The following is a 115,343-nucleotide window of genomic DNA, read 5'->3' as shown; positions in this document are numbered from 1 at the left end:
GGGCACGACCGTCAGCCAGCTGACGGCCGTACGGAGCGCCCGGGTCGGCGGAATCATGGCGGATCCGTTCGGCGTCAGGATGTCTCGGCGTCGTCTGTGGTGTCCCCGGCCGGGGTGCTCTTGTCGGACACGCCGGCTTCGTCGAAGGTGGCCATCGAGACGAGCAGGTCGGCGGCCGACTGCACGATCGGCAACGCCAGAACGGCGCCGCTGCCCTCACCGAGTCGCATCGACAGATCGAGAACCGGCACCAGATCGAGGTGCTCGAGCGCGATCTGATGGGCGGGTTCGACCGACCGGTGCCCGGCGATCCACCAGCGCATCGCCCCCGGCGCGAACTCGTTGGCAACCATGGCCGCGGCCGTGATCACCACGCCGTCGAGGATGACCGGCGTCCGGCGTAGGGCCGCTTGTGCGAGGAATCCGACGGTGGCGGCCAGGTCGGCTCCGCCGACGGCGGCCAGCAAGGCGAGCGGGTCGTGGATCACCTTGCGCGCGCGGCGCATACCGTCACGGATCGCGGCTGTCTTGCGCATCCACCCGGCGTCGTCGACACCGGTTCCCCGACCGACGATCTCGACCGGTTCGCGCCGGGTCAGCGCGCCGATGAGGACCGTCGCCGGGGTGGTGTTGCCGATGCCCATCTCACCGGCGATCAGCAGATCGGTGCCCGAGTCGATCAGGTCGTCGGCGATCGCGCGCCCGGCGGCCAGGGCCTCGCGCGCCTCCGCGAGAGTGATCGCGTCGGTGGTTCGGAGGTCGTCACTGCTGCGACGGACCTTGTACCGCGACAGTTCGGGTGCGGTGTCGGCGTCGACGGACATGTCGACCACCTTGACCGCCGCGCCGACGCGTCCCGCCATGACGTTCACCGCGGCACCGCCCGCTGAGATGTTGGCGACCATCTGCGCGGTCACCTCGGGCGGGAACGCCGACACTCCGCCGCGGGCGACGCCGTGGTCGCCGGCGAAGACGACGACGGTGGGGGAGGTGAGGGGTGCGGGCGGGCACTGGCCCTGGCATGCGGCGATCCAGACGCCGATCTCCTCGACGCGACCCAGTGATCCCGGCGGCTTGGTGAGCGTCGCCTGTCGGTTGCGGGCGTCCTGGGCGACCAGCTCGTCCGGCGGCCTGACGGGCGCGAACACCTCGGCATCGGTGGGGTCCGGCCGGGGACGCTCGGAGAGCCCCACGCCCCCAACGGGTACGGGCGCTTTGGAAACGGTCGCGGCGACCGGGTCCGACGGTGCCGAGGCGGGCTCACCGCGGTCCGGCGTCGTCGCCACCGGCGCCAGGGTGTCTGCGCTGTCGGTCGTGTCCTTCTCGGTGGTGTCCGTCTCGGTGGTGCCCGGGCCCGGCGCCTCGACGCCCGCCGCCGGGCCGTCAGGTGTGCTGGTCGTCGCGGGCTGCGGTTCGGCCGGGAGATGGAGAACCCGGCCGGCGACGACGAGATCGACGCGCTCGCACACCTGCGCCACCCGGACGTTGAGGGTGCCGAGCAGGTCCTGGAAGACCCGTCCGGCGGGGGTGGGGGGAACGAGCGAGAGCCCGGCTTCGGGGCTGATGAGCACCACGTCGGCGGTCATGGCGGCCAGGGCGTCGCAGAGGTCGTCGATCGGACCGTCGAGGTCGATCTCCGAACCCGAGGTCCAGCCGTGCACGGCATCGATCTGCGCGGTGAGCCAGTTGCCCAGATCGTCGACCAGGGCCGGGATGTCGGGCGCGGCGCGCAGAGCGTGTCCGAGGTCGGTCGTCTCGATCGTCGTGTACCGGTCGTCGCGGCGTTCGCGATGTAACCGAACGCGGTCCATCCAGTCCCCGTCGGAGGACGTCAGCGGGCCGGTGGCGAGGTAGCGGATCTGCCGGTGGTCGCCGAGGAGCGACTCGCCGTGCGCGGACTTGCCCGAGCGCACGCCTCCCAGGACGAGGGTGCGCACTGCGCGATCGGTCATCGATCAGACTTCGTCGCCCGGCGAGACCATCGGTTTGGGGGCACGCATCTTGCGCAGCTGCATCGCGCGGGTGAAGGCGTACCAGCCCAGCTTGAAGCCCCCGTCGCTGGACTCGGGGAAACGTTCGGCGACGCGCCGGTTGACCATGCGGCCGAGGATCACACCGTCGATGGCCATCAGCACGACGAAGGCGACCAGGATCAGGTTCGTCAGTGCGGCGGCCTGCGGGACCAGGAACATCAGCACGATCAGCAGGATGGCGAACGGCATGAACAGCCCGGCGAAGTTGCGTCGCGCGTCGACGATGTCGCGGGTGTAGCGCCGCGAGGCGCCCTTGTCGCGCGGCATGAGGTAGGCCTCGTCGCCGGACATCATCCGTTCCCGCTGCTGGAGCCGCTTCTCGCGTCGCTCGGCGGAGAGTGCGCGCTTCTCCTCCTTGGAGAGCGACGACTTGAGTTCCTTCTTACGGGCGCGAGCCTCGGAGCGGTTCGTCGGCGGCGGCGCGACCGGACCGCGACGACGGTTCTCGGCCTGGCGACGAGACGGCGTCGGGCGTCCCTTGCCCGGGGTGTACTTGCTGCCCTTGGCGGACGGCGCGACGTCGGTGCCGGACTCGTCGTCGGCGGTGTAGGTGGAGACCGAGCTGTCGCCGGAATCCGCCTGGGTGTCGTCCTTCTTCCATGGCAGCTTCACGCCTGTAGAGCCTAGGTGATCGGTGTTGCGAGACAAACGCGTGGTCGTCGCTTTTGGGTGGTCGTCTCCCGCAGCCGGGGAGACGGCGGGGCATCCGGGGTCTCGGCGTCGTCCCGTGGGGCCCGCCCGGCTCCGCCGAGCGCTGCCGGGTTCTGTCCGGCTACCTATACTCCGTGCTCATGACCGGGAATGATGCGCCGCGCGGTGCGACGACGACGGAGTCGGCGACGGGATCCCGGTGCGCATCCTGATCGCGCCGGACTCGTTCGGCGACACCATGTCCGCGGTGGTCGCCGCGCGTGCGATCGCCCGGGGGTGGGGTGCCGCACGGCCGGATGACGAACTCGTCGTGGCCCCGCAGTCGGATGGCGGCCCCGGATTCGTCGACGTCCTGGCGTCGCGGTTCGGGACCGTGATCAGCGAATCGGTGACCGGGCCGCTCGGTGCGGGGGTCACCGCCCGGTGGCTTCTCGACGAACCCTCGACCAACCCCGACGAACCCTCGACCGCCTACATCGAGTGCGCGCAGGCCTGCGGTCTGCACCAGCTCGGTGGCACGCCGACGCCGCGAACCGCGGTGGCGGCCGGCACCCACGGTGTCGGTGAGCTCGTCGCGGCGGCGCTGGCTCGTGGGGTGGGCCGGATCGTGATCGGACTCGGTGGCAGTGCCTCCACCGACGGCGGTGTGGGCCTGGTCGAAGCCCTCGGGGGCGGCGATCACGCCCGTGAACGACTCCGTGGGCTGGAGCTGATCGCGGCGTCCGACGTGGAGAACCCACTCCTGGGGCCGCTGGGCGCAGCAGCCGTGTTCGGTCCGCAGAAGGGTGCCGACCCGGACACCGTCGCCCTTCTCGAGAAGCGACTCGACGACTGGTCGCGCACCCTGGGTGCGCTCGCCGGCCGGGACATCGCCGACGAGCCGGGCGCCGGTGCCGCGGGTGGCCTCGGTGCTGCGCTCCTCGCTCTCGGCGCTACTCGCGTGTCCGGTGCCACCGTGGTCGCCGAGGCGACCGGCCTGGCCGCCGAGGTCGCCGCGGCCGACATCGTCGTCACCGGGGAGGGGAAGTTCGACTCGCAGACGCTGCAGGGGAAGGTCGTCTCCGCGCTGCATTCGGCAGCCTCGTCGCTCGGCGCCCGTGGTGCCGGTGCCGCGACGATCGTCCTCGCGGGGCAGGTCGCCCTGGGTGCCGACGAGATCGCCGCGGCCGGTGTCGCGGCCGCGCACGCGATCGTCGACGTCGCGGGTTCGGTCGAGGTCGCGATGGCCGACGCGGAGAACCAGCTCGCCGCACTCGCCGAATCGGTGGCGTCGGACCTCGGGGACGCGCGCGGCTGACCTCGCGCTCGTGCGAGACGAACACACGGCGCGGACCTTGCGGAAACGCCCGTCCGACTGGACGGGAATACCACGGGGAGGAGTACGGTTGTACGCACGGGCACAACCGGTCGACCTCCCGGCGAGCGGGGTGAATCCCGAACGACGTGCGGGGCGCAACCCCACCACGGCATCGGGCCACATTGCACCGGGACCACACCACTTACAGGAGCATCCATGACCGTGCAGAACGAAACGAGCACAGCCACGAGCACCGGCGTCGTCCTCAGCGACGCTGCCGCGTCCAAGGCCAAGGCGCTGCTCGACCAAGAGGGCCGCGACGACCTCGCGCTGCGTATCGCCGTACAGCCGGGTGGTTGCGCGGGGCTGCGCTACCAGCTCTTCTTCGACGACCGCACCCTCGATGGTGACATCACCACCGACTTCGGCGGAGTCACGCTCGCCGTCGACCGGATGAGCGCCCCCTACGTCCAGGGAGCCACCATCGACTTCGTCGACACCATCGAGAAGCAGGGCTTCACGATCGACAACCCGAACGCCACCGGCAGTTGCGCCTGCGGCGACTCGTTCAACTGACGCGACGACTCGCGTCAGAGGCTTTCCGGCACCGGCCGCATCCCATGGGGGTGCGGCCGTTGTCATGTGTCGGGAGGTGAGTAGCGTGGACACCTGTCTGTGTCGTCGTCATCACTGCCTGGGTCACCACCTGCTGGGCACCATCCATCGGGCAACCACATGAAGGGCTGAGATCTCCAGTGGCAATCGTTGTGTGCGGATCCATCGCGACCGATCATCTGATGAAGTTCCCGGGCAAGTTCTCCGAGCAGTTGCTCGGCGATCACCTCGAACACATCTCCCTCAGCTTTCTGGTGGAGGATCTCGTCGTCCGGCGCGGCGGTGTGGGAGCCAACATCAGCTACGCCATGGGTCAGCTCGGAGGCACGCCGGTACTCGTCGGCGCGGTCGGCTCCGATTTCCATGACTACCGTCAGTGGCTCGAATCCAACGGCGTCGACTGTCGTGGCGTCCGGGTGTCGGAGACCCACCACACCGCCCGCTTCATGTGCACCACCGACGAGACGATGGCCCAGCTCGCGACCTTCTACGCCGGCGCGATGAGCGAGAGCAAGGACATCGATCTCTCGTCGGTCTTCGCGGAGGTGGGTTCGCCCGACTTGGTTCTGATCGGTGCGGACGATCCGGCCGGGATGATCCGCCACACCGAGGAATGCCGGACTGCCGGCATCCCCTTCGCCGCCGACCCGTCGCAGCAGCTGGCACGGCTCGACGGCGAGCAGGTGCGCACGTTGATCGACGGCGCCACCTACCTGTTCACCAACGAGTACGAGTGGGGTCTTCTGCGCCAGAAGGCCGGACTGTCCGAAGCGCAGGTCGCCGAGATGGTCGGCGTCCGCGTCACGACGCTCGGCAAGGACGGCGTCGAGATCGTCGACCGCGACGGCACACGGATCCACGTGCCCGTCGTGCCGGAGACGGACAAGGTCGATCCGACCGGCGTCGGCGACGGTTTCCGCGCCGGGTTCCTGTCTGCGCTGTCCAAGGGACTCGGCTTCGAGCGGGCCGCGCAGGTCGGGTCGATGGTCGCGGTGCTGGTGCTCGAAACCGTCTCGACGCAGGACTGGGCCTGGGATTCGAACTCGGCCCTCGCTCGGATCGAAGGCGCATACGGCGCCGAGGCCGCTGCGGAGATCAGCGCGGCGTTCGCCGGCTGAGCCCGGTCCGCCCGGGGGTGGTGACCCGTCTGACGTTGCCACTCCCGGCCCGGCGTGAGACGTTGGAGATGAGCCCCGATCGAGGGCTCCCGGACGAGGGGTGCTGTACCCGGTGCGCGACAAGACGGCCCGGAGGAGGCGTCATGTCGTGGCTGATTCTGGTCGTGTCCGGTGTCCTGGAAGCCGTCTGGGCAACCGCACTGGGCAAGTCGGAGGGTTTCAGCAAGCTGGGTCCGACAGCAGTGTTCGTCTCAGCGCTGGTCGCCAGCATGGCCGGCCTGGCGTACGCGATGCGCGACCTGCCGGTCGGGACCGCCTACGCGGTGTGGGTCGGCATCGGTGCGGTGCTGACCGTCGTCTATGCCATGGCCACCGGTGAGCAGGCCGTGTCGGCGCTCAAGGTGTTCTTCCTGCTGATGATCGTGGGCGGAGTCGTCGGTCTCAAGCTCGCGCACTGAATCCGCTGGAACGACAACCGCCCCAGAAATGCGCCCTCCGTGGGGAAGTCCGCGACATATCGTCGTCGACTCCGCTGTCGCGGGCGGGTTTCGGGGGCGGTTGTCGGGGGCGGTTGTGCTGTTTGAGAAGGAATCCCGGACTAGACGCGGACCGGGTAGGTGTGGTCGATGATCTCCGGAACGATGGTGCCCTCGACGAAGATGCCGTGCCAGACCATGAACATCAGGACAGTCCAGAGACGACGGCTGTTGTCCACCACGCCTTCTCGGTGCTCGTTGAGCATCGCGATCACCGCGTCCTTGGCGAAGATGTGATCGGTCTGCGAGTGCGTGATGGTGTCGTGCGCCCAGTCGAACATCTCCGTCCCGGCCAACCAGTGCCGGATCGGCACCGGGAAGCCGAGCTTCTTGCGGTGGAGGACGTGCGCCGGGACGATCTGCTCCAGCGCCTTGCGCAACGCGTATTTCGTGGTGCCGTGCGAGATCTTCTCGTCGTGGGGGAGACCTTCGGCGATCGCGAAGACCTCCGGATCGAGGAACGGCACGCGCAACTCGAGCGAGTTGGCCATCGTGATCTTGTCCGCCTTGACCAGGATGTCGCCACGCAGCCAGGTGAACAGATCCAGATGCTGCATGCGCGCCACCGGATCCCATCCCTCGCTCATCGCGTAGATCGGGGCGGTGACGTCGGTGTGGGTCCACTCGGGACGGTAATCGCGGAGCACCGCGCGAAGCCGCGCGTCGTCGAAGCTGCGGGCGTTGCCGTAGTACCGCTCCTCGAGCGTGAGTGACCCGCGATGCAGCAGGCTTTTACCGCGGGTTCCCTCGGGGATGCGGTCGGAGATCTTGCCGGCCGCCCGGCGCAGGGGTCGGGGCAACCGGTCGAAGGCCGCGAGCGACAGCGGTTCCTTGTAGATCGTGTACCCGCCGAAGAGTTCGTCGGCGCCCTCACCGGACAGCACGACCTTCACATGCTTGCGTGCCTCGGCCGCCACGAAGTAGAGCGGGACGAGTGCGGGATCGGCGACCGGGTCGTCGAGGTACCAGACGATCGAGGGGATCGCCTCGATGAACTCCGACGGCCCGACGACCTTCACGACATGCCGCGCGCCGATCGCCTCCGCGGACTCGGCCGCGACGTCGACCTCCGAGTAGCCCTCGCGCTCGAAGCCGGTGGTGAAGGTGATGAGGTCCGGGTTGTGCCGGATCGCGAGCGCGGCGATGGCTGTCGAGTCGATGCCACCGGACAGGAACGACCCGACCGTGACGTCGGCCCGCATGTGCTTGGCGACGGAGTCGGCGAGCACGTCGGCGATCTCGTCGTAGCGCTTCTGCCGGGTGGCGTCGGTGACCGGTCGGACACCGAACTGGGGAGTGAAGTACCGCCGGACAGACAGGGGACTGCCCGGCGTCGCGGTGGCGTGACAGCCCGACTCCAGACGCCGGATCGAGGCATGGATGGTCTCGGGCTCCGGGACGTACTGCAGCACCGTGTAGTGCTCGATCGCGCGGGGATCGAGCTCCGACGACAATCCGACGCGCTCGATCAGTTCGAGCAGGCTCTTCTTCTCGCTGCCGAAGACCAGCCCGCCGGGACCGGACGCCACGAAAAGGGGCTTGATGCCGAACGGGTCACGCGCGAGGAACAGCGACCGGTTCTCGGTGTCCCAGATCGCGAACGCGAACATCCCGCGCAGCCGCCGGACCGCGTCGGGTCCCCAGTGATGGAAGGCGGCGACGATCGCCTCGCTGTCTCCCTCGGTGCGGAACAGCGCGCCCTCGTCCCTGGCGAGTTCCGCACGGATCTCGAGGTAGTTGTAGATCTCGCCGTTGAACACGAGCGCGTACCGATCGGGATTCTCGGGCGGACCCCAGCGGAGTGGCTGGTGTGAGTGTTCGATGTCGATGATCGAAAGGCGGTTGAACCCGAACACGATGTCGTCGTCGTGCCAGGTGCCGGGTTCGTCGGGTCCGCGATGCCGCATGCAGTGCGAGGCCACCGCCACCGGTTCGACGACCTCGGCGGCCGTTCCGTCGGATGTCAGCAGGCCGAGCAGACCACACACGTCTCGTTCTCTCCGTTCAGTTACCGGTCCACAGCAGGTTCTCCACCCCGCGCCGGATCGCGTCCGAGTATGCCTGAAGCACACGGTGGAGCGCCGACGTGGCGGGGTGGGGCGAGTGCGCGGCCGGGCCGTCGTTCACGCGTCGACGACACCGGCGCAGGACGGAAAGCGAGAGGACACGACCGGATCGCGCCCCGATTCCGTCAGCGTCCCCGGGTTGGTCTACGCTGCGTAGTACTAGGTGCAAGAATTGCTGTGTGTTGACGGCAAGACCTTGCCCCGTGCAGGTCATGTGGCATGCACTCACCTCGGCGCAAGGGCGCCGGTGAGCGAGCAGGAAGGCGTGAAATTGGCACACGGTGGACGGCCCCGAGCGAGGCGTGTCTCATCAGCGTCGCGGACGATGAAGCGACTGGGATTCGTCGCCACTCTCGGCCTCGGCGCACTGCTGATGTCGGGTTGCGACGCCAGTGAGGCGATGCGTTTCGGTTGGCCCGAGGGCGTCACGCCCGATGGCAAAGAGATGGTCGATCTGTGGACCTGGTCGGTCATCGCGGCTCTGGTCATGGGCATCCTGGTGTGGGCACTGATCTTCTGGACGATCACGTTCCACCGTGCGAACGACGCGAAGAAGGGCGTGTTCCCGCGCCAGACCGCGTACAACGTGCCGCTGGAGCTCACCTACACGGCGATCCCGTTCGTGATCATCGCCGTGCTCTTCTACTTCACGGTCATCGTGCAGAACAACGTCGAGAGCAAGAACGACGACTCGAAGGTCGTCGTCGACGTGACCGCGTTCCAGTGGAACTGGAAGTTCGGTTACAACCAGGTCGAGTTCTCCGATGGCACCACCTACAACGGCTTCGAGCAGAACGGCAACCCGTTCGAGGTCCAGGCCCAGACCGGTAGCGGTGCCGAGACCGAGCACGCCGGCAGCGACGAGGGTGGGGAGCACGGTGAGCTTCCCGGTCCGGCCGGCGGTCGTGACGACGACATCCGCGACTACCTCAAGTTCGACAAGATCGAGACGGTCGGCTCGTCGTCGGAGATCCCCGTGCTGGTGCTCCCGACCGGCAAGCGCATCGAGTTCAACATCGCCTCGGCCGACGTCATCCACTCGTTCTGGGTGCCGGAGTTCCTGTTCAAGCGCGACGTCTTCCCGTTCCCGGAGCAGAACGCGACCGACCCGGTCTTCCAGATCAAGTCGATCGACCGGACCGGAGCCTTCGTCGGCCGCTGTGCGGAGATGTGCGGCACGTACCACTCGATGATGAACTTCGAGGTCCGCGCGGTGTCCCCGGAGGACTTCGACAGCTACATCCGTTTCCGTGAGTCGAACCCCGGTGCCACCAACGCGGAAGCGCTCGCCGCGATCTGCCAGGCGCCCGAAGCGGTGACCACGGTGCCGTTCGACACCCGCCGCGCCACCGACGGCAGCGTCGGCGCGACCGGTGACCGGGACAACCCGACCCTCGCCAACTGCACCAAGAAAGTGAGCTGACGATGAAGATCGAGGCACGCCTCTTCGAGATGCTGACCGCCTTCTTCTTTCTGACGGGCGTCGCGTACACCCTCTTCACCGCTTTCACCAGCAAGGGCATCGAGTGGGTCGGCGTCGTCGGCCTGTTCTTCGCGGCGGGCCTGACGCTCATCGCGGGCACGTTCTTCCGGTTCGTCGCACGGCGCGTCGAGATCCGCCCGGAGGACTACGAAGACGCCGAGATCGAGGACGGCGCAGGCGAGCTGGGCTTCTTCAGCCCGCACTCCTGGTGGCCGATCCTGATCGCGCTCGGCGCCTCGACCTTCGCGGTCGGCTTCGCCACCGGCAACTTCTGGCTGGCGATCTTCGCCGCGGTGGTGATCATGGGTACCGCGGCGGGACTCGTCTTCGAGTACCACGTCGGCCCCGAGAAGCACTGAGCCCACGCGCACCGCGCGCGATCACGAACCGAGACGAAGCGCCCCACCGGTGATCCGGTGGGGCGCTTCGCTGTCCCGCGGTCGGGGCGTGTCGCTCGGGTCAGGACCGCCGGCGGGCGGCGGGCCGGAACACCTTGAGGGCGCGATAGTCCACGCGGAAGTCGGCGTGGGAGTACGAATCCTCGACCTCCCCGTCGTGCGAGACCGCGACCGGACCGTCGACCGCGGTGAACCGGAACTCGGGCACCTGCATCTCGTGGTAGAGACGCGAGCGTTCGAGGCGTCCGGCGGCCAGCGAGCCGAGCAGCCGCAGCGTCGCCCAGCGATGGCTGGTCTCGAGGATGCGCACGTCGAGGAGTCCGTCGTCGAGCCGGACACGGCGGGACGGAAGGAATCCGGTGGGCTGATAGATCGAGTTGCCCACGAGGAAGAGCGACGCATCGAGCACACGGCCTTCCACCTCGATGCGCACATGGGGATCCTTGCGGAGGACGTGCAACACCGCGGCAGCGGTCGCGAGCGGACGGCTGATCCGCCGCTGCAGACGCCGGCGTACCCGGACGAAATCGGGGTGAGCGCCGATGCTCGCGGTGTTGAGGATCAGTCGGGAATCATTGAGCCACATAGCGTCGACCCGGGACGCCGACCCCGCGCGGATGGCCTCGATGGTGGCGTCCACCGTCCCACACCCGATGTCGCGGGCGAAGTGGTTGAAGGTGCCGGCGGGGAAGACCGCGAGGGGAATGTCGGCGGCGAGCGCCGGCCCGGCCGCGCACGCCGCGGTACCGTCGCCACCGGCCACGCCGAGGATCGTCGCGCGGGTCGCGACTTCGGCGAAAACGGCTGCCATGTCGTCGGTCTCGTCGAGCTCGACGATCTCGGCGGCCGGTAGCCGGCCGCGGATCGTCTCGACGACACGTCGCCCGCGGCCATCCGCGGAACCCGGGTTGACGACGACGACCAGACCTGCCCCGTCCGGGTTGCGGTCCACGTCGACGACGGACGGGGCGGCCAGGGACAGCGACGGCTCGGTGATGGGCGGAATGACGCGCGCGCCGATGGTCGCGATCACGGCCCCGATGCCGAGCCCGGCGACCACGTCACCCGGGTAGTGGGCTCCGGTCGCCACGCGGGACAACCCGACGAGCCCCGCCAGGGCGGACAGCAGCAGGCCCGCCGGCGGATTCTCCACGCCCACCCCGACCGCGAACGCCGCAGCGCTGGCCGAGTGACCCGAGGGCAGCGAGTTCGACGTCGGACGCCGACTGCCCTGTCGTGGCACCGGAATGAGGCCGTGGGCGGGGCGTGACCGTCGGCGCACGCGCTTGGCGCCCTGATTGGTCACCAGGCTCGTCACGGCGAGCGAGACCATCCCACGTGCGGCACCGCGCTGCAGCGACGGACGCCCGGACACGGCCAGACCGGCGGCGACGGCCATCCACAGTTTGGAATGGTCGGCGGCACGCGTGAGCGCCGGCATCGTCACGTCGAGCAGGGGGCTCGGGGAGCGGGCGATCGAATCGTAGATCTCGGCGTCGAGAGTGCCCATCCCGCGGGTGATCTGGGACAGACCGGAACTTCGGGGAGGTAGCCGGTGCATGGGGTCCACCGTGCCACATCGACGACCTGTCGCCGACCGTGACGTGGGGGAGGGGAGTGCGACGTCCCGGAAACGCACCGCGGGCCGTCGAGCACTCGATGGTGCTCGACGGCCCGCGGTGGGTCGTGCGTGGAATTTCTCGCGCGTGGCTACTCGCCGAAGGGGTAGCCGCCCTTGGCCTGCAGCTCGCGGAGAGCCTTGCGTTCGCCCGCCTCGATCTCGTGCTCGAGTTCGACGTTGCGCAACTGTTCCTCCGGCGGATCGGCCGTCAGGATCGAACCGGTACCCGGCGCGCCCGCGGAACCCAGCTTGTTCATCCGCTTGGGCAGAGCCGCACCCTCGTAGGGGAGCGGGATCGGGTGACCATGGCTGTCGACCGGGCCGAGGGGCTGGTGGACCTCGATGTACTCACCCTGCGGGAGCCGCTTGATGATGCCGGTCTCGATGCCGTGTGCGAGGACCTCGCGGTCGCTGCGCTGCAACGAGAGTGCCCAGCGGTACGCGATGAAGTACACCAGCGGCGGCAGGACGATCAAGCCGATGCGTCCGATCCAGGTCGTCGCGTTGAGCGAGATGTGGAACTTGAACGCGATGATGTCGTTCATACATGCGATCGTCAGCAGGATGTAGAACGAGACCGCCATGGCACCGATCGCGGTCCGCACCGGTGCATCGCGCGGACGCTGCAGCAGGTTGTGGTGCGCATCGTCGCCGGTGAGCTTCTTCTCGATCCACGGGTAGGCGAACATCAGGCCGAAGATGATCGTCATGATCAGCACGACCCAGTTCGACATCGGCACCGTGTAGTTGCCCAGGTAGAGCTCCCACGCCGGGAACAGACGTATCAGGCCGTCGGTCCACATCATGTAGATGTCGGGCTGGGAGCCCGCGGACACCTGCGCCGGGTTGTACGGACCGATGTTCCAGACCGGGTTGATCTGGAAGATGCCCGACATGACGGCGAGCACGCCGGTGACGAAGGCGAACATCGCGCCGGCCTTGGCGGCGAACACCGGCATGATCCGGACGCCGACCACGTTCTTCTCGGTGCGGCCGGGGCCGGGGAACTGCGTGTGCTTCTGGTACCAGACCAGCGCGAGGTGCGCGCCGATCAGCGCCAGGATGATGCCCGGGAAGAGCAGGATGTGCAGCACGTACAGGCGCGGGATGATGATCACGCCGGGGAAGTCGCCGCCGAACAGCGCCCAGTGGATCCAGGTGCCGACCACCGGGATACCGAGGACGATGCCGCTCATCGCGGCGCGGACGCCGGTACCCGAGAGCAGGTCGTCGGGGAGCGAGTAGCCGAAGAAGCCCTCGAACATCGCCAGGATCAGCAGGAGGCAGCCGATGATCCAGTTGGCCTCACGCGGACGGCGGAACGCACCGGTGAAGAAGATGCGCAGCATGTGGATGATGATCGACGCCGCGAACAGCAGTGCTGCCCAGTGATGGATCTGACGGACGAACAGACCGCCGCGCACCTCGAACGAGATGTTCAGCGTGGTCTCGTACGCCTTGGTCATCATCACGCCGTTGAGCGGCTGGTAGGCGCCGTCGTAGACGACGCGGGTCATCGACGGATCGAAGAACAGCGACAGGTAGACGCCGGAGACCAGCAGGATGATGAAGCTGTACAGCGCGATCTCACCCAGCATGAACGACCAGTGGGTGGGGAACACCTTGTTGATCTGGCGACGCATGCCCGCGGCCAGGTGATACCGCGAGTCGACTTCTTCGGCTTGAGTGCCGAGGCGTTCGGCGATGCTCATGACTTACGCTCCCAGAATGCCGGTCCGACGGGCTCGATGAAGTCGCCTGCAGCAACGAGGTAACCCTCATTGTTCACCGTGATCGGCAGCTGTGCCAGGGCACGGGCGGCCGGTCCGAAGATGGGCTTGGCGTACTCGAGTGCGTCGAACTGCGACTGATGGCAGGGACACAGGATGCGGTTGCTCCGCTGCTCGTAGAGCGATGCGGGGCATCCGAGGTGGCTGCACACCTTGGTGTAGGCGAAGTAGTCACCGTAGTTGAAGCTCTCCTGCCCCTTGCGCTTCACAGCGCGGGCCGCGTCCTCGGGACGCAGACGGATGAGCATGACGGGATTTCGGACCTGGTGCAGGCCCTCCTCCAACAGGTGGCGGGAGTGTTCGGACTCGCCGAACCCGTCCGAACGACGCCACGGGAACACGGTTTCCATGCCACCGGCGTCGAGATCTTCCGGCCGGACCAGTGCGACCTGGAACGGATTGCCGGTGTCGCGCCGCAGGTAGATGGTCTCGTTGGGTGCTTCTGGCGGGTTGTAGATCGGCGACCAGCCCGAGTGCCACAGCGGCGAGTCGGGACCCTCGGCCCACGGGTTCTTGATGAAACCGCCGAGGAAGGCGACGAGTCCGGTGACGGCGAAGGCGCCGAGACCGAAACCGGCCGAGCCGATGATCATCTTGCGACGACCCAGGGTCGAGGTGGTGCCGGTGTCCTGCAGAAGCCCGACGATCGTCTTCTTGTCGACCTCGGTCGATCCACCGTCGTGACGGTCCTGGACCGAGATCTCGGCGGGGATGAACTTCTTGGTGATGAGGATCATCGCGACGCCGATGGCGAACACCGAGAGGCCGAACGTCACGCCGAGGAGCGGCGTGTTGAACGTGTACCACCAGTAGTTCGGATCATCGGGGAGGGCGAACTCCCAGTGGTTGAACAGGAAGATGCCGAGGCAGGCGAGTGCGGAGACGCCTGCGATGGTGAACCAGATGGCCACCTGACGCTCGGCGCGCTTCTCGACCTTGGTCCCGGGCACCGTGTAACGCTCGGACCGGTGGATGATCTCGACGCCGTCGAGATTGGTGCCGAGTTTGACGAGCTCGTCGGTGCTCATCTGGTCGAGTTCGTCCCGCGACGGGACATCCTTGTCGTTCGCGCTCATGCTCGAGATCCCATCCACATGGCGCCTGCGACTATGGCGATGACGCCGACGAACCACATGACCATGCCTTCGCTGGTCGGACCGAAACCGCCCAGGGCGAGGCCGCCGCTCGGCTTGGCCTCGGAGACGTACTTGACGTAGGCGATCACGTCCTTCTTCTCTTCCGGATCAAGCTGGCGGTTCGAGAACTTGGGCATGTTCTGCGGACCGGTCAGCATCGCGGTGTAGATCTGTGCCTCGTTGACGCCGTCGAGGTTCGGTGCGAACTTGCCCGAGGACAGCGCTCCGCCGCGACCGGTGAAGTTGTGGCACGACGCGCAGTTCAACCGGAACAGTTCGCTGCCCCGACCGATGCTCTCGCCGCGCAGGGACTCCTGCGCGACCGTTCCGTCGGCGTTGCGCGGAACCTGCGGTCCGCCGCCCTCGGCCTGGATGTAGGCGCCGAGCTGATCGATCTGCTCGGTCGTGAACTTCGCGGGCTTGCGCTGGGCCTGGGCCTCGCCGCGCGCCGCGGGCATACGGCCGGTCGACACCTGGAAGTAGACGGCGGCGTCACCGACCCCGAGCAGTGCGGGACCGCGGTCGGGCACACCCTGGAGGTTGGCGCCGTGGCAGGTGATGCACGAGGTCTCGTAGAGCTTGCGACCGTCGTCGATCATCGCGGCGTTGCTCTGGTCGGCGACCGCGACCTGGGGGTCGGGGGTCAGGACCGAGGCGAGGACGCCTGCCATGACGAGACCGGCCAGCAACACGATGGTGCCGGTGGCGCGCCGACGGAGCTTGCGTCGTGTCTTGGCGCGGCGGCCGGCGTCGCGTGCAGAGGAGCGTCGGGCCGAGGCATCGGGTCCGACCTCGGTGCCGCTATCCGACGGACGCGGTGGAGATGAACTCATCTGTGACTCTCTACTAAGCGGGACGGGCTGTTCTTCTAATGCGAGGTCGCCGGTGTCATCGGATGAAGTAGATCGTGACGAAGAGTCCGATCCACACGATGTCGACGAAGTGCCAGTAGTAAGAGACAACGATTGCGGCGGTTGCCTGCGCCGGAGTGAACTTCGACAGCTTGGTCCGGATGAGCAGATAGACGAACGCGATCAGACCGCCGATGACGTGGAGGCCGTGGAAGCCGGTCGTCATGTAGAAGACCGAACCGTACGCGTCCGACGACAGGGTCGTGCCGTGCTCGACCAGGTGGTAGTACTCGTACGCCTGGCCGCAGACGAAGAACGTGCCCATCGCCAACGTGATGACGTACCAGCGGCGCAGGCCGAAGACGTCGCCGCGCTCCGCGGCGAAGACGCCCATCTGGCAAGTCACCGAGGAGAGGATCAGCACCGTTGTCACCGGGATGGCGAGGGCGAGATTCAGCTCGGTCGGCGGCGGCGGCCAGCCGACCGCCGAGTTGGCACGGGCGACGAAATACATCGCGAAGAGGCCAGCGAAGAACATGAGCTCACTGGACAGCCACACGATCGTGCCGACGCTGACCATGTTGGGCCGGTTCAGCGAGTGCACGCGCGAGGTGATGGCTGTTCCTGAGGTACCTACAGCGCTTGTCACATGTGAAGTATGACGGTTCGTAGTAAGCGGTGGCCACCCGGGTCGGAAATTGCCCCCGGGTAATTCTCCCGCCGCAGGTCCGAGCCCCTATCGGGCGGCCGTCGGCGTGTCCGATGAGCGCGTACTGCGGGCCCGCCTCGCTACCGTGTGTTCATGTCGAATTCGGTGCCATCCGGCCCCCGTGATCTCAACGGCCGGGTGGTCGAGCAGGGCCGCCTGGCGCGGCTCCGTTCGCGACTGCGTCCGCGGTCCGAGGCGGGGCCGCTGACGCTGGACGAACGGGTGGAGGTGGTCGCCCGGTCCGACGACGACGCGATCGCGAGTTCGGTCGCGCTGGACGCCTCGTCGTGGCGCGCGGCCGAGGAGGTCATCCTCCGTCACCACGTCGAGGTGCCGCCCGCCCGGCGCGCCGACGCGGCGGCGGTGGCCGCGCTCGACGGCTACGAGTCCGTCGACGACGACCGCTGGGGGCCGAGTCCGCCGGCACTCGAGGACGGGTTCGTGGTCCTGGTCCTGGCGCGCGTCCAGTTGCTCGACGCGATGCATCTGTCGCAGGAACGATCCCGCATGGCCAGCCTCGGCTCGCGACACGGCGGATTCGCCCGCGAGTGGGCCGTCCTCCAGCGTCCGCCGGGCTGAACAGCAACCGGTGGTGTGTCTGGAGAATCACGCGACTGGTCTCCGGCGTTCGACACCGGCCACCTGATTCCGAGACACACCACTAGGCTCTGTCCTCGTGAGCACCGCACAGTCCGACTTCAGCTGGCCGCAGATCCTCGGCAAGATCATCGATCGCCTCGACCTCAGCACCGACGAGGCCGCCTGGGCGATGAACGAGATCATGACCGACAGCGCGACCGGAGCTCAGATCGCCGCCTTCGGCGTCGGCGTGAAGATGAAGGGGGCGGCACCGGCCGAACTCCTCGGATTGTCGCGCGCGATGCTCGAGCACGCGACGCTCGTGGACGTCAGCCGTCCGGCGGTCGACGTGGTCGGTACCGGCGGCGACCGGTCGCACACGGTCAACATCTCGACGATGACGGCGATCGTGATCGCGGCCGCGGGTGTCGCGGTGGTGAAGCACGGCAACCGCGCGGCGTCGTCGAAGAGCGGTGGTGCCGATGTGCTCGAGGCGCTGGGCGTGAACATCTCCCTCGACGCAGCGGCGGTGGCGCGGTGCGTCGACGAGCTCGGGATCGGGTTCTGTTTCGCGCCGGTGTTCCATCCCGCGTTCCGGTTCACCGGCCCGCCGCGCAAGGAGATCGGCATCCCGACCGTCTTCAACGTGCTGGGGCCGCTGACCAACCCGGCGACGCCGTCGCGCGGGCTGATCGGTTGCGCGTTCGCCGACCTCGCCCCGGTGCTGGCGCGGGCCTTCGCCGAACGCGGCGGATCCGCTCTCGTGGTCCGCGGCGACGACGGACTCGACGAGCTGACGACCACCACCACGTCGACGGTGTGGCAGGTCGTCGCCGGTCAGGTGAACGAGCTGACCGTCGATCCCACCGATCTGGGGATCGCACGAGTGGAGTTGTCGTCCCTGCAGGGCGGCGATGCCACGGTCAACGCCGTGATCGCCCGCGAACTGCTGGCCGGGACCACGGGACCGGTCCGCGACGCGGTGCTGCTCAACTCGGCCGGCGCCATCGTCGCGTTCGAACAGGAGGCGCCGATGAGTTCGGCGGAACTGACCGACGCGCTCGGGGAGGCACAGGGCCGCGCCGCCGAGGCCATCGACAACGGCTCCGCCGCGGACCTGCTGCGGCGTTGGGCCGAGCTCAGCCGGCAGCTCGCCGCACCCGCCTGAGGGTGCGTCAGCTCTCGCCGATGGAGAATCCGCCCTCGACGTCGGAGCTGGAGTAGCTGCGGAAGGCGATGTGTGTCGCGCTCTTGAGCACGCCCGGTAGGCGGTTGATCTTGCCGGTGACGACCGTCGCGATCTGTTCGTGGTCGCGGACCCGGATCTTCGCGATCAGATCGACGTCGCCCGCGCAGGAGTACACCTCTTCGACCCCGGGGATGTCGGCGACGGCCTGCGCCGTCTCCGGGATGCGGTGGATGTCGGCCTGGATGAGGACGATGGCAGTGATCATGGCGCAAGCCTAGTGGTGCTCCCCAGGACCAGGCGGCCGGTCAGCTCGCCTGTCGCACGCGAGGTTCCGTGGCGGGCCTGGCCATGCGCGCGTCGTGCGCTGATCGCGACCAGTCGAGGCGTCGTTCGGCCGAGTAGGCCGGCAGCGCGACCGGCTCACTGGTCGCTACGATCCGCGCGCCCGGTTCGGTCATCCAGCGGTAGACGAGACCCACCTCCTCGGCGGGGGCGCCGCGCAGCGGACCGTCTCCGGGCACCACGGTCTCGGCCGCGGCGACCAGCGCGTCGACGACGGGCATGGGGGAGACGCCGCGTCGCGCGCGTCCCGCCGCCGCGAGCCGCCCGTGCCGGATCACCGCGAACTGCCATCCCCGTTCGCCATCGGGCCGGGCGACGACGATCTCGGCGATCGCGCACAACGCGGCCAGTCGCTGACAGCGGGCGAGGGTGTCGATCGTGAGCGCGAGCCGGTCCCGATGGCGTGCCGCGGTCTCGAACATGTGGGCCTGCGCGAGGTCGGCGAGGCGTGCGGTGAGCCCGTCGAGGAGTTCGTCGGCCTCACCCCGCATGAGTCGGCGCGCCGCGGTGACCCGCGGGGAGTAGTCGGGGACCGTCTGCGGCTGCGCGGTGGCCGCCCGGCACGACCCGGGGCGTCGTCTCCCGTCGGCATCGGGACACCAGTGGTAACCGTTGGCGCCGAGCCGCTTCGTACACGTGCGGAGACCGGCGGCCGCCGAGATCACATCGGCGACGGTCGCCGCACCGGTGCGATTCCCCACCGGGCCGATCGACTCGTCGGTGGGTGTGCGGCTGACCTTCAGACGAGGGAACCGCTCCTCGGTCAGGGTGACCCACCATCCCTTGTGCGGCTGCGTCGACCGCCGGTTGTACGCCGGCGCGTGTGCGCCGAGCAGCCGCAGTTCGCGTACCGCCGCCTCGAGCGGGTGGGAGCATTCCACGATGTCGACCCGCTGCGCGAGGAGCACCATCTCGGCGATGCGGCGGCGGGGGTCGCCACCGGTGAAATACGACCGGACCCGACGGCGTAGGTCCACCGCGGTACCGACATAGAGGACCTCGTCGGACGGGCCACGGAAGAGATAGACGCCGGGACGCGACGGGATGTGGTCGGCGAGACCGCGTTTGGCCCGGAGTCGCGGGTCGGTCCGCGGCAGATAGGACGTCAGGTCACCGACGGTGGCGATGCCCTGGTTGCCGACGCGCTCGAGGAGCCGGTGGAAGACCTCCACCGTGGCGCGGGCATCATCGAGTGCCCGGTGCGTGGGGCGCACGGAGACGTCGAACAGGTCGGCGAGGGCGCTGAGCTTGACCGTCGGCGCCTCGTCGCGCGTGAGGATGCGCCGGGCCATGGTCACCGTGCACAGACTCAGGCTGAACGTCCACGGGAGCTGGAGCCGGATCGCGTTCTGACGCAGGAAGCCCATGTCGAACCGGGCATTGTGCGCCACCAGGATCGAGCCGCGGGCGAACTCGAAGAACGAGGGCAGCACCGACTCGATACGCGGTGCGTCGGTCAGCATCGCGGTGGTGATTCCGGTGAGGGTGACGATCTGGGGCGGGATGGGTCGACCGGGGTCGACCAGGGTGGCGAACTCGCCGATGATCTCGCCGCCACGGATCTTCACCGCGCCGATCTCCGTGATCCGGTCACGGGCCGGATCGGAGCCGGTGGTCTCGAGGTCGACGACGACGAGGGTCGTGTCGAAGAGCGAGCGGTCGCTGAACTCGTTCGATGACTCGCCGGTGACCCCCTGATCGGCGGCCTCCAGGTCGGCGAAGGTGAGCTGCCCCGCGGAGGAGCCGGCCACGCTGGTCTGCGTCACCCGGCGAACATTAGTTCGATCCACCGACAGCGCGATGACGGCACACCGCGTACTCGGCCTGTGACTGGTGTGACTGCTGGGTCGACGACTGTTCGACGGGATTTGTCGGTGGGTGCTCCTAGTCTCCACCTGGACGTGAGAAATGCGGTGCTCTCACGGTGACCACGACCCCTACGAGGGCCGACACGGCCCCGCCTCACCAGATGAGATGGAGATCACACCATGTACGTCGACTGTGCACGATGCCCCGCCCGTCCCGTCGCTTGCGACGGGTGCATGATGACGGTGCTGTTTGGCGGTCCGAGCTGGGACGATATGCCCGACGAAGGTGGAGTTTCGGTAACGGCGGCGACGGTCGAGGCGGACGCCGAGATCGACCTCGCGATCGACGTTCTGCAGGCTGCTGCAATGGTGACGAGTGGCGCTGCACGATCTGCAAGATCGGCGAAAACCGCAGTTCAGGCACCAGATCGACGCGCCTCTGTGACGGTCCTCAGGGCCGGCTGAAAATCGGCCGAGGTTTGGCTGTCTGTCGCTTAGTGGACAGAGCGCATCCGATTTCGTAACCTTTCTGAGACCTTTGCGGAGCGTCCCGCTTCAACAGAAGTGGTCCGCAGTAGTCACCGCTCAATCGCCCTTGCGGCGAACCGGGGAACCACAACCTTCGGGCGGGCTCGTCGGAGCGCATCACCACGGATGCGTCTCACGCGAATCCGTTCCGAATCGGGGTGAATCGCGTTGCCACGCATGAGTGTCCAGTGGATACCTCATGCGCGAAACACGCGTAGGGCCACTCTTCCGGCCCGAACCCGACAGCTAACTCGGTCGGCGGTAGAGGAAGATCTGAAGGAGAACTCGCTTCGTGGCCAAACATCGTTTGGAACAGCCCAATCGTGGCAGCACGGTCGCCAAGAAGGCGGTGATCGCCGGATCGATCACGCTCGGTTCGCTCGCCGCAGCCGCCGGCCCTGCTCTCGCCGCCCCGGTCCACACCCCGCTGGGGACTTTCGAGATCCCGGCCCTGCCCGGTGCGAAGGCCCCGGACGCCAAGCCCGCACCCCCGGCGACGCCCGTGAAGAAGTCGCCCGCGGCCACGGTCGAGATCCCCAACCTGGGACAGTTCACCGTGCCGGGCATCGCCCCTGACCAGATTCCCCAGCAGTTCCGTCCGCAGGGCGGCGCGCCCCTGGGCCAGCCGCAGCTGACCGCGGGTGAGAAGGCCGTCAAGGCCGCTGAGAGCAAGATCGGCTCGCCGTACTCCTACGGTTCCGCCGGCCCCAACGCATTCGACTGCTCGGGTCTCGTCTACTGGTCCTACAAGCAGGCCGGCAAGAACATTCCGCGCGACAGCTACGGCCAGCTCGGCGGCGGACGTGCGGTGTCCTACTCCGAAGCCAAGCCGGGCGACGTCATGATCTTCAACGGTGGCGGCCACGCCGGCATCTATGTCGGCAACGGCCAGTTCGTCCACTCGTCCAACTACGGCACGCCGGTCAAGCGCGACGCCGTCAAGGAGTGGACCCTGACGGGAATCCGTCGTTACTGACGACAACTGAACACGGACAGACTGAGCACGAGGGTCTCTGGACGGGCGGATCGCGTGGATTGCGATCCGCCCGAACCAGTCCAGGGGGCCTGTCGGCGCCCTAGGGTGGTCGACGGGACGTGGGGCACGGGTGACGGGAGGCCCGGGTTGCTCAGGATCGACGAGCACACACGAGGGAGTGAGTAGGACCGTGCTGAACGGGGAGGGGCGGGCTCGCGTCATGCGGCCACCCATGCGTTCGCGTCCGCTGATGTTCGCGGTCTGCGTCCTGTCGGCGCTCGCCGTGCTCATACCGACGGTCTCCGGTGGTGTCGGGGACGCCAGTGCGGTGCCCGCGCGCTCGGCCGATCAGCTGCTCGACCGCTACAAGCAGCTCGGCATCGACGCGGAGAAGACCACCGAGGCGATGCACAACGCGAAGATCGAGTACGACAAGCAGCGCGGCATCGTGGCCGCGGCCAAGAGGGCGGCGGCCGAGGCACAGCAGACGCTCGACAGGAGCCGCGCCCAGCTGGCGGTGCACCAGAACCGCGTCGACGCCATCGTGCGCGCCAGCTACCAGGGCGCTCGCGTGAGTGGCCTCTACGCGGTGATGATCAGCGACTCGCCCCAGGCACTGCTCGACCAGATGTCGGGCCTGGACATGATCTCGCGTCAGGCGTCGGCGGATCTCACCGCCATCAAGAAGGTTCGCGCACGCACGGAGATCGCGAAGAAAGACGCCGAGCAGACGGCGGTGGCGGCCTCCGAGGCGGTCTCCCGCGCCGAGCGGGTCCGCGGTGATCTGCAGACGAAGCAGGCCGACCTGCAGCTCCAGGCGATCCAGATCCGGGCGATCTACAAGTCCATGACCGGAAAGCAGCTCGCCGCGCTGCGCGGACCGACCTTCGACTTCGATCCGCGTCTGGTGCCCAGGGGTACCGCGGCCGGACTCATCGCGGTGCAGGCCGCGCTGACCCGGATCGGTGATCCGTACGTGTGGGGCGCCACCGGACCGAACTCATTCGACTGTTCCGGCCTGATGGTCTGGGCATTCAAGCAGGCGGGCAAGACCATCCCGCGGTCGAGCGAGGCGCAGATGGGTGGCGGGACCGCCGTCGACCGCAACGATCTGAAGCCCGGCGACCTGATCATCTACTACCCGGACGCGCATCACGTCGGCATGTACGTCGGCGACGGATATGTCATCCATGCCTCGACCTTCGGCGTCCCGGTCAAGGTCGTGCCGATCGACGAGGCAGGCCCGTACAACTCCGCTCGCCGGTTCTAGACCACGGTGATCTCACGGCGTCGGCGTGCCGGCCTGTCGTCGGCGGTCGTCGCGCTGGTCGTCGTCGGCACGTTCACCGGATGCGGCACGGGTGATCCGCTGGGGGGAGCGAGCCCATCGGCAGGAGCGGAGTCGACGCCGAGTTCCGAGGTCAACGTCTATGAGCGTGATCGTGCCGCGGGGGTGACCAGGCTGCTCGACTCGCTCACCGAGAACGTGCGTTCCGGCGACATACGGGCGATCGGGACCCTGTTCGACACCGCCGCCACCCCCGCGTTCAAGAACAGATTCCTCACCGCGACCAGTACGTTCGCGCCCCGCCGGTTCACGCCGCGCAACGATCGTTCCGGCACTCTGCGGTTCGCGAGGTTCCGGTATCAGCTCGCGCCCACCGAGGAGGCGGAGGTCCTCGTCCCCGGCGAGCTCCAAGAACTCCTCGACGCCGGGGGGAGTTCGGACTCGTGGGTGGTACCGGTGGAGCTGCGCTACGCGCTCGGCGGCGAGACCGTTCCGGGCATCGCCGAGGCCGAGGTGGTCGTCGGCACCCAGTTCGTGGTCGCCCGCCACGGCGACGAGTGGCGCCTCGTCGCCGATGCCGAGGCGCTGGGTCGTGACCCGTCGCCCACCCAGATGTGGGAGCTGCCCGGTCTCCAGGTCGCCGACACCGCGACCGCGGGCGGCACGTCGGTGGTCGCGTCGTACCCGCGAACCGGACCGGCGGTGACGACGCTGCGGCGTGAGCTGCCGGCCGCGGTCGATGCCGTCAGTGACTTCTGGGGCGACTCCTGGGATCGCCGCGCCGTCATCGTGGCGACCGCGACCGACGACGAGTTCAGCGCGCTGGTGCCCGACGGTCGCGCGGCCACCGACACGGCGGCGGCCGCGACGGTGTACAGCAGTCTCGACCTGGTGCAGCGCACCGCGACCGGACAGCGGATCATCCTGACCCCGGCGGTCCGGGAGCTCGCGCCCCCGACACTCGCCGTGGTGCTCCGGCACGAGCTGACGCACGTCGCCGCCCGCACCTCCACCGCGCTCGGCGCGCCGCTGTGGATCACCGAGGGGGTGGCCGAGTACGTCGGCCGCAAAGGCACCTACACGCGGTTCGCCGACGCCGCTCCCGATCTGACCGCGACCGTGCGCGCCGGCGCCGTCCCCGCGGGCCCACCCGCCGACGCCGACTTCGCGATGGACGGGCAGACTTCACAGGTGGCTTATCAGAGTGCGTGGTCGTTGGCGGCCTACGTCGCCGATCGGTTCGACGAGGTCCGACTGAAGAAGATGTACGTGGGGGTCGCGGCGTCGGCCGTGCCCACGGCCCAGGACGCGGCGATCGCCTCGAGCCTGGGGCTGACGCGTGCCGAACTGCTCGCCGGGTGGCAGCGCTGGCTGGTACGGCAGGCCGGCTGATGGCCCGGACGTTGCTGCTCACCAACGATTTCCCGCCCCGGCCCGGCGGCATCCAGTCCTACCTCCAGAATCTCGTGGAGCTGCTGCCCCCGGAGGACGTGGTCGTCTACGCGCCTCGGTGGCGGGGCGACTCGCACGAGAAGTTCGACGCGGCGGCGGCATACCGGGTGTACCGGCACCCGACGACCCTCATGCTGCCCACTCCGTTCGTCGCGCGGCGCGCCGCCGAGATCGTGCGCCGAGAACAGATCTCGACGGTGTGGTTCGGGGCGGCCGCACCGCTGGCCGTCCTGGCGCCGGCGATGCGTCGTGCGGGCGCGCAGCGGATCGTCGCGAGCACACACGGTCACGAGGTCGGCTGGTCGATGCTCCCGGGCGCGCGACAGGTGCTGGGTCACATCGGTCGCCACACCGACGTGATCACCTTCGTCAGCCGCTACACCCGCGGCCGTTTCGCATCGGCCTTCGGTGCCCGCGCGGCTCTGGAACATCTGCCCCCAGGCGTCGACACCGAACGTTTCGCCCCGGATCCGGTGCTGCGTCAGCGGTTTCGCGAACGTCTCGACCTGGGGGAGCGGCCGACGATCCTCTGTTTGTCGCGACTGGTGCCGCGCAAGGGTCAGGATGTCCTGATCCGCGCGCTGCCGTTGATCCGGCGCACGATTCCCGACGCCACGCTCGTCATCGTCGGCGGTGGTCCCTATGCGAAGACCCTGCGCGACCTCGCCGCCGACACGGGGGTGGCGGGTGAGGTGATCTTCACCGGTTCGGTGCCCGCCGACGAACTCGCCGCCTACCACAACATCGCGGACGTGTTCGCGATGCCGTCCCGCACGCGGGGTCGTGGTCTGGACGTGGAAGGGCTGGGCATCGTCTACCTGGAGGCATCGGCGTCCGGCGTGCCCGTGGTCGCGGGCCTGTCCGGGGGTGCCCCGGAGACCATCGAGGAAGGGGTCACCGGCACCGCCGTCGACGGCACCGATGTCGACGCCGTCGCCCTGGCGATCCTGTCGATCCTCGGTGATCGCGCCGCAGCCGCCGAGATGGGCCGGGCGGGACGGCGTTACGTCGTCGAGAACTGGCAGTGGAGCCAGATGGCGGCCCGCCTGCGCCAGTTGCTCTGAGGAGCAACCGGCGTAGGCGGCCCACGCCGCCGGCGCCGGGCTCAGCGCTGGTAGATCGCCTCGATGTCGCCGGCGAACTTCTGCACGACGACGTTGCGCTTGACCTTGAGGGTCGGCGTCATCTCGCCGGTCTCCTCGGTGAAATCGGTCGGCAGGATCCGGAACTTCTTGATCGACTCGGCGCTGGACACCGTCTTGTTGGCGAGGTCGACGGCCGACTGGACCTCGGCCCGCAGGTCGGTGTCGTCGGCGAGATCGGCGACCGTCGCGGACGCCGGCTTGCCGGTGCGTTCCTTCCACGCCGGGAACGCCTCGGGATCGATCGTGATGAGTGCGGCCACAAACGGTTTCGCGTCACCGACGACGGTCGCCTGCGAGATCAACGCATTGGCGCGGATGACGTCTTCGAGTCCGGCGGGGGAGACGTTCTTGCCGCCCGCGGTCACGATCAATTCCTTCTTGCGGCCGGTGATGGTGATGAATCCATCGGCATCCACGGTGCCGAGGTCGCCGGTGTGGAACCATCCGTCGACGACCGCCGATGCGGTGGCCTCCGGATTCTGCCAGTACTCGGTGAAGACCACTCCGCCGCGCAGCAGCACCTCGCCGTCGTCCCCGATCCGAACGGCGTTGCCCGACAACGGCTTCCCGACGCTGCCGATCTTCGATGCCGACGGGGTGTTCACGCTGAAGGCCGCGGTGGTCTCGGTCAGCCCGTAACCCTCGAACACGGGCACGCCGACGCCGGAGAAGAAGTGGCCCAGGCGGGCGCCGAGCGGAGCGCCACCGGAGATCGCCATCTGGCACTCGCCGCCGAGGGCGGCGCGGAGCTTCTTGTAGACGAGCGCGTCGAAGACGCCGTGCTTGACCTTCAGCGCGAGGCCGACCTGCCCCTTCTCCTTCGCCTGCGAGTAGGCGATCGCGGTGTCCGACGCGGCGTCGAAGATCTTGCCCTTGCCGCCGTCGTGGGCCTTCTGGCGTGCGGTGTTGTAGACCTTCTCGAAGACGCGCGGCACCGACAGGATGAGCGACGGTTTGAAGACGGCGAATTCGTCCACCAGGTTCGGGATGTCGCTGGTGTGCCCGACCTCCGCGCCGGCTTCGATGGCGACGAGCGTGATGGCCCGGGCGAGCACGTGGGCGAGGGGCAGGAACATCAGCAGGCGCTTGGAGTCGCGGGCGATGACCTTGTCGAGGATGTCGCCGGCCAGAACCGCCCGTACCTCGGACAGCATGTTCGCGTGGGTGAGCTCGCAGCCCTTCGGACGTCCGGTGGTGCCCGAGGTGTAGATCAGGGTCGCCGGGTCGGCGGCCTTGACGGTGGCCCGGCGGGCTGCGACCTCGTCGTCGTGGACGTCGGCGCCCGCCGCGACGAGCTCGTCGACGGCCCCCGGCGCGCCGGTGCGGTCGATCTGGAAGACGGTGACCGGCGCGGTGAGGGAATCGATGGACTCGAACTCGGCGCGATGTCCGTCGTCCTCGAGGACGATCGCCACGGCACCGGAATCCTGCATGATCCACTCGATCTGACCCGCGGAGGAGGAGTCGTAGATCGGAACAGTGATCGCGCCGGCCGACCAGATCGCGAAGTCGAACAGGTTCCACTCGAGGCGGGTGCGCGACAGCAGCGCCACCCGGTCGCCGGGATTGACGCCGGATGCGATCAGTCCCTTGGCGATCGCGGAGATCCGGGAGGCGGCGTCGGCGGCAGTCACCGGTTCCCACCGGTCGCCCTGCTTGTGGCGGAACACGATGTGCTGCGGTGACCGCTCCGCCAGGCCGAAGATGATGTTCGTGCAGTTCTCGTCGTCGGCGATCGAGAACTTCGCGGGCACGCTGTACTCACCCATCGTGGTTACCCTCCAGTAGACATCAGTGACCGAATCGTATCCCCGCTGCTGAACGGGACTGATCGCGACGTCGGTTTCGGGTGCACTACCCTGCGTCGACGCGAGTATGTGAAGCTAGTGGGCGTGACGAGCATCCAGGTGGCCGACGAGGTCTTCGTCGCCGCGGCACCGCCGTCGGCAGCCGCCGTGATCGGCGACCCCGCCAACTGGCGCAAATGGTGGCCGGACCTCCGTCTGGCGGTCACCGAGGACCGGGGCGAGCAGGGCGTGCGCTGGCGGGTCGAGGGTCCGGTGTCAGGGACGATGGAGATCTGGAACGAGGCGGTCCTCGACGGCTTCGTCCTTCATTATTTTCTCCACGCCGAGCCCACCGGCCCGCTGCCCGAGGACGCGCGAGCCCGGGCCGACGTGCTGGCCGAGGTGAACAAGCAGCGTCGGGTGACGGGCAAGGACGTCTCCTTCGAGGTCAAGAGACTGCTGGAGGACGGCCGTGTCATCGGTGGGCCGGCGGCCGGACACGAGGCCGCCGCACCAGGACGAGACGCGTCCGCGGCCGGGACACGGTGATGGCCGACCACACCGAACGCGACATCGTCATCGGCGCCGACGCCGACGCCATCCTCGCCGTCATCGCCGACTTCGAGCACTATCCCGAGTGGGTGACCGCGGCTCGCGAGGTCGAGGTGCTGCGCACCGATGAGTCCGGCCGCGCCACCGAGGTCCGGTTCATGCTCGACGCCGGAGTCCTGCAGGACACGTATGTGCTTGCCTACGAATGGGATCCGAACACCACAGCGGTCTCGTGGCGCCTGGTGTCGAGTGATCTGCAGAAGGATCAGCGCGGGCGTTACGTACTCACCCAACAGGTTCCGGGATCGACGAAGGTGACCTATGAACTCATGGTCGACCTGCAGGTGCCGATGATCGGACAGCTGAAACGGCGCGCCGAGAAGGCCATCACCGATGCTGCGCTGAACGACCTCAAGAAGAGGGTCGAAGGCTGATCGATCTCACACCCATCCACGTGGTGCTCGGTCCGGGGGGCTCTGGTGTCTCCGCGATCGCAGCCGCCGGCGCGACCCAGCGCCCCGTCGCGAACCGGGCGGCGCGACCCTCGCCCCGATCGGGCCTCGCCGCCGCCGAATCCGACACCCTCCTCATCACCGTCGACCGCTGGTCGCCGGTGCACGAGTGGGCACGGGTGTATCGCCGGCCCGGGGAGCCCGTCGTGGTCTCCAAGTACCTCCACCTGCTGAGCCTGGACCGGCTGGACCTCACCGAACGCACGTGGTCGGCTTTCGTCGACGTCCTCGAGCACACGGTGAGCCGCAGCAAGACGATGCTGCCCGGGGTCGGCACGCTGGCCGGGATCGACGCCGCCGAGCTCACCTCGCTGCCGGGGATCGACGACTTCCTCCTGCTGCGGCGTATCCGGGACGAGGCGGTCAGCGGCCGGTGGCAGCGGATCGTCGTCGACTGTTCCGGGTGTGGTGACCCGCTGCAATTCCTGCGTGGCGGAGCAGTTCTCAGCCAAGCGCTGAATCGGTTCTGGCCTCGGCACCGCCGTCTCGCGATGGCCGCCGAACGTCCGGTGGTCGCCCAGCTGACGGCCGCCGTCGACGCCATCGACCGCGATTGCCTCGACATCGCCGAACTGTTCGCCGACCCCCACGCGGTGGCGGTGCACCTCGTGCTCGCCGCCGACGACCGGAGCCGGCGACTGACCGGTCATCACCTCGCCGCCGCCGACCTCATGGGGCTGCCCCTGGCCTCGGTCCAGGTCAACGGTGGCGTCGGCGCCGAGCCCGTGGCCGAGATCGCCGAGATGGTGCAGGCCGAACTCGCGGCAGCCGACGGCTCCCCATCCGTCCGCGTCCAGGTCGTCGAGAAGTCGGCCGACACGATCGATCGCATGGCCCGGCTCCGCAAGCTCGCGGTGTCGCTGCCGGCGCCGCACGGCATGCCGCGGGGGTCGGCCGCGGCCGAGGTCGAGGCGGGGCAGGGACGCGTGGGCGGCGGGCCGGCCGGCCCGGTGTATCGGCTGTCGTGGCCGCAGCGCCTACCCGATCCGGATTCGCTGGCCCTCGGGCGCAGCGGAGACGACCTGCTGGTGACGATCGCGGGTTTCCGCCACCCGGTGCGCCTGCCGTCGGTGCTGCGGCGATGCACGGTGGTCGACGCCGACTGGGACGGAACGAACCTGGGCATCGGGTTCGTCCCCGATCCGTCGGTCTGGCCCCGGCCCCAGAACTGATCCGGTCACTCTCGGCGCGGAACGGCGATGGTGGAATGAATCCGCCCGAGCGGGGTACGTTCGCCAGACCGCACCGAGTGACTCGGCACGGTACGGTGCCGGTGATCCGGACGACCGACATGCGGGTGGGTGTACCCGTGGGGCCAGGAGAAGGGGAGAGTTCGCGATGGGCACGGACGACGAGACGTTCCGCCAGGCCGGTGAGGGGTCTGCGCACGAGCGTCGAGACGAATCCGCCGACCCGGTGCGTGACCTGCTGCTCGGACTGGCCACCCAGATCGACCACCTGGCCGCGCTCTTCGCGCCGGCCCCGCAGACGGCGGCCCCCGGCGGTGGGACTGCGGCCGGGACCCGGCCCGGTTTCGCGGCCTTCGCCGACGGTGGCCCGCTCGGACACGCTCTCGCCGGGGCGTCGGGGGAGATCACCTCGCTGCTCGCGGAGATCGGCGACCTCGTCGCCCGGCTGATAGCGGCGGTCATCGCCGTGCTCGAGGCCGTCGCCGAGGCGCTGCGATCCTCACCCACCGCGTCGGCGGCGCCACGCCAGTACGAGCCGATCGCGGTGCGATTCAACGCCCCGGCAGGTCGCGACGCCGCGGCGCCGCGTCCCGGTGACTCACCACGACGGGCCACGCCGCCCCCCGAACCCGGTCCCGGGCAGGAGAACTGATGGGCGATCTGACGATCGGCATCGACATCGGCGGCACCAGCGTGCGCGCGTCGGTGGTCGACGACCGCGGGACGATGCTCGACACGCTCCGTGCGCAGACCCCGCCCACGGCGGCCGCGCTCGAACACTGCCTGGACCGGCTCGTCGGCGAGCTGACCTCCCGGTGGGATGCGAAGGCCGTCGGGCTCGCGATCGCCGGTTTCCTCACCACCGACCGCCGGATCGTCCGGTTCGCGCCGCACCTGCCCTGGCGTGAGGCGCCGGTGGCCGAGGAGATGACCCGGCGCGTGGGTATCCCGGTCTACGCCGAACACGACGCCAATGCCGCCGCGGTGGCCGAATGGCGATTCGGCGCGGCTGCGCGCGGTCACAACACCGTCGTCCTTGCGATCGGTACCGGAATCGGTGCGGGATTCGTCATCGACGGGGAGATCTACCGCGGAAGTTACGGGGTGGCACCGGAACTCGGACATCTGACGATCGTCCCGGACGGGCGTGCCTGCGCCTGCGGCAAACGCGGCTGCTGGGAGCGGTACTGCAGCGGGACCGCATTGGTGGACACCGTCGTGGAGTTGCTCGCCGACGGCGACTGGGGACGCAGTCAACTCGCGGCGGACGTCGCGGCCGATCCCGGGTCGCTGACCGGCCGGCGGGTCGCCCGGGCCGCCGCCGACGGGGACGCGGTGGCGCTGGCGGCGTTCGGACGGTTCGCGACGTCGCTGGGCCAGGGGCTCGCGATGATCGCCGACATCTTCGACCCCGACCTCATCGTGCTGGCCGGCGGTGTCGGCGCGGCGTCGGGTCTGTTCCTCGACGAGGCCCGGGAACACTACGCCCGGCAGGTCACCGGCGCCGGGCACCGCCAGCTCGCTCGCATCCGCGGTACCCAACTCGGCGAGACGGCCGGCGTCGTCGGCGCGGCAGAGGTTGCGCGCCAGGCGATCCGGGCGACCGCCCGCTCCCTCGCCGAACCCGGCCCCGAGTCGCGTCCGGTCTCCGGGCTCTGAGCTTGCCGGCGAGGCCACGGCCGGTCCCGGCCGGGCGGTAGAGTTCGACGCGGGTAAGGTCTTGGCGTCGGGCCACCCGTCGGTTCCGCGGTCTCCGCGGGTCGATCGGCCGGCGGATGGTCATCGGGTCGGTGTGCGCGGCGAGGAGAATCTCATGTGGTACTGGGCGTTCAAGTACATCTTCATCGGCCCGGTCCTGCGGGTCCTCGGCCGGCCGTCCATCGAAGGGCACGAGAACATCCCGACCGACGGTCCGGCGATCCTGGCCAGCAATCACCTCGCGGTGATGGACAGCTTCTTCCTCCCGCTGATGGTCAACCGACGGATCTACTTCCTCGCGAAGAGCGAGTACTTCACCGGCACCGGACTCAAGGGGAGATTCCAGCGCTGGTTCTTCACCGCCGTCGGACAGATTCCCATCGACCGATCCGGAGCGCAGGCGGCTGAGGGCGCACTCACCGCGGCACGCCGCCAGCTCGACAAGGGCAAGCTGATGGGGATGTATCCCGAGGGCACCCGATCGCCCGACGGTCGCCTCTACAAGGGAAAGACCGGGCTCGCCCGGCTGGCCATGGACACCGGGGTTCCGGTCATTCCCGTCGCGATGATCGACACCCACAAGTTCAACCCGCCCGGCAGTGTCCTCCCGCGACCCACCCGGGTGGCGGTCCGCATCGGCAAGCCCCTGGACTTCTCGAGGTACGAGGGCATGGAGGGCAACCGCTTCATCGAACGAGCGGTCACCGACGAGATCATGTACGAGCTGATGCAGCTGTCGGGTCAGCAGTATGTCGACGTCTACGCCGCGAGCCTCAAGAACCAGGCACCGCCGGTCGATCCGCCGGCGGCCGACGCCGCCGCCTGAGGCGCACCCGACGCCGGGCCGCCGCTGATCAGCCGGTGTCGCCCACGGGGGTGCCGTCGAGGACGGCGCACAGCTCCGGAATCCAGTCGCGATCGGCCGGGACGATCTCGGCGACGTCGAAGAGTCGTAGTTCGTCGGCGGAGAACCACCGCACGTCGAGGTGTTCGAGTGCCGTCGGCGTCCCCGAACGCAGCCGTGCCACATAGGCGTGCAGGGTCAGGTCACCGGGCAGCGCCACCGGGGAGCCCACCCCCTCCGCCGGTTCGACCTCGGCGCCGAGTTCCTCGCGGATCTCCCGGACCAACGCCGCCGCATGCGTTTCCCCCGACTCCACGCGGCCGCCGGGTAGTTCCCAGCGACCGGCGAGTTCGGCCGGGCGCGACCGCTGCGCGAGGAGCAACCGGCCGTCGACGATGATCGCCGCGGCGACCACGTCGAGCGGTCGGGTGCCCGCGGTGTCGTCGCGCGCGGCGCGAGTCGCGATCATCCAGGCGAAGGTGACGAAGGTGGCGACCGGCCACGCGGCCCCGAAGATCGCCTCGAGTGCGGCCGGGGGATGAGGACCGTACTCGATGGTGACGCGCAGCAGCCACGGGATGCCGAGTCCGGCGACCGCCACCCACATCGCGAGCACGACCCGCGCACCCCGACGCCGCGATCCGGCGCCGTGGACGAGCCAGATCGCCAGCGGGATGACCCACACCCAGTGATGCACCCACGAGATCGGCGACATCAGCAGCCCGAAGAACTGCACGACGAGCAGGATGCCCAGCGCGTCGGACACCGACCGCCAGGCGAACACGGCCACCACGAGCGCGATCAGGACGCCGACCATCCAGATCCAGCCCGTCCCCACGTCGAAGCCGACGACGCGGGACAGGGTGCCGCGCAGGCTCTGGTTGATCACCGCCTCGACCGGACCGATGCGCTCGGCGTCGCCGAAGAGGGTTCCGTAATAGGTGCGGGTGATGTCCGGGAAGAGCAGCAGGCACCCGAGGACCGTGAACACGAACGCGCCCGCGGCGGCCACCGCACCCAGGGGCTTGCGGGCGGCCAGATACCAGAGACCGGTGATCGCCGGGGTCAGCTTGATGCCCGCCATCAGACCGATGAGCGCGCCGCCGGCCAGCACCCCGCGATCGCTGCGCGCCCACGACACCGCCAGCAGGGTGCCCAGCATCAGGAAGACGTTGATCTGCCCGTAGTCCAGGGTGACCCGCACCGGCTCGCACCAGATCGCGGGCGCGGTCCACAACGCGGCCATGGCGTAGACGTCGGTGGTCGATCCGCACAGGCGCAACGCGAGCACGATGCAGGCGTACAACGCGCCGAAGGTCGCGAGCTGCCAGCCGATCGCCACCAGGTCCCACGGCACGAGTGACAGCGGGTACAGCACGACGGCCGCGAACGGGGGATAGGTGAAGGGCAGCGCGAAGTCGGTCTCACCGGCGTAGGTGAAGACATAGAGCGACCCGTCGGCGAGACCCGCCGAACCGTCGCGGTAAACGTGCAGGTCCACGAAGTTCCTGCCGTTCACGGTCAGCGTGTCCCAGACGAGCCGCGCGATGATCGACGCCGCCAGGAGAGCGGTCGCCAGCACAGACCTGGAGCGCACGAAATACCAGGGTAGACAGCCAGGGGGCGGTATGGCGAAACGGTGCGCGGTGCGCGGGTCGGCGCGAGGGTGTGTGAATCTTGACCCATGCGCTTCTTCTACGACTCGGAGTTCATCGAGGACGGCACCACCATCGAGCTGGTCTCGATCGGGGTCGTCGGTGAGGACGGTCGCGAGTTCTATGCGGTGTCGACCGAATTCGACCCCGGCCGCGCCGGGGACTGGGTGCGGGCCAACGTGTTGCCGAAGCTGCCGTCGCCGTCGTCGTCCGCGTGGCGGGACCGGCGCCGGATCCGTGAGGATCTGCTCGAGTTCCTCACCGCCGACGGCACCGACATCGAGCTGTGGGCCTGGGTGGGCGCCTACGACCACGTCGTGCTCTGCCAGTTGTGGGGTCCGATGACCGCGCTACCGCGTGAGATCCCGCGGTTCACCCGCGAACTTCGCCAGCACTGGGAGGCAGCGGGCCGGCCGCCGCTTCCGCCCACGCCGTCGGACGCACACGACGCGCTGAGCGACGCCCGGCACAACCTGCGCCGCTGGGAGGCGATCGAGAAAACCCGCGTCTGACCCGCGAACGGGTCGTGCGCCCCGCCTCCATTACCCTGGACGGGTGGTGAACTGGACCGTAGACGTGCCGATCGACGAGCTCCCCGAGCTTCCTCCGCTCCCGGGTGATCTCCAATCGCGTTTCGACGACGCGCTCAGCCGCCCGGCGGTGCAACAGCCGAGCTGGCCGGCCGACGAGGCGCGCAAGATGCGAACCGTGCTCGAGTCGGTTCCGCCGATCTGCATGCCCGCCGAGGTCCAGACACTCGCCGCGCAGCTGGCCGACGTCGCCGAGGGGCGTGCGTTCCTCCTCCAGGGCGGTGACTGCGCGGAGACCTTCGCCGACAACACCGAGCCGCACATCAAGGGCAACATCCGAACGCTGCTCCAGATGGCCGTCGTGCTCACCTACGGCGCCAGCATGCCGGTGGTGAAGGTCGCGCGGATCGCGGGCCAGTACGCCAAGCCGCGATCGTCCGACACCGACGCGCTGGGTCTGCCCTCCTACCGCGGGGACATGGTCAACGGATTCCCGGCCGACGCGGCGGTACGCGCGCACGATCCGTCGCGACTGGTGCGTGCCTATGCGAACGCGGCCGCCGCGATGAACCTGGTCCGCGCCCTGACCCAGGCCGAGGCGGATCTGAGCCGGGTCCACGACTGGAATCGTGAATTCGTCCGCACGTCGCCGGCCGGCGCGCGCTACGAGGCGCTCGCGTCCGAGATCGACCGCGGTCTGCGGTTCATGGACGCGTGCGGCGTCACCGACTCGAACCTGAACTCCGCCTCCATCTTCGCCTCGCACGAGGCACTCGTCCTCGACTACGAGCGCGCCATGCTGCGTCTGGCCGACGACCCCGACGGTCCGGGCAAGGTGCTCTACGATCTGTCGGCCCACTTCCTGTGGATCGGTGAGAGGACCCGTCAGCTCGACGGTGCGCACATCGCGTTCGCCGAGCTCGTCAACAACCCGATCGGGGTGAAGATCGGGCCGACGACGACCCCCGAGCAAGCCGTCGAGTACGTCGAACGTCTCGATCCCCACAACGTGCCGGGTCGACTCACACTCGTCGCGCGGATGGGCAACGGCAAGGTCCGGGACGTGCTGCCGGCGATCGTCGGCGCCGTCGAGGCGACCGGGCACAAGGTCATCTGGCAGTGCGATCCGATGCACGGCAACACGCACGAGGCGTCGACCGGGTTCAAGACCCGGCACTTCGACCGCATCGTCGACGAGGTGCAGGGCTTCTTCGAGGTCCATCGCGCGCTGGGCAGCCATCCCGGCGGCGTCCACGTCGAACTGACCGGCGAGGACGTCACCGAGTGTCTCGGTGGCGCACAGGAGATCTCGGATCTCGACCTCGGCGGCCGCTACGAGACCGCCTGCGATCCCCGGCTGAACACCCAGCAGTCGCTCGAACTGGCCTTCCTCGTCGCGGAGATGCTGCGCGGCTGAACCTCGCTTCGCTCCGGCCCGCGACCGGCGGGTCAGGCGGCGCAGAGCAGCCGGTCAGCCGATGGCCAGGAACGTGCTGCCGACCCAGAATCCGACGGCGCCGAGCCCGGCGGTCAGCAGCAGCACGACGACGATCCACAGCACCGCTCCCAGGCGGCTGCCGCCGACGAGTTCGGGCTCCACGTCCTCGGGCCGGGTGCGGCGACTCACCGGACGAGACGGCGGTGCGAGGTCGTCGCGGTCCGCCGCCGGTTGCTCGACCGGGGTGTCGGCGGTCGCCGGCCGCACCGGCTCGGACGCCGGGGTGTGCGGACCGGGTACCGACTGCACCCGTGTGCCGTGCCCGGCGGGATCGTGGCCTCGGTAGCGGGACATCGTCTGTCGTTCGGCCGACCGGCGCGGGGCCGGCACCGTGAACGGCGGGAGATCGAGTTCGTCGGCGACCGTGAGCAGGGCTCGCTGCATGTCGAAGCCGTCCACGTACCGGTCGGCGGGGTTGCGTTCGGTTGCGCGCAGCACGATCTCGTCGAACTCCTCGGGCACCCCGGCGATCACGTCACCGGGCGCCGGGACGTCGAAACTGAGGCGCTGGTAGGCGAGTGCGAGCGGCGAGTCGCCGGAGAAAGGTGTTCTGCCCGTGAGGAGTTCGAACATCATCACGCCCATGGAGTAGACGTCGCTGCGGGCATCGGCGTGGGTGGACTCGACCTGTTCGGGGGAGAGGTAGGCGGCGGTCCCGAGGATCACGCTCGCCGAGGTGACCCCCGCCTCGGCGACCGCCCGCACCAGTCCGAAGTCGGCGACCTTGACCTCGCCCTCGTCGGAGATGAGCACATTCTCCGGTTTCACGTCGCGATGGACCAGGCCCGCGGCGTGCGCGGTGCCGAGCCCGCCCAGCACCGGCGCGGCCACCGCGACGACGGCATGGGGTGGCATCGGGCCGCGTTCACGCAACAGTTCTCGCAGACTGCCTCCGTCGACCAGTTCCATCACCAGGAACGCGATGCCGTTGTCGATGCCCTGGTCGTACACGGCGACGAGCCCCGGATGCTTCAGACCGGCGACCGCGCGTGCCTCGAACTCGAAGCGGCGCAAGAACTGTGGGTCGCCGGAGTACCGGGAGTCCATCACCTTCACCGCCACGTCGCGTCCCAGCCGCAGGTCGACCGCGAGATAGACCGCCGACATGCCGCCGCGCGCGATGGGCGCGTCGATCCGGTACCGGTCCTCAAGGACCGCCCCCAGCATGGCGTCGACGGGAGAGTTCACGGTGTACGAATCTACCTGCCGCCCGGGACGGTCGGGGGCAGGCAACGCGGTGCACGTCACGCCGCAGGTTTCACCCGACCCCGATGACCCGCTAGGCTTTCGGCGTGGGTTCCCTACCTCTCTCGCCCGACAAGCTGCCCGCCGATCTCGAGGTGCTGTCGGTCGACGACGTCGCCGACCGGCTACACGTGTCGACAAACCGGGTCCGGACACTCATCCGCGATCACCACCTGCTCGCCGTGTCCCGCAACGGTCATCCGGTGATCCCGGCGGTGTTCTTCGACGACGACGGGGTCGTCAAGCACTTCTACGGTCTGGTCGAGGTGCTCCTCGACGGCGGATTCACCCGCGACGAGGCGATGTCGTGGCTGTTCACCGAGCACGACGACCTCGGCCTCCATCCCGCCGCGGCACTGCACACCCACTCCGCGCGTGAGGTCATCCGGAGGGCCCAGGCTCAGGCCTTCTGACCTGTCCCGTCCCGCACCGTGTGCCCGTCCGCGCCCGATGCGTCCGGCGGCCCACCGACCGCCCCGGCCCGTCGCCCGAACCGGCCCAGCCGCAACGGGTCCCGATGGGACAGCGACCAGGCCGCGAGTCCCGCGAGTGCTGCTGCCAGCGCCACCTCGACCGGCTTGTAGAAGACGATCGCGTCGTCGGGCTGGAAGACGATCAGCAGGAACGTCGACGCTCCTACGACCGTCGCCCGCACCCACACGGGCAGGTCGCAGGCCACCACGATCACCAGCACCCACGTGTAATACCAGGGCAGAGTCGACGGTTCGAGCAGCAGTACGGCAAGCATCGCCCAGGCCATTCCGGCCACCGCATCGCGGACGTCGTGCCGGTGCCGCCACCACACCGCGACGAGCGTCACCGCGAGGACGACCGAACCGATCGCCCGCGTGACCTCGAGGACCGGTTGCAGGTTGAGCGCGACGAACGGTGCGGCGACCAGGGTCACGAGATGGGCGGCGAGGGTGGGGATGGTGAACCAGTTGATGATGACGTCGGCCCACCCCAGGCCGGTGAGCCAGCCGAGTCCCAGACCGATCGCCAGGGTCCACACCCCGAACACCGCCACCGCGATCCCGACGATCGACGCGAACACCGTCACGACGTCGCGGGGTGTCACGGGTCGACGAGAGCGAATGTGCGACAGCCAGATCCACAGGACGAACGGCAACGCGATCCCGGCGGTGATCTTGATCGACACGGCGAGCGCCAGGACCGACGTGCCCACCACGTGCCGGCCGTCGACCACCAGGACGATCCCGGTGACGAGGACGCCCATCATCAGCAGCTCGACGTGCGGCCCGGCCACGAGGTGGATCAGCACCATCGGGTTGAACAGCACCAGCCAGAGTCCGGCCTGGGGGGAGGCCCCGAACCGTTCGGCCAGTCGCGGGATCGCCCACAGCGACAAGAAGAGTCCGGGCAGCAGCACGAGCCGGATGGCCAGGACGCCCAGGATCACGTGATCGCCGGTGATCTCGGTGACCACGCGCAGCATCCCCATGAAGAACGGGCCGTACGGGGCGGTCGTCGTGGCCCAGACCTGCGCCATGCTGTCCACGAGTGGACCGGGAACATGAGCGGGACCGTCGGCGTAGGGGTCGAAACCGGCACCGAACACGGCGCCCTGCGCCAGATAGGCGTAGACGTCGCGGGAGTACACCGGCACCGCCACGAGCAGCGGGGCGGCCCACACCAGCACCCACCGGCGCAGCACCCGGGTCGTCGGCACGGCGTCCGGCAGATCGGCGACGGTGTCCGGATCGGCGGCGCGCTTCGCTTCGATGATCCGACGACCCATCCGGACCCAGCCGAACACCATCAGGAACACGCCCAGCCAGAACAGGGTGCCGAAGACGTTCTTCCCGTGTCCGTAGGTGATCCAGCTCAGACCCAGGTCCGAGAGGAGGGCGGAGTTGCGCGGCGGGTCGCCGACGCCGAAGCTGCCGAGACAGACGAGCACAGACCCGATCGCACCGAGGACGAGATCGCCCCGGCCGGCGCCACCGGCGGCGGCGCGCGTCACGGGAGCGTTCACGCCTCGCGGTGCGCGACGCGATGCGCGACCGCGATCAGCTCGGCCCTGATGTCCTCGCCGATGTCGGCGGCGTCGAGGGCGGTCAACGCCGACCGCAACAGCTCGTCGATCGAGTTCTCCACCTCGTCCACCGCGCCGACCTCGACGAAAATGGCTCGCGCGGAGTCCAATTCGTCGGCCTCCAGGGAGCGCCCGAGATAGGAACGCAGGCGGGCGCCGAGGTCGGGGTCGGCCGCATCGGCTCGCTGCAGTGCGGTCGCCAGCAGCGCCGTGCGCTTGCCGGAGACCAGGTCGTCGCCGGACGGTTTCCCGGTCCGATCCGGATCGCCGAAGACGCCGAGCAGATCGTCGCGGAGCTGAAACGCGACCCCGAGATCGTGCCCGATCGAACGCAGGCTCGACACGAGCTGTTCGGACGCACCCGCCATCCGTGCACCCAGTTCGAGTGGTCGCGCGACGGTGTAGGCAGCCGTCTTGAACTCCATCACCCGGTACGCGGCCTCGGTCGAGTCGTCACCGCCGGCCTCGTTCACGATGTCGAGGAACTGGCCGCCGAGCACCTCGGTCCGCATCGCCGCCCACGTCGCGCCCACGTCGACGGGCAACCGACGGTGGCCGCCGGTCTCGGTCGAAACCCCCGGCCGGTGCCCGTGGACCAGGTCGTCCGCCCACGCGAGTGCGAAGTCGCCGGCGAGGATCGCGGCCGCGACCCCGTGCGCACCGGGGTCCCCGGCCCACGCGGCGTCCGCGTGGCGCGACTCGAACTCCCGGTGCAGCGTCGGATGCCCGCGCCGGGTGTCGGACCGGTCGATGATGTCGTCGTGGATGAGCGCGCAGGCCTGCACGAGTTCGAGTGCCGCGCAGACCCGCAGTGCGTCACGCGGGCCGGGTGCGTCGTCCCCGACGGGGCTGCGGTCCGACGACGATGTCCCGCAGCGCCATCCGGCGAAGACGAAGACCGGCCGGATGCGCTTGCCGCCACGCAGGACGAACTCCCGGATCAGTTCGGCGGCCTCGCCGACCACCGGCGCGATCGCGGCGGTGGCGGGGACCGCGTCGGCGAAGAAAGCACGTAATTCGGCCTCGACGGCGCCCGGGACCGCATCGAGCGAGGTGGGCGTGGGGATCGTGGAGGTCACCCTGCCAGGCTATGCGACCAGCTCCGTACACTGTGCGAGTGACCCCAACCGCTCCCGCACCCTCGATCGTCGAACGCCTGTCCGCTCCGCACCGCGGTCCGGTCCCGTTCTCCGTCGAGTTCTTCCCCCCGCGTGACGCAGAGGCCGAGTCCCGGCTCTGGCGCGCGGTGCGCATCTTCGAGCGGTTGTCCCCGGCATTCGTCTCGATGACCTACGGCGCCGGCGGTTCCACCCGAGACCGCACCGTGCGTATCACCGGCGAGCTCGCCGCGCAGACCACGCTGCTGCCGGTGGCCCACCTGACCGCGGTCAACCACAGCGTCGCGGAACTTCGGGCGCTGGTCGGCGCCTACGCCGACCAGGGCATCACCAACATCCTCGCGCTTCGCGGCGACCCGCCCGGTGACCCGCTCGGCGAGTGGGTCGCCCATCCCGACGGCGTCGAGTATGCCGAGCAGCTCGTCCGGCTCATCGACACGCTGGGCGACTTCCACGTGGGAGTGGCGTCGTTCCCGGAGACCCATCACCGGTCGCCCGACATCGATCACGACACCCGCACGCTCGTCGACAAGCTACGAGCCGGAGCCGAGTACTCCATCACCCAGATGTTCTTCGACGTCGAGCACTACCTGCGACTCCGTGACCGCGTCGCGGCCGCCGATCCCGAGCAGGGAAGCAAGCCGATCATCCCCGGCATCATGCCGGTGACCTCGCTGGCCACCGCGCGGCGGATGGTCGAGCTGTCGGGTTCGGTGATCCCGCCCGACGTCGAGGAACGCTTCGCCAAGGCCGCGGGCAACGGCGCCGAAGAGGACCGCGCGTCGGTCCGCGCCGTCGGCATCGACTTCGCCACCGAGATGGCGCAGCGCCTCATCGCCGAAGGTGCGCCCTGCCTGCATTTCTGCAGCCTCAACTTCGCCAAGGCCACGACAGAGGTCCTGGGCCGCCTCGGCGTGGACGTCGACGCCGCGTTGCACGTTTCGGCCTGATCGGGAGGACCCGTCCCGCCGCGCCGGCTTCGACGCGGCCGGCCGGGATCACTTGTCGGCGGGCGGTGCCGTCCGGTCCGGTGCCGACGTTCCCGAGGCCGGACCCGACGCGGGATCGGCGGCAGCGGCGAGTCCCTCGCCCGAGATCGTCGACGGAGCTGTCGTCGTCGGGACCGGACGTCCGGGGCGTGGTCCGCGGTAGCGCTTGGTGTAGGCGATCCGGACGATCACCAGGACGACCACGACGCACAACAGCGCGACGAACCACGACCAACTGCTGACCGCGGCGGTCGCCGGATCCGGATAGGTGGCGTCGGCGCTGAAGTCCGACGGCTCGCCCGGTGCGGGTGTCCAGGTCACGGTCGATTCGCCGACCTGCTCGCCGTTCGTCGCGGTCACCGGCCCGCCGAAGGTGACGGTCAGCTGAACATAGTCGCGGTTCGGCACGAGCTCGGTCAGGTCGGTGTCACCGCGGAAACGCACCACCTCGCCGCTGCGTTTGGCGGTGAGGTCCATCGTCAGCGAGGTGTCGCCGTAGGCATCGGCCACGATGTCGCCGAGCTGGGCGAACTGTCCCGCGGTGAGATCGCTGAACGTTGCCCGCGCGCCCACTCGGGTGGCGGGATCGTCCTCGTCGGGGTTCCCCTCCGCGCCGGCGTCGTCGTTCCCGGCGGTCTCGGAGGAGGAGGGGGATTCCGGTTCGGCCGTGTCCTCGGGTCCGGCGCCGGGGGTCGACGACGGGTCGTCGGGTCGCTCGGGCGCCTGCCGGTAGTCGGTCACCGAGACCTGCCCGACCATCGACTCGGGCAGATCGAACTGCGGTGTCCCGCGTGGATTGTCCGGGGTGGTCGCCACGACCACGCTCCCCGAGTAGCGGTCGCCGACCGTCGTCGACCGCTCGAGACAACCGGCCATCAGGGGGGACAGGGCGACGAGGGCGACGGCCACCGCGGACGGCAGCAGTCGCCGGGCACGGCGGGACCCGGGCGCACCCGGTACGGGATTCGACGAACGCACGGTGCTCATCGTGCCAGACCCCGCCCGGAGCGCGGGTCACCGATCGCGCCGCGCCGCGTCGGGCCTCCGGCCCGGAAACCGCCCCGGCGATACGCCCCGCACAAGCGCAGCGGTGTCATATCGCTGTCGGCGGTCTCGCGTAGGGCGCTTATCCGGGACGCTTTTCGGATTCGATGGTCGGAGACTCAGGACCGACGGCCGAACCCCCGTCGCCGGCGTCGCAGGACCGCGTGGGCGGCGATGTACCCGCTGGCGCCGGTGACACCTCCACCGGGGTGAGTCGACGCACCGGCGAGGAACAGGCCGTCGGCACCGGGGACGCGGTGGCCCGAGAGGTCGGGGGTCGGGCGCCACATGAACATCTGGTCGATGGACATCTCGACGTGCATGATGTTGCCGCCGATCAGACCCAGTTCGTCGGCGAGGTCTCTCGGCGTCTGGATGTACCGGTGCGCGATCGACTCGGCGAAACCGGGTGCGTGGCGGTCGACCTCGTCGCAGACCGCCTTCGCGGCGCGGTCGGCCGCGGCGGGCCAGTCGCCCTCGGCCAGCCGGTACGGATGCCACTGTGCCCAGAGATTGATGACGGAGCGGCCCGGCGGTGCGAGCGTCGGGTCGATCGCCGAATAGCTCATCGCGACCACGGCCGGACGCGGCGGGAGCTCGCCCACCGACGCCGCGGCGTGGGCCCTGGTGAGGTGGGCGCGGTCGGTGACCAGCAGTCCGAGAGCGGAATGGACGCCGTGCTCGGGCAGGTCGCCGGGCAGATCCCGGTAGTCGGGCAGGCTCGTCGTCCCGAGCCGCACGGCCATCCCGATTCCGCTGCCCACGACGATGGAGCGTCGCCACCGATCGATGATGCCGGCGTCGTAACCGCCGGCGGCGAGCAGATCCAGCGTGGTCAGCACGTGGCAGGCGCTGATGACGGTCCCGGTGCAGCGGGATTCGCCGCTGCGGGTGACCACTCGCCAGTGGTCACCGCAACGGGCGACGGAGATCGCGGGGTCGCCGCACGAGACCACGCCGCCGTCCGCGCCGATCCGATGGACGAGCGCATCGGTGAGGGCACCGCTGCCCCCGATCGCGCGACCGGGCGGAATCCGGTGCATGAGTGCGGCGAAGCCGATCATCGGTGCGGTGCCCGGCGCGCTCATGGGCGGACCCGACTGGGCGCCGAACCACGCGAGTCCGGCCTTGAGCTGCTCGGAGTCGAAGTACTCGTCGAGCAGGGAATCGCCCGAGGCCATCAGTTCGGCGGTGAGGTTGAGCACCCGGCCGCCCCGCCGGCCGAAGACCCCGGTGCGCGCCGTGGTGGCGGTGCCGCCGAGGCCGCCGAAGGCGCGGCCGAATCTGCCCAGCGTCGCGGGTTGGTAGAACGCGTCCATGACCGCCCGCGCACGTGGCGTCCACGTCGCGACGAACCTCCGGTAGGCAGCGGCATCGGCTGCGCCACAGGCATTCTCGATCGACGCGCAGGTTGCGTCGAGGTCACTCCGGAAGATGATCGGCGGGGCCGTCTCGGTCGCCGGGACGAATGCCCACGGATCGCAGTCGACGTATCGCAGGCCGTGCGCGGCCAGGTCGAGGTCGTCGAGGACGGGGGAGTGCCGGATCATCAGGTGCGACGACGACCCGCGGTCGACCCGGTGTCCGGGGAACCGTTCGACGGTCGAGACGGCGCCGCCGGGGATCTCGTCCCGCTCGAGGACCTCCACCTCCCGCCCGGCCTGCGCCAGATAGGCCGCGGCGATCAGGCCGTTGTGGCCCCCGCCGATGACGACGGCGTCGCGCCGCGTGCCGTGCATCGCTAGCTCCCGGTTCCGGTGCGTCGGGCCGCGGCCGGCGGTTGCAGCTCCAGCGGGAGCGGGCGTCCGAGGAAGGCGAACGGACGTGGGTCACCGGTGAAGGTGAAGTGACGCAGGACGTCGGTGAATCCCATCCGCCGGTACAGCGACCATGCGCGGTTGTCCTCGGCGGGGATCTCCGGTGTCGAGAGCAGGACGTGGCGCTCGGGGCGGTCGGCGAGGAGCCGGGCGAGCAGCCATTGTCCGATCCCTCGTCCCTGGGCGGTCGGATGCACGTGTAGCTCGGTGAGTTCGAAGTAGTCGCGGGCGATCGCTTCGACCGTCTCGGGCGGCCGGCCCGTCTGGCGGAGGCCGAGCCGCAGCTGCTGATTCCACCACTGGCCCGTCGCGCCGGTGTAGCCGTAGGCGATCCCGACGAGCAGGTCGTCGGGTCCGATGCCGACCGGCGGACCGACCCGACGTCGCGCGGCCGGCATGGTCCGCGCCTCGTACGGGCTCACGGTCTCGACCGCGCCCACCGCACGCCATCCGGGCCGGGCCATGTGCTCGCGCCACAACCCGGCGCGGTGGATCTCGGTTCCGCGCGGATAGTTCATCGCGGTCACGTAGATCTCCAGTGCGGGCTCGAGCCAGGCCCGGGCGTCCTGGCCGGTCAGGCTCACCAGACGGATCGTCAACGGACTCCCGTTCTCTGCGTCGTCATCCTGTGGGGCGTCGTCGACCCGCGTACGCCGGTCGCCGGCGCGGGGGCGGCGGCGCCGTCCTCTCCCGGGCATCGCATGGCGGGCCACTTCCGGGAATTGTCCTATCGATGATGCACACTCGGCAGGAATCGGGTCGCAGGTGGTGGCGTTGTACTTCGCGGCGGCGGTTTCGGGTCACAGATGTCTTGAACACCGACGCCGGGCTAGCTATATTGAACTTGTCGAACGGATGTTCGATGAATGTGCCTCCGCAAGCTGTTCGCGCACATCCACGACACGGTCCGGCGGTGGACGAGGGAAGCGTCTGCCGCCGGACACAAACATCACGCACGAGGAGGAGAACGCCATGGCCAGGCATCGCAGCGCCACAGCTCTCACCCACGCGGTTCCCGTCGATCCGGTGATGGTCGGCCGCGCCCGCGACCTCCTCGAGCGTGCGCACCTGCTCCTCGACAACGCTGACGGCGTCGAAGACGGCGCCGAACGTTTCCGTCAGCTCTATCTGGTGGCCCTCCGCGCATCGGGGGCGGCCCTCGCCGTCCATGAGCCGGTGGGGACCATCCGGCGCAAGACGTCGAACGCCTGGACCCGCATCGGCGTGGTCGCACCAGAGCTGGCGCCGATCGCTGCCCGGTTCGCCTCGCTCTCGCCGGTTCGGATGAAGATCGAGTCCGGGATCATCCGCACGGTCGATCCCGACAGTGTGGCGGGGATGCGACTGCTCGTACTCGATTTCCTCCGACAGGTCGAGACGATGGTCATCGCCTACGAGCAAGGAAAACTCGGTTCCGAGGCCCTTCAGATCGGGGCGACGGCGTGAATCCGGCCACACTTGGTCGTTTATCGCACCGGCCGGTCATCCGCAACGGCGAGTAATGGTGGTCGTGGTCGATTTCACCTCGTATCATGGGACGATATAGGCGCAGACGCCTTTCCGGTCGCGGGTGACCTTCGTCGGCGTCACGGATCAGTAGAAGGAGGGTCGGTGCCACTTTCGGAGCACGAGCAACGCATGCTCGAACAAATCGAGAGCGCGCTGTACGCGGAAGACCCCAAGTTTGCGTCCAGTGTCAAGCGTCGACGTCTGGGGAGGTCGAGCGGTCGTCGTCGCCTGCAGGCGGCAGCGGTCTTCGTCGTCGGCCTGGTGATGCTGGTCGGCGGACTCATCGTCGACATCACCATCGGCGGGTTCCCGATAGTGAGCCTGCTGGGCTTCCTGGTGATGTTCGGGGCCGGCCTCTTCGCTCTGTGGGGGGACAGCGGCACCGCCGAGTCCGGTTCATCGGCGCCCCGGGCCGGGAAGAAGCAACCCGGGTCGTCCGGCGGCGGCAAGCGCAAGCTGTCGGAACGCATGGAAGAGCGATTCAATCGCAGGTTCGAGCAGGAGTGATCCGCTGATCTCGACTCCGCGTTCGTCGATCGGCTGACCGACCCCGGCGACAACCGCGTCGCCACCGCGACAACCGCATACGACAAGAGCCGCGTACCCCACGGGTACGCGGCTCTTTCATGCTTCCGTTCACCGCCTGGGCACCGGACGGACCATGTGGCGCACGGTCGGCGGGATCGGACGCACAGTCGACGGATCCGGACGCACACAGTCGACGGATTCGGACGCACAGTCGACGGATTCGGGCGCACGGTCGACGGTCCCCACGACGCCCCACCGGCGTTCCCCACTTCTCCCCACACGAGCGCCCCACTATGCCCCACCTTCGCATTTGTCCCGGTCATTCTGACCTCTCTGGTATCGCCAGACCCCTCTTGTCACGGGTGCGAGTGCCGAATTCCGTCGGCGACGCGCCGCGACACGTGCTTCACTCGCCGCGTTTCACTGCTCTGAACTGCGAATTTGTTGAGCGTGGGGGAATCGGGGGGTGGCGGGGGTGGAAAGTGGTGGAAAGTGGGGTACTGTGGCATCACTGGGTGAAGCGGTCCACCACAGCGCAGGAAGCGCAGATCCCGGTGGGCAGGAGGTGTCGACGTGTCCGTGCGATTCGTCGGTACCTACACGCCCAAATTGGACGACAAAGGGCGGCTCACGTTGCCCGCCAAGTTCCGCGATGCACTGGCAGGAGGGGTAGTGGTCACCAAAGGCCAAGATCACAGCTTGTCGGTGTACCGGACCGAGGAGTTCGATGCGATAGCGGCACGGATCGTCGAGGCGTCACGAAACGACCCCGATCTGCGTGCGTTTCAGCGAACGTTCTTCGCCGGTTCGGAAGAGCAGCGACCGGACGGTCAGGGCAGGATCAGCCTGTCCGCCGACCATCGCGTGTACGCGGGACTGTCGAAGGAGTGCGTGGTGTTCGGCAGCTTCGATCACCTCGAGATCTGGGATTCGGCCGCGTGGAACGAATATCAGACCCGGCACGAGGAGAACTTCTCGGCCGCAAACTCCGCGGCACTGAACGCGGTGCTGTAGCCGGACACCTGCGCCGGTTACCGACAAGAGACAGACCGAAGAGACACAGACCGAAGAGACAGCAACCGATGGGCGAGTTCGGTGCCCAGAGGCTTCGGGTGGCACGAGGCCCCGGCCCGGTGGCGACCCTGGCGTACTTCCCCAACGCCAGGTGCGTGATCGGGTCGGGACCCCGCTCCATCCGACCGCCTGCTCTCGCCGACCCGAAGCAACCGCCCACCGCCGATACCGCATACATGCCGATGGGGGGTCTTCATCATGGTCGATGCAGGTGACGAACCGCGCCGGTCCGGCGAGTTCGGGCACGTACCGGTGATGGGTGCTCGCATCGTCGAACTGCTTGCCCCGGCCCTGGATTCCGACGATCCGCGGATCTTCCTCGACGCCACCCTCGGCGCCGGCGGACACAGTCAGCTCGTTCTCGAGTCGTTCCCGAACGCCCGGGTGGTCGGCATCGACCGGGACGCCTCGGCGCTCGAGATCGCTCGTGAGCGACTGAGCCCGTACGCCGACCGGATCTCGCTGCACCAGGCGACGTTTCACGAGATCCGCGAAGTGATGGACGCGGCGGGACAATCGGCTCTCGACGCCGCGCTGTTCGATCTCGGCGTGTCCTCGATGCAGCTGGACCAGGCCGGGCGCGGATTCGCCTATGCGGTGGACGCGCCGCTGGACATGCGGATGAACGCCGACGATCCGCTCACCGCCGCCGACGTGCTCAACACGTACTCACACGGCGAATTGGCCCGTGTCCTCTCCGATTACGGGGAGGAGCGCTTCGCCGGGCGGATCGCATCGGCGGTGCTGCGGGAGCGTGACAAGGAGCCGTTCACGACCAGTGCGCGTCTCGTCGAATTGCTCTACGACGCGATCCCAGCCGCCACCAGGCGGACCGGTGGACATCCGGCGAAGCGGACCTTCCAGGCGCTGCGCATCGAGGTCAACCACGAATTGGACGTCCTGCGTGAGGCATTGCCCGCGGCCCTGGACTCGCTCGTGGTCGGCGGTCGGGTCACCGTGATGAGTTATCAGTCGCTGGAGGACCGGATCGTCAAGCGCGAGTTCGCCACGCGCACGTCATCGACGTCGCCTCCCGGGCTGCCGGTCGAATTACCCGGTACCGCACCAGAATTCCGTCTCGTCACCCGCGGCGCCGAACGGCCGGACGAGAACGAACTGGCCACCAACCCGCGCTCGGCGCCGGTTCGTGTCCGCGCGATCGAACGAGTCGAGAAGAAGGGCTGAGCATGACCATCCTGCACGAGGCCCCGTCGCGTGCCGACGACGACCGCGACTCCCGACGGTCACGCCGGACCCGCATCGAGTCCGAGCGGGCGACCCGGTCGCGCGCCGCCCAACGCGCACTCGACCGGCGCCACCGCCGCACCGCGGCAGGTCGTGCCGCACCGTCGCGTCGTACCGGCGGTGGACTGTCGATGACCGGGGTGTCCCTGCGAGAGCGATTGCAGCACACCCCCTTCGTCGTACCGGTCATCGCACTGCTGGTGCTCGGCCTCGGCCTCAGCCTGTGGCTGTCGACCAAGGCGGCCCAGGACTCCTACAAGCTGGGAATCGAGCGCACACAGAATCAGTCCCTCATCGATCAACGCGACGCCCTCAAGCGCACCTATGAATCCGGCAATTCGGCACCCGAATTGTCCGACAAGGCAGCGCGTCTCGGCATGATCCCGGCCGACAACCCCGCCCGCATGATCGTCGACGACCCTCGGCGGCCGCGAGTGGTGGGCAAGCCGGTACCGGCCTCCGGCCGGCCGATGGGGAGTCTGAACCCCGACACCGCACCGGATCCCGCGGACCAGGTCGACCCGAGCCGGGTCGACGACTCGATCGGTCTGGGCGGACGGTCGGGTTCTGACGGGCCCGACGCGGTTCCGACGACCACCCCGCAGCCCACACCATCGCAACCGACCGGTGGACAACCGGCGCCGTCGCAACCGGCGCCGTCGCAAACCGCCCCGCCCGGCGCGAATCCGCTGCCGTCCGGGACCGATTCGGTGCCGTCCGGAACGAGCGTGGTTCCGCCGGCCGCGTCGTCGACGCCGACTCCCGCGCCGAATGTGGTGCCCGCCCCGTGAGTTCATCGGCGGCCCGGCACGCAACGTGCGCCGGGTCTCCGGCGTCATCTCCAACCCGCCGGGGTCAAATCCGGTGTAACCACGTTGAAGCGGTGAACAATTGACGACCATGACACGTGCGACCTTCGAGCGGCTCGGCGCGGGGCCGGCACGACCGGGACGCCGCCCCGGGCGGCGGCCCGCCGCGGGGTCGGGGGGACCGAAGCGTCCGGGGACCGGCGGGCGGAACGGCCGGGGACCGCAGACCTTCGTGTTCCGTGCGCGCGCGGCGGGAGTGCTGGTACTGCTCGTGGTTCTCGCGGTCGCGGTCAAGATGATCGTCGTGCACACCGTGCAGGCCGGGGCGATCTCCGCCGAAGCCGCGCAGCAGCGCGAGTACACCCAGGTGCTCACCGCCAAACGCGGAGCGATCCTCGACCGCAACGGGCGGCCGCTCGCCTACACCGACGAAGCCAGATCGTTGACGTTCCTGCCCAAGGCCGTTCGCAAGACGATCGAGGAAGAGCATCGAAAGAATCCGGCTCTGCCGGACGTCGACACCAGGCTCAAGGAGATCGCGAAGGGGGTGTCGGTGGCCCTGGGCGGGTCGATCAGCGAAGCGGATCTGCTCGAGAAGGTCACCGGCGAAGACACTTTCGTGTACCTGGCCCGCTCGGTGAGCCCCGATGTCGCGTCACGGATCACCGAGGAGTTCCCCGAGGTCGGCGCGGACCCGCAGAGCATCCGTCTCTACCCCGGGGGATCGCTGGCCGCGAACGTGGTCGGTGACGTGAACTACGACGGCAACGGCCTCATCGGGCTCGAGGCGTCGCTGGACTCGATCCTGTCGGGAACCGACGGTTCGCGGACCTACGACCGTGGATCGGACGGCGCGATCATCCCCGGCAGCATGCGCAACGTGCATCCGGCGCTCAACGGTGCGACGGTGCGGCTCACCCTCGACTCCGACATCCAGTGGTTCGTCCAGAGTCAGATCATGAAGGCCAAGCAGGCATCTGGTGCGCAGGGGGCGTCGGCGGTCGTACTGGACGCGAGGACCGGCGAGGTGCTGGCGATGGCGAACGACGGGACCTTCAACGCGTCGATCCCGCTGTCCGAGCAGCCCGATGCCGAGTTGGGCAACCCCGCCGTCACGTCCCCGTTCGAGCCGGGCTCGGTCAACAAGCTGATCGCTGCCGCGGCGGCCGTCGAATACGGGATCACCCGGCCGGAAACGGTTCATCGGGTACCCGGGAGCATCCAGATGGCCGGTGTGACCGTGCGCGATGCGTGGCCGCACGGGGTCGAGCCGTACACCACCACCGGGATCTTCGGTAAGTCGTCGAACGTCGGCACCCTGATGCTCGCGCAGCGGATCGGTGAGGAGCGCTTCGCCGACATGGTCAAGAGGTTCGGTCTCGGACAGCGGACCGGGGTGGGACTGCCGGCGGAGAGCGCGGGGGAGGTCCCGGCCCTGAGTCAGTGGTCGGGCGGTTCGTTCGCCAACCTGCCCATCGGGCAAGGGCTTTCGATGTCGCTGTTGCAGATGACCGCCATGTACCAGGCGATCGCCAACGACGGGCTGCGTATCCCGCCGCGGATTCTGTCCTCCGAACAGCGCGACGGGTCGACACCCGACCAGCGGGCGCGGCCCCAGCCGGTCCGGGTCGTGAGCGAGTCCACCGCGCGCACCGTGCGGGACATGTTCCGGTCGGTGGTGCAGGACGATCCGACGGGTGACCAGCAGGGCACCGGCACCAAGGCGGCCGTCGACGGCTATCAGGTGAGCGGCAAGACCGGCACCGCGCAGCAGGTCGATCCGGCGTGCGGCTGCTACTCGAACTCGCGCTACAACATCACGTTCGCGGGCATCGCCCCGGCCGACAACCCGCGCTACGTCGTCGGCATCATGCTCGACAACCCCCGGCGCAGTTCCGACGGGTCGGGCGGTCAGTCGGCCGCTCCGCTGTTCTCGACCATCACCTCGTGGATGCTCCAGCGCGCCCAGGTGCCGCTGTCGACGCCGACACCGCGACTGACCCTGACCGCGCGGTAGTCCGGCGGCAGCCGCCGCCGACCGGTCGGGCGATCCGGACACGTGTGGCCCCGGGCGCACCGTGTGCCGGGACCGTCCGGGCGGGTCGGTATCGTGAGTGCGATTCCGTGCCCCCGGAGAGGGCCGACGCATCGTGCGGCCCGCCCCATCCGATGTCGCGCCACCGACCCCGGCACCGATCCGTCACGCCCGACCAGCACCGGCCGGCACCAGCGAGCACACCCCGCTCGCGCAGCGCAGAACCGCGAGAGAAGAACCGAGGAGGCGAGGAGCACCGATGGCGTCTCGTCGACGATCACAAGACCCGCGTGGTGGACCCATCCGTCCCAGCGAGGTCACGCCGACACTTGTGTCCGTGCTGTCCACCGCCACCGGGGCCAGGCTCGACCTCGTCGGCGGCGCCGACGCCGAGTCGACCGTGACCGGGGTGACGCTGCGTGCCCAGGAGGTCCGGCCCGGTGATCTGTTCGCCGCGCTGCCCGGGTCGAGCACGCATGGCGCGCGATTCGCCGACCAGGCCGTGGCGGCCGGTGCGTCGGCCATCCTCACCGATCCCGCCGGCCGGGCCGAGCTCGCCCGCGTGCTGCCGCCGGAGACCGCCGTCGCGGTCCTCATCCATCCGGCGCCGCGCACGGTCCTCGGCAACGTCAGTGCGCGCGTCTACGGCAACCCGTCGCAGCGGCTCAAGCTCATCGGTGTCACCGGCACGTCGGGTAAGACCACCACGTCCTACCTCGTCGAGGCCGCCCTGCTGGCCGCCGGCCACTCCGTCGGACTGATCGGCACCGTCGAGACGCGCGTGAACGGCGTCGCCCAGCCGAGTTCGCTGACCACCCCGGAGGCGCCGACCCTGCAGGCCCTGCTCGCGGCGATGCTCGAGGACGGCGTCGACATCGTGGTCATGGAGGTGTCGAGTCACGCGCTGGCGCTCGGCCGCGTCGACGGTGCGCATTTCGCGATCGGCGCGTTCACCAACCTCTCGCAGGACCATCTCGACTTCCACCAGACGATGCGCGCCTACTTCGACGCCAAGGCGCAGCTGTTCGTCCCGTCCGCCCCCACCCATGCCGTCCGGGCGGTCGTCTGCGTCGACGACGAGTGGGGTCGACGGATGGCCGAGCTCGCCCGGCGGCCGGGAGAGTCCGCCCATCTGCAGCCGGTCACGGTGTCCACCGGGCCGACGCCGGCCCACTGGCACGCCGGTGAGTCGTCGCTCGATCCCGACGGTTCGTCACGCACACCGTTCTCCGAGCCGGACGGAACCCACGAGCTCCGCATCCCGCTGCCCGGCCGGTACAACGTAGCCAACGGTCTGCTCGCCGTCGCCGTCGCGCACGCCGCGGGGGTGTCGGTGCCGACCGCGCTCGAGGCGGTGGCGTCGGTGAGCGTGCCGGGACGGTTGCAGCGCATCGACCGCGGACAGCCCTTCCTGGCCCTGGTCGACTACGCGCACAAACCGGGAGCGGTCGACGCGGTGCTGACGACCCTGCGCGGGCAGTCGATCGGACGGGTCGCCATCGTCATCGGTGCCGGCGGCGACCGGGACACCGGGAAACGTCCGCTGATGGGGGAGGCCGCCGCGCGCGGCGCCGAACTCGTCGTCGTCACCGACGACAACCCCCGCACCGAAGATCCGGGCGCGATCCGCGCCGAGGTGCTCGCCGGGGCGCACGCCGTGCCGGTGACCGAGCGACCCCGTGACGCCGAACCCGTCCGGGAGATCGGCGATCGCGCCGCGGCCGTCGAGGCGGCGATCGCGTGGGCGCAGCCCGGTGACATCGTGCTGGTCGCCGGCAAGGGACACGAAGCAGGTCAGGAGATCAACGGCGTGAAGCATCCGTTCGACGACCGTGAGGTCGTCGCCCGTGCGCTGGAGTCCCGCGCGGCGACATCGTGGACGACGGGGACCACCCGCGCCCCCGGGGGCCCCGACGCGGCGGCCGAGGAGCGGTGATGTCGACGCCATCGGTCACGGTCATCCGTGGGAACCCGCCGGTCTCGGTCGACGACGCCCGCCTGCTGCTCCGGCGCCTCGCCGAGTCCGCCGGCGCGGGTCGTACCTGGGCGGTCATCGCCGAACTCGCCTCACCGGCGGGCCTCACCGAGAACCAGCGGGTCGTCGAACACGATCTGCTGGGTCGCCTGGCGGTCCGGCTGGCCGTCGACAAGACTCTCTGCGTGGGTGACTCACGATCGGTTCACGCCCTCCATCAGGGCGCGGTCATGGAGGGTTCCTGGGGTGACGAGGCGCGCATCGTCGCGACCGCCGACGAGGCCGCGGGTCTCGCCGACATCGACCAGGACTGGCGTCCCGCCGCCGGTGACGTGATCCTGCTGGCGACGGCGACCGCCGACCTCGATGCGGTCATCGCCGCGTGGTCGGAGAGCGCGGGATGGCGGGTCGTCGACGCGACGACCGGCGAGGAGGCGGCACCGTGACCGGCGGGGCGGGGACGAGCAGGTCGGCGACACCACACCGGCTCGGGGCACAGGACAGGTTCGGGGAGACGATCGTGGTCGAGGACAGAATTCCGGTCGGGTACGGAGAGGATGCGGGGGCAACGCGGTGACACAGATACTCCTCGCGGGCGCGATCGCGATCGCGGTGTCGATCCTGCTGACGCCGGTCCTCATCAAGGTGTTCTCCCGGCAGGGATTCGGGCAGGAGATCCGGGTCGAGGGTCCGAAGAGTCACCAGACCAAGCGCGGAACCCCGTCGATGGGCGGTGTCGCGATCCTCGCCGCGCTGTGGGCGGGTTACTTCGGTGCCCATCTCGTCGGGGTCTTCACCGACGCCGGGAACGGGCCGACCGCCTCCGGCCTGCTCGTCCTCGGACTGGCGACCGCGTTGGGCGTCGTCGGCTTCCTCGACGACATCATCAAGATCCGCAAGCACCGCAACCTCGGTCTGAACAAGACCGCGAAATCGATCGGTCAGTTCGTCGCGGCCATCCTCTTCGGCATCCTGGTGCTGCAGTTCCGCAACGACTACGGCTACACGCCGGCGAGCACCAACCTGTCCTACGTCCGCGACATCGACGCGATCACGCTCGGCTCGGTGGTCTTCGTGGTGTTCTGCTGGCTCGTGGTGGCGGCGTGGTCGAATGCGGTGAACTTCACCGACGGACTCGACGGCCTGGCCGCCGGGTCGATGGCGATGGTCCTGGGCTCCTATGTCCTGGTCACCTTCTTTCAGTTCGTCAACGCCTGCGCGGGTGGCGCCAAGCCGCCCAGCGAGATCACCACCGGCTGCTATCAGGTGCGCGACCCGCTCGACCTCGCGCTGATCGCGGTGGCCGGCGGCGGGGCGTGCCTCGGCTTCCTCTGGTGGAACGCCGCACCCGCCAAGATCTTCATGGGTGACACCGGCTCGCTCGCCCTCGGCGGGATGCTCGCGGGCCTGTCGATCACCACGCGCACCGAGTTGCTCGCGGTCGTCATCGGCGCGCTGTTCGTCGCCGAGATCATGTCGGTGGTGATCCAGATCGCCTTCTTCCGGACCACCGGGCGACGCGTGTTCCGGATGGCGCCCTTCCACCACCACTTCGAACTCGGTGGCTGGGCCGAGACCACGGTGATCATCAGATTCTGGTTGCTCACCGCCATCGCCTGCGCCCTCGGGCTGTCCCTGTTCTACGGCGAGTTCCTGACCACCAATGCCTGATCGCCCGGTGCCGGATCCGAACCCGCTCGGACCCGACGCACGCGACCTGGCCGGCCGGACCGTTGTGGTCGGCGGTGCCGGGACCGCCGGCTTGTCGGCCACCCGATTCCTGGTGACGCTCGGCGCCGATGTGCTGCTCGCCGACGACCGCTTCGCCGCCCGCGATGCGTCCCCGGCCGATCGGGAGGCGGCGACGGCCGCAGTCGCCGGGGTCGCGGAACTGGTGTCGCGCGGCGTCGAGGCGATCGCCGTGTCGGATCTGCTCGCCGATCCCGCACGGCTCGCGGGCGCCGCGGTGGTCATCGTGTCGCCCGGCTTCGCGCCGACCCACCATCTGGTCCGGGCGGCGGCCGACGACGGCGTCCCGGTCTGGGGCGAGGTCGAACTGGCCTGGCGCGTCGACGCGGCGGGTCTGCTGGGCGAACCACGCACCTGGCTCGTGGTGACCGGGACCAACGGCAAGACGACCACTACCTCGATGCTGGCCGGGATCGTCGAGGCCTCCGGTCGTGCGGGCGCTGCCTGCGGCAACATCGGTCTCCCGGTTCTCGACGCGATGCAGGCCGAGCCGCGGGTGGACGTGCTGTGTGCCGAGTTGTCCTCGTTCCAGCTGCACTGGGCGCCGTCGATCCGTCCGCATGCCGGGGTCGTGCTCAACGTCGCCGAGGACCACCTCGACTGGCACGGCACGTTCGAGGCGTATGCGCTCGCCAAGGCGGGTGCGCTGCGCGGCGCGGTGAGTGTCGTCGGCCTCGACGACCCGGTCGCGTCCGGGCTGCCCGCCGCGGGTCGACGCATCGGTTTCACGCTCGGCGAGCCGCGGCCCGGCCAGCTCGGCGTCGTGGACGGGCAGCTGACCGACCGCGCCTTCGACGCCGGCCACCTGTTCGACGCCGATGCGGTGCGGCCGGCCGGCCCGTCGGGTGTCGCCGACGCGCTGGCCGCGTCGGCGCTGGCGCTCGCGGTCGGCATCGGACCCGACGCGGTGCGGGCCGGCCTGACGGCCTTCCGGCCGGCCGGCCACCGCGGTGAGGTCGTCGCGTCCCGGGACGGTGTCACCTTCGTCGACGACTCGAAGGCCACCAATCCGCACGCCGCACAAGCCGCCGTGGCCGCCTTCGACCGGGTCGTCCTGATCGCGGGCGGCCTGTTGAAGGGTGCGTCGATGGACGAGATGCTCTCGGCGGTCGGTGCTCGGCTGGTCGGCGTGGTCGCCATCGGGCGCGACCGCGACCTTGTGATCGAGGCGATCGCGCGACACGCCCCAGAAGTCCCAACAGTCACAGTATTCACAGGAGACGATGGCACGGTGAACGTGCATCGTCCGGGACAGGCCGGTCCCCACACCTCAGCGGTTGATCTCCCGGGTACGGGCTCCTCGGCATCGGTGGCGGTCATGGACCGGGCCGTCGAGGAGGCCTGGGCGCTCGCCGTCGCGAGCTCACCCGCCCCCGACGCCGTGCTGCTCGCCCCCGCGGCGGCCTCGCTGGACATGTTCGCCGGTTACGGTGCGCGCGGCGACGCCTTCGCCGCCGCCGCGTGCCGGATCGCCGGCTCTTCCACCGCCGGACGGTGAGTCGGATGAGCAGCCGGACCCCGGCCGCGGACAACGACCCCGACGATGCAGACGGCGTCACCGGCGTCGAGGACACCGAGGCCGGCACTGACACTGACACGAAGGCCGAACGGCGGGGAACCGAGCGCGCGGCCGGCACCGCGTCGGCGACCGGTGACGCCTCGAGCCGATCGGCGGGTGCCGCGGGTACTGCGGCCGCCGCGTCGGTCCCGGCGATCGTCGCAGAGGCGATCCGCAATCTGCTGGCCCGACCGCTCGCGTCGTATCAGCTCATCCTCACGATGTCGTTCCTGCTCACCACATTCGGTCTGGTGATGGTGCTCTCGGCGTCGTCGGTCGAGGGCTACTCCAAAGAGGGATCGGCGTACGGTCTGTTCGCCACCCAGGTGATCTTCGCGTTGCTCGGACTCGTGGTGTTCTATCTGATGCTGCGCGTCCCGGTGCGGCTACTCCGGCGGTTCGCCGCCCCCGCCATGTTCGTCGCGGTGGTGTTGCTGGCCCTGGTCCTCATCCCCGGCGTCGGCACGCTCAGTCAGGGCGCGCGCCGCTGGTTTGTCATCTACGGGCTGTCGGTGCAGCCGTCCGAGCTGGTCAAGGTCGCGCTGTGCATCTGGGGTGCGCACCTGCTGGCCTCCCGGCGGCGGGACAACGCCTCGCTGCGTGAGCTGTTGGTCCCGCTCGTTCCGGTGGCCATGCTCGTGTGCCTGCTCATCATCCTCGAACCGAACCTCTCGACGACGATCACCATCGCGATCATCGTCGGCGCGCTGCTGTGGTTCGCGGGTCTGCCGATCAAGGTGTTCGCGTCGTTCGCGGTGTCCGGCATCGTGCTGGCCGTGATCCTCGCCCTCGCCGAGGGCTATCGGTCCCAGCGCGTGATGAGCTTCCTCGGCAACGTCGACGACCCGCAGGGCGCGGGTTATCAGGCGCGTCAGGCGACCTACGCGCTGGCGAACGGCGGGGTCTTCGGCGTGGGACTCGGCCAGTCGAGTGCCAAGTGGAATTATCTGCCGAACGCGCACAACGACTTCATCTTCGCGATCATCGGCGAGGAACTCGGGCTGCTCGGCGGCCTCATGGTGGTGTTCCTCTTCGTCGTCCTCGCCTACATCGGCTTCCGGATCGCGCACCGCTCGACCGATCCGTTCCTGCGCCTGATGTCGGCGACCATCACGGTGCTCATCATCGCGCAGGCCTTCATCAACATCGGGTACGTCATCGGATTGCTTCCGGTGACCGGAATCCAGCTGCCGCTGGTCTCGGCGGGCGGCACGTCGACGCTGACGGTCCTCGCGATGCTCGGGCTGCTCGCCAACGCGGCCAGACACGAACCCGAGGCGGTGGCGACCCTCACCGGCGGATCGCCGAGCCGCGTCGCACGATGGCTGCGTCTCCCGACACCCGTTGCCTACCGGCAGACGCGCGCGGAGTCGCTGCGCGACCGGCTGGACCAGCGACGCACCGGAGGCCCGCGTGCGACCGCCGGCGCCGGTCACAGTGCTCGAGGACCGGTGACGCGTCGCCGGCCACCGAGCGGACGGGCACCATCGGCCGATGCCGGTCGCGGCCGACGACGTTTCCCGCTGCCCTGGAAACGGGCCGCGAAGACGACGCAGTCCCCGCCCGGCGATCGCCGCCACGGCCGGTCGTTCCCGCGCGCAGGCGGCGGCAACACCGGGGGCGCCCGATCGACGGCCACCGGCCGCGGCGGTGGTGCGGGACGTGCCCGACCTGGGCCGTCTCCGCGGGGCGGCGTGGACTACGGTGTCGGGTATCGGGGGAGCGCCCGCGCCGGGAGCGGAGCGAGCGGGCGGAGTGGACACCGCGCCGGGAGCGGAGCGAGCGGGCGGAGTGAGTACCGCGCCGGGAGCGGAGCGAGCGGGCGGGGTGAGTACCGCGCCGGGAGCGGAGCGAGGCGGGGTGACTACCGCGGCGCGAGCGGACGAGGCGCGGGTCGCTGGTGACACGGCGGCGCGGACGTGCGACTGCCGCCGGAGACCCGCCGGACGCGGGTCCCGCGCAGATGTGATCAAAGGCTGAATGGAGTGACGACGCCGGTGAGTTCGGGTGCAGTACACGCTGATACGACAGGGCGGCCGAAAGGCCGTCCGCTGTCGGTGGTCGTCGCCGGCGGCGGTACGGCCGGTCACATCGAACCCGCCCTCGCCGTCGCCGACGCGGTCAGCCGACTCGACCCGACCGCCCGCATCACCGCGCTGGGCACCAGCCGGGGCCTCGAAGTCGATCTCGTTCCGGAACGCGGATACGACCTGAAGCTGATCCCGCCGGTTCCGTTGCCGCGCAAACCCGGCCTCGATCTGGCCCGTACCCCCGGCCGCCTACTCGGTTCGGTGGCCGCCACCCGCAAGGTGCTCGACGAGGTCGACGCCGACGTGGTCATCGGCTTCGGTGGTTACGTGTCCGTGCCCGCATACCTGGCGGCGCAGATGCACCTGCGCCGGCGCAATCGGATCCCGATCGTCATCCACGAGGCCAATGCCTCGGCCGGCATCGCCAACAAGGTCGGTGCCCGGTTCGCCGACCGCGTCCTGGCCGCCGTCGACGGTTCGGGTCTCGACGCGACGGTCGTGGGAATCCCTGTCCGTGGCGTGCTCGCCGAACTCGACCGGCCGGCGCTGCGCGCCAAGGCGCGCCACTACTTCGGACTCGACGACGATGCGCCGACGCTGCTCGTCTTCGGCGGCTCGCAGGGGGCGCAACGACTCAACGACGCGGTGTCCGGCGCTGCGGAGACGCTGGGCAGGTCCGGCATCGGCGTGCTGCACGCCTATGGCCCCAAGAACTCGATCGACCCCGCGGTCGTCGACGACGCGCCGCCCTACCGCGCCGTCGGATATCTCAAGCGCATGGATCTCGCGTACGCCGCCGCCGATCTGGTGATGTGCCGCTCCGGTGCGATGACGGTCGCCGAGGTGTCGGCGACCGGGTTGCCCGCGATCTACGTCCCGCTGCCGCACGGGAACGGTGAACAGCGACTGAACGCACTGCCCGTCGTGGAGGCCGGCGGGGGACTGCTCGTCGACGACTCGACGGTGGATGCCGACTGGGTCGCCCGCGAAGTGCCCGCGCTGCTCAAGGATTCGGCGCGGCTGCAACAGATGTCGGTCGCCGCCGCGGGCACCGGACACCGGGACGCCGCGTCGGCGGTGGCCACCGCCGCGATCGAACTCGCGCAGGATTTCCGTGCCGGTCGGCGTCGGGGCGGGAGGTCGTCCCGTGAGCGATGAGACGACGGACGACCAGACAGCGAACGACGAGACAGCGAGCGTCGAGACGGCGCCGGGGGCGCTGCCGGATCAGCTGAGACGTGTGCACATGGTCGGCATCGGCGGCGCCGGGATGTCGGGACTGGCGCGCATCCTGCTGGCCCGCGGTGGTCAGGTCTCGGGGTCGGACGCCAAGAACAGTCGCGGCATCCTCGAACTCCGCACCCGCGGCGCCCGGGTCCAGGTCGGACACGACCCGTCGGCGCTCGACCAGATCCCCGGTGGCCCGTCGGTCGTGGTGACCACGCACGCCGCGATCCCGAAGACCAATCCCGAACTCGTCGCGGCACGCTCGCGCGGCATCCCGGTGCTCCTGCGTCCGCGCGTGCTGGCCCAGCTGATGGCGGGCTGTCGCAGCCTGCTGATCGCGGGTACCCATGGCAAGACGTCCACGACCTCGATGGCCGTCGTCGCGCTGCAACACGCCGGAACCGACCCGTCGTTCGCGATCGGCGGCGAGTTGAACGAATCGGGGACCAACGCCCATCACGGTGGTGATCCGGTCTTCGTCGCCGAGGCCGACGAGAGCGACGGCTCGCTGCTCGAGTACACGCCCGACGTCGTGGCGGTCACCAACATCGATGCCGACCACCTCGACTTCTTCGGTTCGATCGAGGCCTATGTCGAGGTGTTCGACCGATTCGCCGCGCGGATCACGACAGGCGGTTCGCTCATCGTGTGCCTCGACGACCCGGGGTCGGCGGCCCTGGCCGGCCGCGTCGCCGAGTCGCTCACCGCGCGCGGGGTGGAGGTCCTCGGATACGGACGCGGGACGCATGCCGCGCTGGCGCCGACCGTCCCCAACGTCGCGACCATGCTGGCGTGGGAACCGCGCGGGTCCGGGGGATCGGCAACGGTCCGTTTCACCTCCCCGCTCCGCCCGGGTGTCGAGGACCGCCGGCTGCTCCTTCCGCTTCCCGGAGAGCACATGGCGCTCAACGCGATCGCCGCGGTGATCGGCGCGGCTCGCGTCGGCGCACCGGCCGCCGACGCGGGGTCCGGTGCCCCGGGCCGGTTCGACGGCATCCTCGCCGGGATCGGCTCGTTCGGTGGCGTCCACCGGCGTTTCGAGTTCCGCGGACAGCGCGGCGGTGTCGAGGTCATCGACGACTACGCCCATCATCCAACCGAGGTGCGCGCCGTGCTGTCGGCGGCGCGGGACATGGTCTCCGCGCGCGGCGGGCCGGACGGCTCGCGCGGGCGTGTCATCGCAGTGTTCCAGCCGCACCTCTACTCGCGCACCGTCGAGTTCGCCGACGAGTTCGCCGCGGCCCTCGACCTCGCCGACGCGGTCGTCGTCGCCGACGTCTACGGAGCCCGCGAGGCCCCGATCCCCGGGGTCAGCGGGCGGACGATCTCGGACAAGCTGACGGTGCCGGGCATCTTCGCCCCGGACCTGTCCCGGCTGTCCGCGCAGGTCGCCCGGCTGGCTCGCTCCGGCGACGTCGTCCTGACCCTGGGCGCGGGTGACATCACCATGCAGGGACCGGAGATCCTCGCCGAGCTCGAATCGGCGTCGGCGTCCGACGCCGCCACCGAGACGGATGCGGCCGGATCTGCCGTCGGCGGCCCGGGGGAGTCCGACGACCGGACGGGGCGGGTGTCGTGATCCGGTGGCCGGAGCGCCGCCGGTCCCGCATGGTCCTCGGCACGCTCATGGTCGTCGCGTTAGGGGTCGGGCTGGTCCTGATCGCCTACCTCACTCCGCTGATGTCGGTGCGCGGCACCGACGTCCGCGACAACGGGTCGATCCCCGCGGACGAGATCCTGCGGGTCGCGGCCGTGCCGTCGGGCACCCCGCTGTTGCAGGTCGACACCCGGGCGGTGGCGCAACGCGTCGCCACGATCCCGTCGGTCGAATCGGCGCGGGTGCAGCGGAGTTATCCGTCGTCGCTGACCATCACCGTCGTCGAGCGGGTGCCGGTGGTGATCGTGAACAACGGCGACGACGTCCACGTGCTCGACAGGTCCGGGGTCGCGTTCCTCGACTTCGACCGCACCCAGGGGGTCCCGCCCGAGGTCCTCAAGCTCCCGGTGCTCGACACCCCGAATCCGGGGCCGGCGGACCCGACCACCAAGGAGACCATCGCGGCGGTGGCAGGGCTGCCCGAATCGTTGGCGCGGCAGGTCATCCGGGTCACCGCGACCTCACCGGTCGACATCGAGTTCACCCTGTCGGAGAAGCGGACGGTGGTGTGGGGGGACAGCGACCGCGGTGCCGAGAAGGCCCGCACTCTCACGCATCTGCTCACCCGCAAGGCGACGATGTACAACGTGTCGAGCCCCGAGTTCCCGGCCTATCGCTGATCTCGCGGCGGTCCCGGTCGTCCCGGGTTCGCGTCCGTGGGCGGTGCGGAGCTGCGTCGCGGGAGCCGAATGTTTCCGAATATCGACGAAAAGCCGGGGTTTCCGGCGGAATTCGGGTGCGACTTGCCGACACGCCGAGGGCGGATCTGGATACCTGGGCCCTCGATGCCTAGCGTCATGACCACAACGAGTTACTTGACATAACTCTAAATCTATGGTTCAGGTTTAGGGTTTGTCGCGAGCGGACCGTGGACCAGCAGGTCCACACAGACGAATCACCACGAGATCGACCCACACAAGGAAGGCGAGCGCATGACGCCACCGCACAACTACCTGGCCGTCATCAAGGTCGTCGGCATCGGCGGTGGCGGCGTGAATGCCGTCAACCGGATGATCGAACAGGGACTCAAGGGAGTCGAGTTCATCGCGATCAACACCGACGCGCAGGCGCTACTGATGAGCGATGCCGACGTCAAGCTCGACGTCGGCCGCGACTCGACCCGCGGTCTCGGCGCGGGCGCCGATCCCGAGGTCGGCCGCCGCGCCGCCGAGGATGCACGCGACGAGATCGAAGAACTACTCAAGGGCGCCGACATGGTGTTCGTCACCGCGGGTGAGGGCGGCGGCACCGGTACCGGCGGTGCGCCGGTCGTCGCGCAGATCGCGCGGAAGCTCGGTGCGCTGACCGTCGGCGTGGTCACCCGTCCGTTCTCCTTCGAGGGCAAGCGTCGTGGCGGACAGGCCGAGGCGGGCATCACCGCCCTGCGCGAATCGTGCGACACCCTCATCGTCATCCCGAACGACCGTCTGCTGCAGCTCGGTGACGCGCAGGTCAGCCTGATGGACGCGTTCCGCAGTGCCGACGAGGTGCTCCTCAACGGCGTGCAGGGCATCACCGACCTCATCACCACCCCCGGCCTGATCAACGTCGACTTCGCCGATGTGAAGGGCGTCATGAGTGACGCCGGTAGCGCGCTGATGGGCATCGGTTCGGCCCGCGGTGAGGAGCGTGCGCGCAAGGCCGCGGAGTCCGCGATCAACTCGCCGCTGCTGGAGGCCTCGATGGAGGGCGCCCGGGGCGTGCTGATCTCGATCGCCGGCGGCAGCGACCTCGGCCTGTTCGAGATCCACAACGCCGCGACCCAGGTGCAGGAGGCCGCCCACGAGGACGCCAACATCATCTTCGGCACGGTGATCGACGACAACCTGGGCGACGAGGTGCGGGTCACCGTCATCGCGGCCGGATTCGACGGCGGTACGCCCAAGAAGCGTTCCGATGTGCCGTCGGCCGCGGGACGCACCGCGGTCGGGCAGGGCCAGGCCGGCGCCGTGACGTCGCCGCCGAAGAACGATCCGCTCTTCGGGGACATGCCGAAGGGCGCGGGTGATCCGTTCGAGCAGGAGCCGGAACCGCCCCGCCGCAACACCGTTCGGCTGGACGACGACGACGTCGACGTGCCGTCGTTCATGAAGCGCTGAGTCCGCGGATGCGGGTGCGGCGTGTCATCACCACCCGTGCCGGCGGGGTCTCGGTGTCACCGTACGAGTCGTTCAATCTCGGTGATCACGTCGGAGACGATCCGGAAGCGGTGGCGGCCAACAGGATTCGACTGGCCGAGCAGATCGGGGTGGACAGTGGCTCGGTGGTGTGGATGGAGCAGATCCACAGTCGCAACGTCACCGTGGTCGACGGGCCGGTCGCCGAGCCGGTGCCGGCCACCGATGCACTGGTCACCACCACGCCCGGCCTCGCCCTCGCGGTGTTGTCGGCCGACTGCGTCCCGGTGCTCCTGAGCGACGACGAGGCCGGCGTGATCGCGGGAGTCCACGCGGGACGGGTCGGCGCCCGGATCGGCATCGTGCCCGCCACTCTGCGCGCGATGGTCGAACTCGGCGCCCGCGTCGAGTCCATCGGAGCCTTTCTCGGACCGGCGGCGAGCGGTGACCACTACGAGGTCCCGCCGGCGATGCAGGCCGACGTCGAGAAGCATCTGCCCGGCAGTGCTGTTCGGACGAAGAAGGGCACCACCGGTCTCGACCTCCGCGCCGGTCTGCGACGCCAGCTGCTCGACGCGGGGGTCGGGGGAGTGGCGGTCGATCCGCGCTGCACCATCTCGGACCCGAGTCTCTTCAGCCATCGCCGCGGCGCGCCCACCGGACGCCTCGCGTCGGTCATCTGGATGGACCCGAACCCGGACTCCGACGAGACGAACGACGATCGTCCCGGCGAGCGGGGCCCGCTCGGGGAATGACCCCAGAGGCGAGAAGGATGGGGACATGACCGGGTCATCTGATACGCGCACCGTCGAACTGGGGGACCGGCTGGCGGCCGTACGCCGCCGCCTCGAGGCCGCGGTCGAGGCCGCCCAGCGTCCGGCCGGATCGTGCGAACTCCTCGTGGTGACGAAGTTCTTTCCCGCGGACGACGTCCGCAGGCTGCTCCAGCTCGGGGAACGTGCCTTCGGGGAGTCGCGCGAGCCCGAAGCGGGACGGAAGGTGGCCGACGTGCTCGGCGACTGGGAGTCGCCGGACCCCGGCGACGTCCCCGTCTTCGACATGATCGGCTCGGTGCAGTCCAAGAAGGCACGGTCGGTTGCGCGGTGGGCGCGCACGGTGCACTCGGTCGACCGTCCGAAGGTCGTCGAGGCCCTCGACCGCGCCGCCGCCGCCGCGCTGGACGACGGCGACCGGGCCGACCCGCTGGGCATTTTGCTCCAGGTCAGCCTCGACGGCGATCCGCACCGCGGCGGCGTCGTCGAGGACGACCTGACTCGTCTGGCCGAGCAGGTCGTCGACGCGGAGCCGCTCCGGCTGCGCGGGCTCATGGTCATCGCGCCGCTACACGGCGACCCCGAGCACTGGATGGCCGAGACGGCGCGGATCCACGCGGCGTTCCGGGGTCGGTTCGACGACGCCGCGGAACTGTCCGCGGGCATGTCCGGTGACATGGAAGCGGCGATTGCCGCGGGCTCGACATGCGTGCGTGTCGGAACCGCGATCATGGGCGAGCGGCCGCTAGTCTCTCAGTAATCACATTGGTAACACCAGAACCAAGTGACTCAAGAACCGCAAAGAACTCACTGACCACAGATGCACCACCCGGCACGGCAGAAACCGGCGTCGCACTACCAGAGAGGCCGTCAATGACCACGATGCAGAAGTTCAAGGCTTACTTCGGCATGGTGCCGCCCAGCGAATACGAGGACGACTACCTCGAGGAGTCGGCCCCGCCGCTGCGTGAGCGGTCTCGTGAGCGTGCCTACCGCGACGACTACTACGGGGACTCGTCCTACGATCCCGGCTACGAGCCGTCGTTCCGTGATGCCGGCTACCGCGAGGAGATGGCATACCGCGACGAGCTGGCCGACCGCCACTACGACGCCGGCTTCGACCTCGCCGCGGAGTACGCCTACGCCGCCCCGCGCGCGGCCGGCGACGGCCCGTTGCGGGCGCCCGCTCGTCTCGAACCCCTGCAGCGCTCGTCGAGCGCGTCCCTGCGCGCCGCCACCGCACCGCGTTCGATGGGTGCCGACCCACGCGTCGAGCTCGAGCGCGTCTTCGCCGACAGCCCCCTGCAGAAGATCACGACGCTCCGGCCGTCGGACTACGGCGAGGCGCGGACCATCGGCGAGCGGTTCCGCGACGGCAACCCGGTCATCATGGATCTCGTCGACATGAGCAACGACGACGCCAAGCGCCTCGTCGACTTCGCCGCCGGCCTCGCGTTCGCCCTGCGCGGGTCGTTCGACAAGGTCGCCACGAAGGTCTTCCTGCTGTCGCCCGCCGACGTCGACGTGTCGCCGGAAGACCGCCGCAAGATCGCCGAGACGGGCTTCTACAACCACGCCTGACCGGCGACGGGTACCTCGGTTCGCCGTCGCCCGTCATGTTCAGGCACTCTTGACGCGTGGCTGCGATTCTGTTGAGCGTCTTGTACTACATCCTGCTGATCTTCTGGTTGCTCCTCCTCGGCCGGCTGGTCGTCGAACTGGTCCGCACCTTCGCTCGCGAATGGCGTCCGACCGGCGCGGCGGTCGTCGTCATCGAGATGGTCTTCACCGTGACCGATCCCCCGATCAAGGCCCTGCGTCGCGTCCTCCCGCCGATTCCGCTCGGTCCCATTCGGCTGGACCTGTCCCTGATGATCGTGATGCTCGTCGTGATCATCGGCATGAACATCGTGAACGGTCTGCGCGCCGACGCACTGGCCGATTCGCTGGCGATCGCCGCACATCTCATCCGATCCTGATCTCGTCCCGTCCTATCCACACTGCGACGGTCACCGGGGCTCGTCGCCCGCGAGTGGCGCCCCGGTCCGGCGGCGGGTACCCCGCGTTACCGAGATGGTCTACCGTTGTAAGTCATCTTCGGATGACTGTTTCATTTCAACAGCGCATCGTAGAGATGCAACCAACGGTTCGCGTGTGACAGAATTGGACGCCAGTTACAATTTTTGACTGGTATGAATAGTTAGTGACAACCTGTATTGGTCGAACGACTCACCGTCGCGCGATCCGGGTTGGACGGCCCGCCAACTGAACACAAGTTCACCACCAGACACGAGGGGAACCGACATGCGGCTGACTCCAGCTGATGTGCACAACGTCGCGTTCAGCAAACCGCCCATCGGTAAGCGCGGTTACAACGAGGATGAGGTCGATCAGTTCCTCGACTTCGTCGAAGCCGAGCTCGCCCGGCTGATCGAGGAGAACACCGACCTCAAGCAGCGCGTCGAGGAGCTCGAGGGTGAGCTCGCCGACGCCCGCTCCGGTGCCGGCTCGTCGGCGGACGACCGAACGCAGATCTTCGCCAAGCCCGCGGCGGCACCCGAGCCTCCCGCCCCGGCCCCGACGCCGGCCCCGCAGCCGACCAACGACGATGCGAACGTGCGCGCGGCGCGCGTGCTGGCCCTGGCCCAGGACACCGCGGACCGTCTGACCGGGAGCGCCCGCGCGGACGCCGACGCGATGCTGTCCGATGCTCAGACCCGCGCCGACACGCTGGTCTCCGAGGCGCAGACCAAGTCCGACGCCATGCTCGCCGATGCCCGCCAGCGGTCGGAGGCCATCCTCGCCGACGCGCAGACGCGGTCGGAGGCGCAGCTGCGCCAGGCGCAGGAACGTGCGGACGCGCTGCAGAGCGACGCCGAGCGCAAGCACAGCGAGATCATGGGCACCATCAACCAGCAGCGGGGCGTTCTCGAGGGCCGGATCGAACAGCTCAAGACCTTCGAGCGCGAGTACCGCACGCGTCTGAAGACCTACCTCGAATCGCAGCTCGAAGAACTCCAGCAGCGCGGCAGTGCGGCTCCCGTCGAGGGTGGCCGGCCCGATCAATCGTTCTCCAACGATCCGGGTAATGGTGGATTCAGCAGCTACTCACCCAGCTGACCTGGGCGAACCGGTGCGCACTAGGCTGGTGATGTGCTGACCTTGGCCCTGGCCGCGACCCTTCTGGGGTTCGTGCTGCTCATCCTCGGCCTCATCACCGGGACCGTGTGGCTGGCGGTGGCCTGCATCGTGGTCTGTCTCGTCGGCCTCGGTTTCCTGCTGGTGGACGTGTTCGCCGGTCGTAAGGGCGATGCGGGCCGGTCACTCGAGGACATGGTCCCGGGTGCCGGTCGTGACACGCCCGACGAAGGTTCGGCGAAAGCCGCCTCCCAGGACTCCCCGGTCCGGGCCGAGAACGGGTCGGCCGAGGGCTCTGCCGATGCGCCCACCCGCCGGTACTCCGTGCCCGACCCCGCCGCATCGGACGATTCCGAGACCGTGGCGTACCGGCCCGGCTCGTTCGAGCCGGGGATGGCGGCGCCGGAGGGTTCCGCGCCCCCGAATCGCCCCGCCCCCGAACGTCGCGAGGGCAACCTGGAGGACTATCTGCGCTCGGTCGGCGTCGACGCCCCGAGTGCGGGCGCCCCGACACACAGCGGAGCCCCTGAAGGTGTGGCAGCCCCGGGTGGACGCCCCGATCCGCGGGGCCGGCCCACTCCGCAGCCCTACGGTTCTCCACCACCCGGCGGGGTTCCGCAACGGCAGCATCCCGGAGCCGATCAGCCTTCGTGGACGCAGCAGCGTCGCGCGCCGGGACAGTTCGGGCCGCCGCCCGACCCCCGAGAATCCGGCCAGTCGCAGTCGCCACGTCAGCCCGGGCGACCGGCGGTGTCGGGACAACGCCCGCCGGCCGCGCCGTCACCGGGTCGAGGCCCGTTCGATCCGGCGCAGTCAGGGTGGGTCGGAGAGGACGTGCCCGGCGGTGACGCCGCCGGACCGGACGACTGGGCAACTTCTTCCGAACACCCCGACGATTCCGCGTCGCGCCGTCGGCGAGCGGATTTCGATCCGCTTGATCCGAATTGGCACCCACCGCCCGACTGATCGGTCGGGTGGCGCCTCCCGGTGCTCGGGTAACCCGCTGGCTCCATCGGACGGGTCGTCGCTACACTGGTTGACGCGTTGATCCGGCCATCACCGGGGAGCACCCGGAAGAACAGGCCCTCGGGTCCTCAGTAGAACCGGGCGGGCGCGGCCCGTCACAGCCGCAGGATCGTCCGGTCACCCACCGTGGCGGTTCGTCGAGTGGCGCCGGATCCCCGGCGCAAGCGGGGTGGTACCGCGCAGTCCTCCGGAATGCGTCCCCGTGCCGATGAGACATCACCAGGCACGAGGAGACCAGCGTGAGCGACGCGACTGACCCCACCCAGAACGCACGGGTGTACCCGAAGGTCGACATGACCGGGGGCACCGGGCGCAGCGCCCCCGACTTCCCGTCCGTGGAACAGCGGGTGCTGCAGTACTGGGACTCTGATTCGACCTTCGCCGCGTCGATCGAGAATCGAGCCGACGCCGAGGAATTCGTCTTCTACGACGGCCCGCCGTTCGCGAACGGACTGCCGCACTACGGTCATCTGCTGACCGGGTACGTCAAGGATCTGGTGCCGCGGTACCAGACCATGCGCGGCAAGAAGGTGGACCGTCGATTCGGCTGGGACACACACGGTCTGCCCGCCGAACTGGAGGCCGAACGCCAGCTCGGGATCACCGACAAGTCGGAGATCGAGAAGATGGGCATGGCCAAGTTCAACGAGTACTGCCGTGACTCGGTGCTGCGGTACACCGGGGAGTGGCGTGACTACGTGACCCGGCAGGCCCGCTGGGTCGACTTCGACAACGACTACAAAACCCTCGATCTCGACTTCATGGAGTCGGTGATGTGGGCGTTCAAGGCGCTCTACGACAAGGGGCTCATCTACCAGGGTTATCGGGTGCTGCCGTACAGCTGGTACGAGCAGACGCCGCTGTCGAACCAGGAGTCCAAGCTCGATGACGCCTACCGGATGCGGCAGGACCCGGCGGTCACCGTCACGATGCCGCTCTCGGTGCCCGACGGTCCGCTCTCGACGCTGGACGGTGTCAACGCGCTCATCTGGACGACGACGCCGTGGACCCTGCCGTCCAACCTCGCCATCGCCGTCAACCCCGACGTCACGTACGTGCACGTCAGGGCCGGTGACGGTCAGGAGTATCTCCTCGCTGAGGCGCTGCTCGGGGCGTACGCGAAGGAGATCGCCGACCCGGAGGTGCTCGGCACCCACCGCGGCGTGGAACTGAAGGACCTGTCCTACACACCGCCCTTCGATTTCTTTGCCGGACACCCGAACTCGCACCGGGTGCTGCTGGGCGACTACGTGACCACCGACAGCGGCACCGGAATCGTCCATCTCGCACCGGCTTTCGGTGAGGAGGACATGGACCTCGCGACCGCCAACGGCATCGAGGTGGTGCAGCCGCTCGATCCGGGCGGACGTTTCACCGCGCAGGTCCCGCCCTACGAGGGGTTGATGGTCTTCGACGCCAACCCGGTGATCATCAAGGACCTCAAAGAAACCGGGCGCATCCTCCGCCACGAGACCATCGAGCACTCCTACCCGCACTCGTGGCGGTCGGGCCAGCCGCTCATCTACATGGCGGTGCCGTCCTGGTTCGTCGCGGTGACGCAGTTCCGCGACCGCATGGTCGAGCTGAACAAGCAGATCGTCTGGGTGCCCGAACACATCCGGGACGGACAGTTCGGCAAGTGGCTCGAGGGCGCGCGGGACTGGAACATCAGCCGCAACCGTTACTGGGGTGCCCCCCTTCCGGTGTGGGTCTCGGACGACCCCGAGTTCCCGCGTATCGACGTCTACGGTTCGCTCGACGACCTCGAACGCGACTTCGGGGTACGGCCGGACAATCTGCACCGCCCGTTCATCGACGAGCTCACACGCCCGAATCCCGATGACCCGAGCGGGAAGTCGACGATGCGGCGCGTGCCCGAGGTCCTCGACTGCTGGTTCGAATCGGGCTCGATGCCCTTTGCGCAGGTGCACTATCCCTTCGAGAACCGCGACTGGTTCGACGGGGGAGACTCCGCCCATGCCCCGGCACACAATCCGGGCGACTTCATCGTCGAGTACAACGGCCAGACCCGCGGCTGGTTCTACACGCTCCACGTGCTGGCCACCGCCCTGTTCGACCGCCCGGCGTTCAAGACGGTCGCCGCGCACGGGATCGTGCTCGGTGACGACGGCCAGAAGATGTCCAAGTCGAAGCGCAATTACCCCGACGTGAACGAGGTCTTCGACCGCGACGGTTCGGATGCGATGAGATGGTTCCTCATGGCCTCGCCGATCCTGCGCGGAGGCAACCTCGTCGTCACGGAGCGAGGCATCCGCGAGGGGGTCCGTCAGGCGCTCCTGCCACTGTGGAACGCCTACAGCTTCCTGCAGCTTTATGCCGAGCGGCCGGCGACCTGGCGGACGAACTCGGAGCATGTGCTGGATCGCTACATCCTGGCGAAGCTGGCGACGACCCGCGACTCGATGACCGAGGCCCTCGACATCTACGACATCGCGGGGGCGTGCGACGCCTTCCGCGAGTTCGTCGAGTCGCTCACCAACTGGTACGTGCGACGTTCGCGGGCTCGCTTCTGGGCCGGTCAGGACGAGGACACCGACGCGTTCGACACGCTGTACACCGTGCTCGAGGTGGCCTGCCGGCTCGCCTCGCCGTTGCTCCCGCTGGCGACCGAGGCCATCTGGCGCGGTCTCACCGGCGAGCGCTCGGTTCACCTGACGGACTGGCCGACGAGCGACGAACTCCCGGCCGATGCCGACCTGGTCACCGCGATGGACCAGGTCCAGGCGGTGTGCTCGACGGCGTCGAGTGTCCGCAAGGCCAACCGGCTGCGGGTGCGACTGCCGCTGCCGGGCCTGACGGTCGCCTCGCCCACAGCGGGGTCGCTGGAGCCGTTCGTCGACCTGATCAAGGACGAGATGAACGTCAAGACCGTGACTCTCGCCGCCGACGCCAGTGAGTACGGACGCCACGAGATCGCGGTCAACGCCCGCGCCGCCGGACCGCGCCTCGGCAAGGACGTGCAGCGCGCGATCAAGGCGGTGAAGTCGGGGAACTGGACGGTGAGCGACGGTGCCGACGGGTCCGAGGTGGTGGTCGCCGACGGCATCGAGCTACGCGAAGGCGAGTTCACCCGCCGCCTGGTGGCCGTCGAACCCGATTCCACCGCGGAGCTGCCGGGCGGGAACGGTCTGGTCGTCCTGGACACGACGGTCACGCCCGAACTCGAGGCCGAGGGCTGGGCCAAGGACCGGGTCCGCGAGTTGCAGGACGCCCGCCGCACTCTGGGACTCGACGTCTCCGACCGGATCGCGGTGCGCTTCGTCGTGCCCGCCGAGCGTCTCGAGTGGGCGCGGACGCACGCCGACCTGATCGCCGGCGAGGTGCTCGCGGTGCGATTCGATGTCACCGGCGACGGTGACGCGGGCAGCATCGAGCTCGGTGACGGCGTGACGGCCGACATCACGAAGGCGGGCTGACGGGTCCGCCGCGCCCTGGCCTCGACGATCGCGTGACCGCGCCGGGAACGGGACGAGATCTCGCTTTCGGCCATGCGATGTCGAGATGTCGCTGTACGGTGTGGACCGTTGCCTCGCGGCGCCACCGCGGTCCCCATCGCACTGGCGGCGAACCGATCCGTCGGCGTCGGTCCGGTTGCCGCGGCGCGTTCCCCGGTCATCGATGAGAGGTTCAGCACCACCCATGAGCGGCACCGACGCGGAGCGGCGGGTCGCTCGTCCCGACCCGCTGCGGCCACTGCTGTTCACCGTGGCCTACGAGATCCTGGGGTCGGCCACCACGGCCGATGCCATCGTCGACCGGGATCTCCGGTGCGAGCCGGCGATGTCCACGCCTCGCGATGACCGGCGCTCCCGCATCGGCGCAGTGGCGCGGCAGGCGCTCGACGCCCTGCAGTCGCGCCAGAGTGCGGAGGGGCAGTACGTGGGACCGTGGCTGCCCGAACCGATCCGGCTGGACGGCGACGACCTGACGGGCGACCCGATTCTCGCCGAGTCGATCGCCACGGCCACCCTGGTTCTCCTCGAATCCCTTGCGCCAGTGGACCGTACGGTGCACGTGTTGGGTGATGTGTTCGGCGTCGGCGATGCGGAGATCGGGACGATCCTGTCGCGGCCCGCGGGTGAGATACAGCAGGCCGCGCTTCGCGCCCGATCCCACGTCGAGGCGCACCGTCCCGCGTTCGAGCCGGTGGACAGCGCCCGCACCGTGGCGTTCGTCGACGAGTTCCTGGCCATCGCCGAATCGGGTGACCTCGGCACCCTGATGACTGTGCTCGCGCCGGAGGTGGTGTTCACCGCTGACAGCGACGGCAAGGTGGTCGCGGTCCGCCAACCGGTCCACGGCGCTCGCGATGTGGCACGCGCGATGTCGGGGTTCGCGCGGATCGGTGGGGTCTTCGAGGACTATCGCGCTGAGGCGTCGGTGTTCAACAGTCAGCCGGGGATCGCGGTCTACTACGACGGTCGGTTGCAGACCGTGTTGACGCTGCGCCTGGCCGGGGGTCTCGTCGACCACGTCTACGTGATGCGCAACCCCGACAAGCTCGTCGGGGTGGAGCGTCTCCGGTCCGTGGCCCGGTGAGATCTCAGGCGAAGAGCGCCGACAACGTCAGGTCGATCTGGGAGCGGAAGAGCGCTTCGGGGTGTGCGAAGGTGTCGGTGCCGTACTGGCCGAAGGTCTCCAGGCTGATCGCGCCGACGAGCACCGCCCACAACGTGGTGGCCGCGGCGAGGACCGCGGCCGGCGTGTCGAGGTCGAACTCGTCCCGGATGGCCGCCATGTCCGCGACGACCTCCGCCGTCGGGGCGGGCAGATCGGGACGCAACAGTCCTTCGTGATGGGCGGCGGCGCACTCGCGGAGGAGCCGGACGGGGACACGTGTGCCGGGGCCGATGGTCCTGTCGCCGGGGGCGGAGTAGCCGGGCACCGGACTTCCGTAGATCAGGGCCCATCGGGCGGGGTCGGCCAGCGCCCAGTTCCTCGCCGCCGCGGCCGCGGCGGCCAGCCGGTCGCGCCGGTGGGAGGCATCGACGGCGTCGGCCGCCGCATCGACCGCATCGGCGACGTCGGTGTAGGCCTCGACGAGGAGCATGGTCAGCAATTCGTCGCGGCTCGGGACGTAGCGGTACACCGCCGAGGAGACGACCCCGAGGTCGCGCGCGATCGCGCGCAGTGAAAGCCCGGCCGCCCCGTAGGTGGTCAGGTGTTCTCGTCCCAGCCGACGGATCTCGTCGGTCATCATCGCGCGGTTCTCCGCGCGGTTCCGTCCGGTGGCCATGCCGACGATCCTGCCACAAAACGAGAGCGGTGCTCTTGATTTTGCGCTGCCACTCCCGCATACTTACAACGAGAGCACTGCTCTCGAATGCCAATACCTCGACGAAAGGCCGGCCATGACTGCGACTTCCCACTACAGGGCCCCGAGCGGTTTCGATGCCGCGTTCAACCGCGTGGTCCGCTGGCTCGCCGACCGCGGGGTCAATCTGGCCGGGGCGCAGACGCTCACCGTCGTCGGTCGGCGGACCGGCACCCCACAGCGGGTGCCCGTCAACGTGCTGCGACTCGACGGGGCGGAGTATTTCGTCGCCGTCCGCGGCGAGACGCAGTGGGTGCGGAACGCGCGCGCGGCCGGGACCGTCGAGCTGCGCCGTGGGCGTCGCCGGACCGTCGTCACGCTCACCGAACTCGACCCCGGGTGTCGCCCGCCGGTCATCCGGGACTATCTGCGACGCTGGGGTTGGGAGGTCGCCCGCTTCCTGCCCGCGGGTCTCGAGGTCACCTCGTCGGACGAGGAACTCGCCGCGCACGCCGCCCTGATCCCCGTCTTCACCGTCACCCCAGCTCACTAGACTCGGTGAGGTGTCACGTCTCGAGTCCGATCCGCCGCAGCCGGGCGGTGCGGTGTCGGGACACCCCTTGGCTGCGGTGTCGGGCCAGGGATCGGAGCGGAGTCCGCGCTGGGTGATGCACCTCGACATGGACGCGTTCTTCGCCTCCGTCGAGCAGCTCACCCGGCCGACGCTGCGCGGCCGGCCCGTCCTCGTCGGCGGGTCCGGCGGACGCGGGGTGGTCGCCGGGGCCAGCTACGAGGCCCGCGTGTTCGGAGCCGGCTCGGCGATGCCGATGCACCAGGCGCGCCGGCTCATCGGACCCACCGGGGTGGTGATCCCGCCGCGCGGATCGGTGTACAGCGTGGTCAGCAAACGTGTCTTCGCCATTGTGCGCGACGAGGTTCCGGTCATCGAGACGCTGTCGTTCGACGAGGCGTTCGGCGAACCGGCGGAGCTCGCGGGCGCGACCGTCGACGAGGCCCGCGATTTCGCCGAGAGGCTCCGCTCCCGAATACGCGGGGAGGTCGGACTCGCCGCGTCTGTCGGACTCGGCAGTGGCAAGCAACTGGCGAAGATCGCCTCGGGGATGGCCAAACCCGATGGGGTGATGGTGATCCCGCCGTCCGGTCAGCTGGCCTTCCTGCATTCGCTCCCGGTTCGCAAGTTGTGGGGCATCGGACCGGTGTCGGGCGATCGGCTGGCGCGCCTGGGAATCGCGACCATCGGTGACCTTGCGGCGATGTCGCCGGTCGAGGTGGCCTCCGTGCTCGGCGGCACCGTCGGACCCGCCCTGCATCGTCTCGCCCACGGCATCGACGACCGTCCCGTCGCCGAACGCGCCTCCGCGAAGCAGATCAGCGCCGAGTCGACCTTCGCCGAGGACATCGTCGAACTCGACGCGCTCCGTCCCGCCATCCGCAAAGCCGCGACCGACGCTCACCGCCGGCTGCGGGCAGACGGTCGGGGTGCGCGCACCGTCGTGCTGAAACTGAAGAGATCCGACATGTCGATCCTGACGCGCTCGGCGACGACCGCCGCGGCCACCACCGACTTCGACGACCTCGAGCGGACGGCGCAGCGACTCGCGCTCGATCCGCGGTCGATCGGGGCCATTCGCCTTGTCGGCGTGAGCTTCTCGGGACTGACCGCGGTACAGCAGTATGCCCTGTTCGACGACGTCGGTGGGGAGGATGTGAGCGATGTCCAGACCACCCACCACGACACCGCCGACGGTGTGACGGACACCGGTGACGGGGTCGCGGTGCCGGTGCAGGTGGACGCGGCCGACGCGGCGCCGACCGAGCCGCGAGCCGACGGTGCCGTCGTGCCGCCCGCCGACCAGACGACGGATGCGTCCTCCGCACTCCCGCGGTTCGCGCCGGGTGGCAGTTCGATGCCCGCCGGACGCTTCGGGCCCGGGGCCGATGTGACCCATCCCGACCACGGGCACGGCTGGGTCCAGGGCAGCGGGCACGGCGTCGTCACCGTCCGGTTCGAGACACGGACGAGCGGGCCCGGACGCACGCGTACCTTCGCGGTCGACGACCCCGACCTCCGTCCGGCGGATCCGCTCGACAGCCTCGAATGGGATCTTCCCGACCGCGACTGACCGGCGATCCGCGCGCGACGGGCCCGGCCGTGTTCCTCAGAGGTGTTGTGCGAGAAAGTAATCTGTGATCGCGCCGTGGTCGTGACCGGAGGTCAGCAGGGCGATCAGGGCCATGCGCGCCTGCGGGGCGCGCAACCAGGGGGACACGATCGCCCCGGCCCGACCCAGATCGACGGCGCCGCCGCCTCCGCCGTAGGTCGCCGACACCTCGCCGTACGGGACACGGCTCGTCACGACGACGGTCACCCCGCGCTGCACGGCGAGTGCCACCTCCGCGGTGATGTCGGGGTGCGTGTTCCCGGAACCGGTGGCCGCCAGGACCAGACCCGCGGCGTTCTGGGCGACGGACGCGGCGATGAGGCCCGGCGACACGCCCGGATACAGGGTGAACGCGTCGACCCGCGCCGCCCGCCCCGGCGGCACCGGTCCGGTCAGCACCCGTCGCGGCACCGGCGGGCCGTCCGCGCGATCGACGCCCCACACGGTGTCAAAGGCGGCGAGGTCGGTGGTGGAGACCTTGAACAGGCCGCAGGCAGGGAGAAGTCGGCCGCCCATCGCCACGAGCACCCCACGACCGCGGGCGGCCGGGTCGTCGATCGCGGCCAGCGCGGCGGTGAGATTCGACGGACCGTCGGCCGCCGGGGAGTCCGAGGGCAGCATGGCGCCGGTGAACACGACCGGCCGTTCGTCGGCCGCGTACAGGTCGGCAAGGAAGGCCGTCTCCTCCATCGTGTCGGTCCCGTGAGTGACCACCACGCCGCGGACGGCGGGGTCGGCGAGCGCGTCGGCGATCGCGCGGACCACGGCGAACTGGTCGGCGACGGTCATCGCCGAGCTGTCCACCGACATCAGATCGACGGTACGTAACGCCGGCCCGGTGGCGGGCGTCCCGGTGGAGGTGAGGAGATCGGCGGACCCGAGTGCGGGGACCGCGCCGTCGGCGGTGGTGTGGGCGGCGATGGTGCCTCCGGTGCTGATCAGCACGATGGCGGAGGTGCCGGGGGGAGGGGTGCCTGTCATGGTGCCCAAGGGTCACCGGAACCCGGCCGGGCCGTCAAGCGTTGCCGGCTCGGCGACGCCCCCGCCGGCCGGATCGTCGTCGCGTGTCGACGGCACCGGGGACCCCCGGTCCTCGTTGTTTGGCATAGTGGTGTGGGCCGTCGCCGGGTCGTACCCGGCAGACACGTCCGGCATCGCGGTACGAGAGCGCCCACCGGCGCACCCCATGCCCGAGATCACAGTGAGGGAGATCGTTGAAGTATCGGAAATTTCTTGGCGCGACCATGATCGCGGCAGCGTTGATGACCACCGTCGCGGCCTGCGGGGGCGACGACGCCGACGCGCCGCCCGCACCGACGCTCACCAGCACCGACACCGCCGCTGCCGGCGGGGATGGCTCCGAGATCACCGACGGCAGCAACCCGCCGTCGATCGCAGCCCTCAACGAGCTGGTCGACAAGGCGGTCGACCCGAACATCCCGCGGGCGGAGAAGGTCGAGCTCGTCGAGGGCTCGGAGAAGGACCCGGCGATCTTCGACGAACTGGTCAAGGCGCGTGCCGAGAACTCCGACGTCGACTGGGTCCTGGTCAACCCCGTGATCAGCGCCGGCCCCAACAAGGCGCGCGTCAAGGTCCGGATCGAGACCGCGGGCAACCCGCCGACCAACGCCGAGTCGACCATCGTCTACGACGACGGACGCTGGAAGCTCTCGAACGAGACCGTGTGCAACCTGCTCGGCCTGTATCAGGTCGAGAGCGCCATGTGCGCGCCCGCGAGCTGACCACCATCCGCCTCGCCACCGAGTAGGCGGCGTCGGCGACGGGGCCTTCCGGCCCGTCTCTCGCACAGCAAGATCCGCGGCCCCGGGTCGCCGACCGATGTCGGCGGCCCGGGGCCGTCGGCGTTCAGCGCCAGGCCACCGACAGCCCGGTCTGCTGCAACAGCGGACGGCCCGGGTCCGCTCCGACCAGCTCTCGGGCCCCGCGGTAGGTGGCCTCGCCGGCCACCGGCAGCCCGCGCGTCAGATCGATGGTGACCGTCCCCTCGCCGGAGTAGCTGTAGCGGCTGATGGTGAGACTGTCACCGCCGCCGGGGATCGCGAACACCGAGTTCACCGGGGTCTCCTCGGCTGTGTAGTCGATGGTGAGCCGGTTGCCGTCCCATGCGGTGAGTCGTGCCTCGATCGTCTGGGTGACGGTCGCGGCGGACGCGATGACCCGTTCGCTCCGCCACGTCGCGCCCACCGCGACCGGCTCGGTCGGCAGGACCACCGCAGTGTTGAACGCCGAGACCAGCGCCTGCTCGACCGCAAGACGCGCCTCACCCCCCGCCGACTCCGGCGGTGCGATCCGCAGGGACACCGGCGCGTACCCCGGGCCGAGCGTGAGCCCCGCCTTCGCGCCGGCCACCGCCGCCAACGCATCGTTCAGCGTCGGGTCCGGTGACGTGACGGTGCCGAGTTCGAGTTCGAGGTCGGCGACATTGGTACAGCCGAAGCGCGCCGCGAGGGGCATCTCGACGGTCTGGGCGTCCGCGCTGCCCGGTGATGCGACCTCCGACGTCGTCACCAGCGTCACCGACTGGGCGGCCGTGACGTCCGGTGCGGTCGTGGGCACCCGGCGCTCACCGGCGCCCGCGTCGACGATCGTCACCGTCGCCGGCGCGATCGGGACCGGCGCCGCACCGGCCGCACGGGACGGCGAGTCGGCGCTACAGCCCGCCGGCGTGCTCGACGCCGCGGCCCCGGCGGTCTCGTCGGCGTCCGACGAGCACCCTGCGACCAGTACCGACAACGCGGTGGCCGCCGCGATCGACGAGACGACGGACCGGAGGCGACGGGGATGCGGGGACACGGGTAGCCAGGGTATTCGACGAGTCGTGGACAATGATCCTGTGGATGACCAACCCCTGACGGATCGAGAGCACGTGGACCCGCACGGAAGTGTCGAACCCGGGGCAGACCGCGGACCCGACGACGACACGTCCGTACGCGGGAACGGCCGCCGGCTGCCGACGGTGACGATCGCGGTGCTCGGCGTCGCACTCGTCATCCTGGGCTTGGACCAGCTGACGAAGACGATCGCGGTCGCCACGCTGGATCCGGCGCGCCCGGTGGAGATCATCGGCGACTTCGTGACCCTGCGTCTCATCCGCAACAGCGGGGCGGCCTTCTCGCTCGCGACCGGGTACACCTGGGTGCTCTCGATCATCGCCCTCGTGGTCGTCCTCGTGATCATCCGCTACAGCAGCCGCCTGCGGTCCTGGTGGTGGGTGGCCGGTCTGGCACTCGTGCTCGGCGGCGCCATCGGGAATCTGATGGACCGCATCTTCCGGGCACCGCAACCCTTCCAGGGACACGTGGTCGACTTCGTGTCCGTGGGATGGTGGCCGGTGTTCAACGTCGCCGACTCCGCCGTGGTGTGCGGCGCGATCCTGCTCGTCGTGCTCTCGGCGCTCGGCTTCGACTATGACGGCAGCCGTACCGGGTGGGCCGCACGGCACGACCGGCGCGATCCCGCCGACACCGAGGACGGCGCTCATGCGTGAATCGCGTTTCCTACCGGTGCCCGATGGTCTCGACGGGATGCGCGTGGACGCCGGCGTCTCGCGGATGCTCGGGCTGTCGCGCACCGTCGTCGCCACCCTCGCCGAGGACGGCGACGTGATCGTCGACGGCGTGGCGGTGGGGAAGTCCCACAAGCTCGCCGCGGGCACGATGCTGCACGTGACTTTGCCCGAGCCGGCGGAACCGCTGCGTGTCGAGCCGACGCCGGTGGAGGACCTCGAGGTCATCTACCACGACTCCGACATCGTCGTCGTCGACAAGCCGGTAGGGGTGGCCGCTCATCCGTCCGTCGGCTGGAGCGGGCCGACGGTCATCGGGGCCCTCGCGGCAGCGGGTTTCCGGATCTCGACATCGGGCGCGCACGAACGCCAGGGCATCGTCCACCGTCTGGACGTCGGTACCTCGGGAGTCATGGTCGTCGCGGTGTCCGAGCGGGCGTACACGCTGCTCAAGCGTGCGTTCAAACAGCGGACCGTGGACAAGGGCTACCACGCCCTGGTCCAGGGGCACCTCGACCCGCCGTCGGGGACGATCGACGCCCCGATCGGCCGTCACCGCGGCAACGACTGGAAGTTCGCGGTTACCGCTAACGGCAAACCGAGCGTCACCCACTACGACACCCTGGAGATGTTCGCGTCGGCGTCGCTGCTCGACGTGCACCTCGAAACCGGTCGTACGCACCAGATCCGGGTTCACTTCTCGGCCCTGCATCATCCGTGTTGCGGTGATCCGACGTACGGTGCCGATCCGGTCCTGGCCAAGAAGCTGGGTCTCGAACGTCAGTGGCTGCACGCGCGGTCGCTGGGGTTCGCCCATCCCGCCGACGGCCGGCAGGTGGAGTTCACCTCGTCGTACCCGGAGGACCTGCAGCACGCGCTCGACGTCCTGCGGGCGACCTGATCTGCCACGAGCCGACCAGGCCGTTCGATCGGCTGCTTGTGGGCGACATCCCCGCCGAACTCGCCTAGATTGAGGGGGTGCTCGAGCCGGGAACACTCGTGGCCGGGTACCGCGTCGACCGGGTACTCGGGAGCGGAGGCATGGGCGCTGTCTTCCTCGCCCGGCACCCCGAACTGCCTCGGTACGACGCCCTGAAGGTGCTCAAGGCCTCGGCCGGACTCACCGACAGCAATTTCCGTCGGCGGTTCCTGCGCGAGGCGGAGGTCGCGGCGACGCTCGACCACCCCAACATCGTCACCGTCTTCAACCGCGGACGCGCCAGTGTGCCGATCCCGTCGAGGTCGGACGCCTCGACGTCGTCGGCCTCGAATCCTGCTGCGTCGAATCCCGTTGTGTCGGAACCCGGGGAGGCCGACCTGCTGTGGATCGCCATGCAGTACGTCCCGGGGACCGACTGTGCGCGGGAACTCGCCGGACGCGGTCGGTTCGCCCCGCGGCGCGTGGTGCACATCGTGTCGGAGGTGGCGCGGGGGATCGACCACGCCAATCGGCGCGGACTCCTCCATCGCGATGTGAAGCCCGCCAACATCCTGCTCGCCGAGGTCGACGAGGACTCGTCGTTCGACGAGCAGCGGGTGTTGCTGACGGATTTCGGGGTCGCCAAGCTCTCCGACGAGACCGAGGCGCTCACCTCGGTCGGCACGGTTCTCGCCACGCTGTCCTACGCCTCGCCCGAGCAGCTGACGGGTCGTCGACTCGACGGCCGGACCGATCAGTACTCGCTGGCGGCCACCGCGTTTCACCTGCTGACCGGGCGCGTGCCCTTCGATGATCGCGACAACGGCGCGGTCATCGGGGCTCACCTGAAAGAGCCGGTGCCGCGGGTGTCCGACCTCGTACCCGGGCTCCCGGCCGAGGCCGACTCCGTCATCGCCCGGGCGATGGCGAAGACGCCCGACGACCGCTTCGCCAGCTGCCGGGAGTTCGCCGACGCCCTGGCGAGGAGCCTGCGGAGCGTGCGGCCTAGGTCGGTCGCCGACCTCGATGCGGAGACGATCCGGGGGATTCCCGGTCAGGTGGCCGGCCGTGCCGCTCCCGGCCCGCGGCCCGCGCCGGAGATGCCCGTACGGCCCGGTCGGCCGACCCCGCCGCCCGCCGGGCGTCCCCCGGCCGGCGACCGGGCGCCCACCGAACGTCGCCCGCCCCGGCCCGGTCACCCCGCGAATCCGGACCCGGCACACCAGGCGACGCAGCGAGCGACCCCGGCGCGGGCGACGCCGCCGGGCAGGCCCTCGGATCGGGGTCCGGCCCGTTCGGACCGGGCGGTGCAGCCGGGACCGGGGTCGCGGCCGACGACCGGCGCCGATCCGGCGGTGTGGCAGCATCCGCCGTCGAACCCATTCCGGCAGAGCAACGACCACCTGCGGCCCGACGGCACCCCGCCGGCGCAGCCCGGTGCGCCGCGCGGTCGGGGCCTCGCGGCCCAGCCGGGTGCGCTCGGTGGCCCGGTACCCCGGGGCCCCGCCGGGCCGGTCGGTTCGCCCGGATCGGGACGTCCCGCGGCCAACCGGCTGCCCGTGGCGCTGGCGATCATCGCGGTGGTGTTGCTCATCGCGATCGTCGTCGTGTTCCTGGCGCTGTGAACCGGTGGCCGGCGCCGCCGTGGTACCACAGTTGTCCCATGCGTCACGACCCGGAGTGGCACCCCGGAGGTGTCGGTACACGCGCCTAGAGTGGACCCGGAATCGGACCCGGCACGCCGAGCGTCATCGGAGACCCTCCCGTGCCCCGACGGCCACCGATCGAACCGACATCTGACGACTGAACCGACATCTACAGACTGATCTCGACAGAAGAGGCGCCGTGACGGACTCGTTTGTACACCTGCACAACCACACCGAGTACTCCATGCTCGACGGTGCGGCGAAGGTGTCCCCGTTGTTCGCCGAGGCCAAACGCCTGGGGATGACCGCGATCGGTATGACCGACCACGGGAACATGTTCGGCGCCAGCGAGTTCTACAACACCGCGGTCAAGAACGACATCAAGCCGATCATCGGCATCGAGGCCTACATCGCGCCCGGTTCACGGTTCGACACCAAACGAATCCAATGGGGTACGCGCGAGCAGAAGAGCGACGACGTCTCCGGCTCGGGTGCGTACACGCACATGACCATGGTCGCGGAGAACGCGACCGGCCTGCGCAACCTGTTCAAGCTGTCGTCGCTGGCGTCGATCGAGGGGCAACTCGGCAAGTGGTCGCGGATGGACGTGGACCTGATCGCCGAGCACGCCGAGGGGATCATCGCGACCACGGGGTGCCCATCCGGCGAGGTGCAGACGCGTCTGCGGCTCGGCCACGATCGCGAGGCACTCGAGGCCGCGGCGAAGTGGCAGGAGATCTTCGGCAAGGACAACTTCTACCTCGAGTTGATGGAGCACGGACTCGAGATCGAGCGGCGCGTGCGCGACGGTCTGCTCGAGATCGGCCGCAAGCTGGGCATCAAGCCGATCGTCACCAACGACTGCCACTACGTGACCAAGGAGCACGCCGCCGCGCACGAGGCGCTGCTGTGCGTGCAGACCGGCAAGACCCTCTCCGACCCGACCCGGTTCAAGTTCGACGGCGACGGTTACTACCTGAAGTCCGCGGCCGAGATGCGCGAGCAGTGGGATTCGATCGTGCCGGGGGCATGTGACAACACCCTCGAGATCGGCGAGCGCGTCCAGTCCTACAAAGAGGTCTTCACCCACCGCGACCGGATGCCGGTCTTCCCGGTGCCCGACGGCGAGACCCAGCAGACCTTCCTGCGCAAGGAGGTCGCGAAGGGTCTCGCGGAGCGTCGCTTCGCCGGCACCGAGGTGCCCGAGGAATACCTGCGCCGCGCCAACTACGAGCTCGACGTCATCATCCAGATGGGGTTCCCGGCCTACTTCCTCGTCGTCGGCGACCTCATCCGCCACGCTCTCGAGGTCGGCATCCGGGTGGGGCCGGGCCGTGGCTCGGCGGCCGGCTCCCTCGTGGCCTGGGCGCTGGGCATCACCAACATCGACCCGATCCCGCATGGGCTGCTCTTCGAGCGATTCCTCAACCCCGAGCGCGTGTCGATGCCCGACATCGACATCGACTTCGACGATCGTCGTCGAGGCGAGATGGTGCGGTACGCGACCGACCGGTGGGGCAGCGACAAGGTGGCCCAGGTCATCACCTTCGGAACCATCAAGACGAAGGCCGCGATCAAGGACTCGGCGCGCGTCCAGTTCGGTCAGCCGGGGTTCGCCATCGCCGACCGCATCACCAAGGCTCTCCCGCCGCCCATCATGGCCAAGGACATCCCGGTCTGGGGCATCACCGATCCCGAGCACGAGCGGTTCGGCGAGGCCGCCGAGGTCCGGACGCTGATCGAGACCGACCCGGACGTCAAGAAGATCTACGACACCGCGATCGGGCTCGAGGGACTGATCCGCAACGCGGGCGTGCACGCCTGTGCGGTGATCATGTCGTCAGAACCCCTGACCGACGCGATCCCGGTGTGGAAGCGCGCGCAGGACGGCGCGATCATCACCGGTTGGGACTATCCGTCGTGTGAGGCCATCGGCCTGCTCAAGATGGACTTCCTCGGGCTCCGCAACCTCACCGTCATCGGTGACGCCCTGGAGAACATCAAACTGAACCGGGGCATCGACCTCGACCTCGACGCGCTGCCGCTCGAGGACCCCAAGACCTACGAGTTGCTCGCGCGCGGTGACACCCTGGGCGTGTTCCAGCTCGACGGCGCGGCCATGCGTGACCTGCTGAAGATGATGCAGCCCACCGGGTTCGAGGACATCGTCGCAGTTCTCGCGCTGTACCGTCCGGGTCCGATGGGTGTGAACGCCCACACCGACTACGCCAAGCGCAAGAACGGTCTGCAGGACATCCGGCCGATCCATCCGGAGCTGGAGGAACCGCTCAAGGAGATCCTGTCGGAGACCTACGGCCTGATCGTCTACCAAGAGCAGATCATGCAGATCGCGCAGAAGGTCGCCGGGTACTCGCTCGGACAGGCCGATCTGCTGCGTCGCGCGATGGGCAAGAAGAAGAAGGAGATCCTCGACGAGGCCTACGACGGCTTCGCGGAGGGCATGCGCAACAACGGCTTCTCGCAGGCCGCGATCACCGCGCTGTGGGACACCGTCCTGCCGTTCGCCGGCTACGCGTTCAACAAGTCGCACGCCGCGGGCTACGGACTGGTGTCGTTCTGGACCGCCTACCTCAAGGCGAACTACCCCGCCGAGTACATGGCCGGGCTGCTGACCTCGGTCGGCGACGACAAGGACAAGGCGGCGATCTATCTCGCCGACTGCCGCAAGCTCGGGATCACCGTGCTACCGCCCGATGTCAACGAGTCGCAGCGGAACTTCGCCGCGGTCGGCAAGGACATCCGGTTCGGTCTGGCGGCGATCCGCAACGTCGGGTCCGGGGTCGTCGGGTCGATCATCTCGGCGCGCGAGGAGAAGGGGAAGTTCACCAACTTCTCCGATTATCTCGGCAAGATCGACGTGACAGCCTGCAGCAAGAAGGTGACCGAGTCGCTGATCAAGGCGGGGGCGTTCGACTCCCTCGGACATCCGCGAAAGGGCCTGTTCCTCGTGCACGGCGAGGCCGTCGAATCGGTCATCGGCACCAAGAAGGCCGAGGCGATCGGACAGTTCGACCTCTTCGGCGATGCCGGTGGAGCCGACGACTCGATGGCCGAGGTGTTCGCGGTCAAGGTGCCCGAGGAGGAGTGGGACACCAAGCACAAGCTCGCCATCGAACGAGAGATGTTGGGGCTCTACGTGTCCGGCCACCCGTTGAGCGGCGTCGAACATGCGATCGCCGCGCACACCGACACGTCGATCTCGACCCTGCTCGAGGGGAACGTCGCCGACGGCGCCCAGATCACCATCGGCGGCATCATCTCGTCGGTGACGCGACGGGTGAACAAGAAGGGCGAACCGTGGGCCGCGGTCACCCTCGAGGACATGGTCGGTGGTGTCGAGGTCTACTTCTTCCCGCGCGCCTACACCGCATACGGGATGGACATCGTCGCCGACAACATCGTCCTGATCAAGGCGCGCGTGAACCTGCGTGACGACAGCATGATGATCAGCGCGAACGACCTCGCGGTGCCGGACCTGGAAACCGCCGGGGCGACGAAACCCGTTGCCCTCACCTTGTCGGCCCGGCTGTGCACCCCAGATCGCGTGGCCGCCCTCAAGCAGGTGCTGACCCGGCATCCCGGCATGGCCGACGTGCACGTCACCCTGGTCAGCGACAAGCGGCAGACCCAGCTGAAACTGACCGAATCGCTCCGCGTCGCGCCGAGCTCGGCGCTGATGGGGGACCTCAAGGCACTCCTCGGACCCAGCTGTCTGAGCTGAGATGAGGGCGCCCTGGGTGCGCGACTTCCCGTCGCCGTGACCGAGGATTCGGGTCGCCGAACATTTTCCTTCGTCTTCCGCTACACTCGACGACACGTCCGGTGCATGCGAGTAGTGAGGGAGTGATTCGAGATGGCGACCCTGATCGATGTCGACCCGCGCCACCGCGCGCCGCGGGCATCCCGCACCGTCGATGTCCTCGGCGTGCAGTGGCCCGCACACAAGGTCCACGCACTCGTCGCGGCCGCGGCGGTCGCGCTGGTGAGTGTCCTGCTCATCGGGTCGCTCGAGGTGACCGCGTGGGTGAGCGGGCTGACCCTGCTCGCCGTGTGGTGGGGTGAGCGCTACCTGCCCGGGACGGCAGCCGTCGCTCCGGCGTCGAATCCGCCCGGGATCTCATAGATACGCCCGTCGAATCCGGCGCGGAACAATCGTCCCGCCGAGAATCCGCGGTTCCCCCGTCCGTACGACAGGACACTCGAGGTCGGTAGTCCGGCCGCCAGCACGCAATAGCTGCCCGGCGAGGTGACCCGCACGATCTCGCCCGTCGCGTTGAACGGCACGATCGGACGGTCGCGCGAATCCAGGGTCAGTCCGTCCGGAGTCGACGGCGCGCCCACGGTGAGCAGGTTCTGCACGACCCGCGGGTTCGCGGTGGAGATCCGGCTGACACCCGGGTTCACAAAGGTCCTCGACACGTAGAGCCACCCGTCGCCGCGACCGAGGACCGCCCCGTTGGCGCTCGGCAGTGCTCCCCAGGCCGCCTGCACGGCACCGTTCGGGCTCACCCGCCCGATGAGATTGCCGAAGTCGTTGGTGGCGTACACGTTTCCGCGGGCCGACACATCCATCCCGTTGGCCGCCGAGAGTCCCGACACCCAGGGGCGCAGCGCGCGGGTGTTGATGTCGAGGCGGGCGATGGACGCGTGCCGCAGCGCGTCGCCGACGAAGACCCGCGGGTCCGCGCCGTACCCGACCAGCAGGGTGCCGCCGGGGGTCCATGCCAGCGCACCCGCTCCGCTTCCCCCCAGCACGCGTGCGATCGGAACGGCAGGCGCGCCCGGTCCGGCGAGGCGGTACACGCGACCCGAGATCAGGTCGGTGGTGTAGAGGCGACCGCTCGCGTCGACGGTCAGACCTTCGAGCGCCGCACCGGGGACCGAGCCGACGAGTCGCGCCGGCTGGCCGGCGCCCGCACACACCGGGGCGGCCGCGGCCGGGGCGGGATCCACGGCGGCTCCGAGGCCGACCGCCAATGCGGCGGCCGCACCGAGTGCGGCCAGCCGCGACAGGCGACGCGGGCGAGGTGCGAGAGTTCGACGAGTGATCATGGCTGCTCCCTGGTGGGTGGGACTGGGTCGCCGTCGGTGGTCGCGAATGGGACGGCCGTAGGGGAGATACCCGCCCGGGCCGCGTTCACACGCACGTCCAGTGTTACGCCACCGAGCGGGAGAATGTGCCGCGATCGCGATTCGACCGGGCGTCGCGACGATGTCACCGCAACCCGCGACACCGGGACATGAGCCGACAGTGAGAACATGGCTGTCGTGAGTACGCACCACGTCCCGGTCCATCAGCAGGCATTGTCGGTAGACGCGATCGAAGCCGCGTCGATCCGCATCGCCGACGCGGTGGCGCGTACCCCCCTCGAGATCTGCCCGCGGCTGTCGGCCGACTCCGGTGCCGAGATCTTCCTGAAGCGTGAGGACCTCCAGGCGGTCCGATCCTACAAATTGCGCGGTGCCTACAACGTGATGGCGCAGCTGTCGGCGGAGGAGCTCGCGCGCGGGGTCGTCGCCGCCAGTGCCGGCAACCACGCACAAGGCGTTGCGTTCGCCTGCCGGAGCATGGGGGTACACGGACGCATCTACGTCCCGACCACCACGCCCAAGCAGAAGCGGGACCGAATCCGTTGGCACGGAGGCGACTTCGTCGAACTCCGGGCCGTCGGGGAAACCTACGACGCTGCTGCGGCGGCCGCTCAGGACGACGTGATGCGCACCGGAGCGGTGTGGATCCACGCGTTCGACGACCCGCGGACCGCGGCCGGGCAGGGGACCATCGCGCACGAGATCGTCGAACAGCTCGGTCGCGTCCCCGACGTCGTCGTCGCGCCGGTCGGCGGCGGAGGATGTCTGGCCGGGATGGCGACCTACTTCCGCGGTATCTCCGACGACGTGACGATCGTCGGCGTCGAACCGACCGGTGCGGTGTCGCTGAGCGCCGCACTCGTCACCGGCGGACCGGTCACCCTCGACGAGATCGATCCCTTCGTCGACGGCGCGGCGGTCAAGCGGATCGGGTCCATCGGACACCGGGTGCTGTCGGACCTGGGTGCGACCGTCACCGACCACCCGGTTCTCGCCGACATCGCCCCGACCCCTGCCGTGCGGGTGGTGCCCGACGAGCGGTTCGCGCCTGTCCCGGGATCGGCACACATCACCCACGTCGACGAAGGTGCCATCTGCTCGGCGATGCTCGAGCTGTACCAGAACGAGGGGATCATCGCCGAACCCGCGGGCGCCCTCGCCGTCGCCGTGCTCGACAAGCTGCAGCTGCCCGCGGACGCCACCGTGGTGTGCCTCGTGTCCGGGGGCAACAACGACGTGTCCCGGTACGGCGAGATCATCGAGCGCTCACTGGTCCACCGGGGCCTCAAGCACTACTTCCTCGTCGACTTCCCCCAGGAGCCGGGCGCATTGCGACGTTTCCTCGACGAGGTGCTCGGGCCCGACGACGACATCACGTTGTTCGAGTACGTCAAGCGGAACAACCGGGAGACCGGTGCCGCCCTGGTCGGTGTCGAGTTGGGGCACCGCGACGGACTCGGCGGGCTCATGGACCGGATGGCCCACTCCCGCCTGCACTGTGAGCGGCTCGAACCGGGTTCCCCGGCGTACGCCTACCTCACGTAGAACGTCGAGGGGGGTCTGTTGCCCACGCCGCCCCGCTGAGATGCGCCCGCGGCAGGATCCGCGGCGACGATGAGTTCGCCTTCTCGGTGGCGCTGTGGTGGGTGGTTTCCTGGGGTGCTTCGTGGTGCAGGCGCGTTTGCGGGCGGGGAGCCCGGACGTCGGCCATCCGAACGACTCCCGACCTCCCGGGAACATTCCGGCCCGAGGTCGCCTCCAAGTACATGAACCGCCCAGAAGCACTGCACACCAGCGCTCCACCACTTGGAAGGACACACCCCATGAGCACCGAGATCCCCGCCGACGCCGTTCTCGTCGACACCGACGGCGACGGAGCCGTCGACGCCGCCCTCACCGATGTCGACGGTGACGGCACCACCGACGCCATCCTCGACACCGACGGCGACGGCCAGGCCGACTCCATCGCCTACGACACCAACGCCGACGGCGAGATCGACGTCATCGAGGCCGACACCGACGCCGACGGATACACCGACATCGCCGTCGCCGACACCGACGCCGACGGCACCTTCGACACCGCCGTCGACGACGAAGGCAACGTCGAGGTCGGCGACTTCGGCAGCATCGACGGCGGCGACGCCGTCTGACCCCCGCCCGATTGTCACAGCCCGAAGCCGCGTGTACCGCGGCTTCGGGCTAGGAATCGTTGTGGGCCGGACTCCGGCGTCCGACGATCACGTTGTGGCCCGGCGAGCTGAGCCCGGTGTCGTCGGATCGGACGGGCTCCCAGGCCGACTCGACGTCGAGGGTGACGGGCACGGTCACCGGCTGATCGCCGGGGACGCACACCACCGACCAGTCGCCGCGGTGCATCGCGAACCAGCCCGCCGCCTCGTCGAAGTCGACGGACACCGAACCGAAGGTCGGATCATGCAGTGCTGCTTCGGCTTTCCGCAACGCGATCAGGGTCCGGTAGAAGTCGAGCACACGTGCGTGGTCGGGCCGATCGAGTTCGGTCCAGTCCAGCTTCGACCGCTCGAAGGTCGCCGGGTCCTGCGGATCGGGCACATCGTCGCTGTCCCAGCCGTGCTCGGCGAATTCCGACTTGCGTCCCTCGGCGGTCGCCCGGCCGAGTTCCGGTTCCGGGTGGGAGGTGAAGAACTGGAAGGGCGTCGCCGCGGCCCACTCCTCGCCCATGAACAGCATCGGGGTGAAGGGGGACAGCAGGACCAGTGCCGCCTTGATCGCCAGCTGTCCGCCGTCGAGGTAGGCACTCGGACGGTCGCCGATGGCGCGGTTGCCGATCTGGTCGTGATTGCAGGTGTAGGCGAGCAGGGCCGAGGCGGGCACGGTGCCGGTCGGGATCGGCCGCCCGTGATGGCGTCTGCGGAACGACGAGTAGGTGCCGTCGTGGAAGAAGCCGCCGGTGAGGACTTTCGCGAGGCACTCGTAGCTGCCGAAGTCGGCGTAGTACCCCTGCCGCTCGCCGGACACCAGGGTGTGGATCGCGTGGTGGATGTCGTCGTCCCACTGCGCGGTGAGGCCGAGTCCGTTGACGGTGCGCGGCAGGATCATGCGGGGATCGTTGAGGTCGCTCTCGGCGATCAGCGACAGGGGCCGCCCTAGCTCGGCGGCGAGATCATCGGTCGCGGCGGCGAGCTCCTCCAGGATGTGGACGGCGCGGTGGTCGGCGAGCGCATGAACGGCATCGAGGCGCAGTGCGTCGACGTGGAACTCGGAGAACCACCGCAACGCGGTTCCGATGATGAAGGCGCGCACCTCGTCGGAGTCCGGATCGGACAGGTTGACCGACGACCCCCAGGACGTCGTGCCCTCGCTGAGGTAGGGCCCGAAGTCGGGTAGGTAGTTGCCGGACGGTCCGAGGTGGTTGTACACGACGTCGAGGACGACGCCGAGCCCCTTGGCGTGGCAGGCGTCGACGAACCGGGCCAGCGAGGCGGGACCGCCGTAACTCTCCTGGACCGCGTACCAGCCGACGCCGTCGTAACCCCAGTTGTGGTCGCCGTTGAACGCGTTGACCGGCATCAGTTCGACGAAGTCGACCCCCAGGTCGACGAGATGGTCGAGTCGGTCGATCGCGGAGTCGAGTGTGCCCGCGGGTGTGAACGTACCCAGGTGCAGCTCGTAGACGACCGCGCCCCGGATGTCGCGGCCGGCCCACGCGGCGTCGGTCCAGGTGTCGGCGTCGACGGTGAACAGCGCGGACAGTTCGTGCACCCCGCCCGGCAGGCGCACGGCGCGCGGATCCGGACGCGGCGGCCCACCGTCGACCGAGAAGCCGTAGCGGAGTGCGTCCTCGCCGTCGGCGGCCGGTGCGGCATCGACCTGCCACCACCCACCCCGCGCCGCCGACATCGCGATCCGACTCGGCCCCGACCCCGTCCCCGTCGTGGTCACGAGCTCGACGACCTGCGCCGTCGGCGCCCAGACGCGGATCTCGTCCAGCGACCGCGGTGCTCGGTAGGGACCCTCAATGGAACGAAGTGGTAGGTTTTGTTCCCGTTGGTCGGCCGACCAAGTTATTGTGCTCTGGGCAACAGCGGTATCGGTCGGGGGATTCGTCACATCATGCAAGGTATGTCGGACCTCGGACAGGCGCAGTCGGGCGCTACTGTGAGGCCGGACACATTTCGACCACGAGAATGGGGTATGTTACCCGCGGCGCTCCTGCCCACGGGGGGCACGCGAAGAGGTTCTGCGGAAACGAGGACGCGCGTCGGCGACGACGAGCGCGATCGCGACCTGACGGCCGGTGAACGGGTAAGCCGAGACGCAAGGGTAGGGATTGAGCACTAACGCAGTCACCTCGGACGACGAGGAGGTGGGTCGCAAGAGACCGGGGGCGGTTCGGTCGTGGTACGACGGCCATATCGTCGCCTCGTTCGACACCTTCGGACGCCAGCTCGGCATGTTCGTCGAGGTGTTCCGGACGCTCTTCGTCGATCTCTTCAAGCGACGCTTCCCCTTCGGCGAGTTCGTCCGGCAGTGCGCCTTCATGGCCAGCACCTCGGTCTTCCCGACGCTCCTCGTCGCCATCCCGATCGGCGTCATCGTGTCGATCCAGGTGTCCAACATCGCCGGCCAGGTCGGTGCGACCTCGTTCTCCGGTGCCGCCACGGGTCTGGGCGTGATCCGGCAGGGCGCCCCGCTGGTCACCTCGTTGCTCCTGGCCGGTGCCGTCGGTTCGGCCATCGCCGCCGACCTCGGCTCGCGCACCATCCGCGACGAGATCGACGCGATGCGCGTCATGGGCGTCAACCCGATCGAGCGCCTCATCTCGCCTCGACTGCTCGCCACCATGGTGGTCAGCTTCCTGCTCTGTGGCTTCGTCTGCTTCGTCGGGTTCATCACCGGTTACGTCTTCAACGTCTACTTCCAGGGCGGTACACCGGGCAGTTACACCGGCACCTTCGCGTCCTTCGCGACGACCTCCGACCTGATGTTCGCGTTGGCCAAGGCCGTCATATTCGGCGCGATCGTGGCGATCGTCGCCTGCGATCGCGGCCTCTCGACGAAGGGCGGGCCCGCCGGCGTGGCCAACTCGGTCAACGCCGCCGTCGTCAACTCGGTCCTGCTGCTGTTCACGGTGAACGTGATCCTGACGCAGCTGTTCACGATCCTGTTCCCGGCGAAGGTGGTGTGAGATGACCGCGTCACGGTATGTGCCTCCGGCCCTGCGGCCGCTCGAGGCCGCCAAGTCGGTGTACCGCGGTCCGCGTGATGCGCTCGCCGCGATGGGCCACCTGATCACCTTCCTGGTCCGGTCCATCGTTGCGGTGCCGCTGGCTTTCCGCCACTACAGCAAAGAGGTCTGGCGTCTCCTCGCCGACGTGGCGTGGGGCAACGGTGCCATCGTGGTCGGCGGCGGCACCGTCGGCGTCATGGTGATCCTCGGGATCATGGGTGGCGCGACGGTGGGGATCGAGGGCTACACCGCACTCAACCTGCTCGGCATGTCGCCGGTGACCGGTGGTCTGTCCGCATTCGCGACGACCCGTGAGATCGCGCCGCTGCTCGCCGCCACCGCGTTCACCGCGCAGTCCGGGTGCCGGTTCACCGCACAGTTGGGGTCGATGCGCATCGCGGAGGAGATCGACGCGCTCGAGGCGATCGCGATCCGGCCGCTGCCCTATCTCGTCACCACCCGGATGTGTGCCGCGGTCCTGGCGATCGTGCCGCTCTACTCGGTGTCGCTGGCCGCGAACTACCTCGCCTGCCAGTTCATGTTCATGGTGCAGAGCGGTCAGGGCGGCGGCACCTACCTGTACTACTTCAACCAATTCCTCGTCTCGTGGGACATGTTGTTCTCGTTCATCAAGGTGATCGTCTTCGTCCTGCTCACGACCTTCATCCAGTGCTACTACGGCTACTTCGCCTCAGGGGGCCCCGAAGGTGTGGGAGTTGCTGCCGGACATGCCATCCGCCTCGCGATCATCGTCATCGTGTTCGCGAATCTGGTCATGACACTCGTGTTCTGGGGCACTTCGCCCGGAATCAAGATCTCGGGATGAGGGGGAGACCGTGAACATCGCGACCGACGGACGTAATCCCTCACTGCTGCAGTACGTGCTGCGGGGCGTCGCCTTCCTGCTCGTCCTGCTCGTCATCTTCGTGCTGCTCTTCATGCGTTACCAGGGGACGTTCAGCAAGACGGTGGCCGTGACCGCCGACCTCGTCGATGTCGGCGACGGCCTCTCCAACGGCGCCGACGTCCGGTACAACGGGCTCATCGTCGGGACGGTCAAGTCCATCGCCGTCGACGACGACTCGCAGGCCGACGCCGCCCGGCTGATCAAGAACGTGGGCATCGACATCGAGCCCGCCCAGGCCGAGGGGATCCCCGCGTCGGTGACCGCGCGGACGGTTCCGTCGAACCTGTTCGGCGTCAACTCCGTCGAACTGGTCCCGCCCGCCGAGGTGGGCACCGACCGGTTGTCCGCGGGGGATGTGATCCCGGCCGACAAGTCGCTCGAGACGATCAAACTGCAGGACGCCCAGAACGAGCTGAAGCAGATCCTCGACGCCGTACCGCCGGAAGAACTCGCGCAGGTCCTCGGCACCATCGCCGACGCACTCAAGGGCGGCGGATCGGTGTTCGGGTCGTTCGTCGGTGTGTTGCGGAACTACTTCGACTCCATCAACGCCCAGTTCCCGCCGGGCGCGCCTCCCGGTTTCGACAATTTCGACGCCGCGCTCACCGGACTGTCGCAGTCGGCGCCGCAACTCCTCGACACGTTGGGGCGCAGTGTGATCCCGGCGGTGACGCTCGCGGAGAAGCAGCGTGACCTGACCGCTGTGCTGACGGCGAGCCAGGGACTGATCGATCAGACCCAGTTGCTCTTCGCACGCAACGGCGACGGCGGTCAGCGCATCGTGACCGATCTGAACCGGATGCTGGGTGCGCTTGTGCTGGAACCGAACTCGCTGCCCCAGGGCGTGATCGCACTCAACAATCTGGCCGCCCGGGTGCTGACGGTGTTCACCGGCACCAACGGGCACGTACAGCTCAACATCGGGGTCAGTTTCGGCGCCTTCCAGCGCTACACCCGGCAGAACTGTCCGGTGTACGACGGCGGCCCCTACGGAACCCTGCGCGGTCCGGGGTGCGTCGGGCCGGGAACGGGGACCGGGCCGACGATGTCGGGTCCGTTGTCGATCTATCCCTCCGACGGAATGCGCCGCAACAAGCCGGTCGGCAACGTGACCACCGATGCCGACAACAAGACCCTCGGCACGGTGTTGCGCCGCACCCCGTCGGCAGCCGACACGATCATGCTGGGACCGCTGGTCCAGTCGCTCGACGTGCGGAAGGCCACCGGGCCCGGTGGCGGCGAAGGCCAAGGAGGAGGACGATGAGCGCGGCTTCGGGGTCGATCCGCAAACCGCTGATCGGGTTCACGATCTTCGGCATCACCGCATTGCTGGTCACCTACGTGATCTTCTCGACGCTGGAACGTTCGGTGCCGGGATCGACCAACAGCTACACCACCTACTTCGGTGATGCGTCGGGTCTCGCGACGGGCGATGACGTCCGCATGGCCGGCGTCCGCGTCGGCCGGGTGGACCAGATCGAACTCGCCGACGGCCGGGCCCGGGTCTCCTTCGAGGTGCAGAACAACCAGCAGGTGTTCACCAACACCCGTGCGGCGATCCGCTACCAGAACCTCATCGGCCAGCGGTATCTGAACCTGACACTGGTCCCGGACCGGGAGAGCCGACCGCTCGACCCGGGGTCGACGCTGCAGCTGCCCTCCGAGGATTCCTTCGACGTCACCACCCTGCTGGCCGGATTCCAGCCGGTGTTCGAGACCCTCACCCCGGAGCAGGTCAACGCCCTGTCCGAGGGATTGATCCAAGCGTTCCAAGGCAATTCGGTGTCGCTGAGCTATACGGTCGCCGAGGTCGGACGGCTCGCTGAGGACACCGCCAATCGTGACGTCGTGCTCGGTGCGATCATCAACAACCTGAGTGTGGTGATGCGTGACCTGTCGCGGCAGGGCGGCCAGCTGGGCACCGTGATCGAGTCGATGTCGGCGCTGATCGCCAACCTCAACTCCAACTCGGCGGCCTTCGGTAGCGCGGTGACCGACATCGGCCGGACCGCAAGCGGTTTCGCCGACGTGCTGAGTGAGAGCCGGCAGAGCCTCGCCGACGCCGCGACGGACGGCCGGATCGCCACCAACACGCTGATCAGCAACGGCGCCAAACTCGATCGGATGGCGGTCGACGCCCCGGTCTTCCTCGGTCATTTCCCGCTCGTGCTCGGTGAGGGCGCTTACTTGAACATCTATGCATGTGATCTCGACGTCGCGATCGGTGACGTCCTGCTCCCGCCCGGGATCTTCAACAAGATCGGCGGCACGAGTCACTCGGTGGTGTGCCGATGAGCTGGTTCCGCAGAAGTTTTCGCAACAACCGGCGGGTGTGGTCCGGGGTGATCGGTGCCGTCGTCATCGTCGCCCTGTTGCTGGGCGTGACGGCCCTCGCGAGCGCACATCTGGGCAAGCAGACACTCACCGCCGACTTCGCCCAGGCCGGCGGTATCCGGCCGGGGGACAAGGTCCGCGTCGCCGGCATCGACGTCGGCGAGGTCACCGGCACCGAACTCGCCGGGCAGCACGTGGCCATCACCATGAAGGTCGACAGCGACGTCCGGGTGACGGCCAACGGCTCGGCGGAGATCAAGATGTCCACGCTGCTCGGTCAGCGCTACATCGATGTGTCGCTGGGGGATTCACCCGAGGACGCGCCCGACGGACACATCGGGAAGACCGCCGTGCCCTACGACCTGCAGCGCACCATCGAGGCGGGGGCGCCGATCCTGACCGGCATCGACGACAAGACGCTCTCCGAGAGCATCCGGACCCTCAACCGGCAGCTCGCCGGTGTACCGGCCATCACCGAGCCGACCTTCGAGGCGCTCACCCAGATGTCGAAGGTCATCACCAATCGCAAGGACCAGATCAATCAGTTGATCGCCGACACCAAGACGATCACCAGCATCGTGGACGACAACCAGGCCCAGCTCGCCGTGATCGTCGGGCAGGGACGCGACCTGACCCAGAAGATCGTCGCGCGTGAGGAACTGGTCACCCGGATGCTCGACGGCATCGCCGAACTCACCGAGCAGGCGACCGCGGTGGCCGGCGAGAACGCGAATCAGTTCGCGCCGATCATGGCGAACCTGAACACGATCACCCAGGGGCTGGAGAAGAACCGCAACAATCTCCGCAAGTTGCTGGAGGTCCTGCCGGTGACCGCACGCCTGACCAACAACGTCATCGGTGACGGGCCCTACGCGAACGGCTACCTGCCGTGGGGCATCTTCCCGGACAACTGGCTGTGCCTGGCCCGGGTGGTGGACGGATGCTGAGCGGGGACACGAGGACAGGTACGACGATGCGCGCCAACGGACTTCGCCGCCCGATCCTGCTGGTCGGGGTCGCACTGCTCGGCATCCTCGGGCTCTCGGGTTGCTCGATGATCCCGGGGAGCTGGAAGGCGGCGGTCGGACAGGCGATCGAGGTCACGGCCTACTTCGACAACGTCGCCGGCCTCTACGTGAGCAACGACGTCGCCGTCCTCGGCATGCCGGTCGGCCAGGTCACCGCGGTCGAGCCGCAGGGCGACCGGGTGAAGGTGACCATGACGATCGACAGCGACGTACCGGTCCCGGCCGATGCGACCGCGGCGATCGTCAACACCTCGATCGTCACCACCCGGCACGTCGAACTGTCACCCGCCTACGACGGCGGACCGAAGCTCGAGGACGGATCGGTCCTGAAGGAGACGAAGGCCCCGGTGTCGGTCGGCGAACTGTTCGACGCCATCGACGGTCTGGTCGTCGCCCTCAAGGGCGAAGGCGCCGGACCCGGCCCCCTCGCGGAGATGATCGACATCACCTCCGGCATCGCCACCGGCAACGGCGACGAGATCCGCGCGGCACTGGACGAACTCGGCGGGGCGTCGGATGTGGTGGCGGGCAACAGCGATGCCCTCGTCGACATCCTCGAGACCATCGAGGGGCTGACCACGACTCTCGTGCAGAACTATCCGAAGATGACCGCGTTCTCGAAGTCCGTCAACGAGGTGTCGGAGCTGCTGGGCGACCAGGCGCCGGGTCTGCTCGCGACGTTGGGGAACCTCAACCAGACCCTGCAGAACACGACCGTGTTCCTGCAGAACAACACCAACACCATGTCGGTGTCGTTCGACCGGCTCGCGGCGCTGACCGCGAACCTCAGCGATTATTCGCGGCAGGTCGTGGAGACCATCGACGTCGGGCCGCTGCTCTTCCAGAACCTGAGCAACTCCATCTCGGCCGAACAGGGCGCGTGGCGCGCGCAGGTGCTGCTCGACAAGTCCCTCGTCGACAACGAACTGCTCGCCGAGTTCTGTGAGGCGATCAATCTGCAGAAGGACGGCTGCCGGACGGGCAAGCTCAAGGACTTCGGGCCCGATCTCGGTATCTACTCGGCGATGCTGGAGTTGACGAAATGAGAACGGCGACGATGGACTCGCTGGACCGCGCGGGATCGGCCGGGCGTCCGTCGCCGGCGCCCTCGCGCCGCGGGGTCCGCCGGGGCGGCGTGCTCGCGGTGTTGCTCGCCGCCCTGATGGGACTCACCGGCTGCGGACTGCTCCCGAGTCTCACGGTCGAACAGATCCCACTGCCCGCACCTGGCGGCATCGGGGACTCGATCACGCTGACCGCGAACTTCGACAACGCGCTGAACCTGCCGACGCGAGCGAAGGTGAAGCTCAACGGAAACGACGTCGGGCAGGTCACCGACCTCGTCGCCAAGGACTACACCGCCGTGGTGACGATGGAGGTCAGCAAGAAGACCAACCTCCCGGTGGGCACGGGCGCCGAGCTGCGCCAGGCGACGCCCCTGGGCGACGTGTTCGTGGCGTTGCTGCCGCCGATCGAGGCGAAGGACGGTCTGATGGTCGACGGTGACACCCTCACCGGCCCGACGTCGGCCGCCGCGACGGTCGAGGATCTGCTGATCAGCATGAGCGGGGTCGTGGACAGCGGGTCGCTGAACTCACTGACCATCATCCTCACCGAACTGAGCAGTGCGGTCGCGACGAACCCGTCGGACCTCAACGGCGCGATCCGTGGCATGACGACCGGCATCCGGAAGCTCAACCAGAGTTCGGCCGCGGTCGATCGGTCGCTGGCCACCACGCGTGTGCTCACCGGACAACTCGCCGACGGGCGCGCGCAGATCATGGCGTCGATCAACAAGCTGGGTCCGGCGTTGGAGTCGCTGAACGGGCAGATCGCCACGATCCTGACCACTCTGGACAAGACCCAGCAGGTCACCGCCGCCACCAACGATTTCCTCGACACCGACCAGGACAATCTCGTGGAGATGCTCGGTCATCTGTCGACCGTGCTGGCCGGCCTCCGTCAGGCCGCCGGCCCGCTCGGATCGCTGGCCGACAACCTGCACACGCTCACGCCGAAGTGGGTCAAGTCCACGCCGGGTAGCGCGGCGGCCGTGTCGTCGAAGGTCTATTGGCTCAGCCCGGGCGTCGGATTCGACTCGGCGAGCAGGTTGCCCGAGATCCAGGACGTCGACGAGGGTTCGGCGGCGTTGCAGCAGACACTGACCCGCCTGCTGGCGCGGATCACCGGGACAAGGGGGTGTTGCGGATGAGCGGCGTGTTCGGTGTCCTGCGCAGGAATTCGGTACTCGTCGGCAACATCGCCCTGGTGCTGGTGATGGTCGTCGGACTCGGCTACCTCGCTCTCGGTGTCCTGCGGTGGCAGCCGTTCGCCGACAAGTACTCGCTCACGATCGAGTTCCCCATCTCCGGTGGCCTGCAGGAGACCTCGGGCGTCACGCTGCGCGGTGCGCGCGTCGGTGACGTGGACACCGTTCGAGTGCAACCGGATTCGGTCAAGGTCGTGGTCACGGTCGACGACCGGTACAAGATCAACCGCGACAGCACAGTGGCGGCGCTGGGGCTGTCGGCAGCGGGGGAGCAGTACGTCGACTTCCAGCCGGCCACCTCCGACGGCCCCTACCTGAAGGACGGCGACGTCATCCGGGCCGACCAGACCGAGGTGACCGTGCCGTTCTCGCAGCTGCTCGAATCCTCGCTGGAACTGATCAATCAGATCGATCCCGCGAAACTCCGTTCCGCCGTGGACAATCTGAAGATCGCGCTGTACAACGAGGACGGCACCAACGATCTGTCGGTGATCTTCGACTCGGGTGGCACCATCTTCGCGAAGCTGTACACGGCGCTGCCGGAGACCACCAAGTTCATCCAGAACGCGGGCACCATCTTCAAGACGACCGCGCAGATCCAGCCCGACCTCGGCACGACGGTGGCCGGTCTGAGCACTCTGGTCAACGCGGCAGCCGCGTCCGATCAGGAACTCCGTGAACTCCTCGACCGGGGACCGTCGCAGTTCACGAGCCTGGCCGGGTCCATCAATCAGCTGACCGATCCGATCACCGACGTGACCAAGCAGTTCGTCGACATCGCCGAGCAGGGTGCACTCCGTGCGCCGGCTCTCGCGACGCTGTTCCCCGCCATCCGCGACGCCAGCGTCAAGAGCCTCACCATGTTCCACGACGGTGCATGGTGGGCGTTCGGATCGGTGTACCCGCGCCCGAGCTGCAACTACCCGGTCACACCCCGCCGGCCGACGCAGATCCTCGAGCTGACCATCCCGACCAATCTGTACTGTGTGACCGAGGATCCGCGCCAGCAGATCCGCGGCTCGGCCAACGCGCCGCGGCCGCCCGGTGATGACACCGCGGGACCGCCGCCGGGCTACGACCCGAACGCCCGTACCGTTCCGCTCGACAAGTGATGGGCCGCTCGACGACTGACGGCCACTCGACGACGACAGACAAGTTGCGTGACCTGTAGATGACTGACCGGAATGACCCTGACGTGAACCCGACGACCGAGAGCGAGGCGGACACCGCGTCCCCCGACACCTCCGCCGTCGCATCCGGCCCCACCGACGCGGTGACGGACGACGACACGGCGACGGACGAGACGGACGCGGCGGACGCGAGCAGTACCGGCGCGTCGCCGGCACCGCGTGGGAAGTCCGCCCGCCGGACCGGTTCCTCGACACCCGTCTCGAAGCCCGCCGCGGCCGACGACGCCTCGACCGAGAAGGGCGAGTCTCCGGCCGCGTCCCCGAAAAGTGACGCGGGGCGTCGGGAGATCTCCTTCACGGTCACCGGCCGCGGGATCAAGAAGGTCCTCGCCGCCGTCGTGGCTCTCGCCCTCGTCGCGCTCGTCGCGTTCCTGGGCTGGCGCGCCTACGACCTCCAGCGGGAGGCCGATGCCTTCGCCGATTCGAAGGTGGCCTCGGCCGACTTCGTCACCAAGCTGGTCACCACCCTCAACGCCGACAATGCGGGCAACTCGAAGGAACTGCTGGGGCCGCTGTCGACCGGGGAACTGCGCACCCGCCTCGAGCAGGAGCGTGCCGACACCGAGGCGAACGTCGAATCCCTGAACATCGAGGTGTCCTCGACGATCAGTGTGGTCGCCGTGGAGACCGTCGATGCCGACACCGCCAAGACGGTGGTGATGGCCGAGGTGACGGGCCGCAGCGTCAAGCTGCCGAGCGGCGGCACGAGCCTGATGGTCTTCCGCCTGGACCTCAGCAAGGAAGACGGCAAGTGGCTGGTGTCGAAGGTCGACGGCCCGCCGGGAAGCCCCAGCGGCCAGATCGATCCGTCGCAATCGCTCCCGGGCGCCGGGGGCGCACCGGCACCGCAGCCGTCGCCGGCACCGCAGCCGGCTCCCGCTCCGGCAGGCTGACCCGCGTCAGTCCCGCACGAGGATCGCGACCGGGTGCTCGCCCCGCGCGGCGCCCAGGTCGACCGCCCCTTCGTACACGGCCCCCGATCGTTCGTCACGCCACCGCGATCCCGCGGGCAGCGTGATCGACGTGGCGGTCGCGGCCTCGTCGTCGAGGCTGTGGGTGAACCGCGCGGTGAGTACGACCACCGACGGGCCGTCGTGGGTGCCGCGCGCGAACGCGATGGTGTGGTCGGCGGCGGGTCCGTCGGCGGTCAGTCGCTCATAGGTCCCCGAGACACCGAACGCATCCGGGTGCGCGGCACGGACCCGTAGTGCGGCCCGCACGAGTCTGGTCTTGGGGTGGTCGGTCGACCGTCCGAAGTCGACCGGTCGTCGATTGTCGGGATCGACGAGGGAGTCCTCCCACCATTCGGTGCCCTGATAGATGTCGGGCACCCCGGGGCCGAGAATCGCAATCGCCTTGCGCGCGAGTGCTTCCTGCTCCCATGCGGAGGCAATCCGGTCGACGAGTTCGGAGACCGCGGTCGCGATGTCTCCGGTGGTGACCTGGCCGATCCAGTTCTCGACCGCGGTCTCGAACTCCTCGTCGACCTCGGTCCACGTGGTGCGGAGTCCGGCCTCGCGGGTCGCCTTGCGGGCGTACTCCACCAGTCGTCCGCGCAACTCGTCGGTGACCCGACCGTCGGTCGGCCAGACCCCGACGATGTTCTGCAGCAGGAAATAGCCGGTCAGGTCATCCGGCACGGCGGTGTCGCGCCAGATGGTCTCGACGAGCTGGGACCACCGGTCGGGGACCTGTGCGAGCACCGCGATGCGCGCACGCACGTCCTCACCGCGTTTGGTGTCGTGGGTCGACGTCGCGGTCATGGCCAGCGGCCACTGTGCGGCGCGCTCGGTGTTGTGCCGGTGGAACTCGGTGAGCGACAACACCGGATCGGCCGGGTCGCCGCCGACCTCCTGGGCGGACACCAATCTGGCCGTGCGGTAGAACAGGCTGTCCTCGACACTCTTCGCGGTCACCGCGCCGCAGGTCTGCGCCAACCGCGACGTCGCCTCGCCGGGAACCGCGGTCTCGCGCACGACGAGATCGAGGGCCGCACGCAGGTCGGGCTTCGCGTCGGCGATGCTCGTCGCCACGGCGAGGAAGCGTGGACGCAACGACGGATAGTCCGCCCGGTACACCCCGAGCGCGGCGATGAGTTCGGTACAGGCGGCGGCGATGAGGTCCGGCTCCACGGCCGGCGATCCGCCACCGCCCGCGGTGAGCGCGCGCACGAGGCGGCGGAGCTCTGCCGGGAACGACTCGCGCACCGTGCTGAGCTTGCGTTCGTGCTCGGCGGCCTCCACCCACCGCGCGTCGCCGGACTCGCCGGTGATCCGTTCGTGCAACTCGGTGAGCTGGGCGACCCCGGCCGGCGCCACGAACACGGCGTCGATGACGCGCATGTGGTCGTAGCCGGTGGTGCCCTCGACCGGCAGGGTCGGTTCGAGCGGCTCGTCCGGCGCCAGGATCTTCTCGATGTAGAGGAGGCGGTCGTCGCCGATGTCGGCGCGCAGGCGGCGCAGATAGTCCTGCGGGTCCCACAGGCCGTCCGGATGATCCACGCGCACACCGTCGATGAGGTCGGCGTCGAGCAAGTCGCGCAGCCACTGATGGGTGGCGTCGTAGACCTCCGGGTCCTCCTGGCGGAGTCCGGCGAGCTCGTTGACGGTGAAGAACCGCCGGTATCCGATGAGTCCGCTGTTCCAGGGGACGAGCCGATAGTGCTGGCGGTCGTGGACATCTCGAGGCGTGCCGCCGGGCCGAGTGTCCCGGCCGGCGCCGGGAGCGAAGCGAGCGGGCCGAGTGTCCCGGTCGGTAGCGGGCGCGATCGGGAATGCGTGATCGTAGTACCGCAGGTTCCCGTCCTCGTCGATCTCGAGGGGGCTCAGGTCTCCGTCGGCGGCGAGGACGGGCAGCGCCAGCTTTCCCTCGGCACCGTTGTCGTCGCCGAAGTCGGCGTCGAAGTAGTTCGCGTAGTCCGACCCGGACCCGTGGCGGAGCAGGTCGGCGAACCACGGGTTGGCGAGCGCGTCCGCCACCCCGGTGTGGTTCGGGACGATGTCGATGATCAGACCCATCCCGCGTTCGGCTGCCGCCGAGCGCAATTCGCGCAATCCCTCGACACCGCCGAGCACGGAGGCCACGGCCGGAGGCGGCAACCAGTCGTAGCCGTGCGTCGAACCGGCCGACGCCGTGCCGATCGGGGAGAGGTAGACGTGGCTGATCCCCAACTCGGCCAGATGGTCGAGTATCCCGGCCGCGTCGGCGAACCCGAAGTCGCCGTGGAGTTGGAGCCGGTATGTCGCGTGTGGGGTCGGGCGGTTGCTCATGAACTCACGAGGTCTTCCGCAGGACCAGTACGGACCGCGCGCCGACCGTCACCGACTCACCGGACGCGGCCGTCAGTTCGGTCTCGCCGACGGGGTGGGTGGTGTCGAGTTCACCGACCCATTCGTTGCCGTACCAGTTCGGTGGGAGAGTGAACTCCAGATCCTCGTAGTGGGCGTTGAAACAGATGAAGAAGGAGTCGTCGACGACGAGTTCGCCTCGTTCGTCCTTCTCGCCCAACCCGTTTCCGTTGAGGAACACCGCCAGGCTCTTGCCGAATCCGCTGTCCCAGTCCTCGGCGGTCATCTCTTCGCCGGCAGGGGTGAGCCAGGCGATGTCGAGTGCCTGGTCGCCCCACCGGATCGGTTTCCCGCCGAAGAACTTGCGGCGCCGGAACACCGGATGCCGGGTGCGCAGCGCGATGGCCCTGCGGGTGAACTCCAGCAGGTCGGCGTTCTCCTCGGCGAGTGTCCAATCCATCCAGGACAATTCGGAGTCCTGGCAGTAGACGTTGTTGTTGCCCTGCTGGGTGCGCCCGATCTCGTCACCGTGCGCGAGCATCGGCGTTCCCTGCGACAGGAACAGCGTCGCCAGGATGTTGCGCTGCTGTTGTGCGCGCAGAGCGTTGATCTCGGGATCGTCGGTCGGTCCCTCGACGCCGCAGTTCCACGACCGGTTGTGACTCTCGCCGTCCCGGTTGTCCTCGCCGTTGGCCTCATTGTGCTTGTCGTTGTAGGACACCAGGTCCCGCAGAGTGAAGCCGTCGTGGGCGATGACGAAGTTGATACTCGCGAGCGGACGCCGGCCGGTCGCCTCGTACAGATCCGACGATCCGGTGAGCCGGGAGGCGAACTCGCCCAGGGTGGACGGCTCGCCGCGCCAGTAGTCGCGGACGGTGTCGCGGTACTTGCCGTTCCATTCGGTCCACAGCGGCGGGAAGTTGCCGACCTGGTAGCCGCCCTCGCCGATGTCCCAGGGTTCGGCGATGAGCTTGACCTGGCTGATGACGGGGTCCTGCTGGACCAGATCGAAGAACGCCGACAGCCGGTCGACGTCGTGGAGTTCGCGCGCGAGTGTCGAGGCGAGGTCGAACCGGAACCCGTCGACGTGCATCTCCAGGATCCAGTACCGGAGCGAATCCATGATGAGCTGCAGTGTGTGTGGATGGCGGACGTTGAGGCTGTTGCCGGTACCCGTGTAATCCATGTACATCTCGGGTTCGTCTTCGACGAGCCGGTAGTAGGCCGCGTTGTCGATGCCGCGGAACGACACGGTCGGACCGAGGTGGTTGCCCTCGGCGGTGTGGTTGTAGACCACGTCGAGGATGACCTCGATGCCGGCGTTGTGGAACTCGCGGACCATCGCCTTGAACTCGGTCACCGCGCTGGCCGGCTGGTCTCGGTTGGACGAGTACTCGATGTGCGGCGCCAGGAATCCGAATGTGTTGTAGCCCCAATAGTTTCTGAGACCCTGATCGCGGAGGACGAAGTCCTGCATGAACTGGTGCACGGGCATCAGCTCGATGGCCGTGATGCCCAGTTCCTTGAGGTGGTCGATGATGACCGGATGGCACAACCCGGCATACGTACCGCGTAGGTATTCGGGGACGTCGGGGTGGGTTGCCGTCATGCCCTTGACGTGCGCCTCGTAGATCACCGTCTGGTGATACGGACGATTGGGCGACCGGTCGTTCTGCCAGTCGAAGTAGGGATTGATCACCACCGAGACCATGGTGTGTCCGAGCGAGTCCAGCTGAGGCATCGGATTGACCGGTTCGGGGTCGGCATCCGGGACATTCTCACCTTCCGGCGGCGCGGTGCCGTCGGAGTCCGGCTGTTCTGTTCCGACCGTAGCGGCCTCGTCGGTGTCGGCATCGGACGCCTCGCCGGGATCGGTCGTCTCCGATGTCGTCTCGTCGCCGTCGTCCAGACCGGTGTCGGCGCCCTCCTCGGCCGATGTGTCCTCGCCCGCGGGTTCGCCGCTGTCCTGGGGCGGCGTCGGGAGCGGGTAGGAGAACAGTGATGCGTCACCGTCGAAGTCGCCGTGGAACGCCTTGCCGTACGGGTCGAGCAGGAGCTTGCTCGGGTCGCACCGCAGCCCGCGCGACGGGTCGTACGGGCCGTAGACGCGGAAGCCGTAGAACTGTCCCGGGCCGACGTTGGGCAGATAGCAGTGCCAGCAGTAGCCGTCGACCTCTTCGAGCCGGATGCGGCGTTCGTGGCCCTCGCGGTCGATCAGACACAGCTCGACCGCCTCGGCCACCTCCGAGAACAGCGAGAAGTTCGTTCCCGCACCGTCGTAGGTGGCGCCGAGGGGAAACGGGGTACCCGGCCACACCGGGATCGGGGCCGGCTCCGGTTGGACCAGCGCTTCGGCCTGGATCGGGTCCGACGGCATGGGAACCGGGTCGGACGTGGCACCGCCGCTCGGTGGCGCCGCTGTCGTCGAGGTGGTGTCGAGGTCTGGTACAGCGGGCTTCGGGGTGGAGCCGGGATCGCCCGGCTGTTCACCGGGGGCTGGCGGTTCGGAGTTACCCGCCTTCGGCGACGTCATGGGTCGACCCTAGTCGCGTTGCCGCGGGCGGTCATCTCAGGACGCGGCCGGCCGGCTCGGATGTGGTCTGTCCCACCGGTATGCCTCCGCCGACGGTCGAGCGGTCGCCGATCAGGCCCCGATCGCCGACGTCGTCACGGGACCTCGGGACCGGCCCAGGGCAGCTGCGCCGCCATCTGCCGACCCAGTTCGTCGGTGAGGCTGCGGACGTAGGTCGCACTCAGATGGTGCGGGTCCTTGTAGACGGTGATGTTCCCGACGATGGCCGGGCAGCGATCGGAGGTGCAGATGCCGTCGGACATGTCGAGTGGGTGGAAGTCGGGCCGCGTCGCGGCCAGTGCGGCGCCGGGGTCCTCGGGCGCGAGCACGGCGGCCCGATTCGATCCGCAACTCTCGGCGTCGCCGCCGTCGGCGAGGCAGATCGGCGTGTCGATGGTGCCCTTCGCGTTCTTCGGCCAGGGTGTGTCGCGCATACCGAGCACCGGCACACCCGCCTCGAGGAAGCGATCGAAGATCGGCACGTAGTCCGGCGGCACCCAGTCGCCGGGTTCGTAGTCCCGCGGCCGGGTCGAGTTCGTCAGGACGGCATCCGGTTTGTCCGCGATGACACGGTCGATGACACGCTGTCCCCAGTCGTAGCACTCGGGGTAGGGCACGCCGCGTTGCTTGGGCACGGGGTTCGTCGACAACGGACACCCCATCTTGAGGTAGGTCGTCACCTTGAAGCCGTTGCGCTTGCCGAGGGTGTCGAGCGCCGAGATCCACATCTCGGCGTGTGAGCCGCCGGCGAGGGCGATGGTGCGCGTCGCGGTGGGGTCGCCGTAGACGCCGACGTGGATCTCGTTGTCGGTGAAGTCGCTCATGTACCCGTCGGTGGAGGTCTCGGGGAAGTCCTTGATGACCTCCAGTGCCGACGGCTGCGGGTCGAGGGCGGGTACCGGCCAGCCGTCGAGCAGCGCGCGGGCACCCGGGTACGACCTCGGATCGAGATTCTTCGTGTCGACGACGATGTTGGCGACATGGCGTTCCCACACGGTGATGCCGATGCCGGTGACGAGCGTGCCCACCACGAGGATCGACGTCACGACCGATGTGTAGGACATCCATCGGGAGCGTCCGTTCCGGGTGCCGCGTGTCAGCTCGGATCGGCCGCCCCCGCGCAACGGGTCCTCGATGTAGAGCTTGGTGAGCCATGCGAGTCCGACCGACACCGCGAGGATGACCACGCCCTCGAGGAAGTTCGCATGGTTCTTGTCACGCCAGGTCAGGTAGAAGATCAGCAGCGGCCAGTGCCACAGATACAACGAATAGGCGATGGTCCCGAGCCACACCGGCCACCGGCTCGCCAGCCATCGGTTGGTGACGGGCATCTCGGTGGAGGCGACGGCGTGGGTGCCGTGCGGAGGCTTCTGCAGCGCGGTCGCGCCCGCCCAGATGATCAGCAGCGTGGCACCGACCGGCACGAGCGCCATCGGACCGGGATAGGCGTTCACGCCGTCGATCCAGAACCCGCAGCTGACGATCAGGGCCAGTGCGACGACGGTCGCGATGTTGCGAAGCCAGTTGGGGACACGCAGCGACGGCAACCAGATCGCCAGCAGGCCGCCGGCCAGCGGTTCCCAGAGTCGCGACAGCGTGTCGTAGTAGTTGTACGGCTGATTGATCGCCAGGCCGCGGTGCGCCCAGTAGAAGGAGGCGAGGGCGACGACGAACACCGCCCCGCCGACGAGGAACCTGATGACCCGGGGGTCGGCGAACGGCCGGGCGACCCGGGCGCCGAGTTTGAGCAGCGCCGCGAACGCGAGGGCGACGAGCAGGGTCAGGACGAAGAACTGGCCCTGCACCGACATCGACCAGATGTGCTGCAGCGGACTGTTCGCGGAACTGGCGGCGAGGTAGTCCTGGGAGTTCTGCGCGAGATACCAGTTCTGGTAGTACAGCGCGCTCGCGATGACCTCGCGCCCGACGTTGGCCCAGCGGGTCTGCGGCAGGATCACCAGCGTCAGGACCGTGACCGCGATGAGCACCGTGAACAGTGCCGGCAGCAGCCTCTTCAGCAGCCGCTTGAGGCGCGGCCAGGGATTGAGCGTGTCGCGGAAGGTGACGTGCGGCGCCTGACTGGCGATCGCGTGGCGCAACAGTGAGCCGACGAAGAAATATCCCGAGAGGGTGAGGAAGACGTCGACGCCGCCGGAGACCTTGCCGAACCACACGTGGAAGCAGGCGACGAGGGCGATGGCGATGCCTCGCAGGCCGTCGAGGTCGGTGCGGTATGCGGGCGTCGTCGGCGTCGAGGGGGACGACGTCGGCGCCACTACTCGCGTCGTCGATGCCACAGGGCGTGTTCTTTCCGGTGGGGGACAGATCGGTCTCGAGGGCCGAGCCGTGATGACCGGCTAGCAATGTACTCGCCGAAGCTGTGAAATATCGATTCCGACGACTGTGACACTCGCCTGTACCGGTGATTCGGTGCGACCGGGCGGAATCACCGCGAGCGGCGCGTGCGAGCCCCGTCGAGGATGATGGCCAGCCCGTCACGGAATTCGCCGCCGAAGTCACGACCCGACGGCCCGGTGACGCCGAGGCGCTCCATCTGCGCGCGTGTCTGTTCCTCGATGGTGAGTCCGATGACGAGCTGGCACAGTGCCGTGCTGACCGCCTCGGCGTCGCGCACCGACAGCCCACCGGACGAACCGGCGGCGATGATGTCTGCGGTGATGGCCTTCGACGACAGGCCGCTGGCCCAGCTCGACGAGACGACTTCGGCGCTGTCGGGCACCTCGAGCAGTGCGCTGCGCATCCCCGTGGCGAGCCGATCGAGGCGGTCGTCCCATGCCAGCCCGGTGTCGGGGATCGCGACCGCGGCCAGGATGTCGTCGGCGAGCGCGGCCAGCAGCGTCTGCTTGTTGGGGAAGTGCCAGTACAGCGCGTTGGGGCGGACGCCGAGTTCGGTGGCCAGGCGCCGCATCGACAGGTCGGCCAGGCTGTGCTCGCCCAGGATGTCGCGGGCGGCGCGCAGGACATCGGTCCGACTGTTGCTCACCCGCGTCAGCGTAGTGATCCGCAGATGGGACATGCACCCCACCCCTGTACACCGTCCAGGAGGGCCTGTACGGTGTTCAGGAATCCTGGACGGTGTCCAGGCCCGGACATCGGCATCCAGGAGGTGCAGAAGTGGATCACGAGGACATCGGTCGCGTCGACGCGGACCACATCTGGCATCCGTATGGCGCGCTGCCCGCGACCACCCGGCCGCTGGTCGTGAACTCGGCCGCCGGCGTCCGCCTCGAACTCGCCGATGGACGGTCGGTGGTCGACGGGATGAGTTCCTGGTGGGCCGCGATCCACGGGTACCGCCACCCCCGGCTCGATGCCGCCGCGGCCGCACAGCTCGGCCGGATGTCGCACGTGATGTTCGGCGGCCTCACGCACGAACCCGCCGCCCGCCTGGCGCAGCTCCTCGTCGACATCACTCCGTCGGGCCTGCAGAAGGTGTTCTTCTGCGACTCGGGATCGGTGTCGGTCGAGGTGGCGATCAAGATGGCGCTGCAGTACTGGCGCAGCCGCGGGCAGGCCGGTCGTACGCGCCTGCTCACGTGGCGCGGTGGATACCACGGCGACACCTTCGCCCCGATGAGCGTCTGTGATCCCGACGGCGGCATGCACACGATGTGGTCGGGCGTCCTCGCGAGCCAGATCTTCGTCGACGCGCCGCCGGCCGACTTCCGGGCCGACTACGTCGCCGAACTCGAGCGGACCGTGGCCGCGCACCGCGATGAGCTCGCCGCGGTGATCGTCGAACCCGTTGTCCAGGGTGCGGGTGGGATGCGATTCCACGACGCGGCGTACCTGCGTGCGCTCCGCGAGATCTGCGACCGCCACGACGTCCTGCTCGTGTTCGACGAGATCGCCACCGGATTCGGCCGTACCGGAACGCTGTTCGCGGCCGACGCCGCCCCGGGCGCCGGAGCGGGGGAACCGGGAACGGGCGTCGCACCGGACATCATGTGTGTCGGCAAGGCGCTGACGGGCGGCTACCTGACGCTCGCCGCGACCCTGTGCACCACCGAGATCGCCGACGTGATCAGCGCGGGGGAGGCGGGTGGACTCGCACACGGGCCGACTTTCATGGCCAACCCGCTGGCCTGCGCGGTCGCGGTGGCCGCGGTCGAGCTCCTGCTGGAAGGGCCCTGGGCCGAGCAGGTGTCGGCCATCGAGCGCGGGCTCGCACTGGGGCTCGAACCACTGCGGGATCTCGACGGCGTCGTCGATGTGCGCGTCCTCGGTGCGATCGGCGTCGTCGAACTCGATCGCCCGGTCGACATGGTCGCGGCCACCGATGCGGCCGTCGAGGCGGGGGCCTGGCTGCGGCCGTTCCGCAATCTCGTCTACACGATGCCGCCGTTCATCTGCACGGCCGAGGACATCGAGGTGATCGTGCGCGGGGTGTCCGCGGCGGTGTGCGCGACGGTGGGCGAGCGCGAACTGGCCGGGGTGCGGTCATGACGTCCGTGCAGGCGCAGCAGGACTCGACTGTCGTCACCGGTGGAGAGGTCGGGCTGGCCTGGCTCGTCGAGGCCGCTCATGAGCGGAGCGTGGCCGGGCTGCATCGCAGCCCGCATGTCCGGCGTGCCGGCGCCGGCGAGATCAACCTCGGTTCCAACGACTACCTCGGGTTGTCGACGCATCCCGCGGTCGTCGCCGGCGCGCGAGCGGCCGCGGACCGGTGGGGCGGGGGTGCGACGGCATCGCGCCTCGTCGTGGGCACCACCCAGGCGCACATCGATCTCGAAGACGACCTCGCCGACTTCCTCGGATTCCCTGCCGCACTCACCTTCTCGTCCGGTTACCTGGCCAATGTCGGCGCCGTGACCGCCCTGGCGAAGCGCGGCGACCTGATAGTCAGCGACACCGGCACGCACGCGTCACTGATCGACGGCTGCCGGCTGTCCCGCGCCCGGGTCGTGGTCGTCGACCGCGGCGATCACGAGGCCGTCCGGCGGGCCCTCGCCGAGCGCACCGAGAGCCGGGCGCTGGTCGTCACCGATTCGGTGTACAGCATCGACGGTCAGCCTGCGCCGGTCGCGGATCTGTACGCGGCGGCACGCGCGCACGGCGCCGTCCTGCTCGTCGACGAGGCCCACGCACTCGGTGTTCGCGGTCCGGGTGGGCGGGGACTCGTTGCCGAACAGGGTCTCTCGGGTGCGCCCGACCTCGTCGTCACGACGGTGCTGTCGAAATCACTCGGCGCGCAGGGCGGTGTGGTCCTCGGATCGCAGATGGTGCGGTCGCACCTGATCGACTGCGCGCGCACCTTCATCTTCGACACCGGCCTGAACCCCGCGGCGGTCGGCGCCGCGCACGCGGCCCTGGGCATCCTGCGCGCCGATCCCGGGCTCCCGGATCGGCTGCGCGCCAACGCCCGTCGTCTGGCCTCCGCCTGCGGAGCCGACGAGCCCGCGGCCGCCGTGATCTCCATTGTCGTCGGAGATCCGCAGCGTGCGGTCGCGGCTGCGGCGGCCTGCCGGGACCGTGGGGTCCTCGTCGGCTGCTTCCGTCCGCCCTCGGTCCCGGTCGGGACGTCCAGGCTGCGGATCACGGTGCGCGCCGACCTCGATGCCCGGGCCCTCGACCATGTGGCCGCCGTCGTCGACGCGGCCCTGCGCGAAGTCGGTGCGCGATGACCACCCGGGAGCGCGGCACGGTCCTCGCCGTCACCGGGACCTCGACCGACGTCGGGAAGACCGTCGCGACCGCAGCGCTCGCCGCATCGGTACGGCCGGAGCCGGCCGTATGCAAACCCGTCCAGACCGGAGTCGGTCCCGACGAGCCCGGCGACCTCGCCGAGGTACGCCGCCTCGCAGGCGTGATGACCGCCGTCGAGTCGTTCCGCTACCCGGAGCCCCTCGCGCCCGACACCGCCGCGCGCCGTGCCGGGATGCCTCTGGCCGATCCGGCGGTGATCGTCCGCGCGGTGGACGACCTCGCCGCGACGCACGACCTCGTCCTCGTCGAAGGGGCGGGTGGAGTGATGGTTCGCCTGGGCGAGACCGCCACCATCCTCGACATCGCGTCGGCGAGCCTGCGGCGCGGCACCGCCGACGGTGTCGTCGTGGTGGTGGCACCGGGCCTCGGCGCGCTCAACCACGCCGAACTCACCGTGAACGCGGTGCGGGCACGTGGACTACGCCCGGCCGGGCTCGTGATCGGCTGGTGGCCGGACGATCCCGACCTCGCGATGCGGTGCAACCGCACCGACCTTCCGCGGGTGACCGGGGTGCCGGTCGTCGGCGTCCTACCGGCGGGCGCGGCGGATCTCGAACCAGCCGACTTCCGCCGCCGCGCACCGTCCTGGTTCGACGACGAGTGGCTCTCCGCTCTTTCGCCCACGCGTTCGGAACAGCTCGTCCGGACGCCGTAAACCGTTCCCGCAGAGGAACATCCATCCAAGGAGTATCACCAGTGACCCAGGCAACAGTCGACGCCGCCACCTCCGCCCCGGCGTCGGAGGACATCCTCGCGATCGCCCGCGCCCGGGTGCTCGACCGCGGCGAACCCCTCGATCAGGAGCAGGTCCTGCAGGTCCTGCGGTTGTCCGACGACCGGCTGACCGAGCTGCTCCAGCTGGCACATGACGTGCGGATGCGCTGGTGCGGACCGGAGGTCGAGGTCGAGGGCATCATCTCGCTGAAGACCGGCGGCTGCCCGGAGGACTGCCACTTCTGTTCGCAGTCCGGCCTTTTCGCCTCGCCGGTGCGCAGCGCCTGGATCGACATCCCCTCGCTGGTGGAGGCCGCCAAGCAGACCGCGAAGACCGGCGCGACCGAGTTCTGCATCGTCGCCGCGGTTCGCGGTCCCGACAAGCGACTGCTCAGTCAGGTCGCGGCGGGCATCGAGGCCATCCGCAACGAGGTCGACATCCAGATCGCCTGCAGCCTGGGCATGCTCACCCAGGAGCAGGTCGACCAGCTGCGAGACATGGGCGTGCACCGCTACAACCACAACCTGGAGACCGCGCGCAGCCATTTCCCGAACGTGGTGACGACCCACACCTGGGAGGAGCGCTGGGACACCCTGCGCATGGTCCGCGAGGCGGGCATGGAGGTCTGCTGCGGCGGCATCCTCGGCATGGGCGAGTCCCTGGAGCAGCGCGCGGAGTTCGCCGCCGAGCTGGCCACGCTCGAGCCCGACGAGGTGCCGCTGAACTTCCTGAATCCGCGGCCGGGCACCCCGTTCGGCGACCTCGACGTGCTGCCCGCGTCGGAGGCCCTCAAGTCGGTGGCCGCCTTCCGCCTCGCATTGCCGCGCACCATCCTGCGCTTCGCCGGCGGACGCGAGATCACCCTCGGCGACCTCGGGGCCAAGCAGGGCATCCTCGGTGGCATCAACGCCGTCATCGTCGGCAACTACCTGACGACCCTCGGCCGGCCCGCCGAGGACGACCTCGACCTCCTCAGCGATCTGTCGATGCCGATCAAGTCGCTGAACGACACGATCTGACGGGATCGTCCGCCGCGATGGGTAGCGTGTTCTCATGATCGACACCGTCCCGGGTCCACTCGCCGAGCCGTGCCGGTTCGGTGTCTTCACCGGACTCCAACTGGAACTGCAGGCTCCCGACGCCGTGCCGCAGGCCGCCCGGCTGGGCCTCGAACCACCTCGCTTTTGCGGTCAGTGCGGACGCCGGATGGTGGTCCAGGTGCGGCCCGACGGGTGGGACGCGCGCTGCTCACGGCACGGCACGGTCGACTCGACGGAGCTGGGGCGCCGGTGAACCCGCCGGTGCGCTCGGTCTCCCGGCTGGCGGTCGTCTGCATCGGTGTCGCGCTGCTCGCTGCGGTCGCCGGGGTGATCTGGGCCCTCGTCACCCCGCCGACGACCGGAGTCGTGTTCGAAGGTCTCCGCCGCGACGACATCCCCGCCGACTTCGACGGCGTGGGAGCCTTCGCCATGACGATGTTCGTCTACGGCGCGGTCGCCGCCGTCGCGGTGTGGTTCGCGGCCCGGTCGTGGCGGGGCGTCAGTGGTTTCGTCTGGCCGGCACTCGCGACCACGGTCGGATCGGCGATCGCGGCGTTGGTCGGGATGTGGGTCGCGGGTCTGCGATTCGACGACGATCCGACCGCGCTGCCGGTCGATGCGACGTATCGGATCGCGCCGGAACTCCTGCTCGACGGCGCGACCCGTGCCGGTTCGAGCGAGCCGTGGACGCTGCTCATCTGCGCGCCGTTCGCCTTCGCCCTCGTCTACCTCGTGTGCGTGTTGTCCTCGCGGACAGCCGACCTCGGTGTCGGGGATCTCGACGGCCACGAGCTGTCAGCGGATGCGTTCACATCGGCGGGCGCAGCGTCGCGAACTCATCTGTGACGCGTAACTCCTTCTCGGCGAAGGCATAGAGAGCAGGCGGGCGGCCGCCGCTGCGGCCGGTCTTGCCGACGGTACCGGTGGAGACCACCACGGCGCGCCGGCTCAGGATACGCAGCAGGTTGGTTGTGTCCACGGGATAACCCAGTGCGGCGCAATAGATCTCAGACAGGGCCGACATCGGGAACCGGGCCGGCGCCAAGGCGAACGCGATGTTGGTGTACGAGAGCTTCGCGGCGAGCCGATGCCGCGCCGCATTGACGATCTCGGTGTGATCGAAGGCCAGCGGCGGCAGTTCGTCCACGGCGAACCAGCCCGCGGCGTCGGGCGGCGTCGCGGCGGCGTCAGAGGGCACGAGGCCCATGTAGGTCGAGGCGATGGTGCGGAACACGGGCACCCGATGCGGATCGGAGAAGACCGACAGCTGTTCCAGATGTGCGATGTCCCGGACGTCGAGGGAGTCCGCGACGAGTCGGCGAGCGCTCGCCGACAGGGTCTCCTCGGCGCCGACCCCGCCGCCCGGCAGTGTCCAGAGGCCGTCGACCGACCGCGTCAGCAAGACGCACAGCGAGGGATCATCGGTGTCCGAATCGCATCCGGAGTCGGGCGCGGTGTTCGGCGCAATCCGGATCTGGGGGACCCGGATCTGGAACACGACACTCAGGACTTCCACCCGGAGGGTCGTACCGTCGGCGATGGGTGGCTCGGACCCGGCGGCTGGCATGCGCACGATTGTAGGACGCCCCCTGCTGGTTGAGCCGGCTCCGAGCGCAAGCGAGGCGCCGTGTCGAAGCCACATGGTGACCTCGACTACCCGCCCCCGTTCGTCGTGAGAATCAGCGCCTCGCCGTCGGTGACGGCGATCGTGTGCTCGCTGTGGGCGCCGCGGGAACCGTCGAAGGACCGGATCGTCCACCCATCGGCGTCGAACTTGATGCGCTCGGATCCGAGCGTGAACCACGGTT

The 115,343-nt window shown here is 69.1% G+C and carries 101 protein-coding genes and 2 riboswitches (2 of these 103 running past the window's edge); of the genes, 71 read left to right on the top strand and 30 right to left on the bottom strand.

Annotated elements, in window-relative coordinates; translation table 11 throughout:
* The 3 genes in view from AC3B6C_RS22590 to AC3B6C_RS22580 are tightly spaced (at most 17 nt apart) and all read right to left on the bottom strand, a layout consistent with a single transcriptional unit that may run on beyond the window.
* A protein-coding gene (locus tag AC3B6C_RS22590; protein WP_488374215.1) for an adenosylcobinamide-GDP ribazoletransferase crosses the window boundary here: on the bottom strand, positions 1-57 show its start. 738 nt of this gene lie to the left of the window's left edge; 57 of the gene's 795 nt are visible here — the first part of the coding sequence; the start codon lies at positions 55-57; its stop codon lies off the left edge, out of view.
* A gap of 17 nt (positions 58-74) precedes the next feature.
* A complete protein-coding gene (gene cobT / locus AC3B6C_RS22585; RefSeq protein WP_488374213.1) occupies positions 75-1,952 on the bottom strand; it encodes a nicotinate-nucleotide--dimethylbenzimidazole phosphoribosyltransferase in 1,878 nt (625 codons plus the stop codon).
* A 3-nt stretch (positions 1,953-1,955) separates the two neighbouring features.
* On the bottom strand, positions 1,956-2,645 hold the full coding sequence (locus AC3B6C_RS22580; RefSeq protein ID WP_010841129.1) for a DUF3043 domain-containing protein: 690 nt from the start codon (positions 2,643-2,645) through the stop codon (positions 1,956-1,958).
* A 238-nt stretch (positions 2,646-2,883) separates the two neighbouring features.
* Here AC3B6C_RS22580 and AC3B6C_RS22575 point away from each other — a divergent pair, with 238 nt between their 5' ends.
* From AC3B6C_RS22575 to AC3B6C_RS22560, 4 genes are all read left to right on the top strand, one after another.
* Complete coding sequence (locus AC3B6C_RS22575; protein ID WP_010841128.1) at positions 2,884-3,981, top strand: glycerate kinase family protein; 1,098 nt, start codon at positions 2,884-2,886, stop codon at positions 3,979-3,981.
* 216 nt (positions 3,982-4,197) lie between these two features.
* Positions 4,198-4,557, top strand: a complete 360-nt coding sequence (locus tag AC3B6C_RS22570; protein WP_004022921.1) for a HesB/IscA family protein — start codon at positions 4,198-4,200, stop codon at positions 4,555-4,557.
* 179 nt (positions 4,558-4,736) lie between these two features.
* Positions 4,737-5,714, top strand: coding sequence for a carbohydrate kinase family protein (locus AC3B6C_RS22565; protein ID WP_488374212.1), 978 nt, complete (start codon positions 4,737-4,739; stop codon positions 5,712-5,714).
* A gap of 67 nt (positions 5,715-5,781) precedes the next feature.
* Positions 5,782-5,848, top strand: a riboswitch (guanidine-III (ykkC-III) riboswitch).
* A gap of 9 nt (positions 5,849-5,857) precedes the next feature.
* The gene (locus tag AC3B6C_RS22560; protein ID WP_488374211.1) at positions 5,858-6,172 is read left to right on the top strand and encodes a DMT family transporter; all 315 of its coding nucleotides are present in this window, start codon (positions 5,858-5,860) and stop codon (positions 6,170-6,172) included.
* Between the two features lie 140 nt (positions 6,173-6,312).
* On the opposite strand, the gene asnB is transcribed toward AC3B6C_RS22560, so the two are convergent.
* Entirely contained in the window at positions 6,313-8,238 is a 1,926-nt protein-coding gene (asnB, locus tag AC3B6C_RS22555) for an asparagine synthase (glutamine-hydrolyzing) (RefSeq protein WP_488374210.1), read from the bottom strand.
* A gap of 403 nt (positions 8,239-8,641) precedes the next feature.
* On the opposite strand from asnB, the gene ctaC reads away from it, so the two are divergent.
* Together ctaC and AC3B6C_RS22545 are read left to right on the top strand one after the other, a co-directional pair.
* Entirely contained in the window at positions 8,642-9,739 is a 1,098-nt protein-coding gene (gene ctaC, locus AC3B6C_RS22550) for an aa3-type cytochrome oxidase subunit II (RefSeq protein ID WP_044506928.1), read from the top strand.
* Positions 9,740-9,741: 2 nt separating this feature from the next.
* Positions 9,742-10,158 carry a cytochrome c oxidase subunit 4 gene (locus tag AC3B6C_RS22545; protein WP_010843621.1) on the top strand — a complete coding sequence of 139 codons (417 nt, stop codon included), beginning with the start codon at positions 9,742-9,744 and terminating at the stop codon, positions 10,156-10,158.
* A gap of 100 nt (positions 10,159-10,258) precedes the next feature.
* On the opposite strand, the gene AC3B6C_RS22540 is transcribed toward AC3B6C_RS22545, so the two are convergent.
* The 5 genes from AC3B6C_RS22540 to ctaE all read right to left on the bottom strand — a co-directional run bounded on the left by AC3B6C_RS22540 (position 10,259) and on the right by ctaE (position 16,244).
* Complete coding sequence (locus tag AC3B6C_RS22540; protein WP_442902709.1) at positions 10,259-11,758, bottom strand: bifunctional phosphatase PAP2/diacylglycerol kinase family protein; 1,500 nt, start codon at positions 11,756-11,758, stop codon at positions 10,259-10,261.
* 149 nt (positions 11,759-11,907) lie between these two features.
* Positions 11,908-13,530, bottom strand: coding sequence for a cytochrome bc1 complex cytochrome b subunit (qcrB, locus tag AC3B6C_RS22535; protein ID WP_010843623.1), 1,623 nt, complete (start codon positions 13,528-13,530; stop codon positions 11,908-11,910).
* The gene (gene qcrA, locus AC3B6C_RS22530) at positions 13,527-14,684 is read right to left on the bottom strand and encodes a cytochrome bc1 complex Rieske iron-sulfur subunit (RefSeq protein WP_010843624.1); all 1,158 of its coding nucleotides are present in this window, start codon (positions 14,682-14,684) and stop codon (positions 13,527-13,529) included. Before qcrA ends, qcrB begins: the two co-directional genes overlap by 4 nt.
* Positions 14,681-15,577: a cytochrome bc1 complex diheme cytochrome c subunit gene (gene qcrC, locus AC3B6C_RS22525; protein WP_488357962.1), complete on the bottom strand. Its 897-nt coding sequence runs from the start codon at positions 15,575-15,577 to the stop codon at positions 14,681-14,683. Before qcrC ends, qcrA begins: the two co-directional genes overlap by 4 nt.
* 55 nt (positions 15,578-15,632) lie before the next feature.
* Positions 15,633-16,244, bottom strand: coding sequence for an aa3-type cytochrome oxidase subunit III (gene ctaE / locus AC3B6C_RS22520; protein ID WP_083888978.1), 612 nt, complete (start codon positions 16,242-16,244; stop codon positions 15,633-15,635).
* 153 nt (positions 16,245-16,397) lie between these two features.
* On the opposite strand from ctaE, the gene AC3B6C_RS22515 reads away from it, so the two are divergent.
* Positions 16,398-16,883: a hypothetical protein gene (locus AC3B6C_RS22515; RefSeq protein ID WP_488357961.1), complete on the top strand. Its 486-nt coding sequence runs from the start codon at positions 16,398-16,400 to the stop codon at positions 16,881-16,883.
* A 97-nt stretch (positions 16,884-16,980) separates the two neighbouring features.
* On the top strand, positions 16,981-18,051 hold the full coding sequence (trpD, locus tag AC3B6C_RS22510) for an anthranilate phosphoribosyltransferase (RefSeq protein WP_488374209.1): 1,071 nt from the start codon (positions 16,981-16,983) through the stop codon (positions 18,049-18,051).
* Positions 18,052-18,058: 7 nt separating this feature from the next.
* On the opposite strand, the gene AC3B6C_RS22505 is transcribed toward trpD, so the two are convergent.
* Together AC3B6C_RS22505 and AC3B6C_RS22500 are read right to left on the bottom strand one after the other, a co-directional pair.
* Positions 18,059-18,337: an Lrp/AsnC family transcriptional regulator gene (locus tag AC3B6C_RS22505; RefSeq protein ID WP_014927322.1), complete on the bottom strand. Its 279-nt coding sequence runs from the start codon at positions 18,335-18,337 to the stop codon at positions 18,059-18,061.
* A 40-nt stretch (positions 18,338-18,377) separates the two neighbouring features.
* Positions 18,378-20,180: a DEDD exonuclease domain-containing protein gene (locus AC3B6C_RS22500; protein WP_488374208.1), complete on the bottom strand. Its 1,803-nt coding sequence runs from the start codon at positions 20,178-20,180 to the stop codon at positions 18,378-18,380.
* A gap of 276 nt (positions 20,181-20,456) precedes the next feature.
* On the opposite strand from AC3B6C_RS22500, the gene AC3B6C_RS22495 reads away from it, so the two are divergent.
* From AC3B6C_RS22495 to AC3B6C_RS22475, 5 genes are all read left to right on the top strand, one after another.
* Positions 20,457-20,687, top strand: a complete 231-nt coding sequence (locus AC3B6C_RS22495) for a hypothetical protein (protein WP_231632728.1) — start codon at positions 20,457-20,459, stop codon at positions 20,685-20,687.
* Positions 20,688-20,794: 107 nt separating this feature from the next.
* Positions 20,795-21,026, top strand: a riboswitch (cyclic di-AMP (ydaO/yuaA leader).
* 16 nt (positions 21,027-21,042) lie between these two features.
* Complete coding sequence (locus AC3B6C_RS22490) at positions 21,043-21,726, top strand: C40 family peptidase (RefSeq protein WP_014927320.1); 684 nt, start codon at positions 21,043-21,045, stop codon at positions 21,724-21,726.
* 232 nt (positions 21,727-21,958) lie between these two features.
* Positions 21,959-22,996, top strand: coding sequence for an NlpC/P60 family protein (locus AC3B6C_RS22485; protein WP_488376370.1), 1,038 nt, complete (start codon positions 21,959-21,961; stop codon positions 22,994-22,996).
* 6 nt (positions 22,997-23,002) lie between these two features.
* Entirely contained in the window at positions 23,003-24,406 is a 1,404-nt protein-coding gene (locus AC3B6C_RS22480) for a hypothetical protein (RefSeq protein WP_488374207.1), read from the top strand.
* Positions 24,406-25,530, top strand: coding sequence for a glycosyltransferase family 4 protein (locus tag AC3B6C_RS22475; RefSeq protein ID WP_488376369.1), 1,125 nt, complete (start codon positions 24,406-24,408; stop codon positions 25,528-25,530). Before AC3B6C_RS22480 ends, AC3B6C_RS22475 begins: the two co-directional genes overlap by 1 nt.
* A 41-nt stretch (positions 25,531-25,571) precedes the next feature.
* Here AC3B6C_RS22475 and AC3B6C_RS22470 read toward each other — a convergent pair whose 3' ends face one another.
* Positions 25,572-27,380 (bottom strand): AMP-dependent synthetase/ligase, encoded by a 1,809-nt coding sequence (locus tag AC3B6C_RS22470; protein WP_010843635.1) that lies wholly within the window; start codon positions 27,378-27,380, stop codon positions 25,572-25,574.
* 108 nt (positions 27,381-27,488) lie between these two features.
* On the opposite strand from AC3B6C_RS22470, the gene AC3B6C_RS22465 reads away from it, so the two are divergent.
* The 6 genes from AC3B6C_RS22465 (at position 27,489) to AC3B6C_RS22440 (ending at position 32,176) form a co-directional block, all read left to right on the top strand.
* Positions 27,489-27,947, top strand: a complete 459-nt coding sequence (locus AC3B6C_RS22465) for a hypothetical protein (RefSeq protein WP_044506925.1) — start codon at positions 27,489-27,491, stop codon at positions 27,945-27,947.
* Positions 27,947-28,384 (top strand): SRPBCC family protein, encoded by a 438-nt coding sequence (locus tag AC3B6C_RS22460; RefSeq protein ID WP_014927314.1) that lies wholly within the window; start codon positions 27,947-27,949, stop codon positions 28,382-28,384. Before AC3B6C_RS22465 ends, AC3B6C_RS22460 begins: the two co-directional genes overlap by 1 nt.
* 20 nt (positions 28,385-28,404) lie before the next feature.
* Positions 28,405-29,634, top strand: a complete 1,230-nt coding sequence (locus AC3B6C_RS22455) for an ArsA family ATPase (RefSeq protein WP_010843638.1) — start codon at positions 28,405-28,407, stop codon at positions 29,632-29,634.
* A 166-nt stretch (positions 29,635-29,800) separates the two neighbouring features.
* Complete coding sequence (locus AC3B6C_RS22450; RefSeq protein WP_010843639.1) at positions 29,801-30,304, top strand: hypothetical protein; 504 nt, start codon at positions 29,801-29,803, stop codon at positions 30,302-30,304.
* Positions 30,304-31,311 (top strand): ROK family protein, encoded by a 1,008-nt coding sequence (locus tag AC3B6C_RS22445; protein ID WP_010843640.1) that lies wholly within the window; start codon positions 30,304-30,306, stop codon positions 31,309-31,311. The genes AC3B6C_RS22450 and AC3B6C_RS22445 overlap by 1 nt, the downstream gene beginning before the upstream one ends.
* Positions 31,312-31,465: 154 nt before the next feature.
* Positions 31,466-32,176: a lysophospholipid acyltransferase family protein gene (locus tag AC3B6C_RS22440; protein WP_014927312.1), complete on the top strand. Its 711-nt coding sequence runs from the start codon at positions 31,466-31,468 to the stop codon at positions 32,174-32,176.
* A 28-nt stretch (positions 32,177-32,204) separates the two neighbouring features.
* On the opposite strand, the gene AC3B6C_RS22435 is transcribed toward AC3B6C_RS22440, so the two are convergent.
* Positions 32,205-33,776 (bottom strand): mannosyltransferase, encoded by a 1,572-nt coding sequence (locus AC3B6C_RS22435; RefSeq protein ID WP_488376368.1) that lies wholly within the window; start codon positions 33,774-33,776, stop codon positions 32,205-32,207.
* A gap of 102 nt (positions 33,777-33,878) precedes the next feature.
* Between AC3B6C_RS22435 and AC3B6C_RS22430 the strand changes: the two genes are divergently transcribed.
* Complete coding sequence (locus AC3B6C_RS22430) at positions 33,879-34,361, top strand: polyadenylate-specific 3'-exoribonuclease AS (RefSeq protein WP_010843643.1); 483 nt, start codon at positions 33,879-33,881, stop codon at positions 34,359-34,361.
* Positions 34,362-34,404: 43 nt separating this feature from the next.
* Positions 34,405-35,796 (top strand): class II 3-deoxy-7-phosphoheptulonate synthase, encoded by a 1,392-nt coding sequence (locus AC3B6C_RS22425; RefSeq protein ID WP_488374206.1) that lies wholly within the window; start codon positions 34,405-34,407, stop codon positions 35,794-35,796.
* A 54-nt stretch (positions 35,797-35,850) separates the two neighbouring features.
* Here the strand turns inward: AC3B6C_RS22425 and AC3B6C_RS22420 are convergent, their stop codons facing one another.
* Positions 35,851-37,065, bottom strand: coding sequence for a protein kinase domain-containing protein (locus AC3B6C_RS22420; protein ID WP_488374205.1), 1,215 nt, complete (start codon positions 37,063-37,065; stop codon positions 35,851-35,853).
* Between the two features lie 104 nt (positions 37,066-37,169).
* On the opposite strand from AC3B6C_RS22420, the gene AC3B6C_RS22415 reads away from it, so the two are divergent.
* On the top strand, positions 37,170-37,535 hold the full coding sequence (locus AC3B6C_RS22415) for an Rv2175c family DNA-binding protein (protein WP_010843646.1): 366 nt from the start codon (positions 37,170-37,172) through the stop codon (positions 37,533-37,535).
* On the opposite strand, the gene AC3B6C_RS22410 is transcribed toward AC3B6C_RS22415, so the two are convergent.
* Positions 37,523-39,106, bottom strand: a complete 1,584-nt coding sequence (locus tag AC3B6C_RS22410) for an alpha-(1->6)-mannopyranosyltransferase A (RefSeq protein ID WP_488374204.1) — start codon at positions 39,104-39,106, stop codon at positions 37,523-37,525. The two genes, AC3B6C_RS22415 and AC3B6C_RS22410, sit on opposite strands and share 13 nt — an antisense overlap.
* 8 nt (positions 39,107-39,114) lie before the next feature.
* Entirely contained in the window at positions 39,115-40,257 is a 1,143-nt protein-coding gene (locus AC3B6C_RS22405; RefSeq protein ID WP_488374203.1) for a polyprenyl synthetase family protein, read from the bottom strand.
* 11 nt (positions 40,258-40,268) lie between these two features.
* Between AC3B6C_RS22405 and AC3B6C_RS22400 the strand changes: the two genes are divergently transcribed.
* Positions 40,269-41,246, top strand: coding sequence for a methylenetetrahydrofolate reductase (locus AC3B6C_RS22400; protein ID WP_035717842.1), 978 nt, complete (start codon positions 40,269-40,271; stop codon positions 41,244-41,246).
* Positions 41,247-41,294: 48 nt separating this feature from the next.
* Here AC3B6C_RS22400 and AC3B6C_RS22395 read toward each other — a convergent pair whose 3' ends face one another.
* The 3 genes from AC3B6C_RS22395 to AC3B6C_RS22385 all read right to left on the bottom strand — a co-directional run bounded on the left by AC3B6C_RS22395 (position 41,295) and on the right by AC3B6C_RS22385 (position 44,745).
* Positions 41,295-42,272 (bottom strand): LppM family (lipo)protein, encoded by a 978-nt coding sequence (locus tag AC3B6C_RS22395; RefSeq protein ID WP_488374202.1) that lies wholly within the window; start codon positions 42,270-42,272, stop codon positions 41,295-41,297.
* A gap of 176 nt (positions 42,273-42,448) precedes the next feature.
* Positions 42,449-44,068, bottom strand: a complete 1,620-nt coding sequence (locus AC3B6C_RS22390) for a phytoene desaturase family protein (protein WP_488374201.1) — start codon at positions 44,066-44,068, stop codon at positions 42,449-42,451.
* Positions 44,069-44,070: 2 nt separating this feature from the next.
* Entirely contained in the window at positions 44,071-44,745 is a 675-nt protein-coding gene (locus AC3B6C_RS22385; RefSeq protein ID WP_488374200.1) for a GNAT family N-acetyltransferase, read from the bottom strand.
* 373 nt (positions 44,746-45,118) lie between these two features.
* Between AC3B6C_RS22385 and AC3B6C_RS22380 the strand changes: the two genes are divergently transcribed.
* The 23 genes from AC3B6C_RS22380 (at position 45,119) to AC3B6C_RS22270 (ending at position 73,156) form a co-directional block, all read left to right on the top strand.
* Positions 45,119-45,592, top strand: coding sequence for an SAV_6107 family HEPN domain-containing protein (locus AC3B6C_RS22380; RefSeq protein WP_010843653.1), 474 nt, complete (start codon positions 45,119-45,121; stop codon positions 45,590-45,592).
* A 165-nt stretch (positions 45,593-45,757) separates the two neighbouring features.
* Positions 45,758-46,162, top strand: coding sequence for a DUF3040 domain-containing protein (locus AC3B6C_RS22375; protein WP_488374199.1), 405 nt, complete (start codon positions 45,758-45,760; stop codon positions 46,160-46,162).
* Positions 46,163-46,756: 594 nt separating this feature from the next.
* Complete coding sequence (gene mraZ, locus AC3B6C_RS22370; RefSeq protein WP_010843655.1) at positions 46,757-47,197, top strand: division/cell wall cluster transcriptional repressor MraZ; 441 nt, start codon at positions 46,757-46,759, stop codon at positions 47,195-47,197.
* Positions 47,198-47,455: 258 nt separating this feature from the next.
* Positions 47,456-48,442 (top strand): 16S rRNA (cytosine(1402)-N(4))-methyltransferase RsmH, encoded by a 987-nt coding sequence (gene rsmH / locus AC3B6C_RS22365; protein WP_488374197.1) that lies wholly within the window; start codon positions 47,456-47,458, stop codon positions 48,440-48,442.
* Between the two features lie 2 nt (positions 48,443-48,444).
* Positions 48,445-49,293 carry a cell division protein FtsL gene (ftsL, locus tag AC3B6C_RS22360; RefSeq protein ID WP_055476122.1) on the top strand — a complete coding sequence of 283 codons (849 nt, stop codon included), beginning with the start codon at positions 48,445-48,447 and terminating at the stop codon, positions 49,291-49,293.
* A 109-nt stretch (positions 49,294-49,402) separates the two neighbouring features.
* A complete protein-coding gene (locus tag AC3B6C_RS22355; protein ID WP_488374196.1) occupies positions 49,403-51,328 on the top strand; it encodes a peptidoglycan D,D-transpeptidase FtsI family protein in 1,926 nt (641 codons plus the stop codon).
* A gap of 277 nt (positions 51,329-51,605) precedes the next feature.
* Positions 51,606-53,282, top strand: coding sequence for a UDP-N-acetylmuramoyl-L-alanyl-D-glutamate--2,6-diaminopimelate ligase (locus AC3B6C_RS22350; protein WP_488374195.1), 1,677 nt, complete (start codon positions 51,606-51,608; stop codon positions 53,280-53,282).
* On the top strand, positions 53,282-53,767 hold the full coding sequence (locus AC3B6C_RS22345) for a UDP-N-acetylmuramoyl-tripeptide--D-alanyl-D-alanine ligase (RefSeq protein WP_488374194.1): 486 nt from the start codon (positions 53,282-53,284) through the stop codon (positions 53,765-53,767). The genes AC3B6C_RS22350 and AC3B6C_RS22345 overlap by 1 nt, the downstream gene beginning before the upstream one ends.
* 127 nt (positions 53,768-53,894) lie before the next feature.
* Positions 53,895-54,992, top strand: a complete 1,098-nt coding sequence (mraY, locus tag AC3B6C_RS22340; RefSeq protein ID WP_010843661.1) for a phospho-N-acetylmuramoyl-pentapeptide-transferase — start codon at positions 53,895-53,897, stop codon at positions 54,990-54,992.
* Positions 54,985-56,568 carry a UDP-N-acetylmuramoyl-L-alanine--D-glutamate ligase gene (gene murD, locus AC3B6C_RS22335; protein ID WP_488374193.1) on the top strand — a complete coding sequence of 528 codons (1,584 nt, stop codon included), beginning with the start codon at positions 54,985-54,987 and terminating at the stop codon, positions 56,566-56,568. The genes mraY and murD overlap by 8 nt, the downstream gene beginning before the upstream one ends.
* Positions 56,569-56,573: 5 nt before the next feature.
* Entirely contained in the window at positions 56,574-58,532 is a 1,959-nt protein-coding gene (gene ftsW, locus AC3B6C_RS22330; RefSeq protein WP_488374192.1) for a putative lipid II flippase FtsW, read from the top strand.
* Positions 58,533-58,625: 93 nt separating this feature from the next.
* Positions 58,626-59,816, top strand: a complete 1,191-nt coding sequence (gene murG / locus AC3B6C_RS22325) for an undecaprenyldiphospho-muramoylpentapeptide beta-N-acetylglucosaminyltransferase (RefSeq protein WP_488374191.1) — start codon at positions 58,626-58,628, stop codon at positions 59,814-59,816.
* An 88-nt stretch (positions 59,817-59,904) separates the two neighbouring features.
* On the top strand, positions 59,905-61,464 hold the full coding sequence (gene murC / locus AC3B6C_RS22320) for a UDP-N-acetylmuramate--L-alanine ligase (protein ID WP_488376363.1): 1,560 nt from the start codon (positions 59,905-59,907) through the stop codon (positions 61,462-61,464).
* Positions 61,461-62,162 (top strand): cell division protein FtsQ/DivIB, encoded by a 702-nt coding sequence (locus tag AC3B6C_RS22315; protein WP_010843666.1) that lies wholly within the window; start codon positions 61,461-61,463, stop codon positions 62,160-62,162. Before murC ends, AC3B6C_RS22315 begins: the two co-directional genes overlap by 4 nt.
* Before the next feature lie 312 nt (positions 62,163-62,474).
* On the top strand, positions 62,475-63,641 hold the full coding sequence (gene ftsZ / locus AC3B6C_RS22310; protein ID WP_014927289.1) for a cell division protein FtsZ: 1,167 nt from the start codon (positions 62,475-62,477) through the stop codon (positions 63,639-63,641).
* Positions 63,642-63,649: 8 nt separating this feature from the next.
* Positions 63,650-64,414: a peptidoglycan editing factor PgeF gene (gene pgeF / locus AC3B6C_RS22305; RefSeq protein ID WP_014927288.1), complete on the top strand. Its 765-nt coding sequence runs from the start codon at positions 63,650-63,652 to the stop codon at positions 64,412-64,414.
* A gap of 25 nt (positions 64,415-64,439) precedes the next feature.
* Positions 64,440-65,192, top strand: a complete 753-nt coding sequence (locus AC3B6C_RS22300; protein ID WP_488374190.1) for a YggS family pyridoxal phosphate-dependent enzyme — start codon at positions 64,440-64,442, stop codon at positions 65,190-65,192.
* Between the two features lie 113 nt (positions 65,193-65,305).
* A complete protein-coding gene (locus AC3B6C_RS22295) occupies positions 65,306-66,013 on the top strand; it encodes a cell division protein SepF (RefSeq protein WP_488374189.1) in 708 nt (235 codons plus the stop codon).
* 56 nt (positions 66,014-66,069) lie between these two features.
* A complete protein-coding gene (locus AC3B6C_RS22290) occupies positions 66,070-66,411 on the top strand; it encodes a YggT family protein (protein WP_014927286.1) in 342 nt (113 codons plus the stop codon).
* A 325-nt stretch (positions 66,412-66,736) separates the two neighbouring features.
* Positions 66,737-67,552, top strand: coding sequence for a DivIVA-like cell division protein Wag31 (gene wag31, locus AC3B6C_RS22285; RefSeq protein ID WP_488374188.1), 816 nt, complete (start codon positions 66,737-66,739; stop codon positions 67,550-67,552).
* Positions 67,553-67,585: 33 nt separating this feature from the next.
* On the top strand, positions 67,586-68,536 hold the full coding sequence (locus tag AC3B6C_RS22280; protein ID WP_488374187.1) for a hypothetical protein: 951 nt from the start codon (positions 67,586-67,588) through the stop codon (positions 68,534-68,536).
* Positions 68,537-68,889: 353 nt separating this feature from the next.
* On the top strand, positions 68,890-72,033 hold the full coding sequence (ileS, locus tag AC3B6C_RS22275; RefSeq protein WP_488376360.1) for an isoleucine--tRNA ligase: 3,144 nt from the start codon (positions 68,890-68,892) through the stop codon (positions 72,031-72,033).
* 223 nt (positions 72,034-72,256) lie between these two features.
* Entirely contained in the window at positions 72,257-73,156 is a 900-nt protein-coding gene (locus AC3B6C_RS22270) for a sigma-70 family RNA polymerase sigma factor family protein (protein ID WP_488374186.1), read from the top strand.
* A 4-nt stretch (positions 73,157-73,160) separates the two neighbouring features.
* Here AC3B6C_RS22270 and AC3B6C_RS22265 read toward each other — a convergent pair whose 3' ends face one another.
* Positions 73,161-73,853: a TetR/AcrR family transcriptional regulator gene (locus tag AC3B6C_RS22265; protein ID WP_488374185.1), complete on the bottom strand. Its 693-nt coding sequence runs from the start codon at positions 73,851-73,853 to the stop codon at positions 73,161-73,163.
* A gap of 115 nt (positions 73,854-73,968) precedes the next feature.
* Here AC3B6C_RS22265 and AC3B6C_RS22260 point away from each other — a divergent pair, with 115 nt between their 5' ends.
* Together AC3B6C_RS22260 and AC3B6C_RS22255 are read left to right on the top strand one after the other, a co-directional pair.
* Entirely contained in the window at positions 73,969-74,424 is a 456-nt protein-coding gene (locus AC3B6C_RS22260; protein WP_488374184.1) for a nitroreductase family deazaflavin-dependent oxidoreductase, read from the top strand.
* A gap of 115 nt (positions 74,425-74,539) precedes the next feature.
* Positions 74,540-76,015 carry a DNA polymerase IV gene (locus AC3B6C_RS22255; protein WP_488376356.1) on the top strand — a complete coding sequence of 492 codons (1,476 nt, stop codon included), beginning with the start codon at positions 74,540-74,542 and terminating at the stop codon, positions 76,013-76,015.
* A 36-nt stretch (positions 76,016-76,051) separates the two neighbouring features.
* On the opposite strand, the gene AC3B6C_RS22250 is transcribed toward AC3B6C_RS22255, so the two are convergent.
* Positions 76,052-77,035: an asparaginase gene (locus tag AC3B6C_RS22250; RefSeq protein ID WP_488374183.1), complete on the bottom strand. Its 984-nt coding sequence runs from the start codon at positions 77,033-77,035 to the stop codon at positions 76,052-76,054.
* Between the two features lie 233 nt (positions 77,036-77,268).
* Here AC3B6C_RS22250 and AC3B6C_RS22245 point away from each other — a divergent pair, with 233 nt between their 5' ends.
* Positions 77,269-77,796 (top strand): WKL family lipoprotein, encoded by a 528-nt coding sequence (locus AC3B6C_RS22245; protein ID WP_488374182.1) that lies wholly within the window; start codon positions 77,269-77,271, stop codon positions 77,794-77,796.
* A 124-nt stretch (positions 77,797-77,920) separates the two neighbouring features.
* On the opposite strand, the gene AC3B6C_RS22240 is transcribed toward AC3B6C_RS22245, so the two are convergent.
* Positions 77,921-78,868: a hypothetical protein gene (locus tag AC3B6C_RS22240; RefSeq protein ID WP_488374181.1), complete on the bottom strand. Its 948-nt coding sequence runs from the start codon at positions 78,866-78,868 to the stop codon at positions 77,921-77,923.
* 40 nt (positions 78,869-78,908) lie between these two features.
* Here AC3B6C_RS22240 and lspA point away from each other — a divergent pair, with 40 nt between their 5' ends.
* The 5 genes from lspA (at position 78,909) to AC3B6C_RS22215 (ending at position 86,289) form a co-directional block, all read left to right on the top strand.
* Positions 78,909-79,562 carry a signal peptidase II gene (gene lspA / locus AC3B6C_RS22235; RefSeq protein ID WP_010843683.1) on the top strand — a complete coding sequence of 218 codons (654 nt, stop codon included), beginning with the start codon at positions 78,909-78,911 and terminating at the stop codon, positions 79,560-79,562.
* On the top strand, positions 79,555-80,481 hold the full coding sequence (locus tag AC3B6C_RS22230; protein WP_488374180.1) for an RluA family pseudouridine synthase: 927 nt from the start codon (positions 79,555-79,557) through the stop codon (positions 80,479-80,481). Before lspA ends, AC3B6C_RS22230 begins: the two co-directional genes overlap by 8 nt.
* 77 nt (positions 80,482-80,558) lie before the next feature.
* The gene (locus AC3B6C_RS22225; protein WP_488374179.1) at positions 80,559-82,124 is read left to right on the top strand and encodes a serine/threonine-protein kinase; all 1,566 of its coding nucleotides are present in this window, start codon (positions 80,559-80,561) and stop codon (positions 82,122-82,124) included.
* Between the two features lie 220 nt (positions 82,125-82,344).
* The gene (gene dnaE / locus AC3B6C_RS22220) at positions 82,345-85,887 is read left to right on the top strand and encodes a DNA polymerase III subunit alpha (protein ID WP_010843686.1); all 3,543 of its coding nucleotides are present in this window, start codon (positions 82,345-82,347) and stop codon (positions 85,885-85,887) included.
* Between the two features lie 132 nt (positions 85,888-86,019).
* Positions 86,020-86,289 (top strand): hypothetical protein, encoded by a 270-nt coding sequence (locus AC3B6C_RS22215; protein ID WP_010843687.1) that lies wholly within the window; start codon positions 86,020-86,022, stop codon positions 86,287-86,289.
* Here the strand turns inward: AC3B6C_RS22215 and AC3B6C_RS22210 are convergent.
* Positions 86,232-87,218, bottom strand: a complete 987-nt coding sequence (locus AC3B6C_RS22210; RefSeq protein ID WP_488374178.1) for an SMP-30/gluconolactonase/LRE family protein — start codon at positions 87,216-87,218, stop codon at positions 86,232-86,234. The genes AC3B6C_RS22215 and AC3B6C_RS22210 overlap by 58 nt on opposite strands.
* 207 nt (positions 87,219-87,425) lie before the next feature.
* Between AC3B6C_RS22210 and ilvA the strand changes: the two genes are divergently transcribed.
* Both ilvA and AC3B6C_RS22200 read left to right on the top strand, forming a co-directional pair.
* On the top strand, positions 87,426-88,802 hold the full coding sequence (ilvA, locus tag AC3B6C_RS22205; RefSeq protein ID WP_488374177.1) for a threonine ammonia-lyase IlvA: 1,377 nt from the start codon (positions 87,426-87,428) through the stop codon (positions 88,800-88,802).
* Between the two features lie 278 nt (positions 88,803-89,080).
* A complete protein-coding gene (locus AC3B6C_RS22200; RefSeq protein WP_014925451.1) occupies positions 89,081-89,407 on the top strand; it encodes a hypothetical protein in 327 nt (108 codons plus the stop codon).
* Between the two features lie 49 nt (positions 89,408-89,456).
* Here the strand turns inward: AC3B6C_RS22200 and treZ are convergent, their stop codons facing one another.
* Positions 89,457-91,217 carry a malto-oligosyltrehalose trehalohydrolase gene (treZ, locus tag AC3B6C_RS22195; protein WP_488376352.1) on the bottom strand — a complete coding sequence of 587 codons (1,761 nt, stop codon included), beginning with the start codon at positions 91,215-91,217 and terminating at the stop codon, positions 89,457-89,459.
* Between the two features lie 349 nt (positions 91,218-91,566).
* Here treZ and AC3B6C_RS22190 point away from each other — a divergent pair, with 349 nt between their 5' ends.
* The 9 genes from AC3B6C_RS22190 to AC3B6C_RS22150 are packed head-to-tail and all read left to right on the top strand — an operon-like array spanning position 91,567 to position 101,087.
* Positions 91,567-92,424: an MlaE family ABC transporter permease gene (locus tag AC3B6C_RS22190; protein ID WP_035717212.1), complete on the top strand. Its 858-nt coding sequence runs from the start codon at positions 91,567-91,569 to the stop codon at positions 92,422-92,424.
* Position 92,425: 1 nt separating this feature from the next.
* Complete coding sequence (locus AC3B6C_RS22185; protein ID WP_010842297.1) at positions 92,426-93,292, top strand: MlaE family ABC transporter permease; 867 nt, start codon at positions 92,426-92,428, stop codon at positions 93,290-93,292.
* Between the two features lie 10 nt (positions 93,293-93,302).
* Positions 93,303-94,637, top strand: coding sequence for an MlaD family protein (locus AC3B6C_RS22180; protein WP_488374176.1), 1,335 nt, complete (start codon positions 93,303-93,305; stop codon positions 94,635-94,637).
* Complete coding sequence (locus AC3B6C_RS22175; RefSeq protein ID WP_488374175.1) at positions 94,634-95,668, top strand: MCE family protein; 1,035 nt, start codon at positions 94,634-94,636, stop codon at positions 95,666-95,668. Before AC3B6C_RS22180 ends, AC3B6C_RS22175 begins: the two co-directional genes overlap by 4 nt.
* Positions 95,665-96,654: an MCE family protein gene (locus AC3B6C_RS22170; protein ID WP_014927269.1), complete on the top strand. Its 990-nt coding sequence runs from the start codon at positions 95,665-95,667 to the stop codon at positions 96,652-96,654. Before AC3B6C_RS22175 ends, AC3B6C_RS22170 begins: the two co-directional genes overlap by 4 nt.
* 26 nt (positions 96,655-96,680) lie before the next feature.
* Positions 96,681-97,781 carry an MCE family protein gene (locus AC3B6C_RS22165; protein WP_044506893.1) on the top strand — a complete coding sequence of 367 codons (1,101 nt, stop codon included), beginning with the start codon at positions 96,681-96,683 and terminating at the stop codon, positions 97,779-97,781.
* A gap of 11 nt (positions 97,782-97,792) precedes the next feature.
* Positions 97,793-98,947, top strand: coding sequence for an MlaD family protein (locus AC3B6C_RS22160; RefSeq protein WP_010842302.1), 1,155 nt, complete (start codon positions 97,793-97,795; stop codon positions 98,945-98,947).
* A complete protein-coding gene (locus tag AC3B6C_RS22155; protein WP_488374174.1) occupies positions 98,944-100,116 on the top strand; it encodes an MlaD family protein in 1,173 nt (390 codons plus the stop codon). The genes AC3B6C_RS22160 and AC3B6C_RS22155 overlap by 4 nt, the downstream gene beginning before the upstream one ends.
* Before the next feature lie 59 nt (positions 100,117-100,175).
* Positions 100,176-101,087 carry a hypothetical protein gene (locus AC3B6C_RS22150; protein WP_488374173.1) on the top strand — a complete coding sequence of 304 codons (912 nt, stop codon included), beginning with the start codon at positions 100,176-100,178 and terminating at the stop codon, positions 101,085-101,087.
* Between the two features lie 6 nt (positions 101,088-101,093).
* On the opposite strand, the gene treY is transcribed toward AC3B6C_RS22150, so the two are convergent.
* The 4 genes from treY to AC3B6C_RS22130 all read right to left on the bottom strand — a co-directional run bounded on the left by treY (position 101,094) and on the right by AC3B6C_RS22130 (position 109,057).
* The gene (gene treY / locus AC3B6C_RS22145) at positions 101,094-103,463 is read right to left on the bottom strand and encodes a malto-oligosyltrehalose synthase (protein WP_488374172.1); all 2,370 of its coding nucleotides are present in this window, start codon (positions 103,461-103,463) and stop codon (positions 101,094-101,096) included.
* Between the two features lie 4 nt (positions 103,464-103,467).
* Entirely contained in the window at positions 103,468-106,014 is a 2,547-nt protein-coding gene (gene glgX, locus AC3B6C_RS22140; protein ID WP_488374171.1) for a glycogen debranching protein GlgX, read from the bottom strand.
* A 134-nt stretch (positions 106,015-106,148) separates the two neighbouring features.
* Complete coding sequence (locus tag AC3B6C_RS22135) at positions 106,149-108,329, bottom strand: acyltransferase family protein (protein ID WP_488376347.1); 2,181 nt, start codon at positions 108,327-108,329, stop codon at positions 106,149-106,151.
* Between the two features lie 170 nt (positions 108,330-108,499).
* Positions 108,500-109,057, bottom strand: a complete 558-nt coding sequence (locus AC3B6C_RS22130) for a TetR/AcrR family transcriptional regulator (RefSeq protein WP_044506888.1) — start codon at positions 109,055-109,057, stop codon at positions 108,500-108,502.
* Positions 109,058-109,188: 131 nt separating this feature from the next.
* Here AC3B6C_RS22130 and AC3B6C_RS22125 point away from each other — a divergent pair, with 131 nt between their 5' ends.
* From AC3B6C_RS22125 to AC3B6C_RS22100, 6 genes are read left to right on the top strand one after another with little or no spacing between them, the layout of a single operon-like run.
* Entirely contained in the window at positions 109,189-110,520 is a 1,332-nt protein-coding gene (locus AC3B6C_RS22125) for an adenosylmethionine--8-amino-7-oxononanoate transaminase (protein ID WP_488374170.1), read from the top strand.
* Positions 110,517-111,698 (top strand): 8-amino-7-oxononanoate synthase, encoded by a 1,182-nt coding sequence (locus tag AC3B6C_RS22120; RefSeq protein ID WP_488374169.1) that lies wholly within the window; start codon positions 110,517-110,519, stop codon positions 111,696-111,698. Before AC3B6C_RS22125 ends, AC3B6C_RS22120 begins: the two co-directional genes overlap by 4 nt.
* Positions 111,695-112,435 carry a dethiobiotin synthase gene (bioD, locus tag AC3B6C_RS22115; protein ID WP_488374168.1) on the top strand — a complete coding sequence of 247 codons (741 nt, stop codon included), beginning with the start codon at positions 111,695-111,697 and terminating at the stop codon, positions 112,433-112,435. Before AC3B6C_RS22120 ends, bioD begins: the two co-directional genes overlap by 4 nt.
* Before the next feature lie 41 nt (positions 112,436-112,476).
* Positions 112,477-113,514: a biotin synthase BioB gene (gene bioB, locus AC3B6C_RS22110; RefSeq protein WP_488374167.1), complete on the top strand. Its 1,038-nt coding sequence runs from the start codon at positions 112,477-112,479 to the stop codon at positions 113,512-113,514.
* Positions 113,515-113,548: 34 nt separating this feature from the next.
* Positions 113,549-113,788: a biotin synthase auxiliary protein BsaP gene (gene bsaP / locus AC3B6C_RS22105; RefSeq protein WP_010842313.1), complete on the top strand. Its 240-nt coding sequence runs from the start codon at positions 113,549-113,551 to the stop codon at positions 113,786-113,788.
* Positions 113,785-114,381 carry a DUF2567 domain-containing protein gene (locus AC3B6C_RS22100; protein ID WP_488374166.1) on the top strand — a complete coding sequence of 199 codons (597 nt, stop codon included), beginning with the start codon at positions 113,785-113,787 and terminating at the stop codon, positions 114,379-114,381. Before bsaP ends, AC3B6C_RS22100 begins: the two co-directional genes overlap by 4 nt.
* On the opposite strand, the gene AC3B6C_RS22095 is transcribed toward AC3B6C_RS22100, so the two are convergent.
* Positions 114,344-115,102 carry an NUDIX hydrolase gene (locus tag AC3B6C_RS22095; protein WP_488374165.1) on the bottom strand — a complete coding sequence of 253 codons (759 nt, stop codon included), beginning with the start codon at positions 115,100-115,102 and terminating at the stop codon, positions 114,344-114,346. The genes AC3B6C_RS22100 and AC3B6C_RS22095 overlap by 38 nt on opposite strands.
* A gap of 86 nt (positions 115,103-115,188) precedes the next feature.
* On the bottom strand, positions 115,189-115,343 hold the end of the coding sequence (gene map, locus AC3B6C_RS22090) for a type I methionyl aminopeptidase (protein ID WP_488374164.1). 619 nt of this gene lie beyond the right edge of the window; only the last 155 of its 774 coding nucleotides appear in the window; the start codon falls outside the window, past its right edge; its stop codon occupies positions 115,189-115,191.

This window comes from Gordonia sp. 11cp (genome assembly GCF_057767225.1).
Note: the sequence above shows the minus strand (reverse complement) of the source record. Positions and strands in the feature narration are given on the sequence as shown.

What these genes read in the sequence shown, in the direction of transcription:
- cobT (WP_488374213.1), bottom strand. Translation starts at nt 1,952, where the DNA reads ATGACCGATCGCGCAGTGCGCACCCTCGTCCTGGGAGGCGTGCGCTCG.
- AC3B6C_RS22570 (WP_004022921.1), top strand. Translation starts at nt 4,198, where the DNA reads ATGACCGTGCAGAACGAAACGAGCACAGCCACGAGCACCGGCGTCGTC.
- AC3B6C_RS22560 (WP_488374211.1), top strand. Translation starts at nt 5,858, where the DNA reads ATGTCGTGGCTGATTCTGGTCGTGTCCGGTGTCCTGGAAGCCGTCTGG.
- ctaC (WP_044506928.1), top strand. Translation starts at nt 8,642, where the DNA reads ATGAAGCGACTGGGATTCGTCGCCACTCTCGGCCTCGGCGCACTGCTG.
- AC3B6C_RS22545 (WP_010843621.1), top strand. Translation starts at nt 9,742, where the DNA reads ATGAAGATCGAGGCACGCCTCTTCGAGATGCTGACCGCCTTCTTCTTT.
- AC3B6C_RS22540 (WP_442902709.1), bottom strand. Translation starts at nt 11,758, where the DNA reads ATGCACCGGCTACCTCCCCGAAGTTCCGGTCTGTCCCAGATCACCCGC.
- qcrB (WP_010843623.1), bottom strand. Translation starts at nt 13,530, where the DNA reads ATGAGCATCGCCGAACGCCTCGGCACTCAAGCCGAAGAAGTCGACTCG.
- qcrA (WP_010843624.1), bottom strand. Translation starts at nt 14,684, where the DNA reads ATGAGCGCGAACGACAAGGATGTCCCGTCGCGGGACGAACTCGACCAG.
- qcrC (WP_488357962.1), bottom strand. Translation starts at nt 15,577, where the DNA reads ATGAGTTCATCTCCACCGCGTCCGTCGGATAGCGGCACCGAGGTCGGA.
- AC3B6C_RS22515 (WP_488357961.1), top strand. Translation starts at nt 16,398, where the DNA reads ATGTCGAATTCGGTGCCATCCGGCCCCCGTGATCTCAACGGCCGGGTG.
- AC3B6C_RS22505 (WP_014927322.1), bottom strand. Translation starts at nt 18,337, where the DNA reads ATGATCACTGCCATCGTCCTCATCCAGGCCGACATCCACCGCATCCCG.
- AC3B6C_RS22495 (WP_231632728.1), top strand. Translation starts at nt 20,457, where the DNA reads ATGATGACGGTGCTGTTTGGCGGTCCGAGCTGGGACGATATGCCCGAC.
- AC3B6C_RS22485 (WP_488376370.1), top strand. Translation starts at nt 21,959, where the DNA reads ATGCGTTCGCGTCCGCTGATGTTCGCGGTCTGCGTCCTGTCGGCGCTC.
- AC3B6C_RS22475 (WP_488376369.1), top strand. Translation starts at nt 24,406, where the DNA reads ATGGCCCGGACGTTGCTGCTCACCAACGATTTCCCGCCCCGGCCCGGC.
- AC3B6C_RS22470 (WP_010843635.1), bottom strand. Translation starts at nt 27,380, where the DNA reads ATGGGTGAGTACAGCGTGCCCGCGAAGTTCTCGATCGCCGACGACGAG.
- AC3B6C_RS22460 (WP_014927314.1), top strand. Translation starts at nt 27,947, where the DNA reads ATGGCCGACCACACCGAACGCGACATCGTCATCGGCGCCGACGCCGAC.
- AC3B6C_RS22450 (WP_010843639.1), top strand. Translation starts at nt 29,801, where the DNA reads ATGGGCACGGACGACGAGACGTTCCGCCAGGCCGGTGAGGGGTCTGCG.
- AC3B6C_RS22445 (WP_010843640.1), top strand. Translation starts at nt 30,304, where the DNA reads ATGGGCGATCTGACGATCGGCATCGACATCGGCGGCACCAGCGTGCGC.
- AC3B6C_RS22440 (WP_014927312.1), top strand. Translation starts at nt 31,466, where the DNA reads ATGTGGTACTGGGCGTTCAAGTACATCTTCATCGGCCCGGTCCTGCGG.
- AC3B6C_RS22430 (WP_010843643.1), top strand. Translation starts at nt 33,879, where the DNA reads ATGCGCTTCTTCTACGACTCGGAGTTCATCGAGGACGGCACCACCATC.
- AC3B6C_RS22400 (WP_035717842.1), top strand. Translation starts at nt 40,269, where the DNA reads ATGCGACCAGCTCCGTACACTGTGCGAGTGACCCCAACCGCTCCCGCA.
- AC3B6C_RS22395 (WP_488374202.1), bottom strand. Translation starts at nt 42,272, where the DNA reads ATGAGCACCGTGCGTTCGTCGAATCCCGTACCGGGTGCGCCCGGGTCC.
- AC3B6C_RS22390 (WP_488374201.1), bottom strand. Translation starts at nt 44,068, where the DNA reads ATGCACGGCACGCGGCGCGACGCCGTCGTCATCGGCGGGGGCCACAAC.
- AC3B6C_RS22380 (WP_010843653.1), top strand. Translation starts at nt 45,119, where the DNA reads ATGGCCAGGCATCGCAGCGCCACAGCTCTCACCCACGCGGTTCCCGTC.
- rsmH (WP_488374197.1), top strand. Translation starts at nt 47,456, where the DNA reads ATGGTCGATGCAGGTGACGAACCGCGCCGGTCCGGCGAGTTCGGGCAC.
- ftsL (WP_055476122.1), top strand. Translation starts at nt 48,445, where the DNA reads ATGACCATCCTGCACGAGGCCCCGTCGCGTGCCGACGACGACCGCGAC.
- AC3B6C_RS22355 (WP_488374196.1), top strand. Translation starts at nt 49,403, where the DNA reads ATGACACGTGCGACCTTCGAGCGGCTCGGCGCGGGGCCGGCACGACCG.
- AC3B6C_RS22350 (WP_488374195.1), top strand. Translation starts at nt 51,606, where the DNA reads ATGGCGTCTCGTCGACGATCACAAGACCCGCGTGGTGGACCCATCCGT.
- AC3B6C_RS22345 (WP_488374194.1), top strand. Translation starts at nt 53,282, where the DNA reads ATGTCGACGCCATCGGTCACGGTCATCCGTGGGAACCCGCCGGTCTCG.
- murD (WP_488374193.1), top strand. Translation starts at nt 54,985, where the DNA reads ATGCCTGATCGCCCGGTGCCGGATCCGAACCCGCTCGGACCCGACGCA.
- ftsW (WP_488374192.1), top strand. Translation starts at nt 56,574, where the DNA reads ATGAGCAGCCGGACCCCGGCCGCGGACAACGACCCCGACGATGCAGAC.
- murC (WP_488376363.1), top strand. Translation starts at nt 59,905, where the DNA reads ATGGTCGGCATCGGCGGCGCCGGGATGTCGGGACTGGCGCGCATCCTG.
- ftsZ (WP_014927289.1), top strand. Translation starts at nt 62,475, where the DNA reads ATGACGCCACCGCACAACTACCTGGCCGTCATCAAGGTCGTCGGCATC.
- pgeF (WP_014927288.1), top strand. Translation starts at nt 63,650, where the DNA reads ATGCGGGTGCGGCGTGTCATCACCACCCGTGCCGGCGGGGTCTCGGTG.
- AC3B6C_RS22300 (WP_488374190.1), top strand. Translation starts at nt 64,440, where the DNA reads ATGACCGGGTCATCTGATACGCGCACCGTCGAACTGGGGGACCGGCTG.
- AC3B6C_RS22295 (WP_488374189.1), top strand. Translation starts at nt 65,306, where the DNA reads ATGACCACGATGCAGAAGTTCAAGGCTTACTTCGGCATGGTGCCGCCC.
- wag31 (WP_488374188.1), top strand. Translation starts at nt 66,737, where the DNA reads ATGCGGCTGACTCCAGCTGATGTGCACAACGTCGCGTTCAGCAAACCG.
- ileS (WP_488376360.1), top strand. Translation starts at nt 68,890, where the DNA reads ATGACCGGGGGCACCGGGCGCAGCGCCCCCGACTTCCCGTCCGTGGAA.
- AC3B6C_RS22270 (WP_488374186.1), top strand. Translation starts at nt 72,257, where the DNA reads ATGAGCGGCACCGACGCGGAGCGGCGGGTCGCTCGTCCCGACCCGCTG.
- AC3B6C_RS22265 (WP_488374185.1), bottom strand. Translation starts at nt 73,853, where the DNA reads ATGGCCACCGGACGGAACCGCGCGGAGAACCGCGCGATGATGACCGAC.
- AC3B6C_RS22260 (WP_488374184.1), top strand. Translation starts at nt 73,969, where the DNA reads ATGACTGCGACTTCCCACTACAGGGCCCCGAGCGGTTTCGATGCCGCG.
- AC3B6C_RS22255 (WP_488376356.1), top strand. Translation starts at nt 74,540, where the DNA reads ATGCACCTCGACATGGACGCGTTCTTCGCCTCCGTCGAGCAGCTCACC.
- AC3B6C_RS22250 (WP_488374183.1), bottom strand. Translation starts at nt 77,035, where the DNA reads ATGACAGGCACCCCTCCCCCCGGCACCTCCGCCATCGTGCTGATCAGC.
- AC3B6C_RS22230 (WP_488374180.1), top strand. Translation starts at nt 79,555, where the DNA reads ATGCGTGAATCGCGTTTCCTACCGGTGCCCGATGGTCTCGACGGGATG.
- AC3B6C_RS22215 (WP_010843687.1), top strand. Translation starts at nt 86,020, where the DNA reads ATGGCGACCCTGATCGATGTCGACCCGCGCCACCGCGCGCCGCGGGCA.
- AC3B6C_RS22210 (WP_488374178.1), bottom strand. Translation starts at nt 87,218, where the DNA reads ATGATCACTCGTCGAACTCTCGCACCTCGCCCGCGTCGCCTGTCGCGG.
- ilvA (WP_488374177.1), top strand. Translation starts at nt 87,426, where the DNA reads ATGGCTGTCGTGAGTACGCACCACGTCCCGGTCCATCAGCAGGCATTG.
- AC3B6C_RS22200 (WP_014925451.1), top strand. Translation starts at nt 89,081, where the DNA reads ATGAGCACCGAGATCCCCGCCGACGCCGTTCTCGTCGACACCGACGGC.
- AC3B6C_RS22185 (WP_010842297.1), top strand. Translation starts at nt 92,426, where the DNA reads ATGACCGCGTCACGGTATGTGCCTCCGGCCCTGCGGCCGCTCGAGGCC.
- AC3B6C_RS22175 (WP_488374175.1), top strand. Translation starts at nt 94,634, where the DNA reads ATGAGCGCGGCTTCGGGGTCGATCCGCAAACCGCTGATCGGGTTCACG.
- AC3B6C_RS22170 (WP_014927269.1), top strand. Translation starts at nt 95,665, where the DNA reads ATGAGCTGGTTCCGCAGAAGTTTTCGCAACAACCGGCGGGTGTGGTCC.
- AC3B6C_RS22165 (WP_044506893.1), top strand. Translation starts at nt 96,681, where the DNA reads ATGCGCGCCAACGGACTTCGCCGCCCGATCCTGCTGGTCGGGGTCGCA.
- AC3B6C_RS22160 (WP_010842302.1), top strand. Translation starts at nt 97,793, where the DNA reads ATGGACTCGCTGGACCGCGCGGGATCGGCCGGGCGTCCGTCGCCGGCG.
- AC3B6C_RS22155 (WP_488374174.1), top strand. Translation starts at nt 98,944, where the DNA reads ATGAGCGGCGTGTTCGGTGTCCTGCGCAGGAATTCGGTACTCGTCGGC.
- AC3B6C_RS22150 (WP_488374173.1), top strand. Translation starts at nt 100,176, where the DNA reads ATGACTGACCGGAATGACCCTGACGTGAACCCGACGACCGAGAGCGAG.
- treY (WP_488374172.1), bottom strand. Translation starts at nt 103,463, where the DNA reads ATGAGCAACCGCCCGACCCCACACGCGACATACCGGCTCCAACTCCAC.
- glgX (WP_488374171.1), bottom strand. Translation starts at nt 106,014, where the DNA reads ATGACGTCGCCGAAGGCGGGTAACTCCGAACCGCCAGCCCCCGGTGAA.
- AC3B6C_RS22120 (WP_488374169.1), top strand. Translation starts at nt 110,517, where the DNA reads ATGACGTCCGTGCAGGCGCAGCAGGACTCGACTGTCGTCACCGGTGGA.
- bioD (WP_488374168.1), top strand. Translation starts at nt 111,695, where the DNA reads ATGACCACCCGGGAGCGCGGCACGGTCCTCGCCGTCACCGGGACCTCG.
- bsaP (WP_010842313.1), top strand. Translation starts at nt 113,549, where the DNA reads ATGATCGACACCGTCCCGGGTCCACTCGCCGAGCCGTGCCGGTTCGGT.
- AC3B6C_RS22095 (WP_488374165.1), bottom strand. Translation starts at nt 115,102, where the DNA reads ATGCCAGCCGCCGGGTCCGAGCCACCCATCGCCGACGGTACGACCCTC.